Below are 114,997 nucleotides of genomic sequence, written 5' to 3'. Positions count from 1 at the left end.
AGCGCCGGCCGCAACGCCGGGGATGGGTACTGCACAAGTCCGGAGGGCAGGGGGCGAACGGCTAGAATGGAAAGGCTGTCATTAATGACAGCACCGCCGCGGGCGTTCCATCCTGCGGCCGCATCCCACCACACGTGAAAGCAGCGGAGTGTCCTTACAGGTTCAGCCCACCGTCAGCGCCACCACCAGTCCGGCCGGCAAAGCGACTGCGGCGATTGTCCGCGAGTCCTCCCGCCGCCGCACCTTTGCGGTGATCTCGCACCCCGACGCCGGTAAGTCCACGCTCACGGAGGCTCTGGCGCTGCACGCCCGCGTGATCGGCACAGCCGGTGCCACCAACGGCAAGGAAAACCGCCGCGAGACGGTTTCCGACTGGATGCAGATGGAAAAGGACCGCGGTATTTCCATCAGCTCAACGGCGCTGCAGTTCGCGTACCGGGACACCGTGATCAACCTGCTCGACACCCCGGGCCACGCCGACTTCTCCGAGGACACCTACCGCGTGCTGGCCGCCGTCGACTGCGCCGTCATGCTGGTGGACGCAGCCAAGGGCCTGGAAACACAGACCATGAAGCTGTTCGAGGTCTGCCGCGCCCGCAACCTGCCGATCATCACCGTGATCAACAAGTGGGACCGCCCGGGCCTGGATCCGCTGGCCCTGATGGACGAAATCACCGAACGCACCGGACTCACCCCCATGCCCCTGACCTGGGCCGTCGGCATTGCCGGCGACTTCCGCGGTGTCTGGGACCTGCAGAAGGACGAATACGTCCACTTTGAACGGCAGAACTCCGGCGCGTCCCTGGCCAAGGAAGAACACCTCAGCCCCGAGGACGCCCTCGCCCGCGAAGGCGACGTGTGGGAGGACTCCCTGGGCGAAGCAGAGCTGGTCATTGACGGCCGCGAATTTGACCGTGACGCTTTCCTCAACGCCAAGGCCACGCCCATCCTGTTCTCCTCCGCCGCACTGAACTTCGGCGTAAAGCAGATCCTGGACGCCCTGGTGGATCTGGCGCCGTCGGCCTCCGCCCGCGAGGACAAGGACGGCGGACTCCGTCCCGTCGAGGCACCGTTCTCCGGCTTTGTGTTCAAGGTCCAGGCCGGCATGAACAAGGCCCACCGCGACCACGTCGCCTTTATCCGCGTCTGCTCCGGCATTTTTGAGCGCGGCATGGTGGTCACACACTCCAACACCGGCAAGACCTTCGCCACCAAATACGCCCAGCACCTGTTCGGCCGCGAACGCGAAGTGATCGACCAGGCCTACCCGGGCGACGTCGTCGGGCTCGTCAATGCCTCCGCCCTGCGCGTGGGTGACAGCCTGTACGTGGAGGAGCCGGTGGAGTACCCGCCGATTCCGTTCTTCAGCCCCGAGCACTTCCGCGTGGCCCGGTCCAAGGATCCCAGCCGCTACAAGCAGTTCCGCCGCGGCATCGACCAGCTGGAGCACGAGGGCATCATCCAGGTGCTGCGCTCGGACCGGCGCGGAGACCAGGCGCCGGTGCTGGCCGCCGTCGGGCCCATGCAGTTTGAGGTGGTTGAAGACCGCATGACGCAGGACTTCAACGCCCCCATGCGCTACGAGCAGCTCTCCTACTCGCTGGCCCGGCTCACCACCGCCGACGCCGCGGAGATCCTGTCCAACGTGCACGGCGCCGAGGTCTTGGTGCGGACCGACGGTGCGTACGTGGCTGTATTCAATGATGTGTGGGCGCTGCGCCGGGTGGAAAAGAACCACCCCGAGGTCTCCCTGACCGTCATTGGTACGGAATCCCCCAACAGCCGCGGCTACTAGTCAGCGCGTCAATTCTTGAGTGCCTGAATTCGTCAGTGCCAGAATGGCTTCCCTCAGCGGGATCGGCCGTTCCGGCAGACCGGCGACGGCGCTTTGGGCCGCTCCGTCGATCAACCAGCCAATCCAGGCCGCCAGCTTGGGTGCGCTGACGTCCCGCCGGATGGAAGTGTCGCGCTGCCCGGTGTCGACATGCCGGACAAGGAAGGCCAGCACGGTTTCGGACTCGGCCGAGAGAATCGCCGCCACCGACGGCTCAGCCGCAACGCCAAGGAGACCGTTCACGAAGGTGGAGTAGGACGAGTCGGCGATGTCGCCCTCCAGCGCAGCGGCGTAGGCCAGGATAGCCGCCAGACCTGATGCTTCTGCTTCGATCCGTTCAAGGTCCGCACCCAGGTCATCAACGTCGGAACCGAGGACCGCGACGAGCAGTTCGAGCTTGGTGGGAAAGTAGTGGAAGAACGTGCCGGAGGATATCCCGGCCGCCTGACAAATGGTGGCGGTGGTTGCACCTCTGTAGCCATGCTCGGCGAACTGACCCTGGCTGGCTTGGCTGGTCGTCTTCATTGGCCTTGCCCTCTCCTATTCGCCCCTGTGGCTGCCCCGGGCGTGCCGTGGGCTGGGTATCGCTCCGGGGTTCGAGGGTCCTGCCAACTCGATCGTGTGGAACGTCCTCGCCGTCTCACTCCTTCTCGGATACGTGCTGTTGATCGAACGGCGCCCCGTTGCATCCTTGGGGCTGCGGCGTCCGCAGGGCAAAGATCTCGAATGGGCCCTGTATCTGTTCGGGTTCTACATGGCGTGGCAGTGGGCCGTCCTCACCTTTTGGCCGCCCGCCGAGGATTCAGGAACGGCATCCATCACGTCGCTTCCCGTCGTCGCCGTTGCCGGGATGATCGTGTCGGCGGCAGTGTGCGAAGAGATTCTGTACCGCGGCTACCCGATTGAACGCCTCAGTGAGCTGACGCGCCACCCCTGGCTCGCCTACGTCCTCACCGTGCCGCTGTTCGTCGCTCCGCACACCGTCTTCTTCGGACCTCAGTGGCTCTGGACCTCGGGCATAGGAGCCCTTGCGATCTATCTTCTTTACGCCAGGACCCGCAACCTGCCGGCGTGCATGCTGCTTCATCTGGGCATCAACCTGCCCATCCTGATTCCGACGGTCGCCCACAGGCTCGGCGGGTAGCGCGGACCGCAGATGCTCACCGGTTCGCCGCCCCAAAACCGAAACCGGGGTATAGGCTCGCTGCCACACGGGTTATTCGAGCCAGCGAGGGACGCAATGAGATACGTGAAGCAACTCGGGGGAAGCACACTCGTGGTGATGGCGTTAGCCGTCGCCCTTACCGGATGCGCCTCGGACGGTGACGGTGACCTCAGCTTCAGCAACGAGGGGGCCGAAGATGTCACGGTGTCCACCGGAGACCAGGAATTCACCGTCGAATCGGACGGCGGTGTCCATATCCTCGGATACGGCTGCACCGAGGGGGACACCACCGTGCGGTTCCCGACGGGCCAGGAGGTTGTCCTCACTGAGCGCGTGTGCCCGGACCGGCAGGTCGTCATTCGGGACGGCACAGTGAACGTGGAGCCGTCTTCGACCGGCTAAGCACCCTGTGACCCGCAGCACACGTTACGGTCATTACCCTGAGATCCAAGGATCAGCATAAGTAGTACTTACGTGTCACGCTAAACAGCGTAAGCGTTAGTTTTTCGTGAGTATGCTCGACGCATTACTTCTCTGCCGCTCCACTGCTTCGGGGCGGCCTCCCTCCGGAAGGTCGCAGCCATGTCTGTCTCAGCGTTTCCCTCGCTTTCCCACCCCGGCTTTACCGCCGTTTCCGCCGGCAGCAGCCCGGAGACCTCCGAGGCCTGGCAGGCACTCAAGCAGGCCGCCACGGATCTGCAGCCGCTGCAGAACAAGAACGGATCAGTGGACACGGACAACCGTGCCGCTGCCGAAGAACTCATTTCAGTGATTGCTGCCGCCGTCGAGGCGCTGGCTCCGGCCTTCGAGCACGACGCCGAATACCTGTCCCTGGTGGTCCAGGACCTGCAGCGCTGGGTCGCCGGCGGCCTGGGCGAACCGGATTTCCTCGATTCCCTGCTCGCGTTCTCCCCGCAGCTGAACCGGACGGACGGCCTGCAGCACCTGGTGCTGTTCCCCATGTACACGCAGAACGGCTCCACAAACCGTTACGTGGAAGCGGTCCTGATCGAGGTTGTCTGGCCCGAGTTCATCGGCGAACTCGAAGCCGGCGAGTACTCCAACAAGCTCTTCGTACCCATCCGCTTCCTGGACTTCACCCCGGGCTACGACACCAACTCGGCAGTGCTCTTCCCCGAAACCGTGGCCGTCCGCGAAACGCCCACCTTCACCTGGGGCGCCATCTTCGCCGACCGCGAGGCTGCCCGGTTCCGCCGCGTCCTGCGCGCTGCCGCTGAGATCACCTCGCTGCAGCTGCCGGAGGATGCCGCCGCCCTGCTGGATGACCAGAAACTGGCCCAGGACACCTTTGTCATGTGGGACCTGATCCATGACCGCACGCACATGCGCGGGGACCTCCCCTTTGACCCGTTCATGATCAAACAGCGCATGCCGTACTTCCTATACTCCCTCGAGGAACTGCGCTGCGACCTCACGGCCTTCCGCGAAGCAGTGAAGATCGAAAAGGACGAGGACGCTTCCCCGGAGGCCCGCAAACATGCCACGCTGGTGCAGTACGCGGTGATCTTTGACCGGATCTTCCGGTTCGCCATTACAGGCAGCCGGGTGCGCAACTATGACGGCCTCGGCGGGCAGCTGTTGTTCGCCTGGATGCACCAGAACCACGTCCTGCACTGGACCGACGGCAAGCTGAGCATCGACTGGGAAGACGTGGCCGACGTCGTTGTCCGCCTGGGTGCGAACATTGAGGATCTGTACTGGCGCTCCATCGACCGGCCGAAGACCGCCCACTGGTTTGCCGCCTACGATCTGGTGTCCGCTACGCTGACGCCGAACCCGGCCTCCGTTTGGGCCAAGGGTCCGGACGCCCTGCCGTTGGACGGACCGCCGCGCGGGCTCACCGACCAGGTGCTGGACGACGAATTTCCGCTGTCCATGTTCTACGAAGCGCTGTCCAAGAAGATGGCCCCGGTCATCGAATCCACGTCGGGAATCACAGGGAGTTCGAACTAAATGAGCACCACGCCGGCCACCGGAACGTCCGCCTCTGACCAGTCCGCGCGGGGCCGTACCGTTTTGGTGGCCGGCGCGGCCTCCGCGTCCGGCGTCGCGGTCTGCAAAGCACTGGAAGCCGCCGGTGCCAAGGTTGTGGCGGTGGGCCGCGACGCCGCCCGGCTCGAAAACACCCTCTTTGGCCTGCTCGACGCCGATCTGCGCACCTGCGACCTGTCCCGTCCCGGCGACGTGGACGCCCTCTCCCAGGATCTGCAGGAAATGTACGGCGGGATTGACGGGCTGATCCATCTGGTGGGCGGCTGGCGCGGCGGCGGCGGCATCACCGGGCAGAAGGAAGACGACTGGGATTTCCTACAGACCAACATCCTGCAGACCCTGCGCAACGTCAGCCGCAGCTTCTACGACCAGCTGGCAGCGTCCGACGACGGCCGGCTCGCCATCATTTCCTCCACCTCCGTGGACTCCCCCACCGCCGGAGGCGCCGGGTACGCCGCAGCCAAGGCCGCGGCCGAAGCCTGGGTGCAGGCAATTGCGCAGGGCTTCCGCCGCGCGCAGTCCGGCGCCAAGGAAAACGCTCAGCCGCAGCACTCGGCCGCCGTCGTCTTTGTGGTCAAGGCCCTCGTCGATGACTCCATGCGTGCGGCCCAGCCGGACCGCGACTTCAGCACCTACACCGATGTGCAGACCCTGGCCGGGGCCGCCGTCGACCTTTTTAGCCAGGATGCGGCGCAGCTGAACGGGCAGCGCATCTCCCTGGTACCGCGGTCCTGAGCCGCGGTTCGAACCGAAACACCCGTAAGAGATACTGGACACTGTGACCAACATTTCCCCCCTGCATGACATATCCATCCGCGCGTTTGCCTCGGACAACTATTCCGGAGTTCATCCCGAAATCCTGGACGCGCTGACCGCAGCCAACCAGGGCCATCAGGTGGCCTACGGTGAAGACGTCTACACGGCCAAGCTGCGCGAGGTGCTGACTGCGCACTTCGGCTCGAAAATGCGCGCCTTCCCCGTTTTCAACGGCACCGGCGCCAACGTGACAGCGCTGCAGTCGCTGCTGCCGCGCTGGGGCGCCGTCATCTGCGCCTCCACCGCCCACATCAATGTGGACGAAAACGGTGCGCCGGAACGGATCGGCGGCATGAAACTGCTGCAGATCCCCGCCGCGGACGGCAAGCTCACGCCCGCACTGATCGACCAGGAGGCCTGGGGCTGGGGCGACGAGCACCGCGCGCAGCCGCTGGCCGTGTCCATCACCCAGTCCACCGAGCTGGGCACTTTGTACACGGTGGAGGAAATCACCGCCATTGCCGAGCACTGCCACAAGCACGGCATGCTCCTGCACATGGACGGGGCCCGGCTGGGCAATGCCGCCGCAGCGCTGGGCGTGGGCATGGGTGCCATGACCACCGACGCCGGCGTGGACATTTTGTCCCTGGGCGGCACCAAGAACGGCATGATGTACGGCGAGTGCATCGTCTCACTGAATCCGGAGGCCTCCCCCGGCCTGGATTACCTGCGCAAGATGAACATGCAGCTGGCGTCCAAGATGCGCTTCATTTCCGCCCAGTTCGTCACGCTGTATGAGGACGATCTCTGGCTGCGCTCGGCCTCACACGCGAACGCCATGGCACAGCGGCTGCGGGCAGCGGTGGAGAAGATCGACGGCGTGGAGCTGACCCAGCCCACCGAGTCCAACGCTGTCTTCGCCAAACTGCCGGCCGGCGTTGCGGACCGCCTGCGCTCCTCGTTCCGGTTCTACGACTGGGACCAGGCCACGGGCGAGGTGCGCTGGATGTGCACGTTCGACACGTCAGAAGCCGACGTCGATGCGTTCGCCGAGGCCATTGCCCGCGAGGTTGCTGCGGATCCCGCCGCTCCGGGAGAGTCTGCGCTGAGCTAGCAGCTGTGGTCCCGGAGCTGTTTCGGCAGCTCCGGGACCGGCAAAGCCGGCGGTACGTCCGGGCAAACAACCCCGGGCCCTCCCGCCACCGGCAGCTGAGGCCTAGGCTGGGCAGATAACAAAAGGGACACTTCGGCGAGCCTGAACCTTTGCCCGAGGTCTGCGCCAGTAACCTGCGAAGGTGAGTGCAATCGGTGACTTATCACAAGTACCCCCAGACTTCCTGAAAGCCCTCGGTTCGCTGCGGCGCGCCCGGTGCCGCCCTGAGCTGCATCTAAACGAGATCCCGGCACCGGCCCGGTTGGCGCCTTTTGCGGTGTCACTGGGTGCGGAGATTCTCGCGAGTGGACCGCTGGCACGTGCTGAGGGCCTCGGCCACGGCCCGTCCGGAATCGTCATTCCGGAACAAACCGAGCTGGCCACCGGCCGCTTTATCCTCCTGCATGACCCCGAGGGGTCTGACGTATGGAACGGAACGTTCCGGATTGTTACCTACATCCGGGCCGAACTGGAGCCGGACATGGGCAACGATGAACTTGTTGGTTCAGTCGCCTGGACGTGGCTCGTGGAAGCCCTGCAGGAACACCATGCCGGATACTCCAACGCCGGGGGCACCGCCACCCGAATCCTCTCGGAAAGCTACGGAACACTCGCCGGCCGGGGCGATGCCATTGATATTGAGCTGCGTGCCTCCTGGACCCCGGATTCCGCCGATGTGCAGGAGCATTTGGAAGCCTGGTCGGACATGGTCTGCACCTTTGCCGGGCTTCCTCCCCTGCCCGAAGGTGTCACTCCGTTGCCCAGGGTGCGCCGAAGCTAGGGCAAGACGCCCAGAATTGGACACCCCGAACCAGGCGGGGGTGCCCGTGTGTCACTGCGGCACCGCCGGACTCGATAGACTGAAGGTCTTATGACCGCGCAGATACCCGGCTCCCCCGTCCACACCCCTTCCGCTGACCCGAACGACGAGCCGGTTGAGCTCCCGCTGCTGGAGGCACCAAGAGACGGGGTGCCCCTGGTCATCGACACTCCCCGCGGACTGGAACGGGCCGCCAAGGCTCTCGCCGCCGGCACCGGACCCGCAGCCGTCGACGCTGAACGCGCTTCCGGCTTCCGCTACGGCCAGCGCGCTTTCTTGGTCCAGATTCGCCGTGAAGGCGCCGGCACCTGGCTGATCGATCCGGAACCGTTCGACAACCTGGATATCATCAACGACGCTCTGCAGGGCGTGGAGTGGATTCTGCACGCAGCCAGCCAGGACCTGCCCTGCCTTTCGGAACTGGGCATGTGGCCGGACAAGCTTTTCGACACGGAACTCGCCGCACGCCTGGCGGGACTGCCGCGCGTCGGCCTGGCCGCGGTGATTGAGAACCTGCTCGGTTTTACCCTGGCAAAGGAGCACTCGGCGGCCGACTGGTCCACCCGCCCGCTGCCCGAGCCGTGGCTGCGCTATGCCGCCCTGGACGTTGAGGTCCTCGCCGAGCTTCGCATTGAACTGATCAAGGTGCTCGACGACGCCGGGAAACTTACCTTCGCGGAGCAGGAGTTTGAAGCGATCCGGACGGCACCGCCGTCGGCCCCGCGGGTGGACCCGTGGCGCCGCACCAGCGGCATGCACCAGTTGCGTGACCGCCGGCAGCTGGCCGTTGTCCGCGAACTGTGGACCGAGCGCGAGCACCTGGCCGAAAACCGGGACACGGCCCCGGGCCGGCTCATCCCGGACTCCGCTATTGTGGCGGCCGCACGGGCCATGCCCACCACCGTGCCGCAGCTGCTGGGCACCCCGGGCTTCCACGGCCGCGCCGCACAGAAGGAAGCACCGCGCTGGCTGCGCTGCATTTCCGCTGGCCGGTCCGCCACCGACCTGCCGCCGCTGCACATTCCCACCCACGCTCCGCCGCCCCCGCGGGTATGGGCCAAGAATGATCCGGAGGCAGCGGCACGCCTGCAAACAGCAAAACCGCGGCTGGCTGCCGTAGCCGAGCAGCTGAACCTGCCCCTCGAGAATCTGCTGACTCCCGACACCCTTCGCCGGGTGGCCTGGCGTCCTCCGGCACAGATCAATCTGGATTCGATCAGCTCTGCGCTGCGGGACCTGGGCGCACGCCAGTGGCAGATCGAGCAGACGGCTGCAGTGCTTACCGTCGCGTTCCTTGATCCGGACCCGCTGGTGGAAAAGGAAAAAGACAGCGCCAGCTCCCGATAGGGCGAAGACAGCAGGGACCGGAGGAAAACCTCCGGTCCCTGCTGTTTTAGTGCCGCAAGACGAGCTCAGCGGACGGGGCCGCGGGGCTCGGCGCGCCGGCAGTTAGTTGACCTTTATGGTCATCATTCCTTTGGGGTTGCTCTGGACCACCTTGATGGTGGTTCCGGTTCCGGCCACCACAACGCTGCCCTGCGGATTTGCCGGGTCATAGTACGCGTTCGGGTTGCTGTCATTGAACACGGCGACGCCTGGCCGCGACGGCACGTTCAGCGTTCTCATCCCGGCCGCCGTTTCACGGTGCAGCAGAATCGGATCCGTGGCTTCCTTGCCGAATGTTGCATCAAAGCTCTGGATGCGGTTGCGGGCCACAACGCCGTCGGAGAATTTCAGCGCCTGAGGCCGTGCGTCCACCGGGAGAACGAGGCCGGCACCGGGATGCTGGCTCGTGTTGTTGTTGCGCTGCCCGGCGTTCCAGTAGGTCACCAGGAGTCCGTTTTGGTACGGGAAGTGCTCCACCCGGTCCGGAGAGCTGAGTGCCCAGCCGAAGTTGTAGGGCCCGGTCTCCAAGGTGGCGTCATACCCGACGTACTGGCGGTTCTCCGCGATGTAGTACCGTCCGTTGCCGTTGGCGTCCCGCGGGAGGGTAACCACCACGGCCTGCTGTTTCTTGGTGGCGTGGTAGGACGGGCCGAGCATGTGTGTGGATTTCTCGCCCGCGGCGGCAACATCGTAGTCGAGCCAGCCCATCTGCAGCTTTTCCCAGGCACCCATGTGGTTGGGGGTGGAACCAATGGAGTCTTCACCGCGTCCGAGCCAGGAGCCGGAGCTCATGAGGGTCCAGAAGCCGGTTCCGTTGTCCCCGCCTGCGGTGTCGTATAGGTCGGGCAGGCCAAGGTCGTGGCCGTATTCGTGGGCGAAAACACCCAGGCCGCCGTTTTCCGGTTCGGTGGTGTAATCGCGGATCCACACCTTGGAGTCCCCGATCCGGATGCCGCCATAGGGATTGGCAGCGGGACCTTGAGTTCCCCTGCCGGCCTGACCCACGGACCAGCGGTGCGACCATATGGTGGATTCCGCCGCCCCGGCTTCTTCACCCTCGCCGGCGTGGATAGCCTGGAAGTGGTCAATGTAGCCGTCCGGCTCATCGAAGTTGCCGTTCTTGTTGTAGTCGTAGCGGTCCCACTGGTCGAAGCCGGCCAGATAGGCGTCGATGTCCGCGGCGCTCTTGCCGGCGGCAATCTGCCCGTCGTACCAGGCATCAGCGGCATCCTGCACAAAGCGCGTCATGTCCGCCTGGGATTCGGTCTGGCCGTAACTCGCGGTGTTGTAGGGCACGGTCACCCAGTCGCTGACGTCACCGTCCACTGTGTAGCGGCCGCTGGACATCTCCTCATACAGGGTCTTCAGGGATTCGCCCTGCGGGTTGAAGAACATGTCCAGGTAATGCTCGCGGTCGAACTCCGGGAGCCAATAGGTGGAGTTGTCCGCGCTGCGGTTGGGCTGCGGGATCTGGTTATGCAGCGGCCCGGGAGCGGAATCCGGGAACCGCGGGTCCACCTGGTCACCGAACTCAATCAGGAAGGACAGGATCTGGTCGCTGTCTTCCAGTCCGTACTCCGCCCACTGCCCCGGGGCCACCTGGACGGCCTTGGAGCCGCCTCGGTTCTGGACCGGAGCTTCGCCGCGGACCACCTTTTCCACTGCCTGCTGATTCAGGGCACGCCGTTCGTCTGCGGCGGCGTCGGGACGGTCATCGGTTTTTCCGGGACTGCCGTTGGCTCCCGGGGCTCCGGCAAAGGTCCCGCCGTCCCCTGCGTCCGGCTGGGAAGGCGGAGCTGCCACAGCGGCCAAGGGCGAGAGCAAAAGGACGCTGCTGACGGCCAGCACGGCTGCCTTCCGCGCATTCCTGCGCTTGTTTCGACGAATCAAGTGATCCCCTTAGAACAAAACTTCACGGGTGGAAGTGTGATGGGATAAAGGTAAGGCCCGTTTGAATTAGCGCGGAAACAACATCCACAGCGATTGGCTATTTAGGAAAAACGAAGGGAAATATCCAGCGGACCCCTTTCTAAAATGTCCGGAGCCCTGTAATGGGAGAGACAATGCGGGTTACAGGTGGAATTCCATGGCCTTTGGCTCCGGTGTACAGATAGGCTGTTGCCGTGCCCAGACTCGAATACGCCGCCGGACCCGATCTGCCGCTGAACGACGTCGTGCGGCTGTACGACTCGGTGGGCTGGAGTGCCTACACCAAGGACCCGGGCAACCTGGCCGCTGCCCTTGCGGGTTCCACGCTGCTGGCGGCCGCCCGCGACGGCGATGACTTGGTGGGCCTGGCCCGGATCATTTCAGACGGTCACTCGATTTGTTACCTGCAGGACGTCCTCGTTGATCCCCGGCACCAGCGAACCGGACTGGGCAGGCGCCTGGTCGAATTTGTCCTGGCACCGTACGCCCATGTGCGGCAAAAGGTGTTGCTCACGGACACTGAGCCCGGCCAGAAGGCATTCTACGAATCTCTGGGCTACCGGCAGGCAGGCGGTGACGCCGGCGGCGGATTGCCGCTACGGGCATTCGTCCGGTTCGATGGATGAAACAGTCCACCCAGCGCGATGCCGCCGTTGTGCTGCTGTTTACAGCCGCCGCGGGTGTGGTGTTGATTGTCCGCGGCAATGAAACCGCAGCCTGGGTGTTTTGTGCGTACTGTTTCGTCTTGGCACTGATGCACATCCGCCGGGAGCGCCGGACCCGGCGCCGTTATGCGGCAAGGAACCAGTGTGAATGCCGGATCCTGGCGCCCGCTGCTGCGTTCTCCCGGCCGCGGTGGGCGCGTGCACTCGCAACTCCGTATCCGGATTGGCTGACCCTGCAGCCTCTGTCCGGCGGCACACGGGCCGGCGATGACCCGCTGGCGGTGCGAACCTCCGATTTCGCGGGGATGCGCAAGGCCTCATTTTCCGAATCCCTGTTCCGGTTCAACCCCGGCTGGCGCGTGGCATCCTTTCCCCGCGATGGCGGCGAAGTCCTGATTGCCGCCCCGCCGGCCCTCCTGACGTCATTTACCGGACCCTCCTCTTCTCGCCGCCCGGAACACAGCTCGCAAACACCGGAGGACAACCAATGATCTGGGCCGTTTTCCCCGTGGCGTGGGGGCTCGGAATGTGGGTCCTTCTCAGCAACGTCATAAAGGGCCACGGCTATTACCCGCCCTCATGGTGGTGGACCACCCTGCCGTTCAGCATCGTCGGTTTCATGGCTGGCGCACCAACACGGTCCCCAGTCGCCGGCGTCGTTGTCGGTTCACTTGCTGCCATCGTCGTACATGTCTGGGCCTCGGCCCGCATCAGTAAAAGGTATCTGGGGGCGGCGGAAGTCTCTTCCTATCTGGGAAGGCAAGGCACTGTCACCAAGCCTCTTACGAGCCTCGACCAGAATTAATATGGAAGGCCGGGTCGAAATCGAGGCAGGCCGGATTGTTTATGCCATAACTATAGGAAAAACAGGAAAAGTGGCGCTGCCCAAGGGTACCCGGGTCCGAATTGTCGGCACCACTCCCGGCAACAGGGCCATTGTTGAGCCGCTCGAGAACTTTACCGACGGCTATCTGCTGCACTAGCGGAAAACTGCAATCACCGGCATAACAATCCTGCATACTGCGCTGGCGCCGGGCGGCACCCTGGCTTAGTCTCGGCGCACCCGGTCAGGTTACTGCGTTCCTTTCCTCCGGTCTCCGATTCTGACCCCCTGTACTTCGGGGGGTCCCTTCACTGTTTGGAAAGGTTGCCGCCATGCCATCCGCCGCGTCCACAGAAACCATTTATTCCACGGTCCTGGCCTGCCCGCCCGAGGACGTGTGGCGCGCTCTGACGGCCTCCAATGTTCCGCGCAGCTGGATGTGGGATTCCAGTCTGCGCGGAACCATGGAGCCGGGCAGCGACTATGCCCTGTACGCGGACGGTAATAACCTCATCGTCGGATCCGTCGTGGAGGCCGACGCCCCGTACCGGCTCGTCCTGACTTTTGACGCCCGGTGGGATGACCGGGTTGCTGATGAGCCCGCCGGTGAATTGGAGTACCTCATCACACCGACGGGCGAACGGGAATGCATGTTTAGTGTCCGGCTGTCGGGGCTGACCGGCGCCACCGCCGCTGCCGTGGAGCAGGACACCCCTGAGCTGTACTCCCGGTTTAAATCCTGGTTGGAGCAGAGCGACGCCGGCTGAGAGAACGTTTCCGGCAGCTTAGTCGAAGACGGGCACGCCGCCGCGCACCAGGCGCCAGTTGTTCTCGGCGAAGTCCGCCGGGTCAACGGTGCCCTGAGCCACCACGTAGTCGATGAGCAGCTGGCGGATTTCCGTCTGCTGATTCACCAGGACGGGCGCCGTGGAGATGTGCGGGAAGTTGCCGCCGCCGGACTGCCGGTAGTTGTTGGTGGCTACGGCAAACCGCTGCGCCGGATCCACCGGAGCACCGTTGAAGCTCAGGTTGACGATACGCTCTCCCACCGGGCGGCTGATGTCGATGTCATAGTCAACGCCGGACATCATGTCGTAGTTGTAGTCAGGAGTGCCGTCTGCGTTGGTCAGGGTGGCCGGATCCACCGGGGCGCCCGGCGCCGTCTGGACGAAGTACTTCGCCGAATACTCCAGGTACTCCTTGATCTGCGCACCCGTCATCTCGACACCGAAGAGGGTGTTGGGGAAGACATACAGCCCGGCCAGATCGCGGATGGTCACCGGACCGGCGGGGATTTCCGCGGTGCGGCTGAAGGGCGCCACCAGCGACAGCACCGGCAGATCGGCGTTGGGTCCGCCGTCGAGCGCCCGGTCCACGGCAGAGGCCTGAACCGAACCCACAAAATCCATGACGGCTGTGTCGCGGTAGCGTGACTCCGCCGCAGGCATGGATTCGGTGGCGGTCCCGATGGGCGTATTGACGTAGTCAATGACCCGCTGGTGCTGTTCGGCCACCAGTTTGGAGATCTCGGGATCCGCCTCAACGGTGTTGGCGTTCAGCAGCGATGCCGACGCCGAGACCACGTCCCACTGGCCGCGCACCTTCTTCAGTTCAAAGTCCATGACGGACAGGCGCATGCCCCAGTTCAGCGGCTCGGTCAACAGCACCTGGTCACCGGTGACCTTGTTCGTCACGAAGCGTTCCGGAATCTCCTGATGGGCGTGTCCCACCAGGACGGCGTCGATGCCGGGCACTGTTTCAGCCAGCTGGGTGGAGGCGTTCTCCAGCGGCAGCTCGGGCCCGTAGGAGGAGGTCCCCGACGTTCCGGAGTGGGCACTGACCACCACCACGTCCGCTCCGCGTGCCTTCATTTGCGGCACGTACTTCTGTGCCTGCTCCACGATGCCCGGGAACTTGAGCTTCCCGTCAACGTTATTTTTGTCCCAAATGGCCACCCCGGGGTTGGTGAGACCCAGGATGCCGACCTTCACGGGTTTGTTGCCCTTGGTCTTCACCGTTTTGATGATGTACGGGGTGAATGCCGGCTTGCCGGAGGTTGCATCCACTGCATTTGCGCCAAGCAGCGGGAAATCCAGCTGGCTTTCAAACTTCCGCAGCAGATCGAGTCCATAGTTGAATTCGTGGTTGCCCAGCGCCGCTGCGTCATAATCCATCGCGTTCATGGCCGCAGCCATGGGGTGGATTTCGCCGGTTTCGGTAATGGGTTCCGTGTTGGCGAAGTAATCCGTCAGCGAGGTGCCCTGGATGGTGTCACCGGCGTCGATCAGCAGTGTGGAGGCACTGCCCCGGTCAGCCCGGACTGTATTCACGAGGGTGGAGATCTTGGCCAGTCCGACGTCGTTGGAGGCGGCGTCATCGTATTCGCCGTCCTTGAAGTAATCCCAGTTCTCGATGTAGCCGTGCAGGTCCGAAGTGCCCAGGACCGTGACGGAGGTTGTCTGGTCCTTGCCGCCGTGGTGCGGAGGCTTGGCTGCAGCCGGGGTCATTGAAACAAATGTCAGTGCGATGGCGGCGGTGACTGCGGTGGCAGCACCCCGCCGTCGGGCAAATGGAAACAGCAATGTGTTCAGCTCCTCATAGTGCGTGCGTTATCCCCCTCAGGCACCCTTGCAGGTTTAGGTGCAATTCCGGAATAGGCGCAACGAAAAAAGTCGCTGGTATTTTTTGGGATGACGGTGCTGAACATGTTGCGCTTTTCTGCCGGCTCCATTAATGCGTGCGCATTGCGCGGTCGTCCCAGCGTTCCTCGCCGTCCTCATCGATCAGCCCTGTTGCTGCAAGCCCAAGTTTCCGTGCGACGGCCGCTGAGGCACGGTTTTCGGGATGAATGAAGGCGGCGACCGGTCCGGGGGCGTGGATCCGAAGCCAGCCCAGCATCGCCCGCGCTGCCGCCGTGGCTGTGCCCCTGCCTTGAAACGCCTCGCCCACCACCCACGCAACATACGACGTCGGCCCGTCCGTTTCCTGCGACACCGTCGCTTGAACAAAACCGCACGCCGCACCGTTGTCCCGGATGATCCAGTTCAGCCAGATCTCCCGCCTGTCCGGTGATCCGCCAACGGTTTGGGCGGCGTACCGTCGTGCCAGTTCCTCCGCTGTCGGCGCCGCGCCGCCGATGTACCGGTAAAGGCCGTCCCCGCGAGCACGTCAGCCATTTCAGCTGCGTGCTGGACACCCAGCGGTTCCAGCACCAGGCGGGGCGTGGTGATCAATGCGGGCCGGAGTGCCGGGATCATTTGGCCGCCTCGAGGATCCGCTGGAACAGAAGGTGGTCCTGCCATCGGCCGGCGATTTTCAGATATCGGGGAGCAAGACCGATCTGCGCGAACCCGGATTTGTCCAGAATCCGCTGTGACGCGGCGTTGTGCAGCAGGGTCGCGGCTTGGATCCGGTGCAGGCCCAAACGTTCCCGTGCCGTTTCGACGACGGCGGTCACGGCCGCGGTGCCATGGCCCCGTCCAGCGTATTCCCCGTCGATCCAGTAGCCGAGATTCGCGGAGAGGAACGGTCCGCGGACAATACCGGTCAGTGTGATGGTTCCGATGATCCGTTCACCGTCGGCAAGGACCCAGGGCACTTCACTCCCCGCCTGAAACAGCGCCAGCTTGGCGTCGATGACGGAGCGCTGGCCATCCCCGGTGAAGAAGGCGTCCGGGCGCAGCGGTTCCCACGGCGCCAGATAGTTCCGGTTCCGCTGGTAGGCAGCTGCGAGAGCGGGAGCGTCTTCGGGACACACGACGACCAGCCGGATGCCGTCGGGCAGGGTGATGGCAGGCAGGTCCTGCATGTCGGTAAGCACGTCACAGCCTAACCCGAACCCCATCCGCCTGAGTCAGTGGCCGGGCACACCCGCGCCCTTGTCCTGCCCCCGCGCCCTATCCCAGCGTCTTAAGCGCCGCCGTCAGGTACGGAGCGGTGCGGCTGGCGTCGCACGCGGCAACCTCGGCCGGCGTACCCGCACAGATGATCCGGCCGCCGTCGTCGCCGCCGGAGGGTCCCATGTCGATGACCCAGTCCGCGGCGGCCACCACGTTCATGGAATGTTCCACCACCACCACGGTGTTGCCCGCGTCCACGAGCCGGTTGAGCTGCGCGAGCAGCAGGCGCACGTCCTGGGGGTGCAGACCGGTGGTCGGCTCATCGAGCAGGTACAGGGTGTGGCCGCGGCGGGCACGCTGCAGCTCGGTGGCGAGCTTGATGCGCTGGGCCTCGCCGCCGGAGAGTTCAGTGGCCGGCTGCCCCAGGCGAAGGTACCCCAGGCCGACGTCGAGCAGGGTCTGCAGGCTCCGCGCCGCCGCCGGGACGTCCGCGAGGAATTCCGCAGCTGTTTCCACCCGCATGCCCAGCACGTCGGCGATGTTCTTGCCGCGGTAGGTGACTTCCAGCGTCTCATCGTTGTACCGCGCACCGTGGCACTGCGGGCAGGGACCGTAGGTGCCGGGCAGGAACAGCAGTTCGACGGCGAGGAACCCTTCACCCTGGCAGGTGGGGCAGCGTCCACTGGCCACGTTGAAGGAGAAACGGCCTGCGGTGTAGCCGCGGGCCTTGGCCTCGTCGGTGCCGGCGTAGAGCTTGCGCACGGCATCGAAGAGCCCGGTGTAGGTCGCCAGGTTGGAGCGCGGCGTGCGGCCGATGGGACGCTGGTCCACCTTAACCAGGCGGTCCAGGTGCTCCAGCCCGGCAATGTCGCGCACTGTGGCGCCGGGATCGACGTCGTCCTCCAGCTCCGCTTCCGGGTCATCCGCCCGGTCGGCGGCCGCGGCCGAGGAGCCGTTGACGTGCACGCCCACGGTTTCGGCCAGCACCTGGCTCACCAGGGTGGATTTGCCTGAACCGGAGACACCGGTGACGGCGGTGAGTACGCCCAGCGGAATCTCGGCATCGAGTTCACGCAGGTTGTGCCGGGTGATGCCCTTAAGGTTCAGCCACCGCCCGGGAGTCCGGTCGGCCGATGCGGGTTCCTCGGCTTCCCGGAACAGGAACGGGCGGGTGGCGCTTTCTGCCACGTCCTTCAGTCCCGCCACGGGACCGCTGTAGAGGACAGTGCCGCCGCCGTCGCCGGCTTGGGGTCCCACGTCCACAATCCACTCCGCGCTGCGGACCACATCCATGTTGTGCTCGACGACGAAGACGGAGTTCCCGGCTTCCTTCAGCTCCTGCAGGACGGCCAGCAGCGGTTCGGCGTCGGCTGGATGCAGGCCCGCGGACGGCTCATCCAGGACATAGATGACGCCGAACAGGCCCGAGCGCAGCTGCGTAGCGATGCGCAGACGCTGCATCTCACCCGGCGACAGGGTGGGTGTGGACCGGGACAGGCTCAGGTAGCCCAGTCCCAGGTCGATGAGGATCCTAAGCCGGGACAGCAGGTCGCGGGTGATGGTGACGGCAACTTCGGTGTCCTCGTTGGAAGCCGCCGACCGCGACGCCGTTCCAGCAGCCTTCAGCTCCGCCGTCGGCCGGATGATTTCCGCCAGCTCACCCAGGGTGGCGCCGTTCAGTTCGGCGATGTTCCGACCGGCGAACGTAACTGCGAGCGCTTCGGGACGCAGGCCCGCTCCGCCGCAGACCGGACACGGCCCGGACACCATAAATTCGAGCACGCGTTTGCGCATCTGCTCGCTGCCCGAGTCAGCCAGGGTGTGAAGAACATAGGACTTGGCGCTCCAGAACCGGCCCTTGTAAGGCTTGGCGACCCTGTCACGCTGCGGGGTAATCATCACGACTGGCTGTTCCTCAGTGAACAGGATCCAGTCGCGGTCCTTCTTGGGCAGCTTCTTCCACGGCACGTCGACGTCGTAGCCCAGCTGGATGAGGATGTCGCGCAGGTTTTTACCCTGCCAGGCGCCGGGCCAGGCGGCAATGGCACCGTCGCGGATGCTCAGGTTCGGGTTCGGCACCAGGGAGTCCTCGGTGACGGTGTGGGCGATCCCCAGGCCCGAGCACTCCCGGCAGGCGCCGGCGGCCGTGTTGGGTGAGAATGCGTCAGAGTCCAGGCTCCCCGGTTCAGCATCCGCCGGGTACGTGCCCCCGCGGGAGAAGAGCATGCGCATCGAGTTGGAAAGCGTGGTCAGCGTCCCCACGGTGGAACGTGAACTGGGCGTGCCGCGGCGCTGCTGGAGGGCGACGGCGGGAGGCAGCCCGGTGATCTCCTCCACTTTGGGCGTGTGTCCCTGGGACAGCAGCCGGCGTGCGTACGGGGCCACGGACTCAAAGTAGCGGCGCTGGGCCTCGGCGTAGATGGTGCCGAAGGCCAGCGAAGACTTGCCGGATCCGGATATTCCCGTGAAGGCAACGATCGCGTCGCGCGGAATCTCGACGTCGACATTGCGCAGGTTGTTCTCCTGCGCTCCGCGCACACGGACCATGCCGTTGATGCTCACGTCTGTGCTCGCGGCCGGGGCGGTTTTTGGGGAGGACTCAGCAATACTCATCCTTCTCAGGTTACCGAGGAGGGCGGCTCGGGACTAAATGGTAAGCCTGCTTTCCGCTTAGCGCGTGACGGCGTCCGACAGTGGCACGCGCTCCGAGAGTTGCAGGCTGTCCGGCAGATGCACGCCGTCGGGCAGCTCAGGAGCTTCGAACTTCTGCCGCTCGCACTCGTCGCGCAGCTGAGGGTAGGTGTCCGCGATGAGGTCCAGGATCCGGTTGCGGACGACGAGGTAGGCCTCCCCCACACCGACAACACCCTTGAATTCCTTGAGCTCCTCCTCATAGGAGGTCTGCTTGTGCCGCAGATAGTTTACGGTCAGCCGGTCCAGCCTCGCCTTGGAGGTGTTGCGGCTGGCCGGGGACTGGCTGCGCCGGAGCCTGCTGTTGAAGTGGGCAATGGCGTTGTCCTGCATCTCCTGCCAAGGCTCCGGAACAATACTCAGTTCCAGCGCCTGCGCCGCCGCAACGGCTTCCTTCTTTTTCGCCAGCGCTCGGGTGCGGGCGGCAATCTGCCGCGTCCGTGATGCTTCCCGCGCCTTCTGGTATGCGGGCGTGGCCTCGATGGCTTCGACCCTCTCCAGCGCGTACAGCTTCATGGGTGCCGCCTTGCGGGAAAACGGATTGCGCGCGGTCTGGTCCGGCTCAGGCAGGAAGGTCTTGATCTGCGTGTCCGTCCAGCCGCGGTCCTTTTTCAGGTCATTGGCAATCAGCATCCCTTCGCTGTTGGCCGGTTTGGGCCGCGGCGGATGGTGTTTTCCTCGGGACAAGGCAGACTCCAAAATTCTGAACGTTGGGCAGGGCGGGAACCGATCCATTCTAATGAGCCTGGGGTCTTCGGCCGAAACGGACGCCGGCGGGCACCCGGCGTCAGCGACGACACCCGACTGGAGGCGGAAATCCCTCCGTTTCGGGATTCCGCAGCTATTTTGGGAAATTACTGCCGGTCCGCCGTGGCAGCGATTTCCCAAAACGGCCGCGGAATCCCGAAGTGGCAGCGGAACTGCCGCCTGAGTCTCAAGCCTGCTGTTCCCGCGCCGGCGATTGGGAGATCAGGTAGTCCGCGCCACGATGATCCGTTCGGGGCTCTCCTCAGTGGCCGCAGAACCGTCCCAGTTGCCCCAGAAACGTTCTATCTTCAGCCCGGCGGCATCGAGTCCCCGGAGAATTGCGGTGTCGTCCGGGAACCGGAGGGTTTCGCGCGTGGTGTAGGTCCGGCCGCCGATGGTCCATTCGTCCACATGGGTAACAAGGTCGCCGGTCATCGTGGTGTTTTGACGGACCGACCCGCCAGCCACGGGACGGGGTTTGTCGTCATTCCATTGGCGCCACGCCTCGACGGCGGCATTACGAATCTCGAAGGCCACCCGTCCGCCGGGCACCAGGGACCGAACAATCTGCCGCAGGACCTCCGCCCACGCGGCGTCGTCGAGGAAATACTGGGCCACATGTCCGGTCATGAAGACGAGGTCGAAAGATGCTGTGGGCAGGTCCGCAGCCGTGCCATGGACCCATTGGACCCGGTCCGCGAACGGTTGCCGGCGGGCAATGTTGAGCATGGTGTGCTGCGGCTCCACGCCGGTGAGCTTTAGTGTCATGCCGGAACCTGCCAGCAAGCTGCAGAACAGACCGGTTCCGGCGCCGACATCAGCCACCGAGGCAGGGGTCAGCTCCCGGACCAGGGCGAGATAAAACGGCAGGTCGGCGCGGCCTTGCGTCTCGGCGTCGTAACGCTGGGCGAGCTCCGGCTGGGCGTAGTAGTCCGTCATCTCCGCCATCGCTCCCCCAGTGTGCTATCCGCCGAACCCTAGCGCCGCCGCACACGCGCCATAGACCAGAATCCCAGTGCCGTGAGCAGGACACCGGCCGCCATGGAAACCCAGAGGGGAAGCCACTCGCCGTTGCCCATCTGCGGAAGCGTGATAACAAAAACCGCTGCCACGAAGAACCAGATCGCCGGCGAGTCGTCGTTTTTGTCCCTCGCATGCGGGGTCTTATCGCTCATGTGCTGATTCATTGCACGTCACCGCCTCTGTTCGCGCCGCCGCCCACCCGTACCCGTCGGTACGTGCACCCATGACCCGGGAGCCTAACAGATGCCGGTTTAAACAGCTCCGCCGGCTCCCCTTTGAAGGGCAGCCGGCGGGAACGGAAGCGGGAAAGGGAACCGTCAGGAACGGTGACGCCGGTGGCGTTGCCCTTGGCGTCGAACACCCTTGCCACGTGGGCACGCACCGGTGCCGGCCAAACCGTCTCGCAGGAATTGTTCGCCGGAAAGAGCTGGCGCGAAAACCCGGATCCAGCGCGCATTGTTCTCGGCATTCAAGACCGTCCGCCAGCTGAATGAAATAACGGACACTGAGATTTTCTCACCTGGTCGGTGCCGTCGCAGCGCCGGTGTTACCGGCGTTATTGCGCCTTCGGTAGGCGGGTCTTATGTTGGCGGTGGGCGGCTCTTATGTTGGCCGACGCAAGACCAATTAGGAAAACCAAGGCAACCCAGGTGTAACCGACGCGATCGCCAGGTTGAACGATGAGTACGCTGATGACCGTGGCCGGGGCGGCCTCCACAGCCGAGAACAACCATTCTTTGAGAATCGCTCGATCCGTCCTAACCCACCACCCCCAGTTCACCCAAAGGTTGCCCAGTAACAGGGCTATGGCAATAGTGATGGCCCACAGCTGCTGGTTGGGAGCGCCGAGAAGCTCTCCTAACAGCCATGGCGCAAGCAGAATCGGCACGGCTAGCAAGGTCGCAACGACGGCGAATATCGTTGCACTGGTCGGTCTGGTAGCAGGCTGAGCTTTATTCATGATTCCCCCAGACTCAACCTGTTTCCTAATGACGTACCGCACCATGCCACGGCAAATGGGCCGTCAAAGCAGGCTACAGGCTAGGGAAACACTTGATAAGTGCCCCGCCAGCCCGTTGGAACCAGCCCTCGGGGCTGCCCTAGAACCCCAGGTAGGACCGCGTGTGAGTTCTGCAGATCTCTCTTGGGTCTCCGAAACCCAAAACCCATTCCCGTCGAAAATGAGATGGCACCTGGCGGAGGCGCAGCTGCGGACGCTTGATCCCGACGCCGAGGAGCGGGCCTCCCGGCATCGGACCACGATGGAGCAGGATCTGCACGATGGATCCGTCCAGAAGCGTCTCAGCAGTGCAAGACGCCGGGATAAGTTCCAGCAGCAGAAGGCGCAGGAGCGGTCAGCCCTTGAAAGGCCGCATCACAAGAGCATCAGGATGAAGCCTCCCAGCGTGCTGGCTATGCCGACCGCACTCAGCGTCCACCCCAGAATGAGCACAGGGTTTTCCTTTCGGGGCTCTTCGAGGCCCCATTTGCCTGGGTGGCAGGCGTCATAGTGCAGGGCAACTTCCGTTCCCGGCTCCAGCCCGCGGGTCTGTTCGGCGGTGTGCAGGGACTGGCGGGGGCTTCCTTCGCGATCGGACCACCGAAGGCCCGTGAATCCTCCGGCTTCAAAGACTTCGGCCGTGGTGCTGATCCATACGCATCTGCGCCTGCCGATGATCCGGCCAATAAGCACCAGCGGAAGGCCTGCGGCGAGACCCGCCCAACTCAACACGTCCAGGATGGATCCCATCACATCTGCGGTTTCCGGCATCCTCAGATTTTATGCCCCGGGGATGCCCGTGGTAGCTGCTCCGCACCGGACCGGGACTTCCCCACAACAGATGCTTTCGCTTGCGTTGCTTCGGTGCGTTAAACGCCGATGCCGTCGGCTGCCCGGGAGGGCGGCCGGCGGCATCGGATCCATGCCGGTGTCGGTGTCAGGAACCTGTTGGCTGGGATGCCGGACGCTATACGGTGGTGGCGTCCTGCACCTCACCCACCAGTTCTTCGATGATGTCCTCCAGGAACAGCACGCCGGTGGTGTTGCCCTCGGCGTCGAACACCCGGGCTACGTGGGCACCCGTGCGGCGCATGGTGGCCAGGGCATCCTCGAGCTCGCTGCCGACGAAGGCCGAAGCCAGCCGGCGGATGCGCTTGGCGGGCACCGGAGCGGCGAACTTCTCCGGTTTGGTCAGGTCCATGACGTCCTTGAGGTGCAGGTACCCGCTGGGGTCACCGTCGTCGTCCGTGAGGATGTAGCGGGAGTAGCCGTGGCGGCTCACCGCCTCCTGGATGTCGGCGGGCGTGGCGGTTTCCGGCAGGAGTACCATCCGGTCGATGGGCACCTCAACATCGGCAACGGTCTTGTTGGTGAATTCGAAGGCGGCACTGAGGGTGCCGCTGGCATCGTCCAGCATTCCTTCGCGGGTGGACTGCTCCACGATGTTGGCCACCTCGTCCATGGTGTAGGCGCTGGTGGCCTCGTCCTTGGGCTCCACCTTGAACAGGCGCAGAATTCCGTTCGCAATCCCGTTCAGCGACCAGATCACCGGCTTGAAGATCCGGGCCACCATCACCAGCGGAGGAGCCAGAATGAGTGCGGCGCGGGTGGGCACGGAGAAGGAGATGTTCTTGGGGACCATCTCGCCAATGACCACGTGCAGGAACGTCACCAGCAGCAGGGCCACCACAAACGCAATAATGCCGATGGCCTCACCGGACAGCGAGGTCAGGCCCAGCGGGATTTCCAGCAGGTGGTGAATCGCCGGTTCCGAGACGTTCAGGATCACCAGCGAACAGACGGTAATGCCGAGCTGGCTCGTGGCGAGCATCAGCGTGGCATGTTCCATCGCCCAGAGAGTAGTCTTGGCGGCCTTCGACCCGGCTTCCGCCTTGGGTTCGATTTGGGAGCGCCGGGCGGAGATGACCGCAAACTCCGCTCCGACAAAGAAGGCGTTGACGACCAGAAGAACAAACAGCCAGATGATTCCGGGAAGATATTCGCTCATGCCAGGTCCTTCGTAAGCTCATCAATGATCTGGTCGTGGGTGCTCGGCAGCGATCCCTCCGTCGGGGTGAAGCGCAGGCGCTCCACATGGGTTCCCACCACGCGTTCCACGCGCAGGACACCGTTCTTGAGGGCTACCTCGTCGCCGAGTTCCGGAATCCGGTCCAGACGGTCGGTGACAAAGCCGGCGAGCGTGTCGTATTCCTCGCCGTCGGGCACGACGACGCCGGTGCGGTCCCGCAGCTCGTCCGGGCGCAGCGACGCGTCAAAGGTGAGCGAGCGGCCTGAGCGGACGACGCCGACACGGGCGCGGTCATGTTCGTCTTCCAGTTCGCCGACGATTTCCTCGACGAGGTCTTCCAGGGTCACGATGCCGGCGGTTCCGCCGTGCTCGTCGGAGACCACCGCCACCTGCAGGCCCTGCTGGCGCAGCAGCCCGAGGAGGGAGTCCACGCCCATGGATTCGGGCACCCGGAGGGCTTCAACCATGAGGTCTCCGGCGGTGATGCCGCTGCGCTCGGGAAGCGCGACGGCGAAGGCCTGCTTGACGTGCAGCACGCCCAGGATGTCATCGGAGTCGCGGCCGATCACCGGGAACCGGGAGTAACCGGTGGCAACGGCAGCCTCGATGACCTGTTCGGCTGTGTCGGTTGCTGCGACTGAGCGCATCCGGACGCGGGGAGTCATGACGTCGGCCGCCGTGTGGTCCGAGAACCGCAGGGTGCGGCTGAGCAGCTGTGCATGGTCCAGGTCCAGGACGCCTTCCAGCGCGGAGCGGCGGACCAGGGAGCTCAGTTCCTCGGCGCTGCGGGCACCGGATAGCTCTTCCTTGGGTTCGATGCCGAAGGACCGGATGATCGCGTTGGCGGTGTTGTTGAACAGCAGAATGACGGGCTTGAACACCGTGGTGAACAGGGTCTGGAACGGAATAACCACCTTGGCGGTCGCCAGCGGAAGGGCCAGGGCGAAGTTCTTGGGCACGAGTTCGCCGATGATCATCGAGAACACCGTGGCTAGGAAGATGCCGATAACGGCACCTGCTCCGCCGACGACTGCTTCCGGAATTCCGACGGCCAGCATCGGCTCGCGCAGCAGTGAGCTGATGGCCGGTTCAAAGGTGTAGCCCGTCAACAGCGTGGTGAGCGTGATGCCCAGCTGCGCACTCGAGAGGTGCGTCGACGTGATCTTGAGGGCTTTGATGGTGGGGCCGAGGCGTTTTTCGCCCTGTGCCTGCCGTGCCTCCAGGTCATTGCGGTCAAGATTGACCAGCGAAAATTCCGAGGCAACGAACAATCCGGTGCCGACCGTTAGAACGAGGCCGACCGCGAGCATGATCAGCTCATACATTGGGGCGCCCCTCTCTGGTTGTGGCCGGAAGTCCGGTCAGAGCGTGGAGGGGCAAGGGTTTATGTGAGGGAGGGTCATCCATAGTCCGACGATAATACGTGAAAAGTCTGGACGAATGCTGAGCCGGCAACCGTTCGCTTACAGATGAGGACATTTCGGTGCGGCAATGACATCCGTTACGCCTGCCGGCGGTATGTCGGTAGTGTCGGGGGCACGGCGCTTGCAGCCTATGTTACCGACGAGTAACATCGGTCACCGGACAGTGTTCCGTTTCATATCTCAAAGAGGAGTTGCACGTGAGCCCACAAAGCCGAGCACGGCAGATCAGGGACGTAGTTTTCGTTGACGGAGTACGCACCCCGTTCGGAAAAGCCGGCGAAAAAGGCATGTACGCGGGAATGCGCGCTGACGACCTGGTGGTCAAGTGCATCCGCGAACTGATGCGGCGCAACCCCTCGCTTCCTCCGGAACGCATTGATGAGGTGGCTATCGCCGCCACCACGCAGACCGGTGACCAGGGCCTGACCATCGGCCGCACCGCCGCGCTGCTGGCGGGGCTGCCGCAGTCCGTCCCCGGGTTCGCCATTGACCGCATGTGTGCCGGCGCCATGACGGCTGTGACCACCACGGCTTCAGGCATCGGCTTCGGCGCGTACGACGTCGTCATTGCCGGCGGCGTGGAGCACATGGGCAACCACCCGATGGGCAAGGACGCCGATCCCAACCCCCGCTTCGTCACCGAACGGATCGTGGACCCGGCCGCCCTGAACATGGGCAACACCGCCGAGAACCTGCACGACCGCTTCCCGGACATCACTAAGGAACGCACCGACGCGTACGCCGCCGCCAGCCAGGAGAAGCTCGCCAAGGCTTACGCCAACAACCTGATCCAGCCGGATCTGGTCCCGGTTGCCTCCAAGAAGGCCGGCAAGGGCTGGACGCTGAACTCCGTGGATGAAGGACCCCGTCCCGGCACCACGGTCGAGGACCTCGCCGAGTTGCGCACGCCCTTCCGCGCCCACGGCCGCGTCACCGCCGGCAACGCCTCGGGCCTGAACGACGGCGCCACCACCGCGCTGCTCGCTTCCGCCGATGCCGCCGAGGAACTGGGCCTGCCTGTCAAGATGCGCCTGGTCGGCTACGCCTTTGCCGGCGTCGAACCGGAGGTCATGGGTTACGGCCCCGTGCCGGCCACCGAGAAGGTGCTGAAGCAGACCGGCCTGTCCATCGAGGACATCGGACTGTTCGAGATCAACGAGGCCTTCGCCGTCCAGGTGCTCTCCTTCCTGGACTTCTACGGCATCGCCGACGACGACCCCCGGGTCAACCGCTACGGCGGCGCCATCGCCGTCGGGCACCCGCTGGCCTCCTCCGGCGTACGTCTGATGAACCAGCTCGCCCGCCAGTTCGAAGAAGATCCCACCGTGCGCTACGGCATGACCACCATGTGCATCGGCCTGGGCATGGGCGCCACCATCATCTGGGAAAACCCGAACCACCCCGACTACAACACCGACACCGAGTCCACGGAGGCCACGAAGTAATGTCTGCTCCCGATTACCAGCGCCTCGCGGGCCTCTTCCCCACCGAGGTTGTCACCCACTCCTACGTTTCAGACATCGCGCTGCCCGGCGGCGCCGGCACCTTTGCGCTGATCACCCTGGACAACGACGTCGACCACACCCGCCCCACCACGCTGGGCCCCAACACGCTGCTGGAACTGGGCGAAGTCCTGGATTCCCTGAAGGCACGCGCCGATGCGGGCGAAATTGTGGGCGTGGGCGTCACCGGCAAGCCGCACTACCTGGTGGCCGGCGCAGACCTTTCCGCCACCCAGAAGCTGGCTTCCTACGAGGACGGGCTGGCCATGGCCCGCCTGGGCCATGAGGTTTACGGCAAGCTGCACACCCTGGGCGTACCCAGCTTCGCGTTCATCAACGGCGTGGCGCTGGGCGGCGGGCTGGAAATTGCCCTGCAGTCCCAGTACCGCACCGTGTCCACCGGTGCCGGGGCACTCGCCCTGCCTGAGGCCTTCATCGGCCTGGTACCGGGCTGGGGCGGCGTCTACATCCTGCCGCGCCTGATCGGACCCGAGAACGCCGTCAAGGTCATGATCGAAAACCCGCTGAGCAACAACCGGACCCTCTCCGGTCCGGCAGCGTTCAAGCTGGGCATCGCCGACGCGATGTTTGAACCGGCAGACTTCGTGGAGCAGTCCCTCGCCTGGGCCGCCCGCGTCATTACCGGTGAAGTTGCCGTCTCCCGGCCGAACGCCGCGGATCCGTCCGCCACCCCCGAAGCCTGGGACGCCGCCGTCGCGCACGGCCGTGCCGTGGTGGAAGCCCGCACCTCCAACGCAGCCCCGGCTCCCGCGAAGGTGCTGGATCTGCTGGAGGCCGGGAAGAACTGGACCGCCGAGCAGTCCCGCGACGCCGAGTGCGAAGCGCTGGCTGAACTGATGCAGACCCCGCAGTTCCACTCCACCGTGTACGCGTTCCTGGACCTGGTCCAGAAGCGCGGCAAGCGCCCCGCCGGCGCACCGGACAAGAAGCTTGCCCGCCCGGTCTCCAAGGTGGGCGTGGTGGGTGCCGGCCTAATGGCCAGCCAGCTCGCCCTGCTGTTCGCACGGCAGCTGAAGGTGCCCGTTGTCATGACGGACATCGACCAGGCGCGCGTGGACAAGGGCGTGGGCTACGTGCACGCCGAGGTGGACAAGCTGCTGGCCAAGAATCGCATCTCCCCCGACGCCGCCAACCGCACCAAGGCTCTGGTCTCGGGCTCGGTATCCAAGGAAGCGTTCTCGGATGCCGACTTCGTGATCGAGGCCGTGTTCGAGGAACTCTCGGTCAAGAAGCAGGTGTTCGCCGAGGTGGAGGCCGTGGTCTCCCCCGAGTGCATCCTGGCCACCAACACTTCATCACTGTCCGTGACGGAGATGGCCGCTGACCTGCAGCACCCGGAGCGCGTGGTGGGCTTCCACTTCTTCAACCCGGTGGCCGTCATGCCGCTGCTGGAAATTGTGCGTGCCCCCAAGACCGACGACGCCGTGCTGGCTACCGCGTTTGTCCTGGCCAAGGCGCTGAAGAAGACCGCCGTGCTGGTCAAGGATGACGCCGCGTTTGTGGTCAACCGGATCCTGGGCCGCATGTTCGGCGAGATCACCGCCGTCTTCGACGAAGGCACCGACGCCGCGACCGCCGACAATGCGCTGCGCCCCATGGGCCTGCCGATGTCGCCGTTCACCCTGCTGGCTTTGGTGGGCCTGCCGGTGGGACAGCACGTGCAGGAATCCCTGCACGCAGCGTTCGGCGAGCGGTTCTGGCTGTCGAAGAACTCCCAGAAGATCATCGACGCCGGCATCAAGTCGCTCTGGCAGAAGGACGAGGACGGGAAGCCGTACATCCCGGCCGAAACGCTGGCGATGCTGGACTTCGGCAACACGCCGTCCACCTCCGAGGAAGTCCTGCGGCGCACGCAGGATGCCCTGGCGGATGAGATTGGCCGCATGCTGGACGAAGGCGTGGTGTCCGGTCCCGAGGACATCGACCTGTGCATGATCCTGGGCGCCGGCTGGCCGATGCACCTGGGCGGCATCACGCCGTACCTGGACCGTGTCGGCGCGTCCGAGCGGGTGCTGGGTCGCACGTTCCACGCCGCGAAGGAAACGGTTTCGGCCGCCTCCTAGTCTGCTGGGAAGGAGGGCTCCCGCCGGTTTCGGTGGGGGCCCTCCTTTTGTCCGCGCCGGGGTGGACCGGAACGGCGGCAACGAAAATCCCCAGCTCGCAGAGCTCGCAGGGATTATTAAAGCCGCCTAACCCAGTCCGTCCGGCGCTTGGTGCTAACACCGCGGCTAGTCACCAGCGCGCGTCATCGCCACACCCCAAACGGCCTTGACCCCCTCTGTATGCGTCACTAGCGTCAGCATGTGACCCTCCCGAACGTTTCCTGCCGCGACAACCAGAAACGAAGGACACGCCATGTCATTCCAGGCCTACCTCGACGCCGTTGAAGACAAAACCGGCCTTACGCCCCGCCAGCTTCTTCAGCTCGCAAAAGACAAAGGTCTTGACGCCCCGGAAGTGAAAGCCGGCGAGATCCTCGAATGGCTCAAAACGGACTACGGTCTCGGCCGAGGTCATGGCATGGCTGTGGTGCACATTATCAAAAAGGGTCCCGACATTGATGCCAAGCACGTGGGAACGGAAGGCTCCCACCGGGATGAGTCCGACGCCCTGTGGCTGGACGGAAAAGACAACAAACCCTCCTGACCGCCCGGCGACCGGAACGGCGGAGCGATCGCAGTCTCTCGATGCCCCGTTCATCGGCGTTCACCGGCGCGAGCTTTGGCATCAAAGTCACGGCCGCGCTGCCACCCAGCCCCACCGTGGCTGGACCGCGACGGATTAGGCCGCCGCAGCAGCAATTCTTGAGGATATGGCCGATCCCAAAAGCAGGACCCGGAAGGTGCGCTCCGTTGCTTCCTCGAGGAGGATGGCACCCTCTGCGACAGCACGTTTGAGCTCCATCGGAATGGGAATAATGCCTGCAATGGCGTCGATCCCGGCGGCATGGACGGCCGAGGCGTCCTTGCCGATGGACCCGGCGAAAGCCAGCACGGGCACACCAGCGAGCTGAGCACGCCGGGCAACCTCCGCCGGCACCTTTCCGCGGGGGGTCTGGAAATCGATGGCGCCCTCCGCCGTGACCACCAGATCAGCATTGGCGATGCCTGCATCCAGGTCGATCCCGGCCAGGCCGGAGTCCAGCAGCAGCTCAAATCTCGGCACCAGCACGCCTCCCACCGCGGCGAGCCCGGCGCCGAGACCGCCCGAAGCGCCGGTGCCGGGCCCGGACCGCAGATAATCCTCGGGCGTGCCGGTGGCATCCGCCAGCAGCTTCGCCCAATGGTCCAGGCCGCCGGAGAGCTCCTCCACTTGGTCCGGCGTCGCACCCTTTTGCGGGCCAAAGACCCTCGCCACCCCCTGCGGACCGCACAGGACGTTGTAGGGATTCACCGCCAGTTCCAGCCGGCACCCGGAGATCCGGGGGTCCAGCCCGGAGAAGTCGAGGCTCGCCGCCTGCGCCAGCGCAGCACCGCCGTCGGGCACATCGTTGCCGTGCTTGTCGAGAATTTTGACACCAAGGGCCCGCAAGGCGCCCGCTCCTCCGTCCGAAGTTCCCGAATCGCCGCAGCCCACCACTATGCGCTCCACGCCCTGGTCCAGTGCGGCGACCATTAGTTCCCCGACGCCGCGGGAGGTAGTCATCCCGGGATCGCGCCTGCTGGCGGGCACCAGCCGCAGGCCGGCTGCAGCTGCCATCTCGACGACGGCAGTGGGCTGGCCAGCCTTGCCCAGGATGGCGAAGTGCGAATCCACCATCCGGCCCACCGGACCGGTGACCCTGGTGCGGATGATCTTTCCCGCCGTCGCACTGGCAAGGGCCGCCGCTGTCCCTTCACCGCCGTCGGCCATGGGGACCGCATTGATGCTGACGCCGGGAATGACGCGCCTGATTCCTGCGGAAATGGCGCCGGCGACCTGCACAGCGTCGAGGCTTTCCTTGAAACCTGAGGGAGCAACCAGAATTCGCTGCGGAATGGTCATGACCATGAGGACACCTTTTCTTGGGGGTTACGGTAAGGAGATGATCGGCAGGCCCAGCAGGGGCCATACCGCAAGGCTGAACAGCAGCACAAGCCCGGCACTGAGGGGTGCCAACCAGACGGAAAGCCGGAGCAGATCGGCAGGGACGTAGTTCACGTGCCCGCCGGTCTCGGCGAAGATCGCGACGGGTTTGGCCGAGCTGGTCAAGGTGTGGCAGAAACCTGCAGCCGCGGTGGACGCGAAGGCTGCCGCCATGGGTTCCACCCCCATCGCACCAGCAGACGCCACAATGACCGGGATAAGGACGGCGGAGCGCGCCGAGCGAGACTGAATGACCAGATGGGCAGCTGTTGAAGCCACGACAACAACCACGACGAAGACATAAGGTTTGGCCGCACCGAAGAAGGAAACCGGCCCGAGGATCAAGGACGCCAGCCAGTCTGCCGCGCCCGTCGACACCAGGCTGGATCCCAGGGCCAGGGTGGCCGCCATGAAGATCAGCATCGACCAGGGCACTGTCTTGAGCGCCGTTCCGAGATCGGTTGCCCCGTAGGCCGGCAGGCAGACCACCAGCGCCCCGATGAGCGCCACCAGGGCCGGGTCCAGTCCGTGAATCGATTCGGTGCACCACAGTGCAACGACGGTGCAGAGCAGCAGCAGGCAACGCTGCTCGGCAAGTGCCAGAGGTCCGCTGATGCGCTGCGGGTTGTCCTCCTGCAACCGCGCGGTATTGATGCGCAGCGGTTCTGCACGGTCACTCCGGTCCGTGAAGAGCCTGAGGACCAGTTCCGTGGCAAGGAAAGATGCGGCCAAGGCCAGAGGCAGCCCAAGCAGCAGCCAGGAGGCGAAGCCAAAACCGGGATAGCCGGCGGCTTGCAGAATCTGGCTGGTGATCAGGTGCGCGCCCGCGCCCAGGAACGAGCTGACGGCGGACAGCAGGATGACCGTAGGAAACAGCACCGCCAGCATCTTCACCACGGTCGGCCGGTCCTGCAGCACGCGCCGCAGCGTGAGGAAGATCGGAAGGACCAGGGCCGCCCGCCCCGATGTGGCAGGAATGGCAAAGGCCGTCACGATCAGGCCCAGGCAGGACAAATGGGCCAGTTGGCGCACTGATCGGGCGCCGGAAATTATGAACGCCGCGCCCCTGCCGGCCAGGCCAGTGGATGCCACAGCGCTGGCGATAACGAAGGCGGCCATGAGCAGCCAGACCGTGTCCTCCCCCAGCGCGGCAAAAAGGCTCTCCGAAGGCAGCACCCCGCTGATCACCAGCGCGACGGCGGCACCCAGAGCCACATAGGTATCCTCCACCGGCGAGAAAATCCAGAACCATACCGCCGCGATGAAGATGCACAGCGTGACGGCCGCCGGTCCGCCCAGCCCCCAGCCGTTGACTGCGTTGACCACCAGGGCAGCCATCAAGCCGAGTGCGAGTACGAGGGCAACGGTGCCGGCAAGCCTAAGAGTGCCAGGGAAACGCCTGCCGGTGGCGGCGGCCGCCGGACGGCAGTCCGCGTCATGGTCTGCGGTGCTGTAGTAGATTTCGCTCATGTCAGCCGGTATCCCGCGCCGCGGACAGTTTCCAGCCTGCCTGCCCCGATCTTGGCCCGCAATGCGCGCACGTAGACATCCACCACATTTGACGCCGGATCGAAGTCCATATCCCATGCGTGCGAGATCAGCTGTTCCCGGCTCAGGACCTGTCCGGGATGGCGCAGGAAGACATCCAGCAGGGAGAACTCGCGGGCCGTCAGGTCTGCGGTGCACTCCCCGACGCGCACCCGCCTGCTCCGCATGTCGAGCACCATGTCCCCGTGGGTGAGTGTTGATACCGGCGCGGCATCTGTGTCGTCATGAAGGCGCAGACGGACCCGGGCCAGCAGCTCCGCGAACTGGAACGGTTTGGTCATGTAATCGTTGGCGCCGCTCTCCAGCCCGTACACCGTGTCAGCCACCGAATCGCTCGCCGTCAGGACGATGACCGGAGTTTTGGACCCCTCGCTGCGGAGCCGTTCCAGCACTTCGAATCCGCTCAGTGTGGGGAGACCGATGTCCAGGATGATCATGCCGAACCCGCCCGACCGTGCCAGCAGGAGCGCGCTGGCACCATCGTCCACGGTGATGCAGGTGTAGTTTGCCGCCCGCAAACCCTTTTCAATGAAATCTGCTATCCGCCGGTCGTCCTCAGCGATCAAAACCCTGCTCATCGGTTCTCGTCCTTTGCGTGGTTGGTCGGGCCCTCGGCAGCGCCGTCGTGACGCTGTGCGCTGTCTGCGCTGGATTTGATCAGGTCACAGGGAAGTTCCGGGGAGGGAACTGTCATGCCGAAGGTTGCGCCGTACCCGGGTCTGCTGCGGACCCAGACCGTGCCGTTGTGGGCTTCAGCGATGCCGCGCACGATGGCCAGGCCAAGACCGGCCCCCGGCCGTGCCCCCGCCGTTCCGTTCGCTGCCTGACCGCGGTGGAACCTGCCAAAAATTCGGGATGCTTCCTGCTCGTCCACCCCGAGTCCCTGGTCCGATACCCATATGGTGAACCGCCGTCCGGACCCTTCTCCCTCGAACCGCGAACCCAGGCTGACGGTGCTTCCCTCAGGTGAATACTGGCAGGCATTGGTGGCAAGCTGCAGCACCGCCTGGGTGATGCGTTGCGCATCCACAGTGATCCGCCCCTCGGCAATCTCCAGGATCGGCCAGCCCCTTGCACCCAGAATTTGAGCCTTGGCTTCAATATCCAGCAGCAGTGCCGCAGTGTCAGTTGCCCGCGGCTGGGCAAAACCGGGGCGGTCCACCTTGGCCAGCAGCAAAAGGTCCGAAACGATCCGGCCCATCCTCGCCAGCTCACTGTCAACCAGGGCCAGGGTCCGGCCTCGGTCCGCTTCGTTGTCCTCCATCAGTTCCAAATGGCCACGGATCACGGTGATGGGAGTGCGGAGCTCATGCGAGGCGTCATCCACGAACGCACGCTGCGTCAGGTAGGCCGATTCCAGCCGGTCCAGCATGGTATTGAAGGTCACCGCCAGGGCGGAAATGTCGTCGTTTCCGCGCACCGGCACTCTCGCCGTGAGATCGGTTTCCGAAATGTCCTCAGCGACCCGGCGTACTTCACGGACGGGCGAGAGGATCTGTCCGGCAACGAGCCACGCCATGGCGGCGGTCACCACCAACCCGCCCAGTGACACGAAGAAGATGGTCAGGACGGTGTCGGCGACCTCTTCCTCCCGCGGTGCCATGTAGACGCCGACGATCAGGTGGCCGGTCTCGCTCCCGGAGACGACCGGGAGCCGGGCCCATTGCATCTCCCCCGCACTGGTTTGGGCTATGCCCGAAGCAGCATTGCCGGAGCGGATGCCGTCCATCAGCTTTTCATCTTCGGGGAGGTTGTGGCCGCCGGTGGGCGAGCTAAGCGCCCCAACCGGCGTATACAGAACTCGTTGTCCGATGCTCCCCACGATGACTTCTCCCCGGGCTGCCGCCTGTCGGCTGAGGAAGACTTCCAGCATTTTTTCGATGGAGGTGAATGGAGCGGCGGTGGTGGGGTCAACGCCTTCGGCGGCGAAGGCACGGAATTCCTGCAACTCCTGGGTGATGTCCTGGTGAACCTGCGCACGGGTGCCGTTGAGGAGCAACGATTTCATGGTCAGCAGGACCGCCAGCAGGGTCAGGGCCGTGATCAGGAGAATCCAGCCGGCGATCCGCCAGCGGGCGGGAACCCTGGAGCCGGCCCTCGGCTCAGCACAGCTGCCCAGGGGACGCCGTTCAGGAGGAGCCGGAATGGAAGCGCGGACCTGATCCGCTTTGATCATGGTCATTCGTCGTCCGGCTCTCCGTCGACGGCGTCGTCATCCGGCGCTCCGTCATCATCGTCGTCGTCATCAATGACCACTGGGGGAAGCACCGGGATGGGAGCTGCGGGAGGCGCAGGGGCCGGGACGGGGACTGCCGGTGGGGTCTCAACCGCCGGTGGAGGCGGATCCGGGTTGGCGGGCGGGTGGCTGGGCGCCGGACTTTCCCGGGGCTCCAGGCCGAGAGCCGGAGTGCCGTCGGGTCCCGGGCCCAACTGGACCGGGCTCGTGTCCACCTTCGGCGGTCCGGCAGGCGCTGAAAGCAAGCCTCCGGCCACCGCCAGGAGCACGGGCACCAGCAGCATCGCTCCCAACAGGCATACTCGTCGCGTGGTTTGCATGCCTTCATAGTGCCAACCGTTTATGAGGCCACTATGAAACGCAGATTAACAAGTCTTCATCTGCCCGTGGGGGGACCCGGTCCCGACGGGAGGACGCCCAACGCATGTCATCGCACCGTCAGCCCACAGCGAGACGGGAGCCTGGGTCAACGCTTTACTGCTCTGGCACGGGTCGGTTTGCGGTTGCGCGGGTCCGTTGGCCGGAACAGGAAGACGGCGGCGACGGCGCACACCAAGAACACCAGACCGCCGGCCAACACCGGCAGTGCGATGTGCACGACGGCGAGCACGCCGCCAAGCGCGGATCCGAGAGCGAGGCCGAGGAGCGCCAACACGCGTGAAGCCGCATTGACCCGGCCCCGAAGTTCATCCGGCACCAGGCGCTGGCAAAGCGATGTTGCGCAGATTCCCCAGATGACGGCATGAAGGATGTAGGCCGCCAGCAGGAGTGCCGCCACCACGCCGTTGTCGGTGGCCGACAGGGCGAGAAGGGAGACAGCACCGGTTAGGAGACTGGCGGCGATAGTCCACCGGTATCCGATCTTTGAACGGATCCGGGGTGCTGCAAAGGATCCGGCCAACCCGCCGAGGGCGGAGGCCGCGAGGATGACGCCATACCCGGCGGAATCGACGTCGAGTTGCTGCTGCGCGAAGAGCACCAGAATCGAGAAGGGCAGCATATAGCCCACGCTGGCCAGTGCACCGATGAGCGCCAAGGCGCCGACCACGCGGTTTCCGCCCAACCAGCGGGCACCGGCTGCTGCCTCTGCCCACAGCGTTGCGCGTCCGGACTTCGGCTCGGTGACCCCTGCGATGGCTGCACCCGTGAGCCGCTTGGGCAGCGCCAGCGCCAGGAAACCGGCTGCTGTCCAGAGCCCGCCCATGGCGAAGATCGGAACCGCCGCAGCGAGAGCGAAGAGAAGTCCCCCGAGCGGCGGGCCGGCGAATTCGTCGGCAATAATCTGGGTTGCTGAGATGCGGCCGTTTGCCCGGTCCAGGTCTCGGTCACGAACGAGGGCGGGAACGAGTGACATTGAGGCGTTGTCGGCGGCGCTTTCCAGAGTTCCGATGAGCGCAAACACTATGTACAGCAGAAGCAGGCTGCCTGCTCCGAACTGGAGGCACAGTGCGAACGCCAGGACAGTGCAGCCGCGCAGAATATTGGCGAAGGCGAGAAGCGTGGGCCGATCCGCTCGGTCAACCCAGACACCAATGGGCAGCGCCACGAGCAGGCGCACCAGGGCGTAAACCGTTGCGAGACCGGCCACCCACCGCGGGTCATCCGTCAAGGATGCCGCCAGCAGCGGCATGGACACAAACGCCAGCCCGTCTGCAAGGTTCGATGCAGCGTTGGCGCTCCAAAGAACGCTGAATCCGCGGCCAAGAGACATCAGTTGAGCGTACACGCTGGCCGTGTTTACTGGCGCGCTGCTGCTGCAGCCAGCGGCTAGCATGGGCCCGTGAATGAAAACCCAAACCAAAGACCCGGCACCCTTCCGGTCATCGAACAGGCACTTATCGAGCTGGCCCGCACGACTATTGATGAAGCTACCGACGCAGGCCCAGGCGAAGACGGCATTCACACCATGGGCGCAGCAGTCCGGTCCGCCGACGGCCGCATGTTCGCTGGAGTCAACCTCTACCATTTCACCGGTGGTCCGTGCGCCGAACTCGTTGCACTCGGGGCGGCAAGGGCCGCCGGCGCCACCGACCTGACCCACATTGTTGCGGTGGGTAATCACGGACGGGGAGTCAAAAGTCCGTGCGGCCGGGACCGGCAGATCCTCGCCGACTACTATCCGGGCATCGAGGTGATTATGCCAACGGCGGCGGGACCGGTGTGCATCGCTGCCCGCGAGCTGCTGCCCCTGGGCTTCGACACCAGCGGGGAGCACAGCTGAGCACCGTCCGGCACAATCCGGTTTGAAGGCTGGTCGGCCAAACGGCGTGGGTTCAGGTTAGAGTCCTGACCATGGTGAAAGCTCTTCCCTTCAGGAAATCATCAGGGGCAGGTTCCCGCATCTGGCCTGTGGTGCACGAGGAACGCCGCGCTTTGATTTCTGATCTGGAGCAGTTGCAGCCCTCACTGTGGCAGACTCCGTCCCTCTGCCCGGACTGGAGTGTGCACGACGTGCTTGCTCATCTTGTCGATACGGCGAAAACCAACCGATTAGGCTTTGTCGGCAGCCTCATCGCTGCCCGCTTCGATTTTGACCGCGCCAACGCCCAGGGTGTCGCCCGGGAACGTGCGGAAGACCCCGTCCGCACATTGGACAGGCTGAAGTCAGTCCAAGCCAGAAAAACCGGACCGCCGGTTCCCCTCGCCACTCGACTGGTTGAAGCGTTTATCCACGGCGAGGATATCCGGCGCCCCGTGGGGATTTACCGAACGTATCCCCCTGCCCATGTTGTCACTGCGCTGAAGTACCAACTGAAAACGAGCATCAAAACCGGGGGCGGCAAGGAACGCGCGAAAGGCTGGCGGCTGGTGGCAACGGACGAAGGGTTTCGTCATGGGTCCGGCCCGGAGGTGCGGGGTCCGGCCATCGTGTTGCTGCTTGCAGTGTCCGGACGTCCCGTGCTCCCCCACGAATTGGCCGGTCCAGGGGCCGCGTCCTTCATCCGCGGCACGGAGGAGACCCCGTAATTGCTGCCAGCGGACCGAGAGGTGTTGCGTGCAGATCCTGCCCCCTCCCGCCCCCCCTCGCTAAACGCTGCCGCACGCGCGCGCTGGCAGATGAGATCGGCCGGACGCTGGACGAAGGTGCGGAGGCCGGTCCCGAGGACATCGACCTGTGCATGATCCTGGGCGACGGTCCACGATGTAGCCGGGCATTTGGGTCAGCTTTGTTCTCAACCGCAGCGAGGATGCGCTGCTGTCCGTAGAGGCGCGCAATGCACCGTCTCCGTTCGATGCGCGACGAAGGGCCGGATCACGCCGTGTTCCTTGACGTAGGCATGGAAAGCTGCGTCGAGCTGGACTTCAGCACGGATGTTCGCGTCGACGGTCTGCCAGGGCGGATTGCATAAGAACCATGCTTCTGTGGTCTCGCCATTGGCCGCACTAATTGCGCCCTCTGTCCCACCCCCACCCTACGGTGCGCATCGCGGCTGAAACGGCATCCGGATCTGCGTCGGTAGCCTGCGGAACAGTAGGAGTGAAGCGGCGCGTGGCATTGTTGGCCGGCACCAGGGACTTGCGGTCCAGAGCATCGCCTACCCATACGCCCACGCCGTGACTATGCTCGTTGCTTTCGTAGTCCTGCACCCGAAATGAAAGAGCCACGTAGTAACGCCCTTCAGCGACCACCATCCCGGCGGTTACGGGGTCCTCGAAGTACAGTGATGGGTCGTCACCTTCCCAATTCAGGCGGATAATCCCCTCCACCACTTCCGGTGGGACCGCTTGGGCGGCGGGGACGCGATCGCCGCCTGCCGCGGGCACAGCGCCCACAGGGACTTCTGCTTCAGCGGCCACTTCCGCCACTTCCGAGGGCGGGTCGACCTGCTCAAAGTCTGTGGTTTCGGCGGCAGGGGCATTCGCCGCGCCGACAATGACGTTGTTTTCCATAGTCCAGATGCCGACGGCGTTAACGTCCACATCAACGCTGCTAACCACTGCTACCACTACGTCAATGTCCGCGACCGTGTAGACGCGGGCGTCGGTAATATCCACGTCATTGACGGTTACGTTTGCTTCAATTTGCTGGACGACTTCAGCGGGCGCCTCAGGGGCATCCTGCACTTCGGCGGGCAGCGTCGGGGCCATCGCGGACACGGTCGGCTGCGGCGTCTCGATGACGTCGGGAGTGCTGTCACCGGCAAGGCTGGCACCGGCTACTCCTCCGGCCGCCCCGGCGACAAGGGCTACAGCGGCGGCGATACCCGCCAGCTTCGCGGTGGTAATCTGCACCAGGGGTTCCTCTCTCCGGATTGGGGATGGAAGGGCAGCCCCGCGCCGCTCACCCTATTCCCTGGCCGCAGTCTCGGCCACGCGACGAGATGGCTCCTTATTAAGGATAGTAAAAATCCATGGAGTCATCATTTCGGAGACTTCCTGACCGACACCGTCAGCGGGAGGTCTCGACGTTTGCGGTTGCTTCGATCCCTGATCCCGGATGCTGTCGGGTACACCATCGCCGGAGGGCCCGGGTTAGGGCGGCTTTAATAATCCCGGCGAGCTCTGCGAGCGAGGGATTTTCGTTGCCGCCGTTCCGGGACCTCCTGCGCACCCAAGGTGCCGCTCGGCCAAAAGGCTTAGAACAAAGCCACCTTCGGCATCCGCGGGAAGATCCGGTCCAGCTCCTCCGGGTCCTTCTCCGACGGCTCCCAGGAGGCGGCTTCAGCGTTTTTCTGGACCTGCTCCAAACCGCGGCTTCCCGGTTCCGCGGCCGAAGCAGCAAAGCGACCTACTCCCCCGCAGTAATCCCCGTCACTGGGGCACCTGAGCGATCGTAGACCACGCGGAGCACCCCGGAAGGAAAGGCCTGCGGTGTCCCGGCCAACGTGAAAGCCGCCGGCACACTTCTTCCTGCCGTGAAGATCCGTTTGCCGGTACCCAACGTCAAGGGATAAATGAAGAGGTTGAGTCGATCGAGGATGCCGGAGTCCAGCAGCGACCCGGCGAGGGCACCGCTGCCCACAACGTGGATGTCCTCATACTTACCCTTGAGACCGGCTGCCTGTTCAACTTCCGGGAGGACCGCCGTCCCCTGCCAGCCGGCGTCGTCCATTGTCCGGGACACGACGTACTTGGCCACGGAATTGAACTTCTCGGCAATGGGGTTCGAAGTCCCACGCTGCGGCCAGTAGCCGGCGAAGATGTCGTAGGTTCTTCTCCCAAGCAGCAGCGCGTCCATCCGGTTTATGCCGGCCATAATCGCACGGCCCGTCTCGGCGTCCGAATAGGCTGCCTGCCAGCCTCCCAGGGTGAAGCCATCAGACGGGTCCTCGTCAGCGCTGCCAGGGCCCTGATACACGCCGTCGATGCTCATGAACAGGTCCAGGGAGATTGTTCCCACGCTGCCCTCCTTCGCCTCACGGTCTTTGCTGATCGCGTCACGCCGGGACATCCACCGGCCGTTTAGCAGGATTATGCCTTGACGGACGACTGTCAATCCATGCCACGGCCCTCCGGAGCCCCTTGGACCCTGCCCCAGTCTCTCTTGCCGCGGGCGCTGCAGTGTGCTGCACTCGCCGGGACGGCTGCAAGCACGTAGAAGGCGGACTCGGAGGAAAGACATGACAGGTCAGGCCAAGGCACGCGGGATTTCAGCACTCCCGACTGGTTATCTCCTCCACCAGACCATCGATATCAAAAGCGAGCGGAAGTTCCAGCTCGCCACCCAGTCCCTCTTCCTTCTCATTGTCCTTGCTGCCGGCACCGCAGCTCTGGTGTTCGCTCTGCCTCTCACCTCTGGCTGGAGTCTTTGGGGCACCATCGCAGTGACCGCGATTTCCGTCCTCGTTTATATGGCAGTTCACGAAGCGACCCACGGCGTTGCAGTACATGTTCTGACCGGTATTCGGCCCTCTTACGGGATGGCCTTCCCCTTCCTCACCACAGGAAGCCGGGCGTACCTCAGCCACCGAAGTTTCGTGATCGCAGCCTTGGCGCCGTGCATCGTGTGGGGAGCTGTCCTGCTCGCAGCATGGTTTCTGCTTCCCGCTGATTTCCGGCTAACCGCGTATGTCGTGCTCACCCTGAATTTCGCCGGTTCGGCTGGGGACTTTGTACTCATAGGTGCGGTACGTGGGCAGCCCTCTGGTGCGCTGGTACAGGACGACGGCGCCAAAGTTCGGATCTTCGTTCCCCGAGAACCCGGGCATACCGTCGATCCGGGTCATTCGACTCCGGGCCAGCAAGGGCCGTGAACGAAACCAGCCCACACGACGCACGAACTTGCGGCACCTGAACAGGCCTTGATTGACCCCGCCCGGACGACAATTGAAAGTCCGTGTGGACGCGACCGGCAGATGTTCGCGGATTACTAGCCCGGCCAACCTGTATCGCCGCCCGCGAACTGCTGCCCCTGGTGTTTGACACCCGGGGTGAGCAGGGCTGTGCATGACGCCGGAGGGCCCGGGTTAGGCGGCTTTAATAATCCCGGCGAGCTCTGCGAGCAGGGATTTTCGTTGCCGCCGTTCCGGATCCTCCGGCGCACCCAAGGCGACGGGATGCGAGAACTAGAACAAGGCAACCTTCGGCGTCCGCGGGAAGATCCGGTCCAGTTCCTCCAGATCCTTCTCCGACGGCTCCCATGATGCCGCTTCGGCGTTCTGCCGGACCTGCTCCACCGAGGTGGCACCGGCGATGACTGAAGAGACAGCAGGCTGTGCGGCCAGCCAGGAGAAGGCCACCTCGACTTCGGTGAGCCCGCGGTCCTTGGCGAACGTGCCGAATTCAGCCAGCTGGTCGAAATCAGCATTTTCCAACAGGTTCTGCCGGGAGTGGGTCAGCCGGCTGCCCTCGGGGGCCTTGCCGCTGCTGTACTTGCCCGTCAGCAATCCGTTGGCGAGCGGGAAGTACGGCAGAATGCCCAACCCGTAGGCTTCCGCTGCGGGAACAACCTCAAGCTCTGCGCGCCGGTCCAGCAGGTTGTAGTGGTTCTGCGCCGAGATGAACGGCGTGTAGCCGCCCATCCGTGCAGTGAATTCAGCTTCGGCAATCTCCCAGCCGGCACGGTTGGAGTGGCCGATGTAGCGCACCTTGCCGCTGGTGACCAGGTCATCCAAAGCCGCGAGGGTCTCCTCGATCGGCGTGAGCGGATCCGGTGTATGGAACTGGTAGAGGTCAATCCAGTCCGTGCCCAGACGGCGCAGCGAAGCTTCCGCAGCCTTAACGATGTACCGGCGCGAACCGCGGGCATCAAAGTCCCGGCCGTTTACGCCCTTCATGTCCATGCCGAACTTGGTGGCCAGCACTACGTCCCCGCGCCGGTTCCCCAGCGCCTTGCCGAGCATTTCCTCGCTGAGCCCCGGAACAGCGCCATAACTGTCGGCGACGTCGAAGAGGGTGATTCCCGCGTCAATGGCCGCGTTAACGACGGCGTCGGTTCCCTCCTGAACTTCGGTGGGTGTTCCGGGTCGTCCGAGGTTGTTGCAGCCCAGTCCCACAGTGGAGACGGTGAGGCCGGAATTTCCGAGTCTGTTGTAAGAAGTCATGGAGCCCACGCTACCGAACCTCAGCGCCCCGGCATGCCCCGCAGCGCCGTAAAGCTTAACCGCTAAAGGGAAACGGATTGGTGTTGGGACCGGGGGCCTTGTCCGTCTCCATGATGTATTGGACGGGGATCGGCCCCGTCGGCAGCACGCCCTCATAGGCGCGTTCGGAGTGACGGGTCACTTCCGAAAGACCCGCCTCGCGGACGGCTCCGTAGAAATGGTGAACCGGGGCAGGTTCCCGGCCGCCGTTCTCGCACCAAATCATGTACATGCCGTACAGGTCCGCGGCCGGCACCGATTCGCTCTCATCAAGCCCGGCCAGGGTGCACTCGTCGAGAAACAGAAGGACGTGGTCAAGGTTCTGCTCAGCCATGGTTTGACACTAGAGAAGAACAGCGGAATCCGATACCCGCTGCGCCCCAAATAGTCATGGCCAGTAAGCGCGCTGGAGCGCTCAGCGCTGCATCAGGTATTCTTCGAGCCCCATCGGAGCGGTACCGGTCAACTGCTGCACGTCTGCGCTGACCTCACCCATCTCACCCTCCGCAATGGCCGTGTACGTGCTCACCCACGCCTCGATCTGCCACTGCTCTACGCCGCTGACCTGCCGTGATTCCAGGGCCTCTTCCACTGTCTCATTGTGGTAGCTCACATGTGAGCCCGTCACCCGCGTCAGGATTTCAGCGATCTCTTCGAAGGTCAGGGCCTGCGGCCCGGTGAGCGTGTAGGCCGCACCGGCGTGCGGCAGCGGTTCTGTGAGAATACGGGCCGCCGTCCGGGCCACATCAGCCCGCGCCACTGCTGCCAACCGGCCGGTTCCCGCCGGGCCCCTCAGGACAGCGTCGCGGCCAACGAGCGACGGCAGCACGTCCTGATAGAGGCAATTCCGCAGGAAGGTGTACTGCACGCCGCTGGCCCTGATGTATTCCTCTGTGTCCGCGTGGTCACGGGCGAGCGTGAACACTGCATCCGGTGCTGCCCCCATGAAGGAGGTGTAAACGATATGGCGCACCCCGGCGTCGACGGCGGCATCCACGAAGGTGCGGTGATCCTGGCGCCGGTACCGGCTCTCCGCCGCCGACACCATGAAGAGCGTCTGCACGCCTTCCAGGGCGCGGGTGGAGTGCCCCCGGTCCGAGTAGGTAATCGCGTACGACGGCGTTCCGGGCAGCTCCGGCAGCCGGGCAGTGTGGCGGGCCAGCAGCCGCTGGGGAACGCCGGCCTCTGCCAGCAGCCGCGCGACCGCGCCGCCCAGAGCACCGGTGGCACCGGTGACAGCTATGTCCGGTTGTTGCTGTGTCATGGTCCACCCCTTGCGGTTGCAGCTGCCGCTAGCGGTTATCCGCGGCGCCTACTGGATTTTCGGAATCTGGCCGGTGGGCATTTCCTGCCCGGGAAGCGGGCGGGCGAACGGGACCTTGGTCCCCAGAACCTGCGCGACGACGTCGTTGGCCACCTGCCGGGCAGTCAGCCCGACGCGCTCCAGGACCTCCCCGCGGGTGCCGTGGTCCAGGAATTCCACTGGAAGACCAACCTCGTTCAGCGCGGTGTCCACACCGGCGGCCCGCATTTCCTGCCGGATCCGCGACCCGACACCGCCGGCGCGCACGCCGTCCTCGATCACAATAACGATCCGGTGTTCGGCCGCCATGCGGATAATCGACCGCGGCACGGGCAAGACCCAGCGCGGATCCACCACCGTGGAGCTGATGCCCTGGTCACCGAGGCGGCCGGCCACCTGCAGGGCCATTTCGGCCATGGCGCCGACGCTGACAATCAGGACGTCATTGGACTTTTCACCCGTGGGACGGCGGGCCAGCACATCCACGCCGTCGGTGGTGCGTTCCAGCGCATCCACGTCGGGGCCAACCGTTCCCTTGGAGAACCGGACCACGCTGGGGGCATCATTGATGGCGACAGCCTCGCGCAGTTCTTCCTTCAGCCGGGTGGCATCACGCGGGGCCGCCAGGTGCAGGCCCGGCACGATCTGCAGCATGGACATGTCCCACATGCCGTGATGGCTGGCGCCGTCGGGGCCGGTGACTCCGGCGCGGTCCAGCACAATGGTTACGCCGGCCTTGTGCAGGGCCACATCCATGAGCAGCTGGTCGAAGGCCCGGTTCAGGAAGGTTGCGTAAAGCGCGACGACGGGGTGCAGCCCGCCGAAAGCCATGCCCGCCGCAGAGGTGAGGGCGTGCTGCTCGGCGATGCCGACGTCGAACACCCGCTCGGGATGCTTCTCAGCGAACCGGTGCAGGCCAACCGGAATCAGCATGGCACCGGTGATGCCCACAATGTCTTCGCGCTCATCGGCGATGTCGGCGATCTCCGTCGCGAAGACCGATGTCCAGGACTGCTTGCTGCCCGGCTCAACCGGCTTACCGGTTTCCGGATCGATGATGCCCACGGCGTGGAACTGGTCTGCCACGTTGGCACGGGCGGGAGCGTAACCGCGGCCCTTTTCCGTCATCGCGTGAACAATCACGGGACCGTTGTAGTTGCGGGCTTTGATGAGGGCACGTTCCACGGCCGCCATGTCGTGTCCGTCAATCGGACCGATGTACTTCATGCCCAGGTCTTCAAACAAACCCTGCGGCGCCCACCAGTCCTTAATGCCGCGCTTGGCTGCATGCAGGCTGTGATACGTGAACCTGCCAACCGGGCCGCCGTGCTGGAGCCGCTGCTTCCACCATCCGAGCGTGTTCTCGTACGCGCGGTGGGTGCGCACGGCGTCCAGTGTGGGGCGCAGGGACGCGAGGTAGTCGGCCAGGCCGCCAATGGTGGGTGCGTAGGAGCGTCCGTTGTCGTTGACCACGATCACGACCCGGCGCCGCTGGTCCGCCGCGATATTGTTCAGGGCTTCCCAGGCCATGCCGCCGGTCAGGGCGCCGTCGCCCACCATCACCACGGTGTAGCGGTCGCCTTCGCCGGTGAGCTGCCGGGCGCGGGAGATGCCGTCCGCCCAGGACAGTGACGAGGAAGCGTGGGAGGATTCCACAATGTCATGCACGGACTCGGCCCTTGAAGGGTAGCCGGACATCCCGCCCTGCTGGCGAAGGGTCGAGAAATCCTGGCGCCCGGTGAGGATCTTGTGCACGTAGGACTGGTGGCCGGTGTCAAAAACGATGCTGTCCCGGGGCGAGTCAAAGACCCGGTGGATTCCCACGGTCAGCTCAACAACGCCCAGGTTAGGGCCAAGATGGCCGCCGGTTTGGGCAACATTACTGATCAGGAAGGACCGGATTTCCGCAGACAAACGCTCCAGCTGCTCCGTGGTGAGCTTGCTGAGGTCCCGCGGATCACGGATGGTTTCCAGAAGTCCCAACGGGCGTCTCCCTTGCTTTTAGGCAACGGCACTGCACACCGTCACAACGTTTAACTCTAACGCTTGAAGGAGCCGCTCCTGTTCCACAGCAGGCAAAGAGCCCCGCCGGCCGAGTTCAAAAACTCGGCCGGCGGGGCTCCCAAATCCTCAAAACCGCGTCAGCTGCGGTGAGGAGCGCCTTGCTACTTAGCGGTGATCTGGCGCAGGACGTACTGCAGGATGCCGCCGTTGCGGTAGTAATCCGCTTCGCCCGGGGTATCGATGCGAAGGACCGCGTCGAAGGTGATGGCTTCACCGTTCTCCGGCGTAGCCGTGACCGTAACGGTCTTGGGCGTGGTGCCGTTGTTGAGTTCGGTCACGCCGGAAACCGCAAAGGTTTCCGTTCCGGTCAGGCCCAGGGACTCGGCGTTGACGCCGGCCGGGTACTGCAGCGGAAGGACACCCATGCCAATGAGGTTGGAGCGGTGGATGCGCTCGTAGCTCTCGGCGATGACGGCCTTGACACCCAGCAGGGCGGTACCCTTGGCAGCCCAGTCACGCGAGGAACCGGAACCGTACTCCTTGCCTGCCAGGACAACCAGCGGAATGCCGGCGGCCTGGTAGTTGACCGAAGCATCGTAGACGGCTGCCTGCGGTGCATCTGCCTGGCTGAAGTCACGGGTGAAACCGCCTTCAACGCCGTCGAGCAGCTGGTTCTTGATGCGGATGTTCGCGAACGTACCGCGGATCATCACCTCGTGGTTGCCTCGGCGGGAGCCGTAGGAGTTGAAGTCCTTGCGCTCGACGCCGTGCTCCAGCAGGTAGCGGCCTGCCGGGGTGTCGGACTTGAAGGAACCGGCCGGGGAGATGTGGTCGGTGGTGACCGAATCGCCAAGCTTCAGCAGGACGCGGGCGCCCTCGATGTCGGTGACGGGCTCCGGCTGGGCCTTCATGCCCTCGAAGTACGGGGGCTTCCGGACGTACGTGGACTCCGTATCCCACTCGAAGGTTGCACCTTCGGGGGTGGGCAGGGACTTCCAGCGGTCGTCGCCTTCGAAGATGGTGTCGTAGCTGTTGCTGAACATCTCCTTGTTGATGGAGGCGTCGATGATTTCCTGAACCTCGACCGGGTTCGGCCAGATGTCCTTCAGGAAAATGTCGTTGCCGGCTTCGTCCTGGCCCAGCGGGTCATTCTCGAAGTCGAAGTCCATGGTGCCGGCCAGGGCGTAAGCGACAACCAGCGGCGGGGAGGCCAGGTAGTTCATCTTCACGTCCGGGTTGATCCGGCCTTCGAAGTTGCGGTTACCGGAGAGGACTGCGGTGACCGCCAGGTCGGCTTCCTGGATGGCCGTGGAGATTTCTTCTTCCAGCGGACCGGAGTTGCCGATGCAGGTGGCGCAGCCGTAACCGACCACGAAGAAGCCAAGCTTCTCCAGGTACGGGATCAGGCCGGACTTCTCGTAGTAGTCGGTGACTACCTTGGAACCCGGAGCGATCGAGGTCTTGACCCACGGCTGCGTGACGAGGCCCTTTTCGACGGCGTTGCGGGCCAGCACTGCTGCTGCCATCATCACCGACGGGTTGGACGTGTTGGTGCAGGAGGTGATCGAGGCGATCGACACGGCGCCGTGGTCCAGCTCGAAGCTGCGGCCGTCTGCCATGGTGACCGGCACCGAGTTGGTGGAGCGTTCAGCCGGAGCGTCAGCCTTCTCCACCAGGTCGTGCTCGCGGTCTTCCACCTGAGTGGCGTTGGCGTTGAACGACGGCGCGTCCGAGGCCGGGAAGGTCTCTTCCAGCGTCTCGTCGACAGTGCCGCTCTCGGCTTCAACAGTCTCGTGGACGTAGTTCTTCAGGTCCTTGCGGAACTGTTCCTTGGCATTGGTCAGCTCAACGCGGTCCTGCGGGCGCTTCGGTCCGGCGATGGAGGAAACAACCGTGGAGAGGTCCAGTTCCAGGTACTCGGAGTACTGGATCTCAACGGACGGGTCGTGCCACAGGCCCTGCTCCTTGGCGTAGGCCTCAACGAGGTCCACGCTTTCCGCGGAACGGCCGGTGAGGCGCAGGTAGTCCAGGGTTACGTCGTCGATCGGGAACATGGCGGCCGTGGAACCGAATTCCGGGCTCATGTTGCCGATGGTGGCGCGGTTGGCCAGCGGCACAGCGCCGACACCTTCGCCGTAGAACTCTACGAACTTGCCGACAACACCGTGCTTGCGCAGCATTTCGGTGATCGTCAGAACAACGTCGGTGGCGGTGGCGCCGGCGGGGATTTCACCGGTGAGCTTGAAGCCCACGACGCGCGGGATCAGCATGGAAACGGGCTGGCCCAGCATGGCTGCCTCGGCCTCGATGCCGCCAACGCCCCAGCCGAGCACGCCCAGGCCGTTGACCATGGTGGTGTGGGAGTCGGTGCCGACGCAGGTGTCCGGGTAGGCACGCAGGACGCCGTCAACTTCACGGGTCATGACGGTGCGGGCCAGGTACTCGATGTTGACCTGGTGGACAATGCCCATTCCCGGGGGAACAACCTTGAAGTCATCGAAGGCAGTCTGGCCCCAGCGAAGGAACTGGTAACGCTCGCCGTTGCGCTGGTATTCGATTTCCATGTTGCGCTCAAGGGCGCCGGAGTTGCCGAAGGCGTCAATCTGGACCGAGTGGTCAATGACCATTTCGGCCGGCGCCAGCGGGTTGACCCGCTTGGGGTCTCCGCCAAGCTCTGCAACGGCTTCACGCATGGTCGCCAGGTCCACAATGCAGGGGACGCCGGTGAAGTCCTGCATGATGACCCGGGCAGGGGTGAACTGAATTTCAGTGCTGGGTTCTGCATTTGCATCCCACTGTGCGAGTGCACGTACGTGATCTGCGGTGATGTTGGCACCATCTTCGGTGCGCAGCAGGTTTTCCAGCAGGACCTTGAGGCTGAACGGAAGGCTCTTTGCACCTTCGACGGAATTCAACCGGAAAATTTCATATTCGTTTCCACCGACGTTTAGTACGCCTTTGGATCCGAAGCTGTCCACATTAGTCATAATAGGACTCCTCTCGCCACCGTTTTATCTTTGTCCAGCGGTCCGCGGCATGCCAGTTAGGACTCCCTAACCGGCAAACCACAGGGGAAGGCAGGGAAAATGGTGGACTATTTTCTCTGCCGGATTTTGCCCCACTGCCGAACGAAAACTCTGCCCGCCTAAGCAGGCAAAGGCTCCCCAACACGGCGCGGATCTGCACAACTGCTCCCTATACTATCCGTTACACCCCCATGTGACGGGGAGGATAGCCGTGCGCCCTGCGACACGGACCGTCAAGGCCCCGTTACAAACGGTTACGGGCGGGTCAGGACTGCAAAGGACTCCATATGGTGGGTGTGCGGGTAGAGGTCGAAGACCCGCAGCGAATCGAGCTGCCAGCCCAAATCCTTGAAGTAGCCAAGATCGCGGGCAAACGACGCCGGGTCACAGGAAACGTAGCCCACCGTGCGCGGGGCGGCAGCGTCAATCCGGCGCACCACGTCCTTGCCTGCCCCGACACGCGGAGGGTCCAGGAGCACGACGTCGAGGCGGCCCTCGTAGGCGGCCAGCGACTTGTCCACGCGTCCCTGCAGGATCTCCACCTGGGGCGAGGCAAACAGGTTCTTGCGGGCGTCGCGGCTGGCTCCGGGAGAACCCTCAACGGACAGAACGCGTCCCGATTCGCCCGCGGCGTCGGCCAGCGGGGCCGTGAACAGACCGGCGCCGGCGTACAGATCGGCAACCTGCTCACCCGGCTGGATCTGGAGCCCGTCCAGGACAGCCTGCGCCAGAGTCAGGGGCGCACTGCGGTGGATCTGCCAGAAACCCGCACCGGTCACCCGGTAGTCATGCCCCAGCACGCTCTCCTGCACCCAGGTGCGGCCGCGGAGCCGGTTCAGGGTTGAGGTTTCGGGGTCCCAGGACGCAATGGAGGTTCCCTCGGGAAGGGCGGAGGCGATGCGGCCCAGCGCCTTGGGGTGCGCGCCTGCAGCGGGGATTAGCAGCACCAGGGGTGCGCCGGTTGACGGAACGGCCACCTCTACCCGGGAGACGCCGCTGAAGTCCACGTCCCACAGCTGCAGATCGTTCACGGCGTCCACGGCCAGCGGCATCCGCTGGACAGGAATCAGCTCCTCAGAACGGTGCGCGTGCATGGCCAGCCGGCCGCCGGGGGCTACCGAAAAGCTGGCGCGCGTCCGCCAGTGCAGGCCGTCCTCCCGCTCTTCAACGGCAGGCTCAACCGTCACCGTCCGGTCTTCCTTGGCCAGCCGGCTCAGCTGCTCCGCGAAGATCTGTGCCTTAAGCTCGCGCTGCAAGGGCAGCTCAATGTGCCCAAACTCGGCACCTCCCACGGGCAGCCGCCCGCGGGAAGCAGCGCGCAGCGCATCGGCTTCAGGCCAGAAGTGCTCCACCCGGCCCGGAACGCTTTCGAGCACTTCCACGACGTCCGCACGCCAGAATTTGGCGCCGTCGCCCGCTTCCGTCAGGCGGGCGCGGACCCGCTCGCCGGGCAGGGCATGCCGGACAAAGACCACGCGCCCCTCGTGCCGTGCCACAAAGTGGCCGCCGTGGGCGGGGGCGCCAATAGTGAGTTCGATCTCGGATGCAGTGGTGTCGGTCGTCATAGTGCCGGATACTTCCTGATGGAGCCTAAAAGACCATCACATCATGCCTGCGCCCCGGTGCATATTCGCCGGGACCGCAGGCCGGACCGCACGCCCGCCTTCACAGGTCTATGCTGGCGGTTGGGTTTTTTCGCAGTCGATCATCAGGAACCGAGGTGGCAGGTGGCCCATTACGTCATCATGGGATGCGGGCGAGTGGGCGTGTCGCTGGCCCACACACTGGACAATGCCGGGCATACCGTGGCCGTCATTGACCAGGATGAGCGGGCGTTCAGGCGTTTGCGGCACACCTTCACGGGCCGAAAAGTCACCGGCGTCGGCTTTGACCGGGTGACCCTCAGAGAGGCCGGAATCGAGGAGGCCTACGCCTTTGCAGCCGTTTCTTCGGGTGACAATTCCAACATTCTGGCCACCCGGGTGGCGCGCGAGACGTTCCACGTCCCGCATGTGGTGGCACGGATCTACGACCCCGGACGCGCGGAAATCTACCAGCGGCTCGGCATCCCCACAGTCGCGGCAGTTCGCTGGAGCGCCGACCAGGTGCTGCGGCGCATCCTGCCGGAGCAGAGCATTAACGGAGACTTCCGCGAGTCATCCGGCCGGCTGATCCTGGGCGAACTGTCCCTGCACGAGGGCTGGCTGGGCACAACGCTCAGCGGCATTGAACAGGCAGCCGAGGTCCGTATCGCCTACGTCACCCGGTTCGGCGAGGGAATACTCCCCCGCCCGGACACCAGTTACCAGCAGGGCGATGTCCTGCACGCCATGATGAACGTGGAGCGCACCAGCGAAATCAGCCGCATCCTTTCGGTTGCGCCGGTCAGGGAGAAGCAGTGAAAGTTGTGATTGCAGGCGCCGGGAGTGTGGGGTCCTCCATCGCCAAGGAGCTTCTTTCCCACCACCACGAGGTACTTCTCATTGATGAAAAGCCCGAGGTGGTGGGACGCAGCGGACTGTTGGGCGCGCATTGGCTGATTGGCGACGCGTGCGAGCTGACCACGCTGAAGGATGCCCGGCTGGAGGAGGCCGACGTCATGGTCTCCGCCACCGGGGACGACAAGGTCAATTTGGTGGTCTCGCTGCTGGCCAAGAGCGAGTTCGGTGTGGCACGCACCGTGGGCCGGGTGAACAATCCCAAGAACGACTGGATGTTCGATGATTCCTGGGGTGTCGACGTGGCAGTGAATACACCGCGCCTGATGACCGCCCTCGTGGAGGAAGCCGTGGAAGTCGGCGACCTGGTACGGCTGCTTACGCTGCAAACCGGAGTGGCCTCGATGGTGGAGTTCACGGTTCCGTCCGATTCGCCGTTGACCGGCAAGACCCTCGGGTCCATTGAATGGCCCCTGGACACCACGGTGACGGCAATCCTCCGCGACGACGCCCCCATCACCCCCAGCAGGGATGACGTCATTGAGCCCGGCGACGAACTGTTCTTTATCTGCACCATCGCAGCCGAAGACCAGCTGCGGGCCGTCCTGCTGCCTGAGCGGTCCCGGCCCGGTTCCGAGCCTGAAACGTCCTAGCCCGGGTGCTTCCCGGACTCCTGCTGGGTCAACGGCCGGGACACCATCCAGGCCAGCCACAGCCCCAGGGCATACAGGGGAACGCCCATAGCCAGGCGCATGGTGCCCAGCGCCCCCACGTTGTCCGCCAGATACAGCGGAAGCTGAACGCCGAGGCGCAGGGCGAACACCGCGATGATGATCCAGGTGGCCAGTGCATAGGCGCGGATCCGCTTCCGGCTTGCCCGCCATTCCAGGTTCTCACCGCGGATGAATCCGAATAGGAGTCCGGCCACCGGCCAGCGGACGGCAATCGAAACGGCAAACGCCAGGATGTACGCGGCATTGACGAAAAAGCCCGGCAGGAAGAACTCTGTCCCGCTGCCGCTGCGCAGGGCGAAGACAGCGCAGATGATGACGCCGATTACCCCTGTCAGGGACTGCATCAGGGGACGTTTCTGCACCAGATTGGCCGCTGAGAAGGCCGCCGCCGAAGCCACTGCTGCGCCGAGCGACAAGTACAGCTCCGACGTCAGCGTGAAAAGCAAGGTAAAGAGCAGGCCGGGAACAATGGCCTCCGCGAGCCCGCGCACCCCGCCGACTGACTTGAGCACATCGATCTGCCCGTCGTCTCCGCGTTCCACTCCCGCCTTGGCCGCGTAGGCACCGGCGACGTCGCCGAGTGTCGCCTGTTGCTCCTCGGTCTGAGGGTTCCCGCCGGAAGGCTCAGCCGACCGACGGTATTCGGGCAGGTCGCTGCCGGGTCGCTCAGTCATGTTTCGTTCTCCGGACGTCCGATGATTTCATAACGGGGGTTGTAGATGGTGGGATAGCTTCCCACGGTACTGACCATGCCCTCAAACGCCAGCTGGGTGCCGGCTTCCACTCCGGGCACACGGCGTTGTCCAATCCAGATGAGACGGACCCGGGCACGCGGCTTGCGGGACGCCGGATCGCGGTACGCGGCTTCGCGGTCCTCCACCATGGCGGTGAAGCGCGGAGGCTCCGTCGCCGGAACCACGGTGATGGACTCCACGTACCCGCCGCTGTAGACCCGGCCCCGTTCGGGCAGGGAACTGACGGGAACCGGGCCCTGCTTGCCGGGGAGCGCGGATTGCTCGGTGGGCATCAGCTCAGCCGATGGTCGTGATTTCAGGGCCGCGCTCCGGCGGACCCGGTTTGACCGGCGCGGCAGGCCGGGGCAGGGGCGAAGCATCACGCGGCAAACGGAGCTGCAGCAGGTCCCGCGGCGGAAGCGGCTGTTCACCGCGGACCACGACGACGTTGCGGAAGACGTCTTCCAGCGGACCGGCCTCCTGCGGATCAAGAGCGGCAGGGCCGCCGAAGACGCCGCGCAGGAACCAGCGCGGGCCATCCACACCGACGAACCGGGCCACGCGGTACCCCTTGGACCCGTCCTGGGCCTGGGCCGGAACCTTCGCCAGGAGTTCGGTGCCGAAAACGCCGTCGAGCTCATCCACGGTGCCGCCCTGCGAACCTACGGATTTGCCGATCTGTCCGCGGATGTCATCCCAGAGAGTCTCTGAGCGGGGTGCCGCAAAAGCCTGCAGCTGCAGGCTTGAGCCGTTCAGGTCGAGGGTCACCGCAACCACCCGCTGGGTCTTCTCTTCAACTTCCAGGCGCAGCTGGAGGCCCTGGGCTGCCGCAATGCGCAGCGCACCCAGATCCACATAGCCGTCCTCGGACGGCTTGTCACTGACGTCCCACGGGCCCGTGGCCGCGCCCGTTTCGGAGCCGGCTGCAGCGTCGACAACTTCGTCGGCGCCGTCCTGCCCCTGTTCTTCCTGATCCTGCTTGGCTTGATCCTGCTTGTTCTTCTTCAGTCGCCCAAATGCCATGACCGGGTTCCTCTCTCTTGTAGGAGGCCTCACGCTGCCGGCCCCCGGGACAGCCGCTCTAGGCAGGCAGTGCAGCAAAGCCGCCGGTGGAACCGAATCCGCCGGTGCCGCGAACGGATTCGGACAGTTCATCGACCAGTTCAAAAGACGCAGTCTCCACCCGCTGAATCACCATCTGGGCGATCCTGTCACCGCGCTTCAGGGTAATTGGGGTGGTGGTGTCGGTGTTGAGGAGCGTGACACTGATCTCGCCCCGGTAGCCGGCGTCGACAGTGCCGGGAGCATTCACAACGGTGAGGCCGTGTTTGGTGGCCAGCCCCGAACGGGGATGAATGAACGCTGCATAGCCGAAAGGAAGGGCCAAAGCCACGCCGGTGGGAACAAGCCTCCGCTCCCCCGGCTCCAGGACAAAGTCGATCCGGGTGCGAAGGTCCGCGCCTGCGTCGCCCGGATGGGCGTACGACGGCGGTTCCAGTCCGTCGTCGAGCATCTTCAGCTGCACGGTCATTGTGGGGCCTGCTTCAAGCACCGGTGTGTCTCCGACTTCATTGATGTGTGGCCCGCGTCCCGATCAGGTCCGCGTGGCTGCGTCTTACAGTTCTGCCCGGGAGGCTCCCGGGGAATACCGCACCTCACTTTAGCGTGTTTTCCTGACGCTTCTCCGAACGTGGCAGAACGGCAATTCCCCCTGCCGGGCACCAAGATGAAATGACGGAACAAAGATGCCAAGCTGGAGGTATGTCATCCCCCTCTGCCCAGACTCCCGCCAGCACCGTTCTCTACTCGGAGCGGCTTCTTCCCTCATTCTGGATCTGGGTGATGGTCCTGGGCGTGTCAGCCTCAAGCATCCTCGTGTTCGTACCCATCAGCATGGAAACCGGGATAATTGCCGCCGTTGTGGTCGCCGTGATTCTGACGGTTTTGCTGCTTCTCAGCACCCCGACCATCCGGGTCACGCCGGACACCCTGCAGGTAGGCAAGGCGGAAATTGAGCGGGTCCATATCGGATCGGTGGAGGGCTTCCGTGGAGATGATGCCACGTATCAGCGCGGCCGGGGCCTGAACGCCACCTCGTACATGTGCATTCGCGGCTGGATTTCGCCGGTGGTCAAGATCGAGATCACCGACCCCGCAGACCGCACGCCGTACTGGCTCACGTCCACCCGCCATCCCGAGGATCTGGTCCGCGCACTGAACAGCTAACCGCTCAGAGACCCGTTCAGCCCTCACAGTCCGTGCAGTAGGCCAAGCCGTCCTTTTCCAGGGCTATCTGCGACCTGTGCCGCACGAGGAAACAGGACGCGCAGGTGAATTCATCCGCCTGCGGAGGCAGTACACGCACCAGGAGCTCTTCCCCGGAGAGGTCCGCCCCGGGCAGCTCGAAGCTGTCCGCCGCTTCCGCCTCGTCTTCATCCACCACCGCGGACTGCGTGGTCGCAGTGCGGCGCGTCTTCAGCTCTTCAATGGATTCCTCGCTGACGTCCTCTTCTGTCTTGCGCGGCGCATCATAGTCTGTCGCCATAATAAGTACTCTCACCATCCGGTCGAGTTGTTGGAGAAGATTGTGTTGAGCCCGTTCTGCCGGTTCGGAACCGGCCGCTTGCAGGTTCTGAGGTATCAACGCAACGGGGTTGCGTTTTGTGCCCGTAAACCGGAGATTTTTGTCTAGTCGAAAGCGAAAAACCACCATCGGGCCGTCCCGGCGCCTCCGGATGTTCAAAAAAAGCGGCAGCAGGAGGCGGCGATCCGCGCCACGCCCCTGCAAACAGTAGGCTTTCGGCGCTGCGGGTGGCATTGTTTCCAGAAGGAATTGCTATCGGGTGGAGGATTGGTTCATGCAGGATCTGCGTCTCGTGGGTGTCCATGAGGGTGGCGAGCATCTGCTGCTCAGCGGCAAGGGTGGGGAAACATTCCGGCTTCGCATGGATGAAGCGCTGCGGGTGGCGGTTTCCCGCTCGGTGCACCGCTCCACAGCTCCCGCCGAGCGGCCTGAAGGCCCAGCCATGACTCCCCGTGACATTCAGGCACGAATCCGTTCCGGCGCCAGCGCCGAAGACGTCGCTGAGGTTTCCGGTCTGGACCTCGCCCACATCCGCCGCTATGAGGGCCCGGTCCGCGCGGAACGCGACTACGTTGCCCGCCAGGCACAGGCCGTGGAAGTGGCTGCCCCTCTCTCGGCTACGCACGACGGGTACCGCAGTACGTTCGGCGACAGTCCGGTCAATCTCGGCGACATGGTCAATCACCGGCTCAAGGCCTTTGGTGTGGACCCCGACAGCGTCGAATGGGATGCCTGGCGTCGCCCGGATTCCACGTGGGATGTCGTTGCCCGTTTTGATCTCGATGAAAAGTCCCGGGTTTCCGTGGGCGAAGAACCGCCGGCGCGCTGGACCTTCAGCCCGCTGCGCAAGAGCGTGTCCAATGCCAACCGCTGGGCGCAGCTGCTCAGTGAGCTGGAGCCGCTGGACTCCCCCGTACCGTCGCGCCGGCTGACAGCCGTCGCGGACCGCGTCTTCGATTTTGAGGCCGTCCCGGTACCCGAGGCTGACGGTGTCGATGGAGCCGGCGACGAGGAGACCGCAAACCTGCTGGAGGTCCTGCGCTCCCGCCGCGGGCAGCGTCTCGGTGCCGACGAAGACGGCGACGACGCCCTGGCGGCGCTGCTGGCAAAGGGCAGCATCCCTGCGGCACATCCCCGGGAGGGCCGAACCGAAACGGAGGACGCCGCCTCCAGCGGTCCCCGCACCGGCCGTCTGACGCTGGCACCGGATGTTGCAGGAATGGATTCAGCGGACCGCCCCGATTCGGTTCGCCTGCCCAACGGTGTTTCCTCCGAGACGCGCGAAATTAGTATCCTGGCCCGGCCTTTCCGCCGCCGCAGCGAGGCAGCTGAAGATACCGGCACCAACACGCCTGCGGACGTTTCATCTGCGCGCACAGGCACCGGCTCCGACAAGTTCCAGGGGTCCGCCAAGGCTGCTGCCGCGGGAGCCGACGTCAAGGCGCACCACGCTGATGCCGCTGACGGCGCCGATGCTGCACGGGCTGCTTCGACCGAGACAGACACCGCCGCAGAGGCTGCTGAGAGCAGCAAATCCGCACCGGCTGCACGCGGCAAGAAAACCGGAGGCCGCAAGGGCGGCCGGACGGATTTCCCCTGGGACCGGATGGGTTCCGGCAGCAGCCGGACCGATGACGCAGCCACCGCTGAATCCGGCAAGGACGAGGACGGCGCAGACCGCCGTCCGATCAAGCCAAAGCGTTCCTCGGTACCCAGCTGGGATGAGATCGTCTTCGGCACCAAGGGCGACTAGCCCTCACGCCGGGGGCGCACCCGGTGCTTGGGACGTTCCGGGTGCACCTGGAGAGTAGTCGTCGGGGATAAACAGGTCTTCGATGGTACTGCCGAAGAGCGACGCAAGCCGGAAGGCCAGCGGCAGGGACGGATCAAACCGTCCGCGTTCAATGGAGATGATGGTTTGGCGCGAGACGCCGAGCTCATCGGCGAGGTGCTGTTGGGACCACTCACGGTTCGCGCGGAATTCCTTAACTCGATTGCGCACGTCAGCCTTTGCGCCGCTGCAGCAGATAGCGCACGCCAAAGAGCACGGCGCACAGGATCAGCACGGCCGGCAGCACAAGCTTCAGGTTCACCGTAATCTCTCCCGGCAGGAATGCGACAACAGTGCCCGCGACTCCGAGTATCAGGATGAGATCGGTGAAGGAACGGGACGCCGCTTTGTCATGCCAGCCAGCCTCGATCGAATCATCCGGCCGTTCGACCGCCCCCTCGATGGTGTTGCGGTCAACAATTGCCGCGTACACCAGCAGGGTTGCGGGCATCGTGAGGCAAAACGCGAAGACCCAAAAGCCAAGCACCGGATTCGCCTCTGTGACGCCGGTGGCCACGGCCAGCCATCCTCCGCCTGCTCCAAGGAGCAGCCCGCTGGGCAGAGCGACTGCCATGGCAGGCACCCTGCCGGAACCAAACCTCGCCTGTCCCCACTTGGTGCGCGTTCCAGTCTCCATCCCGCTCTCCCCTTCCGGTGTTTAGCCGCTTGCCATGTACAGGCTGCTTTACATGTATAGGGTGCTTTACACGCCGGCTCTCGTCAAGGGTTCCGGCCAGCTCCGGATGCATCCTCAGGATGTCCCTCACGGCCAGGTGACTACGAACGTGCAGCGTGCCGGCCATGCAGAGATAAACGTGGCGTTCCGGACGCTCATCGGGGGCGTCGAATGCCTCACGGTCGGGAAGTCCCGGGTTTCCCGATGCCGGTATCCGGCGTCTTCGAGAACGTGTACGGCAGCCGTGACGGAACCCGAGCTCCTTAGGGGATGCGGGGATGAACCGCGCAGACGTCCAGGTCGGCCGGAGAGTCATCAGCTGCGGAGATCGACTCCGCCTGGTGGGCTGTGACCCGGCGCATGTAGTGCCGGCGGCAGAGTGTCTCGTAACCCACCACCGGCACGCTTTCGACAGCATCGACGGCAAAGAGCGGTTCCTCTGTGACGGTGTCAGCTGCCGCGGGCGATCCGGCCGCGGCAGCATGCTTGCCCACGTCGCCCACCACAACCTGGTCCCCTTCCACCACCATGACCCCGTCCACGGTGCGGGCATTGTGGGTGGCCCTTCGGCCACACCAGCACAGAGCCCGCACTTGGAGCACTTCCATCCGATCAGCCAGTTCGATCAGGCGCTGGGACCCGGGGAAAAGCCGGGTCCGGAAATCCGACGTGATGCCGAAGGCAAAAACATCCACACACAATTCATCCACCACGCGAGCCAACTGCTCCACCTGGTCCGCTGAATAGAACTGCGCTTCATCGCAAATGAGGTAATCCACCGGCAGACCGGTCCGGCGGCGGCCTGACACTTCGTTCCAGAAGTCCGTGGTGTCCGTGACTTCCACCGCAGGGGTGCGCAATCCCAGCCGGGAAGAGATCATCGAATCCCCCGCCCTGTCGTTGCGGCTAAACAGGATTCCGCCGCGGCCGCGGGCACTGTGGTTATAGTCCATCTGCAGGGCAAGCGTCGATTTGCCACAGTCCATGGTCCCGGAAAAGAAAACTAGCTCGGCCACGGTTTACTTCTTTCTCCCGCCGGACTGTGCCCCGGGATTGCGCTTGGTAGCCGGTGCAGCAAGCTGCAGCAGCGGAACTTCCCGCTCCGCGCGGGTCAGGGAACCGTGCTGGCCCACCACTTCCAGGGACGCGGATTTCATCCGCCGCAGGTCATACAACGCGATCGGCTCGCGTGCCATCACCAGGACGTCACCGATACGCGGCAGCACGGACGGGGAAACAACCGGCCCGAAATAACCGGCGTTGACGGCTTCGTCCCGGGTGGCAATCCAGATTTTGTTGCCGTAGGCGCGGCCCCAGGAGTCCATCAGGTTCTGCCGAACCTGCTCGCCTGCCCCGGGTTCCAGATACAGGTGCACCATGCGCGGCTCGCCCGCAGTGTGCCGCACACCGGCAATCAGCGAGGGGTCTGCCGAGAAGTCGTGCCGGTGTTCCGGAGCGATATCCACCATGCCGTGGTCCGCCGTGAGCAGCAGCAGCGTATCGGCCGGAAGCCGGGAGGCCAGAAGTTTCAGCGCGCTGTCCAGCTCCTCCAGCTGAAAACCCCACTGCTGGGACTGGGATCCGTGCTTGTGGCCGGCTTTGTCCAGCTCGTTCCAGTACAGGTACATCAGCATCCGCGGCGCTGCGGCCAGAGCCTGGGCTGCTGCCGCCACCCGGGCATGGACTCCGGTCGCGCCGATGAATTCACCGCCGCGCAAAGCGGCGCGGGTCATCGCGGAGTCCGCGAACCGCGGGAGGCTCACGGAGGCCACCGGAATGTGCTTCGCCGCCTGTTCCAGAACGGTGGGGCAGGGCTGCCAGCGCTCGGGGTCCACACCGGCGTCCCAGTTGCCGAGCATGTTGACGACTTTGTCCTGGTCCGGATCCAGCACGTCGTATCCGACCATGCCGTGTTCGCCCGGCGGACGTCCGGTTCCCAGGGAGGCCAGTGATGCCGCCGTCGTGGTGGGAAATGCTGCCGTCAGCACCCTGGCCGAGGGTACAAAACTGCGCAGGAACGGCGCGTGCCCGCCGCGCTGCTTGAGCAGGGACCAGCCAAGACCATCCACCATGACCACGCAGACGCGTTTGGCTGCCGGCAGGTTCAGGGTGTTCTCGAAACCGGGAACGCCAAGGACTGCGGCCGAGCTGGTGAGGACGTCGGCAACGCTGCTGCGCCCGTAGCCGGGGGCGGGAGGAAGTGGTTCCCGGGTGACTTTGCCGGATTCGGAGCCTGTTCCGGAGGAGGAGTTCATAACCCCTTACCGCTGGTGGTGGCTGCGGTTGAACCGGCTACCGATGCCCGCAACGCGCTGGCGGGCATCCCCGGGTTCCATGGCGCGGGCGTTGACCGTGTCCGTGTTGACCTTGCGCAGTGCCCGGGCGAAGTCCTTGGCGTTCTGCACGGCCTGGGCGCCGTCGGCCTCAGCACTGACGCGGAGGACAATGTCTTCCTGGGCGATGGTGCCGGTGTAACCGTGGTCGGCGTCGCACTGCGGGTCCGCGCAGCCTGCGGGGCCCATGTCCAGGCGCTGTCCGCCTGACCAGGCGATGGCCAGGGTCAGTTCACGGGCTTGGTCGGAGGGCTTGTAGTCCTGCGGCTGGGCATACATGTAGCCCAGGACCACGGACCGGATTTGCGTCACCGGCACCGATTCGGTGGAAACCTGGGCCATCATTTGCTCCCCGGCTTCGTCCAGCTGCTGGTCATCCACGTGAGTGATTACCAGCATGTCCTCGGTCAGCACCAGCACGGTGATGTGGCGGTGCACCTCGGTGCGCTCGAAGTGGGTCTCCAGGTGAATCAGGTGGGACAGCGGTTCCCGGCCGTCCAGGGCGTCGTGGACGACGTCGGCCAGGAGCGTGGGATAAAAGCCGGCCCGCTCCATGGAGGCGTCCAGGCTGCGGCGTTCAGAGGAAAGTAACGGCGACATGATTCCAGTTTCCCCCAGAGAGCACCCCAGCGCCTAAATGGCGCGCGGAAGGATTGCGAGATCATCCTGCCGGGCCCCCGGACCCTGCCTAGTCCCGCATTGCCCGCCGGGCACTGTCGGTCCGCTGCTGCGGGTTGCCGAGCCTGACGTCCGCGCTGAGGACAGTCACTCCGGTGGTTGAGACCAGCACGGGGTTGATTTCCAGCAGCGCTATCTCGGGATGCTCGTCCTTCAGCAGTGCCAACCGTGAAATCAGGTCCTCCAGCGCGGCAACGTCGGCCTTGGGCAACCCCTGGTAACCGAAGAGCTTGCCGGAGGCACGCGGTGCACGCACAAGGTCCGCAACGTCCGTGTCCGTCAGCGGCGGAATTCCGTGGGCCCAGTCATCCAGAAGGTTCACGGCGTCTCCGGCCAGGCCGAAGGACAACACCGGCCCGAGCAGCGGATCTTCAATCGCCCGGACGGTACAGCCCTGTCCCGAGGGCGCCATGGTCTGCACTTCGAGTTCAAAGCTGCCGTAAGGCTCCAGGGACTGTTTCATCTGCGCGATGTTGGTGAGGAGCTCTTCCGGCGTGGAGATGTTCATCCGCACGCCGCCCAAGTCGAGGCGGTGGCGCAGGTGTTCGTCCATGGTCTTGATGACCACGGGCCAGCCCAGGGAATCTGCTGCCGCCACGGCTTCCTCCCCCGTGCTGAACGGAACCGACGGCAGCAGCTGGACGCCGTAGAAGGACAGCAGCTGCGTGGTTTCCTCGGCGGAAAGCCGCATGAGCCCGTCACCTGAAACCCGGGACAGGAGTTTTTCGACCAGCGCGTGGGCGCCGTCGGGATCCACTCCGGCCGGCTCGACGAAGTGCCCGTGGTCGCGGGCGGCCCATTCGGTGTACCGGACCAGGGAGGCGAGCGCAGAGACGGCGGCCCCCGGGCTGGAGAAGCACGGCAGGCCGGACTGCCGCCCGTCCTCCTCCCTTCCCCCTTCGGTCAGCAGTCCTTCGACATGCGCGGTGGGGTCCATGATTCCGGTGAAGGCAGCCACCACGGGTTTGCCGGACTCGGCTACGCACTCCTGCAGGCACTGCGCAATTTTCTCCATCGTCAGCCCGGGAGACGGCAGCAGGGTTACAACGCCGGCATGCACGGCGTCGTCGGCGAGCGCCTTGGTGACAGTGGCGCGCAGCAGCGGCAGGGCGACGCTCATCCCGGTATCCAGGGCCAGATCCGTCTGCAGGCTGCGCACTTCCAGGTCCAGGCCGACGGCGGCATCCGCCACCACCCGGCCCAGGGCAGCGGAGTTGCTGAAGATGGCCAGGGCCCTGCCGGCCGGCAGGGGCTGGCTGACGGCAATCTGGGCAACATCCATCAACTGTTCGTTGGTGTTCACCCGAATGACGCCGGACTGCCGCAGCATGGCATCCAGCGCTCCGGCGGGGGCCTGGGTGGTCCGGACGGCGTGGCCCGGCGGCAGCTGCAGCCCCGTGACGTCTGACTTGGCGACGATCACCGGCTTGGAGGTGGCCAGGCGGCGGGCGATCCGGGAGAACTTTCGGGGGTTGCCGACCGACTCCAGGTACATGCCCACCACCCGGGTGTCCGTGTCATCTTCCCAATACTGCATGGCGTCGTTGCCTGACACGTCAGCCCGGTTGCCGGCGGAAATGGTGGAGGACAGGCCAAGGCTGCGCCGCTGTGCCGCAGCGTAGAGGAGGACGCCGATGGCGGCGGACTGGCTGAACAGGCCCAGTCCCCCGGCTTCGGGCATGGACGGAGCCATGGAGGCGTTCAGACGGACCCCGGGGCGGGTGTTGATCAGGCCCAGCGACGCCGGGCCCACCACGCGCATGCCGTTGGCCCGGGCGTGCCGCACGAGGCGCCGCTGCCGGGCGAGGCCGCGTTCGCCGTCGTCCGCGAATCCCGCGGTGGCCACCAGCAGTCCCTTGACCCCGGCGCGCGCGCACTCCTCCACCACCTTCTGCACCTGGTCGTAGGGAACGGCGATGATGGCCAGCTGCACGGGTTCGGGCACGTCCGAGATCCGGGCGTAGGACACCATGCCGGCCAGCTCGAAGGCCTCCGGGTTCACGGCGTACACGGAGCCGGTGAAGCCGCCCTCGATGATGTGTTCCAGGAGCTGGTAGCCCACGGTGCCCCACTCGCGGCTGGCTCCGATGACGGCAACGGACGACGGCGAGAGCAGGTCCGCGACGCTACGGGCCTCGGCGCGGTGTTCGCGGGATTCCATGACGGCCCGGGATTTGTCCGTGGGGTCGATGTTGAAGTCCAGGGCAATCACGCCGTCGTCGAAGTGGCGGCGCACCTCGTAGCCGGCGTCGGCAAACACACCAATCATTTTGCGGTTTTCCGGCAGCACTTCGGCGGAGAAGCGGCGGATGCCGTTTTCCCGGGCCGCAGCAGCGAGGTGCTCAAGCAGGATGGAACCCAGACCGCGGCCCTGGTGGCCGTCCGAGATGTTGAAGGCCACTTCGGCTTCGGTGGGGTCATCGAGACGGTCATAGCGGCCAATGCCGATGATTTCGGAGCCAATGGTGATGACGAACGCCACGCGGTCCTTGTAGTCCACGTTGGTGAACCGGGCCAGCTCCTTGTTGCTGAGCTTGGCCTTGTAGGTGAAGAAGCGCAGGTAGATGGAGCTTTGGGACTGGCGCATGTGGAACTCCTGCAGCGCCTGGGCGTCCCCGGGTGTCACGGGTCTCAAATGCCCGGTGCCGCCGTCCCGCAACACCACGTCAGCTTCCCAATATTCGGGGTAATGTCCCTGCTCCGCCATAGACTCAGAGTAGTGGGAAATTTTCTCCGCTGTCTGCAGGACGCTTCGGCCGCCGCGCCGGATCCCCCTGCAACCCCGTATAAGCCCTACCAATGCAAGGACCCGACAACAGCATGGCCCGGCGCCAAACCGTCTCCAAAACCGCACCCGGCGAGAAAATCGCCGAGAACATCATCGACATTGATGTCACCACCGAGATGGAAGGTTCCTTCCTCGAGTACGCGTACTCGGTGATCTATTCCCGCGCCCTTCCCGACGCCCGCGACGGCCTCAAGCCCGTCCAGCGGCGCATCCTGTACATGATGGCGGACATGGGCCTGCGGCCGGACCGCGGCCATGTCAAGTCCGCACGCGTGGTGGGCGAGGTCATGGGCAAGCTCCATCCCCACGGCGACTCCGCCATCTACGACGCCATGGTCCGCATGGCGCAGGACTGGGCGCTGCGCCTGCCCCTGATCGACGGGCACGGGAACTTCGGCTCGCTCGACGACGGCCCCGCGGCCGCCCGGTACACCGAAGCCCGGCTGGCAGCCCCGGCGCTGACGCTGACGGACCATCTGGATGAAGACGTGGTGGACTTTGTCCCCAACTACGACAACCAGCTGATGCAGCCGGAGGTGCTTCCGGCGGCCTTCCCCAACCTGCTGGTCAACGGCACCACCGGCATCGCCGTGGGCATGGCCACCAACATGGCACCGCACAACCTGGGTGAAGTCATTGCCGCCACCCAGCACCTGATCGCCAACCCCGAGGCCACGCTGGATGAGCTGATGCGGTTCATCCCCGGCCCGGACCTTCCCAGCGGCGGACGGATTGTGGGACTGGACGGCATCCGCGACGCCTATGCGTCCGGCCGCGGGTCCTTCAAAACACGCGCCAAGGTGGAGGTGGAGCAGCTCAATGCCCGCCGCACCGGACTGGTGATCACCGAACTGCCGTACATGGTGGGCCCGGAAAAGGTCATCGAGAAGATCAAGGACGCGGTCACCTCCAAAAAACTGCAGGGCATCTCGGACGTGGTGGACCTGACGGACCGCAGCCACGGACTGCGCCTGGTCATCGAGCTCAAGAACGGCTTCAACCCCAACGCCGTCCTGGCCCAGCTGTACCGGTACACGCCCATGGAGGATTCCTTCGGCATCAACAACGTCACCCTGGTGGACGGGCAGCCCCGGACTCTTGGACTGGTGGAACTGCTGCAGGTCTACGTGGCGCACCGCCTCGGCGTCGTCCGCCGCCGCACCGCCTTCCGGCTGCGCAAGAAGCAAGACCGGCTGCACCTGGTCGAGGGTTTGCTCATTGCGATCGTCGACATTGACGAGGTCATCCAGATCATCCGCTCCTCGGATGAGACGGCCCAGGCCCGCGAACGGCTGATGGCCATCTATGACCTGACGGAAATCCAGGCCAACCACATCCTCGAGCTGCGCCTGCGCCAGCTGACCAAGTACTCCCGCATCGAGCTGGAGAAGGAAAAGGATGACCTGCTCCTGGCGATCAAGGAGCTGCAGGCCATCCTCGACTCCGAACAGCGGCTGAGGTCCCTGGTCTCCGACGAACTCGGCGAAGTGGCGGCCAAGTACGCCACTCCGCGGCGGACGGTGCTGCTGGAATCCGAGGCGGCATCACCGCTGAAGGGTGTTGCTGCCGCTCCCGCCGTCACCGGCAAGGGCGCCAAGGCGGCACTGCCGCTGGAGATTGCCGATGATCCCTGCTGGGTCATCCTCACCAGTTCCGGCCAGCTGGCCCGCACCTCCAACCAGGAGCCGCTCACCGAGGCAGGCCAGCGGGTGCGTCACGATGTGTTCCGCTCCGTGGTGAAGACCACGGCGCGCGGCGAGATCGGGGCGGTGACGTCGTCGGGCCGGATGGTCCGTGTCCAGGTCCTCGATATGCCGGCTCTGCCGCCGACGTCGGGCCTGCCGAACATGGCCGGCGGCGTTCCCGTGAAGGATTTCATGACGCTGGCCAAGGGCGAAAAGCTGATTGGCCTGGTGCCGCTGAACGAGATCATTGCGCTGGGCACCCGGAACGGCATCGTAAAACGGGTTAATCCTGAATACCCGCTGAACCGGGACGACTGGGAAGCCATCACGCTCAAGCCCAAGGATGAAGTGGTGGGTGTGGGCGTGGCGGCGCAGGACACCGACGAGCTGGTGTTTATCACCGAACACGCCCAGCTGCTGCGTTTCAGCGCCTCGCTGGTCCGTCCGCAGGGACGCACCGCCGGCGGTGTTGCCGGCATCAAGCTCGGTGCCGATGACCATGTGCTGTTCTTCGGCGTGGTGGCGCAGAATGATCCGGCCGCCGTCGTTGTTACCGTCTCCACCGGCACCGAGACCCTGCCCGGGACGCCCGGCGGATCCGTGAAGGTGACCGAGTTCGCCGAGTACCCGGTGAAGGGCCGTGCCACCGGCGGAGTGCGGGCACACCGGTTCCTGAAGGGTGAGGATGCCCTCGTAGTCGCGTGGGCCGGTCATGGTCCGGCGAAGGCTGCCGCTGCCAACGGTGTGGCCCGGGCGCTGCCCACGGAGCACGGACGGCGGGACGGCTCCGGCATTCCGTTGACCAACCAGGTTGACCAGGTCGGACCGAGCAACACGCCGGTTGAACCGGGTGAGGATCCGGCCGCGAGCTGACGCCGGGTCTTGTCCGGCGGCTGCCCCGAACTTTCGGGACAGCTGCCGTGGCGGAGCTCCCGTTCACCAACCCCGCCGAGGGACGCGGCGCCTACGCTTCCTGCTTGCCGAAATTGCGCAGCCGCAGCGAGTTGCCCACCACCAGCACGGAGCTGGCGGCCATGGCGGCACCGGCGATCATTGGATTCAGCAGGCCCAGGGCGGCCACCGGAATGCCGACGGCGTTGTAGAAAAAGGCCCAGAAGAGGTTGGTCTTGATGGTGCCCAGCGTGCGACGGGAGAGCTCGATGGCGGTGGCCACCTGGCCCAGATCGTTGCCCATTACGGTCAGGTCCGCCGCTTCAATGGCGACGTCGGTGCCGGAGCCCATCGCGATGCCCAGGTCAGCCTGTGCGAGGGCCGGAGCATCATTCACGCCGTCACCGGCCATCGCCACGGTGGCACCTTCGGCCTGGAACCGCTTGACGGCCTCCACTTTGCCCTCGGGCCGGACATCGGCCAGCACATCTTCCGGCGCAATGCCGACGGCGTCAGCTACCCGGGCAGCCACCACGGCGTTGTCGCCGGTAAGCAGTACGGGCCGCAATCCCAGAGCCCGCAACCGCGCAATGGCGGCCACAGAGCCGGGCTTGATGTTGTCCCGCAGACTGATGATGCCGGCGGCGCGGCCGTCAACGGCCACCAGGACGGCGGTGGATCCGGCTTCCTGCTCGGCCCGCAGCCTCGTCCGGACATCCTCAGACAGGACCACGCCGTTTTCCTCCAGCCAGCCGGGGCGCCCGGCAACAACGGCACGGCCGTTGACGGTTCCGCGGACACCGCCGCCCGGGGCAGAGTCGAACCCTGTCACTGGAGTCAGTGCGCCGTCAGTCACCGCCTCCTGCGCCGCAGCGGCTATGGCGACGGCGATGGGGTGCTCCCCCGCCGTCTCCACGGAGCCCGTCAACTGCAGCAGGTCCGCGTCATCAAAGGTGGGCTCCAGGGTCAGGGTGCGCACCACCGAGAGCCGCCCGTCAGTCACAGTACCGGTCTTGTCCAGCACGATGGTGTCCACGGTCCGGGTGTCTTCGAGCACCTGCGGGCCCTTGATCAGAATGCCCAGCTGGGCGCCGCGTCCGGTGCCCGTGAGCAGGCCAACGGGCGTGGCCAGACCCAGTGCGCACGGGCAGGCAATGACCAGGACAGCGACGGCTGCCGTAAACGCGGCCTGGAGATCTCCGCTGATAACCATCCACAGCACAAAGGTGAGGACAGCTACACCCAGAACAATGGGAACAAAAACGGCGCTGATCCGGTCCGCCAGGCGCGCAATCGGTGCCTTGCCGGACTGTGCATCGCTGACCAGGCGTCCCATCTGGGCCAGGGTGGTTTCGCTGCCCACCCGGGTGGCGGTAACCAGCAGCCGCCCGGAGGTGTTGACGGTGGCACCGGTAACGGAATCCCCCGGACCCACTTCAACCGGAACGGATTCGCCGGTGATCAGCGAGGCGTCCACAGCCGAGTGTCCGTCGGTGACGATGCCGTCAGCGGCGATCTTCTCACCCGGGCGGACGACGATGACGTCACCCACAACCAGGTCCTGCGCCGGTACCCGGACCTCGGCACCGTCGCGCAGCACTGTGGCATCTTTGGCACCCAGGCTCAGGAGTGCTTTCAGCGCGTCACCGGCGCGGGCCTTGGCGTTGGCTTCCAGATACCGGCCCAGCAGCAGGAAGGTGACGACGACGGCGGCAACTTCGAAGTAGAGGTTGGCGTGTCCGCCGTCGGCCATGCCCTGCATATCCGTCATGCCGGCGTGGGCCGTGAGCGACGGATCCGCCAGGAGGGTTCCCAGCGAGAACAGGTAGGAAGCGATCACGCCCAGGGACACCAGCGTGTCCATGGTAGAGGCGAAGTGCCGCGCGTTGATGGCTGCGGCCCGGTGGAAGGGCCACGCGGACCAGGTCACCACCGGCAGCGTCAGCAGGGCGGCGAACCAGCCCCAGTTGTTGAATTGCAGAGCCGGGATCATGGAAACCAGAAACACCGGAACTGTCAGCACTGCGGCCAGGATGAGCCGCGGCCGCAGGGCAGCGGCAGTTCCGCCGTGCTCCATGTGGTCCTCGCCGGAGTGGTCCATGCCGGAGGTTTCGTGGCCGGCATGCGCGGATCCGGAGCGGTCGCCTGCCCCGGTATGCCCGGCCCCGCCGTCGAGCGCTGCCGTATCCCGCGTTCCGCCGCTGGCACGGGAAGCTCCGGCGGGCCGCACCAGATGTGCTTTGTAGCCGGCCGAATCCACGGCCTGCAGGATTTGCTCGTCGGTTACGCCGTCCGGGACGCTGACCCGTGCGGATTCCAGCGGAAGATTGACCGTGGCTTCGACGCCCTCGATTTTTCCGAGTTTCCGCTCCACCCGGCCGACGCACGAGGCACACGTCATGCCCTCAACTTTAAGGTCGATGATCCGCGGGTGCGGCTGCCGGAGCAGGTTGTCGGTGCTCATGGGAGTGCTGTCCTTCCGGGAAGTGCTGTGCGGCGCGGATCGCAGGTCGCGCATCCGCTGCCGGGTGGATCCGGCGAGACTAGGCGGAGGGTTCCACCACGAGGTAGCCCGCCTCTGCCACTGCTTCGCCGAGTTCGACGGGGGAAAGCGTGCGGCTGGAGGTAACGACGGCGGTCGAAATGCCGCCGGCGTTGAGATCGACGCTGACATTGTCGACGCCGTCGATCGCTTCGAGTTCTTCAGTAACGGATGCGACACAGTGGCCGCAGGTCATTCCGGAGATGTTCAGTGTGGTTTCCATGGGGTACCTCTTTCGGTAAGGGTTCAAAGGTTCGGCAGAACAATTTCAGCGCAGGAGGCGGCCGATGGCGTCGGTGGCTTCCTGAACCTTGGCCTGCACCAGTTCGGGGTTGCCCGTGGCGTCCGCCTCGCGGGCGGCATCCACCACGCAGTGGGACATGTGGTCCTTGACGAGGCCCAGGCTCACGGCATGCAGCGCCTTGTTGATGGCAGCAACCTGGGTGAGGATATCGATGCAGTACTTGTCCTCCTCCACCATGCGGGCAATTCCCCGCACCTGGCCCTCGATGCGCCGGAGCCGCTTGAGGTAGGCCTCTTTGTCCGTGGCGTACCCGTGGGCGCCGGAATGGTCCTGCCCTGCGAGGCCACCCGGGGCCTGTTCCTGGGTTGTGCTCATGTCCACTCCTAGAATTCGATCTGCAACGAAGATATACCCCCATAGGGTATGGCGTCAAGTACTCCTAGGGGGTATCTCGATACGGCGTCAGAGCGCCTCGGAGCACGTGTTGCCGGGTGTCAAAGTGCCTGCTCCCGCTCGGCATCGCTGCGCAGGATGCAGAACTCATTGCCCTCCGGATCGGCGAGCACCACCCATCCCGTCCCATCGGCCATCCGCCGATCCGCAACTTCCCGGGCTCCCAGTGCCAGCAGGCGCTCAAGTTCCCGGTCCCTGGTGCCTTCGGCGGGCCTTAGGTCCAGGTGCACGCGGTTTTTGACCTGCTTGCCGTCCGGGACCTTGATGAACAGCAGGCGCTGGGAGCCGTCGCCGGAGGCTATCATGCACTCCTCGTCGCCGGAATGGTTCGGGTCGTTGGGATCGTCCGGATCGTCATGGAAACCGAGCACTCCGCGCCAGAACACTGACTGGGCGAACGGATCGAGACTGTCAAAGGACGTATGCGAGATCAGGGCGGTCATGGAGGCAGCGTAACGCTCGTGCAAGGATAAGCCGATGAACGCCGAGACCGAACCGCTCCTCGCAGGCCCCCGGGGCCGCCGTTTGTGCCTCGAGCTCGCGACGGAACTGAATCCGGACGTCAGCCTGGCTGTGTTTTGGCTGGGATACGAGCTCGATCCCGGTAAAGGAACCTCCCGGGTGCTGTTCGGTCTGATGACGCCTGAGGAAACCAATGACGACGACGCGCGTCCGCCTGCCATTGGCTCGTCCGGTGATCTGGCTGCCCGCCTTGCCACCCTTGATCTGTCCGGCGTTACCGACGAGTTGGTTCAGCCGGCCCTTGAGCGCTCAGTGGACGCTGCCCGGTATTGGCAGCCTCCGGAGGGCGAGGATGTTCTGGCGTCGCTGCCAATCATCAGGCAAGCACTCGTTCCTCTTGCCGCCCCGGTGATGGCGACGCCCTCGATGCAGCGGAGCACGGAGGCCCGCCGGATGGAGCAGTGGGCCATCGACTGGCGCGGCCCCGATGATCCGGCGCCACTGGACCGGGATCCGCAGCCGAAATTGGCACAGTGGGGGCGGAACATACGTGCCGATGAGATGCGGTGGAGGGCAAAGGCCTACGCCTTGGACTCGAACATGTCGGGTGACTGGTGGTCCATCCCTCCGGGGCTTGTCGGCACGGTCGGCAGGATCCCCGCCGGACTGAACCTCATCGAGGATCCCCTGGGGTGGGAGGACGCCACCACCATTGCAGTCCGCGGCGCCGGCAGGACATATGAAATACGAACCGGGGACGACTGGACAGCCCTATGCCGCAAATTCCCTCTGGAGGTGACGGCATCCCGCCGCAACGTCTGGTTCCAGGTCACGGGACGGGACGGCCGATGGCTGATCCCGGACTGGGAGGGGGTAGCCGGGGAATGGGACGCCGTCCACCTGAGCGTCCTGGGATATCTCCGCGCAGCGGGGCGGGTGCAACACATCGATGAAGAATGGGCTTCCGTGATCGCAGGCTGGGATCCGGACCGGACCATTTGGCTGACCGATGCTGTCCGGGAAATTGACGCTCCTCGGCAGCACTGGCACCGCGCACAGCACGGCGACACGTGGACGCTGGTGCGCCGGGACGGCGTGAGTTAGGCTCCGGCCATGCCTCTGACCAGCCGATCGATCGATGCCGTGGCCGGGCGCGTCTCCGTGTGTTGGTCCCTGCCGGCTGCCTCGGACCGCGTTTGGTGGGGACTGACTTCTCCGGAAGCGCTTCCGCACTGGATAGGAACCGTGACCACCGGAGAAATGACTGTTGGAGCCGTGGTAACCATCCGGCACGCCGAGGACTATTCCTGCACCAGCGAGATTCTGGGCTGCGGGCCGGAGGCATGGCTGGCCTTGACCTGGAAGTTCCCCGATGAACCCCTGTCGCAACTGTGCATCGAGGTGGCACCGGAGGGCAGCGCCACACAACTGGACCTAATTCATGAGGGGCTCGAAGACGAGGCCCCCGGTTATCTTTCCGGTTGGCAGACACATCTGTTCTACCTCGAACATCTGCTCCAGGGCCGCCCTCTGCCCATGGAGGAATTCTGGCAGGTGCATGAACGGCTGGACCGGAAGTGCAGATCGAAACGGTTGTAGCCCTCTAGCGCACCGCTGATCCGCCCCGGCCGGCTCCAGCTACGTTGCCGGCGCGAAGGTTCTGTGGACGATTCTGGTTAATACGTCGCGTCGGCGTTGATGTTCGGCGGGTGCGTCGGCCGACGTCGCAGTGAACGTTGTGCTGGCAGGAGACCAGGTCATTGAGATTGCGATAACCGTAGTCAGCACCTCGAACGGGGTGAAGTACTTGTCGATATAGCCGGCGTTCTGGGCGGCTGCGATATTGGCGAGCTTGTCCGAATCGAGCCGGTCAGCGTCGGCGGTCAGGTGCCCGGCCGGACGCCGCTCCAGGCGGGCCCAGGTCGCCAAGCGGACCAGTTCGGGGTGCTCGAGATATTCGTTGTAAAGCCGCACCGCATACCCCGGAAGATCTTTTCCGTCTATCGGAACGGCATTGACGATGCCGTCAAGGGCTGCACTGAAGACTCTTTCAAACAAGGCCTCCTTGCTGCCGTAGAACGCGTAGAGCTGGGCCTTGTTTGCCTGAGCGTTGGCCGCGATCCTGTCCACCCGGGCGCCGGCAATCCCGTATGCCGCAAACTCCTCGCTAGCGGCAGCGAGTAGGCGTTCACGGGTAGCGTCTCCTGGCTTCATCCCTCCACCCTAACAAACTAGTTGGTTGTCTTTTTTCCGCACACGGCGTAGTGTCGCCGAATCAGGTAACTAACCAGTTTGTTTTTGTGGCCCTTCAAGTACCCGCGCCTACGCCCGCCAACAGCAGTCCCACCGGAAAGAAGATTCCCATGCGGAAAACCACGGCACTCACCGCTACTGCAGCCAATCAGCCCCTGGCAGTCGAGACCATTCAACGGCGGGACCTCCGCAGCAACGACGTCGCCATCGATGTGACCTTCTGCGGGGTCTGTCACTCCGACCTCAACGAGATACACCGCCCCGGAAACAAGCCACTGGTGGCAGGCCACGAATTCGTCGGCACTGTCACGGAAACAGGACCGGACGTTACCAGGTTCCGTCTTGGGGATTCAGTTGCAGTCGGCAATATCGTGGATTCCTGCGGCACTTGCACCATGTGCACCGCCGGCCAGGAGAACTACTGCGAGCAATTCCCCACTCTGACGTACGGCGGCACCGATCGGATTGACGGGTCCACAACCCAGGGCGGATTCGCTCGCGAATACATTGCCACTGAAAAGTTCGTCTATCCGCTCCCCGAAAACCTCGACCCCGCTGGAGTCGCCCCGCTCATGTGCGCCGGGATCACGGTATGGGAACCCCTTGTCCGCTGGAACGCAGGACCAGGCATGACCGTAGGAATCGTTGGCCTCGGAGGCCTGGGGCACCTCGCCGTGAAGTTCGCCCACGCACTCGGCGCCCACGTCGTCCTGTTCACCACATCCCGGGAAAAAGCCTCCGGCGCCAAACAACTCGGGGCCGATGAGGTTGTAGTGTCGAAAGATTCAGCCGCTATGCAGGCCCAGTCCAACCGCTTTGACCTCATTCTTGACACGGCCTCCGCTCCTCACGACCTCACCCCTTATCTCCGCGCCCTCGGACTTGACGGAACACTCTGCGCACTCGGCGCGCTCGGATCCATGGAGTTCGATCCATTGGCATTGCTCATCGGCAGAAAGAGTATTGCCTCTGCCGGCAGCGGCGGGATCGCCGGGACACAAGCCATGCTCGATTTCTGCAGCCGCCATGGAATCACAGCAGATGTGGAAGTACTGCCGGCAAGGGACGTCAACACTGCCCTCGCCAGACTCGAACTCAATGACGTCCGGTTCCGCTTCGCCTTGGATATGAAGGAATTGTGAGCCGGGAACCCCGGCGCGGAGTGAACGGTGCACCGGGTACGCGTGAAGACTGACCCGCGGCAGGTGCCGCCCGCCGATCCGGACCGCAACACGTAAGGTAAAGGGGTGGGTACCAATTCGCTTTCAGCCGCATCCGAGGATTATCTCAAGGTCATCTGGACCGCCCAGGAATGGACTGACGCGCCGGTGACGGTCTCTGCCCTGTCCGCGCACGTGGGCAATTCGCCGTCGTCGGTCTCCGAAGCGGTGAAAAAGCTGACCGCCCAGGGATTGCTGACCCACGCACGCTACGGATCCATCGCCCTGACGGAGGCGGGAACCCGCGAAGCGGTTGCGATGGTGCGCCGGCACCGGCTGATCGAGACGTTCCTCGTGGAGTACCTGAACTACGGCTGGGACGAGGTCCACGACGAAGCCGAGCATTTGGAACACGCGGTCTCCGACAAGATGGTGAATGCCCTGGACCGGAGGCTTGGTTACCCCGTCCGTGATCCACACGGAGATCCCATTCCAACGCGGGACGGCAGCTTTCCGCCGCTGGCCGCCGTCCGGCTCAGCAGCTGCGAGCCCGGGAGCGTGGTAACCATCGCCCGGGTTTCGGACAACGACCCGGAGCTGCTGCGGTATCTGGCCGGGCTGGGACTGCATTTGGACGTGCAGGTCCGCGTGCTCTCGCGCCAGGCCTACGCCGGAACCCTGACGGTGACAGTGGGCGGGGAACAGCTGGAACTGGGTCTTCCCGCTGCCCAGTCCATCTGGGTGCTGCGGGCACCCGGCGCGGAGCCGCCCGGGGCTGCCCCCGAGGCTTAGGGATGAACGACGCCGCGGTTCAGCTGTGGTGGCTGCCGGTTGGCGCCGGCGGGCACGTCGTCGTCCATACCAGCAGGTGGTGGGAACGCTTCCACGCTCTCATGGAGCACCGGCCGGAGCAGCCCTTGTTTCACAGTGCCCTCATAGTGGTTCGAGCCACAGGGGAGTGGGTCATCGAGATGGCTCCGGCCTGGGGGCAGCGCAATCCGTCACGGGGCGTAGTGGCCAGCGGGCCGGTGGGTCTGCGCTTTTTGGGACGCTTCCGGCTGTTTCGCTACGAGGTCCGCTGCTGGCCCCAGGGAGTACTTCCCGACCGGCAGTACGCTGTGGCGAGCCCGGTGGTCTTTCCGCTCACCGATGCCGCAGCGGCCGGACTGCTGGCGCGTGCTGCGGCTGTGCCGTCCCATACCTGGGGGCGCCGGATCAATGGTTCCACGGATATGTGGAACTCCAACTCCCTCACTTCCTGGCTGCTGCAGGAATCAGGATTGGACGCCGCCGGCATCAGTCCCCCGCAGGGCGGGACGGCACCCGGGTGGGCCGCAGGTATTGCTGCGTCCTAGGGAAGCACGTGCAGGTCGAAGAACACCTCGCGGAAGGTGGGCGTGTAGCCCAGGCTTTCGTAAAGCCCCAGGGCACCGGACGGATTTTCCGTGTCCACGCCCAGGCCGGCACGCTCCATGCCCGACGCCTTGTACCGGCGCATCGCTTCGCCCAGCATGGCCGGCGCCAGTCCCAGGCCCCGGTAGCTGCGGCGCACACCCAGCAGCTCGGTGTAGCCCTCGCTGTAGCCGTTGAGCTTTTCGCCCTCCGGATCAAAGGAGGCGATGTTGTAGCCGGCGATTTCCCCGGCGGCAGTATCCATGACCACAAAGGTCCAGTCCGCGCGGAAATGCGGGTGTTCCACGTTGTGCTGCCAGCGCTCGGGATCCCGTTCCTCACTGCCCCAGTGATCCTGGAACACTTCATTGTGGGCAACGCGCAATGCTTCGGAAATATCCTCGTTGAAGGTCACATATTCCAGGCCGTCCGGCAGCTTGGTGTCCGGGATATCCGCGTCGAGCGGTCGGCTCATCTCCGTAAAGTAGCGCACCACTGACGCATTGGCGGCATGGAACAGAGCTACATGCGAGGCATTGTCCTCCTCCGCCATAAAGCGCAGCAGACCCTTTTCATGTCCGGTTTCCAGGAGCCGTTCACGGGCACGCTGCTGCTGCCAGCGCAGCAGGGCAGTGCCGACGCCGCGCCTGCGCCACTGCGGGTCCACTCCCCCGGCACCGTGGATTTTGTCCGACCCTTCGGTCCGGACCAGGTATCCGTAGGCCCGCGGGACGCCGTTGCGGTCAAGTCCCAGCAGGGTGTCCCGGGCCGGGTTGTCCGCACTGGCCGCCAAAACGTGTTCGAGGTCCGCACGCTGTTGGACATATCCCGGCTTGTCCGCTGCAGCGATGCGCCGGACCAGCTCCAGCCAGGCATCAACGTCTTCGGCCGTGATGGCACGCCAGCGCAGGCCCGTAACGGGGCCGGGGATTTCCGGAGGTGTTGAAATGCTCATTTTTCCACCCTATGACACGTGCACCGGGGGTTTCCTAGGAGTGTGACGCGGCACATACCGGCTGTCCCAGCACAATTCGGCGCTGACACCAGGCGGCATCGGCAGGGTTGTGGGTCACCACCACCACTGATTTGCCGCGCAGCCCGGCCGCCAAATCGGCCATCAGCTGCTCCCCTGCTTCCGCGTCCAGGTGGGCCGTGGGCTCATCCAGGAGTACGACGTCGGCTTCCGTCAGCAGCGCGCGGGCCACGGCAAGGCGCTGACGCTGCCCGCCGGACAGGAAGTGTCCGCCGCCGCCCACACGGGTGTCCAGTCCCTCCGGAAGCCCGGCGAGGAACGGACCCAGGCCGACGGCGTGAAGGGCCGCAACCATCTCCGCCTCCGTGGGTGCGAGCCGCCGGTCGCGGGCCAGCAGCAGGTTGCCGCGCAGGGTGGAATCGAACAAGTGGGCTTCCTGCGGGCACCAGGCCATCCGCCGTGCAGCCGGCGGCAATGTCGCAGCGGCCCGGCCGTTGATGAGGAAAGATCCCTCCTGCGGGGTGAGGAAGCCCAGCAGGACACCGAGCAGGGTTGACTTCCCGCTGCCGGAGGCCCCGGTAACGGCCAGCCAGCTGCCCCGGCGCAGATCCAGGTCCAGGTCCTCGAACACCGGGGTCTCTTCACCTGGATAGGTGTAGCTGATGCCGCGCAGCTCAACGGTGTCCACAGCGGGGACCGGCGCTCCGTCCGCGGAATCCGGGCCTGTGTCCGGGTCCGGGTCCGTGTCCGTGTCCGGCTCCACGGTGTCGGTTCCCAGGTCCGGCAGCACCTTGTCGCCCAGGGTCCGCCAGGCGAAGAACTGCTGGATGGAGCCGTTGACGGCCACGAAGGCTTCGATCAGCGCCAGCTGCATCAGCACGACGACGGCGGCCACCGTCGCCGGGATGTTCCCGGCCACGGTCAGCACGTAGAGGGACCCCAGCGAGCAGGCCAGGGCGGTGAGCGCATTGGCCAGACCCTGCGCCCATGCGCTGCGGCGCACTGCGGCCGAGGCCCGTGCGTCGAGTTCGCGCTGGCGGGCAAACACCGGTGCGGCGCTGCTGTTGGCTTCCAGATCCGATGCTGCGTCAAGCAACCGCGCCATGGCCGCCATGGACCGCGACTGCAGCCGCACGGTTGCGGCGCGGGCTGCGGCGTCGGCGCCCACGGCCACAAGCGGTGCAATCACCAGGCCCACCACGCACACCAGGATCTGCACGCCCAGCGCTTCGGGCAACAGCAGACCTGTGGCGATACACGCGGCGACGGCGGTGAAGAAGCCGGTCAGCGGTGCAAAGACAACGCGCGGTGCGATGTCCCGCAGCTCATCGACATCCCCCACCAGCCGTTCCAGCGCCCCTCCGCCGCGGGCCAGCCGCCGCCATCCCTCGGGCCGCTGCAGCAGTCCGTTCCACAGGCGGATGCGGATGGCGTTGGTGGCGCGGAAGACGGCGTCGTGCAGGCGCAGCCGCTCGAGGTAGCGCAGCACGGCGCGGCCGATGCCGAAGAACCGCACCCCCACAATGGCGGTGAGCAGCAGCATGATCGGCGGCTGTTCGTTGGCCCGAACAATCAGCCAGCCGGACAGCGACGTGAGCGACACCGCGAAGAGGGTCGCCCCGGTACCCAGGAGCAGGGCCAGCAGGAACTGGGGGCTCCAGAGCCGCAGCACCAGCAGGTTCTTCCACAGCGGCTGATGCACGGGATGGGATTCGGTCTCCGCAAGCTCGTCCTGCCAGCGCACATCGGTATGTTCTGCGCCGGGCTCAGTAGCGCTGTCAGCGGGGAAACCCGGAGCTGTGCCGGCCGGCAGGGCCGGGGCGGCTGCCTGCGGGGATGCAGCAGGCAGATGTGCGGCTGCAAAGCCGGTTTCACCGGGCAACCCGGTATCCACGGGAATCAGTGTGTCGGCAATGGCCGCGGCGGCCCGGTCGTGGGCCACCAGCAGGACAGTGACGGTTCCGCGCAGGTTCTTCAGGGCACGGATGACCGCGGCGGCGCTGGCCGCGTCCAGATGAGCCGTGGGTTCATCCGCCAGCAGCACACGCACCTGCGGCTGGCAGGCAACGCGGGCCAGTGCGCGGGCAACGGCCACGCGGCGCTGCTCGCCGGGACTCAGGTCCGCGGTGCGGGTCTCCAGCAGGTGCAGTGCGCCGATAGCGGCGAGCGCGCTTGCCGCAGCCTGCCGCCCTTCCTCCCCCGGTCCGAGGCCGGAGTAGAGGGCGATCTCTTCCGCGGTGGTGTCTTCCACCAGCACCGGATGCTGCGGGATCCAGGCAATGCCGGCGCGGTCGACGCCGGTTACGGAACCTTCCAGCGAGGTGTCGCCGCCGTTGCGGCGCAGTCCGGCGAGGGTTTCCAGGACGGATGTCTTGCCGCTTCCGCTGGATCCGGTGAGGGCTGCGATGCTGCCGGCGGGCACCTCGAAGCTGAGGCCGGACACCGCCGGCCGGGGCCGGCCGGCATACCGGATGGTCAGCCCAACGACAGACAGCGGGGGTCCGGACCATGTTTGCGGACCGCAGGACGTGCCGGCACCCGCGCCGGTAGCAGCCACCGGCACGAGCGGAGCGGCGGCCGGGGCATCGAGCACGGCGTTGGTGCGCTTGAGTGCCTCCAGCCCGTCTTCGCTGGCGTGGTGGGCCGTGCCCAGGTCACGCAGCGGCTGATAACACTCCGGAGCCAGGATCAGGGCGAGCAGGCCCAGTTCCAGGGACATGGAACCGTTGACCAGGCGTACGCCGATCACTACGGCCACCAGTGCCACGGAGATGGTGGCAATCAGTTCCAGTGCCAGCGCGGAGAGGAACGCGATTCGAAGGGTTTCCAGTGTGCGGATGCGGTAGTTCTCGGCTACATCGCGCAATGCCCTGGTCTGGGCCTTCGCGCGCCCCAGTCCGACGAGCACGGGCAGTCCCTTGGCCAGCTCCAGCATGTTGTCGGAGAGCCGGTTGAGAGCATCCACTGCGGCGGCGGTCTTGTCTCCGGTGTGCAGCCCGATCAGGATCATGAACACCGGAACCAGCGGCACGGTCAGGACCACCACCACCGCGCTGAGCCAGTCCGCGGAGAGGATGCGCAGGCCCACCAGCAGGGGTACGACGGCGCACGTCACCAGGGCGGGCAGGTACTTGGCGTAGTAGTTGTCGAGTCCGTCCAGTCCCCGGGTGATCAGCACGCTCAGCGCGCCGCTGCCCATGCCGGGAACATTGCCGCCGTCGTTCAGTGCCCGTTTGGTCAGGGAGGCACGCAGCTCTTCCTTAACTCCTGCCGCAGCCCGCTGGGATACCGTCTCGGTGCCCCACACCGCCAGTGAGCGCAGCACCGCTCCGGCGATGCCGTTGGCGAACACCCAGCGCCAGTCGGGACCGCCGGCGGCAAGCCCGGCCACTCCGGCAGCCACACCCGTGGCGAGGAGCACCAGGCCCGCCGCCTTGACGGCGGCCAGCAGGCCGAGCAGGTACAGTGCCCGCCGGCTGGCGGCACTGACCGGAAGCACCGGTTTCACTGAGCGGTCACCGAGTGGGCAGCGGGGATGGAGTCAGCGGTGATGCGCTTGCGGAAGACCCAGTAGGTCCAGCCCTGGTAGAGCACCACCAGGGGCAGGCCGAAGAGGGAGACCCAGGAGATAACGGTTAGCGTGTAATCGGAGGAGGACGCGTTGTTCACGGTCAGGCTCCACTCAGGGTTCAGGGTGGAGGGCAGCACGTTCGGGTAGAGCGAGGCGAAGATCGTGAAGACGCCCGCCACCAGGAACAGGCCGATCCAGATGAAGCTCCAGCCTTCCCTGCCGCGCCGCGCCGCGGCCCAGGCGAGCACCACGGCCACCACCGCGATGACCAGCGGAATCAGGGTCAGCGCCTTGCCGTTCTGCTGCTGCACCACAATCGCCCAGGCGGCCATCGGAAGAACACCCAGGGGCAGCCAGCGAACGACGGCGCGCCTGGCGCGCATTTCAATGTCGCCGCGGGACTTCAGTGCCAGGAAGGCACAGGCGTGGACCAGGCAGAAGGCAACGACGGCGAATCCGCCCAGGACGGCATAGCCGTTGAACCAGGCGAACGCTCCGCCCACCCGGTCGCCGTTCTCATTCAGCGGCAGCCCGGTGGTGGTCAGGGCCAGGGCCGCGCCCACACCGAAGGCGGAGACAAAGGAGCCCAGGGCCATGGCCCAGTCCCAGCGGCTGCGCCAGCGGTCGTCGTTGTGCTTGCCGCGGTACTCGATGGAGACCGCCCGGAAGATCAGTCCCAGCAGGACCAGCACGAGCGGGATATACAGCGCCGAGAAGAGTGCCGCGTACCAGAGCGGGAAGGTGGCAAACGTCATGGCGCCGGCGGTAATCAGCCACACCTCGTTGCCGTCCCAGACCGGTCCGATGGTGTTCAGCATGACCCGGCGGTCCTTCTCGCTGCGGCCCATCAGCTTCATGAGCATGCCGACGCCGAGATCGAAGCCCTCCAGGAAGAGATAGCCGGTCCAGAGGAAGGCCAGCACAATGAACCAAAGGGTGGGTAGCGAAATCACTTCTGTGCTCCAGATCGCTTAGTAGGCAAAGCCGAGGACGTCATCGGGCTGCTTGGTCTTGGCTCCGGTTCCGCCGGAGCCGCCGGTGTCGCTGCCGTCGCTGCCGCTGCCGTCGTCACCGCCGGCGGAATCCATGCCGCCGGAGGAACCGCCGTCGTGCCCGCTGCTGCTGAGCAGCTCCGGCATGGCGGACGGAACGCCGCCGCGGGTGAACTTGAACAGCAGCCGCACTTCCACCACCAGCAGCGCCAGGTAGACCAGCGCGAAGCAGGCCAGGGAGAAGATCATCTCGGCCCTGGAGACACCGGGTGAGACCGCCGCCGCGGTGAACATAAACACCTGGTCGATGCCGGTGAAGCTCGGGTTGGGTGCGACCACAAAGGGCTGGCGTCCCATCTCGGTGAAGATCCAGCCTGCGCTGTTGGCGCCAAAGGGGGCCAGGATGCCGAACACGGCCAGGCGCATCAGCCACTTGGACTGCGGGACCGTGCCCTTGCGGGTGATCCACAGAGCGAAAGCAGCCGCAGCGGCCGCAATGCCGCCGAAACCGATCATGATGCGGAAGCCCCAGTAGGTGACGGACATGACCGGCAGGTAGTCAATCTCGGTGCCGGCCTGCGCACCGTACTTGGGATCATCCGGGATGTGCGTGCCGTAGGCCTCCTGATACTCCGGGATCAGGGTGTTGACGCCCTTGACCTCAGTGTCGAAGTTGTTGTTGGCCAGGAAGGACAGCAGGCCGGGAACTTCGATCACGGCTTTGACATCGTCGCAGTTCTTGGCGCCTACATCGCCGACCGAGAGGATCGAGAAGGACGTTCCGTCGTGGCAGGCAGCCTCGGCCGCTGCCATCTTCATGGGCTGCTGGTCGAACATGAGCTTGCCCTGCAGGTCTCCGGTGATCGCGGTGCCGGCGAAGGACACCATGGCAACCACTGCCCCGATACGCAGCGACTTGATCCAGACGCTGTGGTCCGCCTTGTCACGGCCGGTCTCGGGGCGCTCACCGATGTTCACGGTGCCGTCTTCGTTGACGGTGTCAATCCCGTCACGGCGCCGCTTCCACAAGTGGTACCAGGCAATGCCGAGCAGGAATCCGCCGGCCACCGAGAGAGCGGCAGTGATCTGGTGCGGGAAGGCCACCAGCAGGGTGTTGTTGGTCAGGACGGCCCAGATGTCATTGAGCACGGGGCGGCCGTCCACCATTTCCACACCGACGGGGTGCTGCATCCAGGAGTTCGCAGCCAGGATGAAGTAGGCGGACAGAACCGAAGCCAGCACTGCAATCCACAGGCAGGCCAGGTGCAGCTTTTTGGACAATCTTCCCCAGCCGAAGATCCACAGTCCCAGGAACACGGACTCGGTGAAGAAGGCCAGCAGAGATTCCAGCGCCAGCGGGGCGCCGAACACGTCGCCCACGAAGCGGCTGTACTCACTCCAAGCCATGCCGAACTGGAATTCCTGAACCAGACCGGTTGCTATGCCCATGATGAAGTTGATGAGGAAGAGCTTTCCCCAGAACTTGGTCATGCGCAGGTATTCGTCTTTGCCCGTGCGGACCCACATGGTCTGCAGGGTCGCCACTACCAGCCCCAGGCCGATCGTCAGCGGCACCATGAGGAAGTGGTAGACGGTGGTGATGCCGAACTGCCAACGGGCAATATCGAGTGCTTCCACGGGAGGATTCCTTCAGTCGAACCAGATTTCTACAGAGCGTAGAAGATCATGCTGTTTCTGATCGTAGATGAGTTCGAAAAAGATTTCTACGCGATGTAGAACCGATCACAAAAAACCTGTAGATTGGAGAACCGGACGTCTTCCCTGCGGGGTATTGACCGGAGTGAACAGGCTCCGGCGGAGGTTCGAGACTATTAATGCTGAAGGACAGGAACACAGATGGCTACCCTCGGTGAGTTGGAACGGGCAACAATGGACCTCCTCTGGGAGTCACCGGAGGCCGCCACGGCAAACGAACTGCGTGAACTGCTGGCTCAGGCCAACCCTGCTGCGGGCACCGGAGACGGCAGGGGCCTTGCGGTCACCACCATCCTCACGGTCCTCTCCCGGCTGGAAAAAAAGGGACTGGTGGAGCGTGAGCGCAACATCCGCCCGCACCGGTACCGCGCCATCACGTCCAAGGCCGAACATACAGCTGAGCTGATGCATGAAGTCCTTGGTTCAGTAAATGACCGCGAGGCCGTGCTGGCCCGCTTTGTCGGCTCCGTCTCGGCAACCGAGGCCGAAACCCTCCGCCGCCTGCTCGGCGGCGTCTGACCGGGTAGCGGCTACTCCTCCGCCGCGATGTTTTGGGCCTCGTATCTGTTGGCCGCGCTTGCCCTCGTGCTGGCGTGGCCTGTTCCTATTGCCCTTTCGCGCGCCAAATGGCCGGCCCGGTCCCCGTTCACTGCGATGGTGCTGTGGCAGGCCATCGCTCTGGCCGGCGGCCTGTCGATGATCGGCGCCATGCTGACCTGGGGCCTTGAGCCCCTCGGCAACAACCTGATTGACGCGCTGCGCAGCCTCTGGGGCATCCTGGTGCACCGCGAGCCAGCCACCACGCTGGGCCTGGTGCATGTCTTTGCTCTCAGTGCCGCAGTGTTGCTCAGTGCCCACCTGATCTTCACCCTCCTGCTGACCTATTACCGGATCCGCCGCGGCCGGCGCAGGCACCGGGACATGCTGTCCCTGCTGAGTTCCCCTTCAGACACCCGTCCGGCCACCCTGGTGATCAACCACCCCGTACCGGTGGCGTACTGCCTTCCGGGGGGCGCACGTTCGGTCACTGTCCTTTCGGACGGGCTTCTCGAGATGCTCTCGGATGATGAGCTCTCCGCCGTCCTTATCCACGAGAAAGCCCATCTCGCCCAGCACCACCATTTGCTGCTGTGGGCGTTTGCCGCCTGGCGCGCCGCCCTGCCGTGGCTGCCTACCTCCCAGTTGGCCCAACAGTCCGTCAACGAGCTCATCGAGATGCTGGCTGATGACGAAGCATTGCGCACGGTGCAGCCGGGGACATTGATTCGGGCCGTGGCGATTGTGGGAACCGGCGGCGCGGCGCCTGCAGAAAACCTGGCCGTTGCCGAGATTCGGGGCACGCCGCTGCTGGGCAGCCCCGACGAGCCGGAGAAAATCGGCACGGTTCACCGGCTGAGCAGGTTGCTGACGCCCCTGCCGCCGCTGCCGGCCTGGCAGCGGGCCGCGGTGCTCATTCTGTCCGGCCTGCTGCTTGCCGTTCCCACCACGCTGCTGGTGGCGCCGGGCGTCGTCTAGGCGGCAGCCCGGGCTCTGCGCCGGGGCAGGCTGGTTCCGCAGCCCGCCCCGGGGAGCCGACGGCGCTTATGCGTCGATGCGGTCGCGGTCCAGCATGGCCGCTCCCGCAATGATGAAGTCCTTGCGCGGAGCCACCTCACTGCCCATCAGCAGCTCAAACGCGCGCTCGGCGTCGGCTGCCTGGTCGATGCGCACGCGGCGGAGTGTCCGGTGCCGCGGATCCATGGTGGTTTCCGCCAGCTGGTCAGCATCCATCTCACCCAGACCCTTGTACCGCTGGATGGGCTCCTTGTAGTTCCTGCCTTCCTTCTGCAGCTTGGCCAGCAGCTGGTGCAGCTCCTTTTCCGAGTAGGTGTAGATCATCTCGTTGGCCTTGGACCCGTGGTTGATGACCTCCACGCGGTGCAGCGGCGGAACGGCGGCGTATACGCGGCCGGCCTCGACCAGAGGCCGCATATAGCGGAAGAACAGGGTCAGCAGCAGGGTGCGGATGTGTGCCCCGTCGACGTCGGCGTCGGTCATGAAAATGACCTTGCCGTAACGTGCGGCGTCCAGCTGGAAACTCCGTCCGGATCCTGCCCCCACCACCTGGATCAGGGCCGCGCACTCGGCGTTGGACAGCATGTCCGCAACGGAGGCCTTCTGCACGTTCAGGATCTTGCCGCGGATTGGCAGCAGCGCCTGATAGTCCGAAGACCGGGCAAGTTTGGCCGTGCCCAGCGCGCTGTCACCTTCGACAATGAACAGTTCCGAACGCTCACTGTCATCAATCCGGCAATCCGCCAGCTTCGCCGGCATGGAGGAGGTTTCCAGGGCGTTCTTCCGGCGCTGGGTTTCCTTGTGCACGCGGGCGGAGATGCGGGATTTCATCTCCGAAACGACCTTTTCCAGCAGCAGGGCCGACTGTGCCTTGTCCTGCCGGGCGCTGGAATTCAGCCGCGCCGTAATTTCCTTGTCCACCACCTTGGCGACGATGGCGCGGACCGCAGACGTGCCAAGGATTTCCTTGGTCTGTCCTTCGAACTGCGGCTCGGCAAGCCGCACCGTCAGGACGGCCGTCAGCCCGGCGAAGACATCATCCTTCTCGATCTTGTCATTGCCGGCCTTGAGCTTGCGGGCGTTGGCCTCGATGACCTTGCGGAAGGTCTTCAGCAGGGCCTGCTCAAACCCGGCCTGGTGAGTTCCACCCTTGGGCGTAGCAATGATGTTCACGAAGCTGCGGATATTCGTTTCGTAGCCGATGCCCCAGCGCAGCGCGATGTCGACCTCGCATTCCCGCTCCACCTCGGCGATTTTGCTGTGCCCGGAATCATCCAGCACGGGAACTGATTCCTTGAACTTGCCGCTGCCCTGCAGGCGCCAGATGTCGGTGACCGGTGCGTCCGCTGCGAGGTATTCCACAAACTCCGTGATGCCGCCGTCGTGCTGGAAGACTTCCTCCACCGGGCCGGCCTCCCCGGGGGTTCCGGGCAGGCGGCGCTCGTCGCGCAGGGTAATCCTCAGTCCGGGAACCAGGAAAGACGTCTGGCGGGCCCGGGCCTGCAGTTCCGTGTAGGAGAATTTGGCGTCCGGGGTGAAGATCTGGCGGTCCGCCCAATAGCGGATCCGGGTTCCGGTCACGCCGCGCTTGGCCTTGCCCACCACCTCAAGTTTCGAACTCTCCAGGAAGGGAGAGAACTTGGCATCGGGGCTCGGAGACTTGCCGGTGTCAGCAAAATGGCCGGGCTCGCCGCGCCGGAAGTTCATCTGGTAAACCTTGCCGGCGCGGTCCACCTGCACGTCCAGACGGGCGGACAAGGCGTTGACCACCGAAGCGCCGACACCGTGCAGGCCTCCGGAGGCGGCGTAGGAACCGCCGCCGAACTTGCCTCCGGCATGAAGCTTCGTGAAGACCACTTCCACACCGGACAGGCCGGTCTTGGGCTCGATGTCCACCGGGATGCCTCGGCCGTCATCATGGATCTCCACGGAGCCGTCCGGGTGCAGGATGACCTTGATGCTCTGGCCGTAGCCGGCCAGGGCCTCGTCCACGGAGTTGTCGATGATCTCCCAGAGACAGTGCATGAGCCCGCGGGAATCGGTGGACCCGATGTACATGCCGGGACGCTTCCGCACAGCTTCGAGCCCTTCCAGGACGGAAAGGTGGCGGGCGTTGTACTCAGTGTTCGGGGGCGCCACGTGTTTGAAACTCCTCAGGCTTTGAAACCGTTGGCCGGCAGATCGCCGATCCAGCTGCGTACCCGGATTAAACCGGGCTACTACCAAGGTTAAGGCCCGCCGGTGACACTGTCCGCCAGCGACTCAGCATCGGTGAATTTCCTCACAAGAGGACATGAGATTGGTACGCGCAGAGCGAAAGACCCGCCAATGCGCGAAGAACCGGCGCGTAAAGATGGTTATATGAAGTATCAACACCCCCAAGGAGGCTTTCATGACAGCAGCAGTAGCTACTCGTGAACTGAATACGCTGGACCGCTGCGACCGCTGCGGCGCGCAGGCGTACGTACGTGCGGTACTTGAATCCTCGGGTGGGGAGCTGCTCTTCTGCGGACACCATGCTCGGGCGGTGGAGGCAAACCTTCGCCCCCTGACCTCGGAATGGCAGGATGAAACGTCCCGCCTGATGAAGAAGGCAGAAGCAGTCCCCGCAGACTAGACCGCACTTCAGACGCAGCCAGCAAACCCCGGCAGCGCGTACAGCTTGGAAGGCTCCTCCCGCCCGGCGGGAGGAGCCTTTTCCATGAGTGCATCCGGTACCGGCAGATTCAGGCTAAATGCAGAACGCCCCCGGCCCGCTTCGGCGGATCGGGGGCGTTCTGGTATTTGGCTTGATTAGTCCAGGTAGTCGCGCAGAACCTGGGAACGGGACGGGTGGCGCAGCTTCGACATGGTCTTGGACTCGATCTGGCGGATCCGCTCACGGGTAACCCCGTAAACCTTTCCAATCTCGTCCAGTGTCTTGGGCTGGCCGTCGGTCAGACCGAAGCGCATCGCCACCACGCCGGCTTCACGCTCGGAGAGAGTGTCCAGCACCGAGTGCAGCTGCTCCTGCAGCAGGGTGAAGCTCACGGCATCAGCCGGAACCACAGCCTCGGAGTCCTCAATGAGGTCGCCGAATTCGGAGTCGCCGTCTTCACCGAGCGGTGTGTGCAGGGAGATCGGCTCGCGGCCGTACTTCTGCACTTCCACAACCTTTTCAGGGGTCATGTCCAGCTCGAGGGCCAGTTCTTCCGGCGCGGGCTCGCGGCCCAGGTCCTGAAGCATCTGGCGCTGCACGCGGGCCAACTTGTTGATGACCTCGACCATGTGCACCGGGATGCGAATGGTGCGGGCCTGGTCGGCCATCGCGCGGGTAATCGCCTGGCGGATCCACCACGTTGCGTAGGTGGAGAACTTGAAGCCCTTGGTGTAGTCGAACTTCTCAACCGCACGGATCAGGCCCAGGTTGCCTTCCTGGATGAGGTCCAGGAACAGCATGCCGCGGCCGGTGTAACGCTTGGCCAGGGACACCACGAGGCGGAGGTTGGCTTCCAGCAGGTGGTTCTTGGCACGCTTGCCGTCGTGAACGATGAACTCAAGCTCCCGCTTGAGCTTGGGGTCCATGTTGGGATCCGCTGCGAGCTTCTCTTCAGCGAAGAGGCCGGCTTCGATGCGAAGGGCGAGATCCACTTCCTGCTCAGCATTCAGCAGGGCAACCTTGCCGATCTGCTTCAGGTAGTCCTTGACCGGATCCGCTGTTGCGCCGGCGGAGACAACCTGCTGGGCAGGGGCGTCATCATCGTCGGCATCCGAGTAGACAAAGCCCGAGCCTGTAGGCGCTGCTTCCGGAGCGTCTGCAGCATCAGTCTCCGGCTCAGCGGGATCGGCGTCGCTGTGCGACTCTTCCTCTTCCGCTGCGGCGGCGGCCTTTGCGGCCTTGGCTGATTTGGCGGGGGTCTTGCGGCCGGCTGCAGCGGTAGCTGACTTGGCAGCAGCTGGCTTGCGCGCTGCGGCCTTGCGGACGGTCTTTACCGCGGTCTTATCGCCGGCGGCGGCATCTATCGGAGCCTGGGCTTCGTCTACGGCAGTGCGCTTGCTTGCAGTGTCAGTCTCTTCGACTGCAGTTGTCTTTCTCGGCGACACAGAAAACCTTTCATACGGCGGGCTGTGGAATCGCCATTGGGGGCAACACCACTATGACCCTGTCAAGTCCGTGCTTGTTTTCAAGCGATCCCACAACAGCGGTGCTCTCATGAAGAACACATCTGCCGTGGTTTCTGTTCCCTGTACAACAGTCCTTGGGAACAAGAAGCGACACTTGATACACGAACCCGACCGGGTCTCGGTTCCCATTGTCTCATGTTTTCCTGCTGCCGACAGCATGACCGGCCCCTTTGCCCGGCTGCACGGCTGCACGGCGCAGGGGCTCCCCCAGCTATCGGGTGAGCCTTGCTGCCGGAGCACAGCCAATAACCAACGCCCCGCCTTATCTCCGGGCAGCACCCGGAGAGCGCTCCGCTGCCTTCCAAGCCGTCCCCTGGTTTGTCGCCCATACCGGGAATACGCCGGTGGCCAACAGTTCTTCGAGCAGCTCCGCGAGCCGGTAACCGGGATTCGATTCCAAACAACGGGTCAGGAGCACCTGCGCCCTGGACCCCCTCCCCCGGGCCCATTCGATCCAGCCCATCAAACTCAACAGGGCTGAAGAAGCTTCCCTATCCTCTTCGCCGTCCGCGGCATCGGCCGCCAGGAGTTCAGCAAAAACAGCGAATGCCGCGTCCATGGCACCCCACCGCGGTGACTGTGGATATTGGCCCACCAGCACATCACGGTAGTCTCGTCCCGCGTCTTGGGGGCGCTTGCGGGGCAGCTCATAGGATGACCCCGCAATGACTCTCTCCCCTCTGCCGGGTGCCTGTCCGGATCCACGGCGGGATGCCCCGGCGCCTGCCGTGTCCCGGCCATCCGTCTGCGCAGCCGCGTCCGGGCACGGCGGCAATAAGGGGCGAGCGCCATCCACCGAAAGGAGGCGGCAGGCTTCGGCCCCTGCAAGTGCCTGGTCTTTCCCCAGAGCCGCCATCACCAGGAGAGTGTCCCGCACCGGCCGGGCACGCAGGCTGGCCAGGAGGAAGCCTGCGGTCTCCGGGTCCGTCCGCAGCAGCGCAAATCCCCGTGCGGGTTCACCAGAGGGTGCGGGTTCACCACAGACCGGCTCACCGGAACCTCCCTGGTACCGGCCCCGGGCGGTTTCGGGCCCCGCCGGATTACCCTCGCCTGTCAGCCCCGCCTGCCCCGCCGCCGCCTCCGCACCAGCAATCACCGTCTCCCAGACATCCAGGGTTCCTGCGAACTGCGAAGATCCGCACCAGTGTCCCGCCAGCCTGCGCCCGTAAGCGGCACGGTGTACGGCAGCAACCGCACCGGGCTCGCCCCAGGGTTCGGGAAGATCCAGGGCCACGGCCTGCTCCAGTGTTGGCGCGTAGGCGCTGCCGCGGTACACCATTTCCGCACTCAGCGTGCTGTTGGTGATGTCCTGCAGCGGGCGGCCCGGCCAGGGACAACAGCCGCTGTCTGAACAGAAATACTCCCGCCAGGCAGTGGAGGAGATTACCCACCCGTCCCGGATGGGCAGCCCGTTGCCGGTAAGGCACCGGCTGAGCTGATGGATGAGCCTTCGGTAGGGAGGAGTATCCGGCCGTTTCCATGCCCGGTCCGTATAAAGGGCCATCAGCACGCCGTTTGCGCACACATCAGAGCGGAGAATGCCACTGACCTTGGCCGCAAACTCCGAGTAATCCAGTGCTGAAGCCGGCAGGTCCAGACGCAGTGTTGCACCTAATCTGGAGGAGTCCACGGTCATGAGGACCAGCGATTCCTTCGGAGTAAAACCGAGGCTGTGCGGAATGTAGGCCAGGATGTCCGCCGGTCCGCTGACGGGAAACGGATCCCTGGGCCGCCGGCTGCGTGAGTTCGTCATGGTCCGAGGTTCCCTGTTCGGACGCCGGACAGGGAACGAAGGGGCCTGCGTTGTGGACGAATGCGAGTGCCGGACGCCGTTTTCCCTGCGGTGGAGGAACAGCCGTGCGGCTCCGGTCAGCCGGCGTCCGTACCCTCCCGGGACCCGGACGCCCCCTGTTCCTGCCGGACAGCCTGCCGTACCCCGCGCTCGGATTGTTTCCGCTGACGCTCACGGGCGATGGCCTGCCGCAGCGAAGGCAGCTTGAGTCCGTCGTCGGCCATCCGTGCACGCACGCGTGCCCGGGTGCGGAGAATTCCGACCACCCCCACGGCCATCACCAGCAGCTGGACTGCCAGCGCAATGCGGAAGGACTCCAGGGCATACAGGTCTCCCCCGCTGAAGCCGCGGGCATTCAGGATGTCCAGCACCACTCCTATGAGGTACATGGAAATCAGGGAGGCAATGAACCCGCCCACGTTGACGATGCCTGTGGCCGTTCCCAGCCGGTGGCCGGGGTTGTAGGTACGGGCAAAGTCGAACCCGATCATCGAGCCCGGTCCGCCGATGGCCAGGACCGCCACCAGCAGCGCCAGCAGCCACATCGGTGCCGGACCCGGATAGAGCAGCACGGCCAGCCAGGCACTGGCCATGGCAGCGGCAATGAGGAGGACCATGGTGGAACGGCGGAGCGGATGGCGGCCCACCCAGGAACCCAGCCAGGGTCCGCAGATGATCGCCACCACCACGAAGAGCGTCATCAGCGCAGACGCCCAGGACGATTCCAGTCCCTCTGCGCTGACCAGATAGGGGAATCCCCACATCAGGATGAAAACTGTGCCGGGGAACTGGATGGTGAAGTGCGTCCACATTCCCAGCCGGGTGCCGGGCTGCCGCCACGCCTCAGCCAGCGATGTGGCGCTCTGGCGCAGCGGAAGAAGCACCGGACGCGGCACCCCGGCAGGCCGGTTGCGGACAAAGACCAGGGTGAGGACCAGGATCAGCACGGACAGGGAAGCAGCCGACACAAACGCCGTGCTCCACCCGAACCGGTGCAGGACAAAGGCGAAGGGGACGGCACTGGCGATTTGTCCCAGCTGTCCGATGATGCCGGTCCACTGGGTCAGGACCGGAATGGAACGGCCGCTGAACCAGGCCGGCAGCAGGCGCAGCACACTAATGAAGGTCAGCGCATCACCGGCCCCCACCAAAGAACGGCCGAGAATACCCGCCCCGACGGAATCCGCCGCGGCCAGCTGCAGCTGTCCGGCTACCATGAGGGCCGCTCCCGCCGCTATCAGGAGACGGGGACCGAACCGGTCCACCAGCACGCCCACCGGAATCTGCAGCGCGGCGTACACCAGCAGCTGCACCACCGTAAAGACGGACAGGATGGATGCCGTGGCCTCGAACCGGGCGGTGGCTTCCAGGCCGGCAACGCCGAAAGTGGTGCGCTGCGTGACCGCGGCCAGATAGGCCAGGACACTGATACCCCAGACGAACCAGGCGCGCGTTGAATTCATTTGCGCACCGCCAGGCTAATTCTTGGGGCCCGTCCCCTGATCGAAGGGTCCGGAGGTGTCTGCCTGTTCGGAATTCCCAGCTTGCCCGGAAGCATCAGCATTCCCACCAGTTTCTGCGTCCTCCGTTGTATCGGCTGTAGTCTCAGGCCGCAGCGCTTCGGACTCCTCTTCCGCCTGCGGGCTCGCCAAATAGGCCTCGACGGCGGCACCAAGTTCCTCGGCGTCCGCCAACTCATCATTGTCCTTCACGAGCAGGGAACGGCGCACAGTGCTCTCCGCGTACTCGTCATACCGCTTCTCAAGGGTAGCCACGACACCCTTGACCTCTGCAGACGCCTCCACCTGCTGGGCGATTTGGCGTTCCACGTCACGTCCGGCTTCACGGAGCCTGTCCGTGGGAAGCACCAGGGATGCAGCGGCGCCCAGGTATTCCAAGCCGGCCACGGCGGCCGGAGGGAACTCCGCCTCCGCCAGATAGTGCGGCACGTGCATGGCATGGCCGACGACGTCGAACCCCGCCTGCGTGAGGCGCAGCTCCAGAACGTGTCCCACCGCGGCCTGTATCTGCGCCTGGGGACGCCACGCGCTGATGCCGGCCATGAGATCCGGGCGGTTGCCGTGGACGGTCACGCCAACGGGGCGGGTGTGAGGCACCGGCATGGGAATCGAATGGATCCAGCTCATCATTTCCACATCGAAGGTCCTGGCCAGGTGCACCACTGCGGCGGCAAAACGTTCCCACTGCACGTCCGGTTCGAAACCGGTCAGAAACAGGAAAGGTTCTCCAAGGCCGTCATACATCCGGTACAGGTTCAGCTGGGGAGGTTCGTAGTCGGCCAGATGATCTTCCACGAACGAGATCTGGGGCCGGCGGGCCCGGTAGTCGATGAGCTGATCCGAATCGAAGGATGCCACCACGTCGTGCTCAAGGTTTTCCAGCAGCTCGTCGCGGATCTGGGAAACCACGTGGCCTGCCTCGGCAAAACCGGTAAAGCCCACGAGAAGCTGCAATCCGTGCAGGGCGGCGTCGTCGGCCACCTCCGGATTCAGATTGAACAGGGTCAGCGGATCAAGCATGTCTTCCCCTTCTGTGCTTCCATGCGCGTTGGACTTTCGACAAATGTGGAGATCTTCCCGCCGCGGGTGAAACCCGTAACGCGGGTCAGCGCGGATGCGCTGTCTTCTCAAGCGTAAACGTCCCCGTCCCCGCATTTCATTCCCGGACCCCGCCCGCTCACAGGCGCCGCCTGCGCGGGGTCCGCCCACCCGCTGCCCGGCGCGTGTTTGCCCGCCGCGCCGCCGGACAAACACGCGCCGCAGCCAAGAGACTACGATCGGTAACAAGGAACCGCACCGGCAGGACGCGGGCCGCGCCCCAAAACGCGGCACCAACCAACATTTTGTGAACGTAAGGATGTAACTTCGTGGTGAAAACGAACGAGCCAAATCTAACGGTGACTTCCAAGGACGTGCAGAAGGTGCCCGCCCAGGCCCTCGTCGTGGGTATCGGCCAGACTCCGGGCGGCCCCGTTTTGATCGACAGCCCGCTGAGCTCCAAGGCCGCCTCCGCACTCGCGGCATCGCTGCCGCTGCTGGGAGTCACCGGTGCATCCGATGAGATCCACCGCCTTCCCGGGCTGCCGGAACTCGAAGCCCAGACGCTCGTTCTTGCCGGCGTAGGCAAGGTCAGCGCCGGAGATCCCCTGAGCTCCGAAGCCCTGCGCCGTGCGGCCGGATCCGCAGTGCGCCAGCTGGCCGGCACCGAATCCGTTGCACTGGCCCTGCCGGCCGCCACGGTGGCGGACGCCGCCGCCGTCGCAGAGGGCGCCCTCTTCGGCGCCTATGGTTACAGCGAACACCGCACTGATAAGGCAAAGATCAAGGAGCCGGTCAGCAACATCATTGTTGTCACGCCCGCCGCCGAGGACAAGGCACTGAAACCGGCCCTGGAACGTGCCCGCATTCTGGCCCGTGCCGTCAACGCCACCCGGACCCTGGTCAACCAGCCCCCAAGCCACCTGTACCCCGAGACGTTCGCAGCTGCGGCGAAGGACCTGGCCAAGCCGCTCTCCGCCAAGGTCAAGATCACCGTGATGGACGAAAAGAAGCTGGAGCGTGACGGTTTCGGCGGCCTTATGGGCGTGGGCAAGGGATCCTCCCGGCCGCCGCGGATGGTCAAGGTCGAGTATGCACCCCTGCGGGCCAAAGCCAAGCTGGCCCTGGTGGGCAAGGGCATCACCTTTGATTCGGGCGGCCTCTCCCTGAAGCCCTCCGCCGGAATGCAGACCATGAAGTGCGACATGGGCGGAGCCGCCGTCGTTCTGAACGCCCTGCTGGCCATCGCCGAGCTGGGCCTGCCCGTCAAGGTCACCGCGTGGCTGTGCCTTGCCGAGAACATGCCCTCGGGCACCGCACAGCGTCCGGGCGACGTCATGACCACCTACGGCGGACGCACCGTGGAAGTGCTGAACACGGACGCCGAGGGCCGCCTGGTCATGGCCGACGGCCTCGTGGCTGCATCGGAAGAAGCCCCCGACGTGCTGATCGACGTTGCCACCCTCACCGGTGCGCAGATGATCGCCCTGGGCAACCGCGTCTCGGCCGTCATGGGCGAGGAAGGAGTGCGCGACGCCGTCAAGGCCGCCGCGGACCGCGCCGGAGAGCTGTTCTGGCCGATGCCCATTCCCGAAGAACTGCGTGCCTCTCTGGACTCCCAGGTCGCGGATATCGCCAACCACGGCGAGCGTTTCGGCGGCATGATGACAGCTGCATCGTTCCTGCGCGAGTTCGTCGGCGAAGTCGACGGCGTCAAGATCCCGTGGGCCCATCTGGACATCGCCGGACCGGCGTTCAACGAGGGTTCCCCCTACGGCTACACGCCCAAGGAGGGCACCGGCGTCGCGGTCCGCACGCTGGTGGCCTACGCGGAAGACGTCGTCGCCCGCTCCGTCTAAGACAGGCATATAGCACCGGACTTCTTCGGGAGCCACCGGGAATAAGCAATCGGCGTGGTGTTTCTCCTTACACTTCCCGCCGGCGGGACTTCACTGAGTGGATGCAGCCCAGCCGGCGGGATAGTGTGAGAGACGATCACAACCGCCCAAATCACTAAAACGACGCGCCCATGTGCGTCACCGATTACGCGAGGGAGCGTCCAAGTGGCCGAAAAGGCAACTGCGCAAGAATTCGACATCCTGATCCTCGGAGGAGGAAGCGGTGGCTACGCCGCCGCCCTTCGCTCCGTGGAGCTGGGTTTCTCTGTAGGACTCATCGAAAAGGGAAAGCTGGGCGGCACCTGCCTGCACAACGGCTGCATCCCCACCAAGGCCCTGCTGCACTCGGCCGAGATCGCCGAAAACGCCAAGACCGCATCGAAGTACGGCATCAACGCCACCTTCGATTCGATCGACATGACGGCTGTGAACTCCTACAAGGACAACATCATTGCGGGCAAGTTCCGCGGCCTTCAGGGCCTGATCAAGTCCAAGGGCATCACGGTCATCGAGGGTGAAGGCAAGCTCACCAGCGAAAAGACCATTGAGGTCAACGGCGAGATCTACACCGGCGCCAACATCATCCTGGCCACCGGCTCCTACTCCCGTTCACTGCCGGGACTGGAAATCGGCGGCAAGGTCATCACCTCCGACCAGGCGCTGAAGATGGACACCGTGCCCAAGAGCGCGATCATCCTCGGCGGCGGCGTCATCGGCGTCGAGTTCGCCTCGGTCTGGAACTCCTTCGGCGTGGACGTCACCATCATCGAAGGCCTCCCGTCGCTGGTCCCCAACGAAGACGCAGCGATCATCAAGCAGCTGGAACGCGCCTACAAGAAGCGCGGCATCAAGTTCAGCACCGGCATCTTCTTCGACAACGTGAAGCAGAACGACGACGGCGTGGTCGTCACCCTGGCTGACGGCAAGACCTACGAAGCGGACCTGATGCTGGTGGCCGTGGGCCGCGGACCGGTCACCGCCAACCTGGGCTACGAGGAAGCGGGCCTCACCATGGACCGCGGCTTCGTCATCACCAACGAGCGCCTGCACACCGGCGTCGGCAACGTTTACGCCGTCGGCGACATTGTTCCCGGCCTGCAGCTGGCCCACCGCGGCTTCCAGCAGGGCATCTTTGTGGCAGAGGAAATCGCCGGCCTTAAGCCCGTCATCGTTGAAGACGTCAACATCCCCAAGGTGACCTACTGCGAGCCGGAAATCGCGTCGGTCGGCCTGACCGAAAAGGCCGCCAAGGCCAAGCTCGGTGATGACAACGTCCAGGTCCAGGAATACAACCTTGCCGGCAACGGCAAGACCTCCATCCTGGGTTCCTCCGGCCTGATCAAGATGGTCCGCGAAAAGAACGGCCCCATTGTGGGTGTCCACATGATCGGCGGCCGCATCGGCGAGCAGATCGGTGAAGCACAGCTGATCGTGAACTGGGAGGCCTACCCGGAAGACCTGGCGAGCCTGCTGCACGCCCACCCCACGCAGAACGAAGCCCTCGGCGAGGCCGCCATGGCCCTCGCCGGCAAGCCCCTGCACGGCTAAGCAAAGAATTACCGCCCGGTGCACCCGGGTCCTCAAAACCCGGGTGCACTAGGCTTTCCACCACCAGCACCAGCGGTACGGCTGGTTCAAAAGATCTAATAAGGAGAAACGGGGACAATATGTCTGAAACCGTGAACTTACCCGCCCTTGGTGAAAGCGTCACCGAAGGCACCGTCACCCGCTGGCTCAAGGCCGTCGGCGACACCGTCGCGGTAGACGAGCCGCTGCTGGAAGTGTCCACCGACAAGGTCGACACCGAAATCCCGTCCCCCGTGGCCGGCGTCATCGAGGAAATCCTCGTGGCCGAAGACGAAACCGCTGAAGTTGGCGAGGCGCTCGTGCGCATCGGCGACGGCTCCGGTTCAGCTGATTCAAAGAACGACGGCGGCAGCGCCGCTGAAGAAGCACCCGCAGCCGAAGAGGCTCCCGCTGCCGAAGAGGCCCCGGCAGAGGAAGCTCCCGCCGAGTCTTCCGACTCCGCTTCCGCCGATTCCGGCAACGGCGAAGGCACCGAAGTAACCCTCCCCGCCCTGGGCGAGTCCGTTACCGAAGGCACCGTCACCCGCTGGCTGAAGGCCGTGGGCGACGACGTCGAAATGGACGAGCCGCTGCTGGAAGTTTCCACCGACAAGGTTGACACCGAGATCCCCTCCCCCGTTGCCGGCAAGCTGCTGGAAATCCGGGTGAACGAGGATGACACCGCCGAGGTTGGCGCTGTCCTCGCCGTCATCGGTTCCGGTTCCGCCGCTCCGGCCAAGGCCGAGCCCAAGGCAGCCGAGCCGGTAGCAGCAGCATCGAAGGACGAGCGCGAAGCTCCGGCCGTCGAACCGGAGAAGAAGGAAGCCCCCAAGCAGGAAGCTCCGAAGCAGGAGGAGAAGAAGCCTGAGCCCAAGGCCGAAACTCCGAAGCAGGAGGCTCCCAAGCAGGAAGCTCCCGCTGCCGCTGATTCCGAGGGTACCTACGTCACTCCGCTGGTGCGCAAGCTTGCCAACCAGCACGGCGTGGATCTCTCCACGGTCAAGGGCTCCGGCGTAGCCGGCCGCATCCGCAAGCAGGATGTCCTGGAAGCCGCCGAAGCCAAGAAGGCTGCGGACTCCGCACCGGCCCCCGCGGCTGCTCCCGCAGCAGCCTCGTCCTCGGACAAGGCTGCACCGGCAAAGATCAGCGACGAAAGCGCCAAGCTGCGCGGCACCGCGGTCAAGGCACCGCGGATCCGCCAGACGATCGCCCGCCGCATGGTCGAATCCCTGCAGGTCTCGGCCCAGCTGACCCAGGTCCAGGAAGTGGACATGACGCGCATCGCCAAGCTGCGTGCCTCGGCCAAGAACTCCTTCCTGGAGCAGAACGGCGCCAAGCTCACCTTCCTGCCCTTCATTGCCAAGGCCGTCACCGAGGCACTGAAGCAGCACCCGAAGCTGAACGCGTCCTACGACTCGGACGCCCAGCAGATCACGTACCACGACTCCGAGCACCTCGCGATTGCCGTGGACACCGAAAAGGGCCTGCTGGTCCCCGTGATCGCGGATGCCGGCGACCTGAACATTGCCGGCCTGGCCAAGCGCATCGGCGACGTCGGTGCGCGCACCAAGGCCGGAAAGATCGGACCGGATGAGCTGTCCGGCGGAACCTTCACCATCACCAACATCGGTTCCGTGGGTGCCCTGTTCGACACCCCGATCATCAACCAGCCGCAGGTGGGCATCCTGGGCACCGGCGCCATCGTCAAGCGTCCCGTCGTCCTGACGGACGCCGAGGGCAATGACACCATCGCCATCCGCTCCATGATGTACCTGTCCCTGTCCTACGACCACCGCCTGGTGGACGGCGCCGACGCAGGACGCTTCCTGCAGACGCTCAAGGCACGGCTTGAAGAAGGCAACTTCGAGGCAGACCTGGGACTCTAGTCCTTAGCTCGCTGCCGTTGAGCTGCCATTGAAAGGGCGCTTCCCGTGAGGGAGGCGCCCTTTTCTACATGTTGTCGAATAGTTACCGCAGTTCAGTCCGCTTAGTTCGAAAATGCTGACAGGGTGTCCGTAAGCTGGAGATATGGACTTCCTACAGAGCTTTCTCGTATTCCTGCACATCCTCGGCGCGGCCATCATCGTCGGCCTCTGGTTTGCCAAGATCAAGAACCCCACCGTGATGCCCGGGCAGTTCCACGGCGCACTCCTGCAGCTGGTGACCGGCCTTCTCCTGGTGGGCCTGGCTGAGATGGACGACTACGACGTCAACCACATCAAGATTGCCGTCAAGCTCACACTGGCGCTCGTCATTGCCGTCATGGCCTTCATCGGCCAGCGCAAGTACAAGAAGGGCGAGCCTGTCAGCAAGGTTCTCGCCAACGGCGTCGGCATCCTGACGGTGGTCAACATCGCCGTCGCCACCATGTGGTAACAGCTGTACGTCACTGAATAGTATGGGGTGAAGCGCCGGCGCCTGCCGGCCTTCGCCCCATCCGCTTTTAAGGAGCTCCCATGGCTACAGTCCGCTCAGCCCACACCGTCTGGAACGGCGACCTCTTCAACGGCAAAGGAGATGTCACCCTCGACAGCTCCGGCCTGGGCACCTACGACGTCACGTGGAAGGCGCGTGCCGAGGAAGCCAACGGCAAGACCAGCCCCGAAGAGTTGATTGCAGCTGCCCACTCCGCCTGCTTCTCCATGGCCTTCAGCAATGGACTGGCCGAAGCCGGCAAGACCGCCGAACGCATCGAGACCTCGGCAGACGTGACTTTTGTTCCCGGCACCGGCATCACCGAAAGCCGCCTGAAGGTCACCGCTGTGGTCCCCGGCCTGACCGCCGAGGAATTCACGGACATCGCGGAGGCCGCGAAGAGCGGCTGCCCCGTGTCACAGGCACTTGCCGGCATCAAGATCTCGCTGGACGCCACGCTGGAGTCCTAAGCCCGGACCGGCTTGGCACCGGTCCACAAACGACCCGTGTTCCCCTTGGAAAGTCAAGGGGAACACGGGTTTTTTGTGCCTGTGCGACGTGCAAAATGAACGCCGGGATTTCTCTGCACCGTACCACCCCAGTTCCGGACATGAGGGTGTTGGCTGCCAATTGCTGCGCGTAGCGTCTCCCTTACGCGAGCTCGGCCGGTGTGCCGAGCACAAACAAAGTGATCGCAACTGCGGCAAAAGGTGAAGCAATGGACCTCACTCCAAAAGAAATAGACAAGCTGTACATATACCAGGTGGCCGATTTGGCCCGTAAGCGGCGCGAGCGCGGAACCAAACTGAATGTCAGCGAAGCCACCGCTCTCATTTGCGAGGCGATTCTGGAAGGTGCCCGCGACGGCCGGACCGTTGCCGAGGTGATGGAGCTCGGCAAGACCATCGTCTCAGAAAGCCAGTGCATGGACGGCGTGCGTCAGCGGCTGCCGCTCCTGCAGGTTGAGGCAACGTTCGTGGACGGCAGCAAGCTCGTCTCCTGCCACGATCCCATCGGGGTATGAATTGACTCAGCCCCTCGAGTCCCAAGCGGCCGTGGTGCTGGTCGGAGGACACGAGAGTAACAACGGAACGGATCTCTCCTTCGCGGCGGAGTTGGTTCCCGGTGCTCTCATCACCCCGGCCGGCCGGCCGTTGCACAACACGCTCACGCACCTGCGCGGGCGAGGTCGGAGTGGGTCCGGCGCAGAGCCGGCACCGATCGTCGTGCTGCCCATGACCTTCGGCCGCAATCCGACCTTGGTTGCCGATACCGCGAAGACGCTTAGCTGGCTCGGCGTGCAGGGAAGTTCCAGCGATACCGCTGGGGCATCCTCCCCCGTCCCAATGGTTCTGGCCGACGCCTTTGGCACCGGCGACCATCTCACGGCGTGGCTTCGGGCTGCCGCCACCGAGGTGCGCCGGCGTGCACCGGAGGCGGCCGTCCTGATCTTTGCGGATGCTGCCAACCCCTTCGATGACGCCGAGCTCCACCGCATCGCACATCTGGTGCGCACACACGGCGCGGGCAACCCGGTGGAGACGGCGACCGTCGACGACGCAAGCGGACTGCTGACGGCACTGAACCGGCTGCGGCTGCTCGGCAGCGCGCAGACCGTCGTCGTCCCCGCAGGTTTTAGGCGGGTGGCGAGCGTGCGCGGGGAAGCCGTGCCGTTCGGCGAGGGTGGTTTCACCGATGCCGAGTTCTACGGTGCACTGCTGAGCGAGCAGGCGGTGCTGCGTGTTATCCGCGAGCGGATCCGCGATGCGCTGCACAATCTAAGCCACGGCCGCACCGGCATCGAGGCAGGCCTGGCGGCAGATCACGGTCACGGTTACGCCCACTCGCACGCTTTTGAGGAGGCCAACGGTCACTCCCACACGCATCACCACGGCGCGGCCGACTCTCACACGCACAACCATCCCATCCCCATCCGTTCGAATTGATCGGATCCCTCCTACACCGAACCGCCGTGCGCAGCGACCCCGCTCCGCACCGCTAGGGAAGGAAACACCATGCTGGGCAGCCCCACCTATCACCACAAAGACGAAGACATCGAGATTAACGCCGGCAGGCGAAGCGTCACGCTGCTGGTGAGCAACACCGGCGACCGGGCGATACAAATCGGCTCGCACTTCCACTTCTTCGAGGCCAACAAGGCACTTCTGTTCGAACGGGAACTTGCCTACGGCATGCATTTGGACGTGCCCGCGGGGACCGGCATCCGGCTGGAGGCCGGTGACACCCGTGAAGTGACGCTCACCGCGTACGCCGGAACCCGGCGGGTGGTTGGCTTCAACAACCTCGTGGACGGCGGGCTCGACTCGGCGGCAACGAAGATCCGGGCGATGGCACGAATGGAAGAACTCGAATTCAAAAACGGCAAACCGAGCGCCACACCCAGTGCCAACGCTACCGGCGACGCATCGAAGGGGAAAAAGTAATGGCTATCATCTCGCGCAAGCAATATACGGACCTCTTTGGTCCCACCGTTGGCGACCGGGTCCACTTGGCCGACACCAATCTGGTGATCGAGATTGAGAAGGACTACAACGAAGGCCACTACGGCGACGAGGTGGTCTACGGCGGCGGAAAAACCGCCCGTGACGGCATGGCAGCGGACCCGGCGGCGACTGACGCGGAGGGCGTGCTTGACCTGGTCATCACCAACGCCATCATCCTGGATCCGGTGCTCGGCGTTGTTAAGGGCGACATCGGTGTGCGCGACGGAAAGATCGCCGGGATCGGCAAATCGGGCAACCCGCACACCATGAACGGAGTGGATCCGCGCCTTGTGGTTGGCCCGGGCACCGAATTGCTGGCCGGGGAGCACCTCATCGCCACCGCCGGCGGCATCGACTCGCACGTGCACTACATCTCGCCGGAACAGGCGCTGGCCGCCCTCTCCAACGGCATCACCACCCTCTTTGGCGGCGGAACGGGACCAACCGACGGCACCAACGGCGTCACAACCACCCCTGGTGTGTGGAACCTGGCCCGGCTGCTGGAATCAGCCGAGGCGATGCCGGTGAACATGGGTTTCCTCGGCAAGGGCAACGGATCACTGCCCGAGGCCCTGATCGAACAGGTCCAGGGCGGGGCATGCGGACTCAAGGTGCATGAGGACTACGGTTCCACACCCGCCGCCCTCAGCAACGCGCTCTCCGTCGCCGACGCCTACGACGTGCAGATTTCGGTGCACACTGACAGCCTCAACGAGGCCGGTTATGTCGAGAACACCCTCGATGCCATCGACGGCCGCACCATCCACACCTTCCACACCGAGGGTGCCGGCGGCGGGCACGCACCGGACATCATCAAGGTGGCCGGCCACCCCAACGTACTCCCGTCCTCGACGAACCCCACCCTGCCCTACACCGCCAACTCGGTTGACGAGCTGCTGGACATGGTGATGGTCTGCCACCACCTCTCCCATGACATCCCCGAAGACGTAGCCTTCGCCGACTCCCGCGTGCGGGCCGAGACGATCTCGGCCGAGACGGTTTTCCATGACGAGGGGATCATTTCGATGGTTTCCTCCGATTCCCAGGCCATGGGGCGCATCGGAGAGTCGTTCATGCGAACCTTCCAGATTGCCCACCACTGCAAGGACCAGCGCGGAACTCTTCCGGAAGACAGTGCGGACAACGACAACTTCCGGGTACTGCGCTATCTCGCCAAGATCACGATCAACCCGGCCATTACACAGGGTGTGTCCGACTACATCGGCTCGCTGGAAACGGGCAAGATGGCCGATATCGTGCTCTGGCCTGTGGGTTCCTTCGGCGCCAAGCCCAAGCTGATCGTCAAGGGAGGCCTGATCAACTGGGCTTTGATGGGCGACCCGAACGCCTCGCTGCCAACACCGCAGCCGGTGTTTTACCGGCCCATGTTCGGCGCACAGGGCAGGACGCTGCAGAGCACGCGGGCGACGTTCATGTCGAAGGCGGCCATCGACAAGGGCGTTCCCGAGCGGCTCGGGCTGGAGAGCCAGATACTTCCGGTTCACGGCTGCCGCGGCCTCGGCAAGGAGAACATGGTACGCAACAGCGCGACGCCGCACATCGAGGTTGACCCTGAGACCTACGACGTGACCTATAACGGCACGCTGGCCACGATTCCACCGGCGCAGACCCTGCCGCTGACCCAGCTGTTCTTCCTCGCGTAGGGGGCGCACATGTCGGATGTACAACAGTTGCTGACCAGCCTGCAGTTCACGGACTCGGCATTTCCCAGCGGCTTCTACACGATGTCCCACGGGCTCGAGGCCTTTAGCCAGGCACGGCTGGTGTCCCGCGACGGCGTGCAGCCGCTGCTCGCCGACCTGCTGCTGCACTCCGTCGGACCAGGGGACGCAACGGCGCTCGCCGCAGCGCACCGCGCTGCGGTGAACGACGACGTCGAGCTCGTCCAGGAGGTCGATCAGCGGTTGTTCGCGTCGAAGCTGAACACCGAGCTGCGCACGGTTTCCGTGCGCAGCGGGCACCAGCTGATCGATCTTGGCGCGGAGCTGATTGACCACCCGCTGCTCGCTGACTACGCCGAGCGGGTGCGGCTGCGCAGCACGCCCGGCTGCCAGCCGGTGGTGACGGCGGTGGTGTACGCAGCCAACGGAGTGGCCACTCGGGAAGCGGTGGCATCGGACCTGTTTGCTTTTTGTGCGAGCTTTGTCGGTGCCGCCCTGCGGCTCCGGCTGACCGATCACCGGCACGCGCAGGGCATCCTGCGGGAAACGGCCGGCGTGATTGAACAGGCAACGGAGGCCGCCCTTGAACGCGACCTCGCGGACCTTGGCGGCTGCGCGCCCATGGCCGACGTCATGTCCGCCCAGCATGAGCGGGCCGAGGCACGGCTGTTTGCCAGCTGAGAACGCAGACATACAACAACGGATTTGAAGGAATTGAGGAACGTATGAGCGAGAACGTATTGCGGATCGGGATCGGCGGGCCTGTTGGCAGCGGCAAAACGGCGCTGACGGAGGCGCTGGTGCCGCTGCTGATCGAGGCCGGACGCACTCCCGGCGTCATCACGAACGACATCTACACCCAGGAGGACGCCCACCACGTACGCCGGGAGCTCGCAGGCATCCTTGATCCCGAACGCGTTGTTGGCGTGGAAACCGGGTCCTGCCCCCATACGGCGGTGCGTGATGACCCCACCATGAATCTGGCCGTCGGTGCCGAAATGCTGGAACGGTTCCCTGACATTGACACCCTCATTTACGAGTCGGGCGGGGACAATCTGACGCTTACCTTCTCGCCGGCGCTTGCGGACGTCTTCGTGTTCGTGCTGGACACCGCCGAGGGCGAGAAGATGCCGCGCAAGCGCGGTCCCGGCATCACCGACAGCGACATCCTGGTGATTAACAAGATCGATATTGCGCAGTACGTGCGCACCGACCTCAACGTGATGGAGTCCGATGCACACCGGGTGCGTGAGGACAGGCCCGTGGTGCTGACCAACTCGCTTACCGGGTTCGGCGTCGACGAACTCCACCGGGAGATCATGACCCAGTGGAACGGTGCCAGAACCGAGCTCATCGGATGACGCTCAGAGCAACGGAACCCCGAGCCCTGCCTGAAGCCCCCGGGGATGCCCGTAGCGGTGATGACGGGCACACCCCTGCAAGTCCCCTGCCCCGCCGGGCGGCTGAACAAGCCGGTCAGGACGGGCTTCGGGCACCATACCCGGGCGGATATCGCCTCCAGCCGGCGTTCTACGAGCCGGCGAGGGTACCCGAGGAGGTGCTGCGGCATGCCGGGGTGCCAACCCTGCCCGTGGGCAGCCCGGGCAAAGTTGGCGTTCTGCAGCTTGGGTTTGCCCGCAACCGCGGGCGCACCGAGCTGGTGCAGCACTACCAGAAATCGCCGCTTCAGATCATGCACCCGCTGTACTTCAACCAGCTGCGCCCGGACATGCCCTATACCTATCTGATGTCATCGGGCGGCGGCGTTCTGCACGGTGACCGGCTGCGCACAGATCTGAGCTTCGGTTCCGGTACGTCGGCGCATGTGACCAGCCAAACCCAAACACGCGTCTACCGCATGGAGCACGACTATGCGTCCGCGATCATGAACATCACGGTCGAAGAGGACGGGTATGTGGAATACCTGCCCGAACCCGTTGTGCCCTTCGCTGACTCACGCTTTTACCAGCAGACGGCGGTGGTCATCGATGAGTCGGCCACCCTCCTGCTGGGCGAGACCGTGTACGCCGGCCGGCTCGCGCGCGGTGAGCGGCACGCCTACGACGTGTATGCCTCCGATCTCGAGGTCCGGCGGCCGGATGGCCGCCTGGTTGCCCTGGACCGCCTGCGGCTCAGTCCCGGGACGGGAGAACCGGGGGCAGATGCCGGAGTGCGGGGTCTCGGCGTGCTCGCTGACCACGATGTGCTGGCAATGCTCTATGTCTTCACCCCTCTTGTCCCCCCTGCGCTGCTCGCAGACACCCTGCACCGGGCCATCAGCGACAGCGGGGGTGACCTGATCTTCGGAGTGAGCACGCTGCCCACAGATGCAGGCGTGTGGATGCGGCTGGTGGGCAATGACACCGTGGCAGTGGCGGCGGCCAACACGGCCGCGGCGGCGGCCGTGCACGAACTGTTGACAGGGCAGCAGGCACCCATCATCCGAAAGAGCTAGAGGGGGTCTGACGGTGGACAAGCAGTCAAAGGTGCAGGGGCCGGCGCGCTCCTACCGGGCACAGGTGGTATTCGCGTTCATCCCGGTGGTGCTCCTGCACATCGCGGGTTTCGGCCTGTTCTTCTTTCTGGTCGAGCCGCTGCACCTGCAACTGGGGTCCTCCGTCTTTGGGGTGGGCATTGCCATGGTGGCCTATGTGCTGGGGGTACGACACGCCTTCGACGCTGACCACATCGCGGCGATTGACAACACCACCCGTAAACTCGTGGACCTGCGCCGGCCGGCCGCAGGGGTCGGTCTGTTCTTCTCTCTGGGCCACTCCACCATCGTCTTCCTGATGGCAGCGCTGCTGGCGCTGGGGGTGAGCTGGGCCGTTGGGCTGAGCGACGACGGAAATGAGGTGCGCAACGGCCTGGGCGTTTTCGGCACGCTGGTTTCCGGTGTGTTTCTGCTGCTGATCGGGCTCATCAACGCCGTCGCGTTCCTGGGGATCCTCAAAGTCTGGCGGGCTTCGCGCAACGGCGATCTCGACGAGCTGGCGCTGGAACGGCATTTGGAGGGACGCGGCTTCATCAGCCGCCTCATCCGCCCGATGCTGAAAACGATCGATAGACCGGGGAAGATGTACGCTGTCGGGTTCCTGTTCGGGCTCGGCTTCGACACTGCCAGCGAGATCGCCCTCCTGGTGCTGGCCGGGACGGGGGCGGCGACCGGGCTGCCCTGGTACGCCATCCTCTGCCTGCCGCTGATCTTTGCTGCCGGCATGAGCCTGTTCGATACGTTGGATTCCGCCGTCATGGTGAAGGCCTACGGCTGGGCGAGCGTCAATGCGGTTCGCAAACTGTACTACAACCTCACCATCACCGGACTCTCGGTGGTGATTGCCGTCATGATCGGCGGCATTGAGCTGGTCGGACTGCTGAACGAGAAGCTCGAGCTGCGCGACCCGCTCACCGGGTGGGTGGCCAGCATCGACCTTGAGAATGTGGGCTACATCGTCGTGGGCACGCTGATCCTGGTCTGGTTCACCTCCACCGCCTACTGGCGTTTCGGCCATGTGGAGCAGCGATGGGCGCTGGCGAACAGCGGGGCGGGCGCCGGCGGCGACGCAGCTGCACGGGGCGGATCCGCTCCAGGCCCACAGCCGAAGCCGGAAACAGAAACAGGAGCGCCGCAATGACGCCCCGGGCAAGGACATGACATGAGCAGCGCAGCAGCAGCCACACCGAGCCCGGCTATCTCAGGCACAGGCTGGCTCAAGGGCTGGTGCGAGGGACTCTCGCAAATTTTCTTCCAGAGCAACATTTACACGGCCCTGCTGATCCTGGTTGCCTTCGCCGTAGCGGATTGGCGCATGGCACTTCTCGTGTTGATCGGCTGTGCGGGAAACACCGTGGGAGGACGCCTGCTCAAGGCCGATCCCGCCTCGGTGACAACAGGAATGCAGGGCTTCTGCGGCGCCCTCGTTGGTGCCGGGACGTATTCGGCCATCGGCGGTCAGTGGGCCGCCTATCCGATTGCGCTCGTCGGCGGTTTGCTCTGCGCTCCGGTGACGTGGCTGGTGGTTGCCCTGTTCACGAAGACACCGCTGAAGATCTATGCCCTGCCCTCCACCACGGCACCGTTCTGCATCGTGGCAACCGGGATACTGCTCAGTACTCAGGCGCTGCGAGTGAGCGCAGCGCCGTCGGCCACCATCGACTCGGAAGCACTCGCGTTCGCACGCTCGCTGCTGACGAATGTCTCTGAGGTGGTGCTCATCAACAACGAGTGGTCCGGCGCCCTCATTCTGCTCGGGCTGTTCCTGGCCAGCTGGAAAGTTGGCCTGGCAGGACTGCTGGGAAGCGTGGTGGGGAGCCTGTGTGCGTTGGCAATGGGCGAGTCCCTCACTGAGACCGCAAACGGTCTGGCCGGATACTCCGGCGTGCTTACGGCCATTGCGCTCGCCGTGGTCTTTCTGCGCAGCAACTCAGTGTCCTGGATGCTCGCCATCATCGGGACCGTGGTGACCGCTGTGGTCACGGTGGTGATGCACCGTCTTGACGCTCCCACCTATACCTGGCCGTACATCCTCACCACGTGGGTGTTCCTCGTGATCGCCTACTACATTCCCGCGGCCAAGCGCCCCTAAGCGTGCATCAGCGGAATCGGACGGTGGCCGTTTCACTCCCCCGCGAGAGCGAGACCGGTGCGCTCTGCCCGTCGCGCTTAATCACGTAATCACCGAAGAAACCCGTGATCGACAAGCGTGCGTCATAATCCGTGCGCATTGGCGTTCGCGGCAACCACCATTCGCCCTTAATCAGGGACTGCAGCGCGTAGAATGAGGGTTTCGGCGTGCCGTCGGCGCGAACAAACCCGCCCGGCGCACCGAGCCACGCTCCGTCGTCGGTGAGCCCCCAGTAGGTGATGGCGTGCACCGCCGGGTGGCCAACGAGTGAGCGGTAGTGGCGGACGATCTCGTCCGCTTGCCTGGCCTCTCCCCCGGGTGTCGATGGCCAGGATGGGATCTGATAGTCGTTGAGGTCGGTGACCTCCGGCGGCATGAGGTCCCCCGACAGCAGAGTCGTCTCCGTCAGATGGAGGGGCAGCCCGAAGCGGGCGAATCGGTCGACCATCGCCAGCATGGTCTCTTCTCCCCAATATCCCTGATGCATGTGCGTCTGCAGGCCGATCGCGTCCACGGTGATCCCCGCTTCAAGCACGCGCTCGATCAGAGCTTCGTAGTCGCTCGACAAATCGAAGTCGTTCAAGACGAGCGTCGCCGAAGGGTTCGAGGCGCGAGCTTCCTCGAACGCGAGTTGAATCATGGGCAAGCGGCCAATGCTCTGTGCAAGCCGGGTGATACCGTTTTCCTCTGCAGTGAACACGGGCATGATGACGGCTTCATTGATGGCGTCCCACGTGTCGATGACCCCGGAAAAGTCGGTCACCTCGCGTCGGATCCTCTCGCGTTGCAGCCGCTCGATCTCCGCTACCGGTAAACCGGTGAGCCACTTGGGCGCGAGCGTGTGCCAGGTAAGCGGATGCCCCTTCACTGTCACTCCGTGCTCAGCGAACCACGAGGCGGTCCGGAGAAGTCTTCGGGTGTCCGGCTTGCCGGGGGTCGGCTCAAATCCCCGCCAGTAGAACGGAAGGGTCGCAGTGTTGAAAAGGTCGAGCCACAACGTCTGGAGATCCGGCAGCCCGGCGGCCGCAGCCCCGCCGAAAACGGGCTCCGCGGCCACCTCCTGCCCGGTCTCCCTGTTGGCAAGCGGGATAAAGTCGAAACCGATGTTGCCGAACGCGAAGTGATGACGCTGCTGTTCGACAGTCACCTCCGCGTTGGGCACAGGGTTGCCGGCGGAGTCCAGCACGGTGACCTGCGCAGTCATCCGCCGGTGATCGACACTCACGGGGCGATCCGTGCGGTCTCCTTGAAACTCGGGTGGAAGGCCCGGTCAAAGCCCACGACACGTGCTTCACCGGAGAGCTGCACCGACTGTGTGACGCGCATGTCGGTGCTGGATGCTCCGAGACCAAGGACGATCTCCCCCGGTTCCACGACCCGCTCGCCGTTTCGGCCGGTGAAGCTGGTGACGTCTGCGGGAACGTGGATCGAGAACTCAACGGTTTCGCCCGGCAGCAGGTCAACGCGCTGGAAACCGACCAGACGCTGCACGGGGCGCACCACTGAGGCGACCGGATCGTGGACGTAAACCTGGACGATTTCCGTCCCGGAACGGTCCCCGGTGTTGCGCAGACGGAGGCCGAGGGTTGCTGTGCCGTCGACTCCGATCGTGCCGGACCCGTGCCGGCCGGCACTCCACTCGAAGGTGGTGTATCCGATCCCGTGCCCGAACGCGAAGGCGGCGGTCGGGTCAATGCTCGACACTCCGTTGGAGCGCCCCAGGGGTGCGGCCAGGTAGGTGGACGGCTGCGTCCCCTCCGAGGCCGGGATGCTGACCGGCAGGCGTCCGCTCGGATTGACCCGGCCGGAGAGGACGCCGGCCAGCGCGGAGGTTCCTTCTTCTCCTGCGAAGAACACCTGCACGATCGCGCCGGCTTCGGTGACAGCGGATCCCAGCGCGTACGGCCGTCCCGCGAGCAGGGTGACGACGGCGGGAGTTGATGTTGCCAGGACGGCGTCGAGAAGGTCCTTCTGGGCACCGGGCAGACGGAGCGACTCGACGTCGCAGCCCTCACCGCTCGTGCCGCGGCCAAAGAGCCCCGCCCGGTCACCCAGGGCGACAATGACAACGTCCGCCCGCGCTGCAGCATCCACCGCGGCAGAGATCCCGGCGGTTTCTCCTCCGTCAATCGTCGTACCGGGCACGTATTCGATGTCGGCTTCGGGAAACTCGGTGCGGAGGCTGTCCAGCAGGGTGGGCAGTTCGATACCGAGGGGTGTGTCAGGGTGCTGCACGCCAACATGCGCAGGGAACGAATAGCAGCCGAGAACGGCGAAGGGGTCATCGGTTGTCGGCCCGACGACGGCAATCCGGCGCGGGGCGGAGAGCGGAAGGACCCCGTCGTTGCTCACAAGCACGATGGACTGTTCGGCGATCTCGCGGGCGACCGCCCGATTACCGGCGTTGTCCAGGTCGATGGTGCCGCGGATGCCTTCCGGATTGTCGACGTCGACGTCCCGCAGCGCTCCGGGCGTGGCATCCCAGTCAGGATCAAGCAGTCCGAGTTCTACCTTCTGGCGCAGCACACGCCGGAGGGCACGATCGATAATCTCCTCGGACAGGGCTCCTGACCGGACCGCTTCAATCAGCGGCGCACCGAAGGTCTTCACCGTCGGCAGCTCTACGTCCACGCCGGCAGTGAGCGCCAGAGCGGCCGCCTCGCCCCACGAACCTGCGACGCCGTGAAGCAGTTTCAGGAAGGCGATCCCGAAGTAGTCGGCAACGACGGTGCCGTCGAAACCCCAGGTGTCGCGCAGGATACCGGTGAGCAGCGACTCGTCAGCCGCCGACGGCACGCCGTCGAGGTCGGTATAGGAGTGCATGACCGAACGCGGCTTTCCTTCGCGCATGACCATCTCGAACGGAACGAGCAGCACGTCAGCGAGTTCACGCGGACCGACCGAGACCGGCGCGAGGTTACGGCCGGCCTTCGACGCCGAGTATCCGACGAAGTGCTTGAGGGTTGCGACTATCCCTGCGGACTCGAGGCCGCGGACGTACGCCGTTCCGATGCTGCCGATGAGATACGGGTCCTCACCGATGGTTTCCTCGACGCGTCCCCAGCGGGCATCCCGAACCACGTCGAGTACCGGGGCAAGGCCCTGGTGGATGCCGACCGAGCGCATGTCTGACCCGATGCGGCGGGACATCCGCTCAATGAGTCCGGGATTGAAGGAAGCTCCCCAGGCGAGGGGCACCGGATAGGCTGTCGCTCCCCAGGTGGCGAAGCCGGCCAGGCATTCTTCATGCGCAACTGCCGGGATTCCGAACCGGTTGGATGCCGCAATCCGGCGCTGGCTGCGCAGGAGGGACAGCGCGCCGAGTGCCGGGTCAACCGGAGCTGAGCCGAACGGCCGGGTCAGCTGGCCGAGCCCGCTCGGCAGGAGCGCGTCGAGGTCAACGAGGTCGTCCATGTCGTTCTGATGCGGGGCAACGTCACCGCCCTCATTGGACGCGCCAACCCAGACGCCGAACAGCTGGGCAATCTTCTCCTCGAGTGTGAGCTCGGCGAGGAGTGCTTCGACGCGGTCCGAAGCGGATGCGCTGACGTCGCGCCATGCCGGCGCCGTCGTCGTGGATGTTGTGTTGCTCAAGGAAAGTCCTATCCTTTGACCGCGCCGGTGAGTCCGCCGACGATGCGGCGCTCAAACAGCGTGAAGAAGATGAGTGCTGGAATCATGGACAGCGAGGTGAAGGCGAGTACCTTTGCCGTGTCCACCGAATACTGCGAAGCGAACGCCTGAACTCCGAGCGGGAGGGTATAGGACGCCTGGTCGCTGAGGATGAACAGCGGCAGAAGATAGCTGTTCCAGCTCGCCACGAAGGCAAGAATGCCCGTCGTCACGACGCCCGGCAGGGACAGGGGAACCACCATCCGGAAGAAGAAGCCCAGGCGGCTGGTACCGTCAATCGCCGCTGCCTCTTCGATTTCATCGGGGATGGCTTTGAGGAACGGCACCAGGATGATGATCGTCACCGGCAGGCCGAAGGCAATCTGCGGGAGAATCACGCCGCCCAGGCTGTTCATCAGGCCCAGGTCCCTGACGAGGATGTAGAGCGGCGTGATCGCCACGGTCATCGGGAACATGAGCCCGGCGGCGAAGAGCGAATACATCGCCCCGCGGCCGGCAAAGTTGTACCGCGCAAGAATGAAGCTGGCCATCAGCCCGAGCACCACCACACCAACGGTCGTGGCAATCGCGGCAATTGCCGAGTTGCCGACCTGCTGCCAGAAGGTCGGGCTCGCAAGCACCTCCGCGTAGTTGTCGAAATTCCACGGGTTTGGGAGTCCCGCGGGCGAATTGGTGATCTGCGAGTTGTCGCGGAAGCCGCCGAGAATAATGTAGATGACGGGTCCGAGGCAGAGTGAGATGAAGACAAACGCGACGAAGTAGGTCGCAGGGCTGCCCCATGGCTGGCGCTCCCTTGGCGGACGCTTTTTGCGCGGGCGCGTGGGAGTTTCGATAGCAGTCATCACTTCTTTCCTGACGTGAGGGCACCGGCGGTGTCCCGCCGAAGAACGAACCGCTGGTAGATCAATGCGATGACGAGGGAGATCAGGAACATGACGACGGCGACAGCGCTGCCGTAGCCGAAGTTGCCCGATGTGCGTCCGTTGGCAACCATGTAGGTGGCCATGGTCGAGGTCCCGGCTGTCGAGGCGACGTACTGTCCCCAGATGATGAAGACCAGGTCGAACAGCTGCAGCGAGCCGATGATGGACAGGAACGCCCAGATCCGCACGGTCGGCCCGAGAAGGGGCAGCGTAATGGCGCGCTGGGTCTGCCAGTAGCTGGCGCCGTCGATCGCGGCTGCCTCGAACAATTCGCTGGGAATGCTTTGCAGCCCGGCGAGGAAAAGAATGACGGCAAATCCGATGTACTTCCACGAGATGATCACCATCAGGGACCAGATGGCGATCTTCGGATCAGAGAGCCAGTCTGCCTTGAACGCTCCCAGCCCGATGCTGTCCAGCAGCCCGTTGACGGCACCGGATGTCTGCAGCATGAGGCCCCAGCCGATCCCGACTATGACCTCGGAAATGATGTACGGGACGAAGATGAGGACCCGGATGAGCGAGCGGCCCCGGATGCTCCGGTTGAGCAGGAGCGCGAGGACAACCGCAATGGGGCCCTGGATGACCAGGGAGAGCACCAGGATGAACCCGTTGTGCAGCAGCACGTCGTGAAACGCGCTGTCCTGGAAGATGATCTTATAGTTGTCGAAGCCGACGAAGTCTGTGGCCGGCCCAAAGCCCTTCCAACGGAAGAAGCCGTAGTAGCCGGCCAGGACCACCGGGAAGATGACGAAGCCGACAAAAACGAAGATGGCCGGCCCGGCCAGAAGCGTGATCTCGAGGCGTTTGCGCCAGTCCGTTGCACGCCGCCTGGGCCGCGGTGCGGCAGGGGACGACGCGCGGGCGCCGTCCCCTGCCTTAACCGTGCCCCGCGGCGGCTGAGCGTCCGTCATCAACGGAGCGCCGCCTGCAGGTTCAGTCATTGTCTGCTGCTATCCCTTGGCCGCTGCGTCGTTCACAGCGGAGACGATATCTTCGGCGGAGCCCTGACCGGCGAGCATATCGACAACCCCCTTATTCAGCGCGTTACCGACGTTCTGGCCGAACAGGGTGTCCAGCCACACCGTCACGTACGGTGCGTCGTTGTATGCCTGGAGGATCGACTGAAGCGCCGGGTCGGTAACAGCTGCCTGGGCGTCCTGATTGGCCGGAAGAGTCTGGAACGCGTCCGCGTAGTCCTCCTGGTATTCCTGCTGCATGAAGAAGTTCAGGAATGCAGTGCACTCTTCCTGCGGCGCCTGGGCGGAGCAGGTGAATCCGTCGACGCCGCCCATCATGGCGCCTTCGGCGCCGTCGCCTCCGTCAACGGCGGGGAACGGGAACCAGTCCAGGTCTTCCAGCGGTTCCTGGTCGGGGGTCAGCGATGCGATGACACCCGGGTTCCAGGCACCCATGAGTTCCATGGCTGCTTTGTGGTTCGCCAGCAGACCTGCAGAGCTTCCGGCGCCCTGCTGTGCCGAGGTGGTGAGGAATCCGTTATTGAACGGTTCCGTTTCCACGAACGCTTCCATCTCTTTTCCGGCCTCAAGCCAGCACGGGTCGTCAAACTTCTTCGACTCGGCCGCTTCGTCCATCGTGTCCTGCGAGCATGAGCGCAACGCGAAGAAGTAGTACCAGTGGGCAGCGGGCCAGGCGTCCTTGGCGCCGACGGCGATGGGGGCGATACCGGCAGTCTTGAGTTTGTCGACGGCGGAACCGAGCTCGTCCATTGTCGTCGGCGCCGCGTCGACGCCCGCTTCGGCCAAGAGGTCCTGGCTGAAGAAGATGCCGCCGGGCAGCACGGCGGTCGGCATGCCGTAAATTTTGCCGTCAACCTCGAAGGCGTTCAGCACGCCTTCGGGCACAGCGGCCCTGGTGGCATCGTCGATGGAATCGGTAATATCCATGGCCTGTCCGGCCGCAACCACATCCGCAAGCTTGCCACCGCCCCGCGCCATGAAGATGTCGGGCGCATCGCCGGAGTTCAGCGCTGTCTGCAGCTTCCCGTCCATTTCCTCGTTCTGGATGGACTGGATGTCGATCTTTACGCCGGGGTTTGCCTCCTCGAACGCTGCAACCGTCTTCTCCCAGTGCGCCTTGCCGGCGCCCGTCGTCGAGTTATGCCAGAACGTCATGGTGACGTCGCCGTCTTCTGTTCCTCCGCTGCCGGAGCCACACGCTGACAGACCGCCGAGCGCGATTGCGGTCGCCGCCCCAACTGTCAGCAGCTTCCTGATACCGTGCTTGTTCATCTTTGAACGCCTCTCGAAAGTTTCGACATTTGCGTCGAAAGCACCTAATGTGGTGTGAGCCTAGCAGCGGCACAGTTAAACGCAAGGGTTTCCCCTAACTAATACAGATTGGACCCTAATGGCCGACTCAGGCGGCAAGGTCAAACTCAATGAATTGGCCGTTGAGGCGGGAGTTTCACTCTCCACGGTTTCGAAAGTCCTCAACGGACGATCAGATGTGTCCGCACAGACGCGGGCAAAAGTCGAGGAGCTCCTCGGCAAGCACGGATATCAGCGGCGCCCCGGCCTGCCGAACAGAGACACCCTGATCGAGCTCGTTTTCCCCGAACTCGAGACAGCCTGGGCCATGGAGATAATTCGGGGAGTCGAAAATGTCGCCCGTGCCAACGATTTGAGCGTTGTACTTACCGAGTCAGGTGACCGCCATTCCCCGTCCCCGGCCTGGATCACCGGGGTTCTCCGCCGGCGCCCGGTTGGGGTGGTGCTCCTCTTCGCCGATCTCGCGGCGGAAGCCAAGGCGGCCCTGAAATCCCGCGCCATTCCGTTCGTCATCATCGACCCGGCCGGCGATCCGGCCCCCGATGTTCCCGCGGTCGGCTCGGCGAACTGGTCCGGCGGCCTCGTTGCCACCCGCCATCTCATCGAACTGGGACACACCAGGATTGCCGCGATCACCGGCCGCGACGACATGATGTGCTCCTTCGCCCGCGTCGACGGATACCGGTCCGCCATGAACTCGGCCGGTCTTGAGATCGATGAACGCTTCGTTCGATTCGGCAACTTCCGGGTGGACGGCGGCCGCCGCATCGCCCTTGAGCTCCTGACGCTGCCCGACCGACCCACAGCGATCTTCGCGGGAAGCGACCTCCAGGCACTTGGCGTCATCGAGGCGGCCAGAACCCTCGGGCTGCGGGTGCCTCTTGATTTGTCCATCGTCGGTTATGACGATCTGCAGCTCGCCCAGTGGTCCAGCCCTGCCCTCACAACCGTGCATCAGCCGCTCACTGAGATGGCCGAGGAGGCGGCGCGGCTCGTCATCCGCATGAGTGAGGGCACCCTGGAAACCATCCCCCGGATGGACCTCGCAACGCGGCTCGTCATCCGTGACAGTACGGCCGCGCCGGCTGCGGGCTGACGGGCCAAGCAGAGATCAAGCCCTCGGCCTTCATCTCACCTTCGAGTCCCGCTCGGATCTGCACCATTGCTCTTTACAGCTCCGCACCGACCCAGAGGCCGATCACGGCGGCCGCAACCGACACCACAAGCATGACGATACCGCTGATGAAGGACGCGCCGTAGCGGCCCTTCTTGATGAGCTGCACCGTCTCGTAGCTCGCCGTGCTGAAGGTCGTGTAACCGCCGAGGAAACCGGTGCCGATCACGATGCTGACGTCGGTCGACACAAAGTGCTCGATGGTGAGGCCGGTAAGAAAACCGAGCACCAGGGAGCCGGAGACGTTGATGATCGTCGTCGCCCACGCGAACCGCGTCTTGGAGTGGGCGCGGATGAAGCCGTCCAGGATGAACCGCACCACGGCGCCCAACCCGCCGGCCAGGGCGAGCAGCAGGAAAATTCCCGGGGTCATGTTGCGTCCTCCTGCTCATCTTTACGCGGACTCGAGCTCCGGTTATTGACGGCACTCGCAATGGCGATGCCCGCCCAGGTGGCGCAGGCGCCGATGATCACCGTTGCAAGCGCGTAGATCACCGCGGACCCGGGGAGCCCGTCACGAAAGAGCACCGCAGTGTCGGTGGCCAGCGAACTGTAGGTGGTGA

Annotated in this window: 104 protein-coding genes and 1 pseudogene (1 of these 105 only partly in view); 46 read left to right on the top strand and 59 right to left on the bottom strand. The window is 64.7% G+C overall.

Going from position 1 to position 114,997, the window contains the following annotated elements:
* The first annotated feature begins 214 nt into the window (after positions 1 to 214).
* The gene (locus CXQ89_RS07645; RefSeq protein ID WP_104054867.1) at positions 215 to 1,795 is read left to right on the top strand and encodes a peptide chain release factor 3; all 1,581 of its coding nucleotides are present in this window, start codon (positions 215 to 217) and stop codon (positions 1,793 to 1,795) included.
* On the opposite strand, the gene CXQ89_RS07640 is transcribed toward CXQ89_RS07645, so the two are convergent.
* Positions 1,796 to 2,359: a TetR/AcrR family transcriptional regulator gene (locus CXQ89_RS07640; RefSeq protein WP_104160843.1), complete on the bottom strand. Its 564-nt coding sequence runs from the start codon at positions 2,357 to 2,359 to the stop codon at positions 1,796 to 1,798.
* Positions 2,360 to 2,453: 94 nt separating this feature from the next.
* Between CXQ89_RS07640 and CXQ89_RS07635 the strand changes: the two genes are divergently transcribed.
* From CXQ89_RS07635 to CXQ89_RS07605, 7 genes are all read left to right on the top strand, one after another.
* The gene (locus tag CXQ89_RS07635) at positions 2,454 to 2,978 is read left to right on the top strand and encodes a CPBP family intramembrane glutamic endopeptidase (protein ID WP_146067210.1); all 525 of its coding nucleotides are present in this window, start codon (positions 2,454 to 2,456) and stop codon (positions 2,976 to 2,978) included.
* Between the two features lie 96 nt (positions 2,979 to 3,074).
* On the top strand, positions 3,075 to 3,401 hold the full coding sequence (locus CXQ89_RS07630) for a hypothetical protein (protein WP_146067209.1): 327 nt from the start codon (positions 3,075 to 3,077) through the stop codon (positions 3,399 to 3,401).
* A gap of 180 nt (positions 3,402 to 3,581) precedes the next feature.
* Positions 3,582 to 4,973, top strand: a complete 1,392-nt coding sequence (locus tag CXQ89_RS07625; protein ID WP_104160841.1) for a DUF6421 family protein — start codon at positions 3,582 to 3,584, stop codon at positions 4,971 to 4,973.
* Complete coding sequence (locus CXQ89_RS07620) at positions 4,974 to 5,747, top strand: SDR family NAD(P)-dependent oxidoreductase (RefSeq protein ID WP_104160840.1); 774 nt, start codon at positions 4,974 to 4,976, stop codon at positions 5,745 to 5,747. It abuts the gene before it with no gap.
* A 43-nt stretch (positions 5,748 to 5,790) separates the two neighbouring features.
* A complete protein-coding gene (locus CXQ89_RS07615; protein ID WP_258059960.1) occupies positions 5,791 to 6,882 on the top strand; it encodes a low specificity L-threonine aldolase in 1,092 nt (363 codons plus the stop codon).
* 190 nt (positions 6,883 to 7,072) lie between these two features.
* The gene (locus CXQ89_RS07610) at positions 7,073 to 7,702 is read left to right on the top strand and encodes a DUF3000 domain-containing protein (protein ID WP_104054868.1); all 630 of its coding nucleotides are present in this window, start codon (positions 7,073 to 7,075) and stop codon (positions 7,700 to 7,702) included.
* A gap of 90 nt (positions 7,703 to 7,792) precedes the next feature.
* Positions 7,793 to 9,088 carry a ribonuclease D gene (locus CXQ89_RS07605; protein WP_104160838.1) on the top strand — a complete coding sequence of 432 codons (1,296 nt, stop codon included), beginning with the start codon at positions 7,793 to 7,795 and terminating at the stop codon, positions 9,086 to 9,088.
* A 102-nt stretch (positions 9,089 to 9,190) separates the two neighbouring features.
* Here the strand turns inward: CXQ89_RS07605 and CXQ89_RS07600 are convergent, their stop codons facing one another.
* Positions 9,191 to 11,017, bottom strand: coding sequence for an immune inhibitor A (locus CXQ89_RS07600; protein ID WP_258059959.1), 1,827 nt, complete (start codon positions 11,015 to 11,017; stop codon positions 9,191 to 9,193).
* Between the two features lie 233 nt (positions 11,018 to 11,250).
* Between CXQ89_RS07600 and CXQ89_RS07595 the strand changes: the two genes are divergently transcribed.
* From CXQ89_RS07595 to CXQ89_RS07580, 4 genes are all read left to right on the top strand, one after another.
* Positions 11,251 to 11,682 carry a GNAT family N-acetyltransferase gene (locus CXQ89_RS07595; RefSeq protein WP_104160836.1) on the top strand — a complete coding sequence of 144 codons (432 nt, stop codon included), beginning with the start codon at positions 11,251 to 11,253 and terminating at the stop codon, positions 11,680 to 11,682.
* Positions 11,679 to 12,212, top strand: a complete 534-nt coding sequence (locus CXQ89_RS07590; protein WP_104160835.1) for a hypothetical protein — start codon at positions 11,679 to 11,681, stop codon at positions 12,210 to 12,212. The genes CXQ89_RS07595 and CXQ89_RS07590 overlap by 4 nt, the downstream gene beginning before the upstream one ends.
* Positions 12,213 to 12,596: 384 nt before the next feature.
* Positions 12,597 to 12,704 (top strand): NfeD family protein, encoded by a 108-nt coding sequence (locus CXQ89_RS18325; protein ID WP_181032258.1) that lies wholly within the window; start codon positions 12,597 to 12,599, stop codon positions 12,702 to 12,704.
* 172 nt (positions 12,705 to 12,876) lie between these two features.
* The gene (locus CXQ89_RS07580) at positions 12,877 to 13,311 is read left to right on the top strand and encodes an SRPBCC domain-containing protein (protein WP_104160833.1); all 435 of its coding nucleotides are present in this window, start codon (positions 12,877 to 12,879) and stop codon (positions 13,309 to 13,311) included.
* A gap of 18 nt (positions 13,312 to 13,329) precedes the next feature.
* On the opposite strand, the gene CXQ89_RS07575 is transcribed toward CXQ89_RS07580, so the two are convergent.
* The 11 genes from CXQ89_RS07575 to CXQ89_RS07525 all read right to left on the bottom strand — a co-directional run bounded on the left by CXQ89_RS07575 (position 13,330) and on the right by CXQ89_RS07525 (position 25,198).
* Complete coding sequence (locus CXQ89_RS07575; protein WP_104161400.1) at positions 13,330 to 15,051, bottom strand: bifunctional UDP-sugar hydrolase/5'-nucleotidase; 1,722 nt, start codon at positions 15,049 to 15,051, stop codon at positions 13,330 to 13,332.
* Positions 15,052 to 15,274: 223 nt separating this feature from the next.
* Positions 15,275 to 15,652 (bottom strand): GNAT family N-acetyltransferase, encoded by a 378-nt coding sequence (locus CXQ89_RS07570; RefSeq protein WP_258060071.1) that lies wholly within the window; start codon positions 15,650 to 15,652, stop codon positions 15,275 to 15,277.
* 145 nt (positions 15,653 to 15,797) lie between these two features.
* A complete protein-coding gene (locus CXQ89_RS07565) occupies positions 15,798 to 16,352 on the bottom strand; it encodes a GNAT family N-acetyltransferase (protein WP_104161399.1) in 555 nt (184 codons plus the stop codon).
* Positions 16,353 to 16,440: 88 nt separating this feature from the next.
* The gene (gene uvrA, locus CXQ89_RS07560) at positions 16,441 to 18,930 is read right to left on the bottom strand and encodes an excinuclease ABC subunit UvrA (RefSeq protein WP_258060070.1); all 2,490 of its coding nucleotides are present in this window, start codon (positions 18,928 to 18,930) and stop codon (positions 16,441 to 16,443) included.
* A gap of 123 nt (positions 18,931 to 19,053) precedes the next feature.
* Complete coding sequence (locus CXQ89_RS07555) at positions 19,054 to 19,761, bottom strand: hypothetical protein (protein WP_104160831.1); 708 nt, start codon at positions 19,759 to 19,761, stop codon at positions 19,054 to 19,056.
* Between the two features lie 282 nt (positions 19,762 to 20,043).
* A complete protein-coding gene (locus CXQ89_RS07550; protein ID WP_104160830.1) occupies positions 20,044 to 20,769 on the bottom strand; it encodes a class I SAM-dependent methyltransferase in 726 nt (241 codons plus the stop codon).
* Between the two features lie 29 nt (positions 20,770 to 20,798).
* A complete protein-coding gene (locus tag CXQ89_RS07545) occupies positions 20,799 to 20,996 on the bottom strand; it encodes a hypothetical protein (protein WP_104160829.1) in 198 nt (65 codons plus the stop codon).
* A 404-nt stretch (positions 20,997 to 21,400) separates the two neighbouring features.
* On the bottom strand, positions 21,401 to 21,805 hold the full coding sequence (locus CXQ89_RS07540) for a hypothetical protein (protein WP_104160828.1): 405 nt from the start codon (positions 21,803 to 21,805) through the stop codon (positions 21,401 to 21,403).
* Positions 21,806 to 22,219: 414 nt separating this feature from the next.
* Positions 22,220 to 22,615: a hypothetical protein gene (locus CXQ89_RS07535; protein WP_104054582.1), complete on the bottom strand. Its 396-nt coding sequence runs from the start codon at positions 22,613 to 22,615 to the stop codon at positions 22,220 to 22,222.
* 196 nt (positions 22,616 to 22,811) lie between these two features.
* Positions 22,812 to 23,852 (bottom strand): hemolysin family protein, encoded by a 1,041-nt coding sequence (locus CXQ89_RS07530; RefSeq protein ID WP_104160827.1) that lies wholly within the window; start codon positions 23,850 to 23,852, stop codon positions 22,812 to 22,814.
* On the bottom strand, positions 23,849 to 25,198 hold the full coding sequence (locus tag CXQ89_RS07525) for a hemolysin family protein (protein WP_104160826.1): 1,350 nt from the start codon (positions 25,196 to 25,198) through the stop codon (positions 23,849 to 23,851). The genes CXQ89_RS07530 and CXQ89_RS07525 overlap by 4 nt, the downstream gene beginning before the upstream one ends.
* Positions 25,199 to 25,494: 296 nt before the next feature.
* Here CXQ89_RS07525 and CXQ89_RS07520 point away from each other — a divergent pair, with 296 nt between their 5' ends.
* The 3 genes from CXQ89_RS07520 to CXQ89_RS07510 all read left to right on the top strand — a co-directional run bounded on the left by CXQ89_RS07520 (position 25,495) and on the right by CXQ89_RS07510 (position 29,466).
* Positions 25,495 to 26,742: a thiolase family protein gene (locus tag CXQ89_RS07520; RefSeq protein ID WP_104103095.1), complete on the top strand. Its 1,248-nt coding sequence runs from the start codon at positions 25,495 to 25,497 to the stop codon at positions 26,740 to 26,742.
* Positions 26,742 to 28,883: a 3-hydroxyacyl-CoA dehydrogenase NAD-binding domain-containing protein gene (locus tag CXQ89_RS07515; RefSeq protein ID WP_104160825.1), complete on the top strand. Its 2,142-nt coding sequence runs from the start codon at positions 26,742 to 26,744 to the stop codon at positions 28,881 to 28,883. Before CXQ89_RS07520 ends, CXQ89_RS07515 begins: the two co-directional genes overlap by 1 nt.
* A 292-nt stretch (positions 28,884 to 29,175) precedes the next feature.
* On the top strand, positions 29,176 to 29,466 hold the full coding sequence (locus CXQ89_RS07510) for a DUF4287 domain-containing protein (protein ID WP_104160824.1): 291 nt from the start codon (positions 29,176 to 29,178) through the stop codon (positions 29,464 to 29,466).
* Between the two features lie 135 nt (positions 29,467 to 29,601).
* On the opposite strand, the gene CXQ89_RS07505 is transcribed toward CXQ89_RS07510, so the two are convergent.
* From CXQ89_RS07505 to CXQ89_RS07480, 6 genes are all read right to left on the bottom strand, one after another.
* Complete coding sequence (locus CXQ89_RS07505; RefSeq protein WP_258059954.1) at positions 29,602 to 30,804, bottom strand: glycerate kinase; 1,203 nt, start codon at positions 30,802 to 30,804, stop codon at positions 29,602 to 29,604.
* Between the two features lie 27 nt (positions 30,805 to 30,831).
* On the bottom strand, positions 30,832 to 32,355 hold the full coding sequence (locus tag CXQ89_RS18320) for an SLC13 family permease (protein WP_104160822.1): 1,524 nt from the start codon (positions 32,353 to 32,355) through the stop codon (positions 30,832 to 30,834).
* Positions 32,352 to 33,011, bottom strand: a complete 660-nt coding sequence (locus tag CXQ89_RS07495; protein WP_104054601.1) for a response regulator transcription factor — start codon at positions 33,009 to 33,011, stop codon at positions 32,352 to 32,354. Before CXQ89_RS07495 ends, CXQ89_RS18320 begins: the two co-directional genes overlap by 4 nt.
* A complete protein-coding gene (locus CXQ89_RS07490; RefSeq protein ID WP_219815573.1) occupies positions 33,008 to 34,615 on the bottom strand; it encodes a cell wall metabolism sensor histidine kinase WalK in 1,608 nt (535 codons plus the stop codon). The genes CXQ89_RS07495 and CXQ89_RS07490 overlap by 4 nt, the downstream gene beginning before the upstream one ends.
* Positions 34,612 to 34,989, bottom strand: a complete 378-nt coding sequence (locus tag CXQ89_RS07485) for a hypothetical protein (RefSeq protein ID WP_146067208.1) — start codon at positions 34,987 to 34,989, stop codon at positions 34,612 to 34,614. The genes CXQ89_RS07490 and CXQ89_RS07485 overlap by 4 nt, the downstream gene beginning before the upstream one ends.
* A 146-nt stretch (positions 34,990 to 35,135) precedes the next feature.
* Positions 35,136 to 36,380, bottom strand: a complete 1,245-nt coding sequence (locus CXQ89_RS07480; protein ID WP_104160821.1) for an MFS transporter — start codon at positions 36,378 to 36,380, stop codon at positions 35,136 to 35,138.
* Between the two features lie 69 nt (positions 36,381 to 36,449).
* Between CXQ89_RS07480 and CXQ89_RS07475 the strand changes: the two genes are divergently transcribed.
* Both CXQ89_RS07475 and CXQ89_RS07470 read left to right on the top strand, forming a co-directional pair.
* Positions 36,450 to 36,890, top strand: coding sequence for a cytidine deaminase (locus CXQ89_RS07475; RefSeq protein ID WP_104160820.1), 441 nt, complete (start codon positions 36,450 to 36,452; stop codon positions 36,888 to 36,890).
* 71 nt (positions 36,891 to 36,961) lie between these two features.
* Positions 36,962 to 37,636, top strand: a complete 675-nt coding sequence (locus CXQ89_RS07470) for a maleylpyruvate isomerase family mycothiol-dependent enzyme (RefSeq protein WP_104160819.1) — start codon at positions 36,962 to 36,964, stop codon at positions 37,634 to 37,636.
* A gap of 417 nt (positions 37,637 to 38,053) precedes the next feature.
* Here the strand turns inward: CXQ89_RS07470 and CXQ89_RS07465 are convergent, their stop codons facing one another.
* Complete coding sequence (locus CXQ89_RS07465; RefSeq protein ID WP_104160818.1) at positions 38,054 to 38,902, bottom strand: hypothetical protein; 849 nt, start codon at positions 38,900 to 38,902, stop codon at positions 38,054 to 38,056.
* Positions 38,903 to 39,398: 496 nt separating this feature from the next.
* Positions 39,399 to 40,010 carry a dihydrofolate reductase family protein gene (locus tag CXQ89_RS07460; protein WP_104161397.1) on the bottom strand — a complete coding sequence of 204 codons (612 nt, stop codon included), beginning with the start codon at positions 40,008 to 40,010 and terminating at the stop codon, positions 39,399 to 39,401.
* A 220-nt stretch (positions 40,011 to 40,230) separates the two neighbouring features.
* Between CXQ89_RS07460 and CXQ89_RS07455 the strand changes: the two genes are divergently transcribed.
* Positions 40,231 to 40,863, top strand: coding sequence for a DUF3267 domain-containing protein (locus CXQ89_RS07455; protein ID WP_104160817.1), 633 nt, complete (start codon positions 40,231 to 40,233; stop codon positions 40,861 to 40,863).
* Positions 40,864 to 41,175: 312 nt separating this feature from the next.
* Here CXQ89_RS07455 and CXQ89_RS07450 read toward each other — a convergent pair whose 3' ends face one another.
* From CXQ89_RS07450 to CXQ89_RS07425, 6 genes are all read right to left on the bottom strand, one after another.
* Positions 41,176 to 42,153: an aldo/keto reductase gene (locus tag CXQ89_RS07450; protein ID WP_104161396.1), complete on the bottom strand. Its 978-nt coding sequence runs from the start codon at positions 42,151 to 42,153 to the stop codon at positions 41,176 to 41,178.
* Positions 42,154 to 42,208: 55 nt separating this feature from the next.
* Positions 42,209 to 42,526 carry a primase-like DNA-binding domain-containing protein gene (locus CXQ89_RS07445; RefSeq protein ID WP_104054609.1) on the bottom strand — a complete coding sequence of 106 codons (318 nt, stop codon included), beginning with the start codon at positions 42,524 to 42,526 and terminating at the stop codon, positions 42,209 to 42,211.
* Between the two features lie 81 nt (positions 42,527 to 42,607).
* Entirely contained in the window at positions 42,608 to 43,456 is an 849-nt protein-coding gene (locus CXQ89_RS07440) for an SDR family oxidoreductase (protein ID WP_104160816.1), read from the bottom strand.
* A gap of 48 nt (positions 43,457 to 43,504) precedes the next feature.
* Positions 43,505 to 45,478 carry a 1-deoxy-D-xylulose-5-phosphate synthase gene (dxs, locus tag CXQ89_RS07435; protein WP_104160815.1) on the bottom strand — a complete coding sequence of 658 codons (1,974 nt, stop codon included), beginning with the start codon at positions 45,476 to 45,478 and terminating at the stop codon, positions 43,505 to 43,507.
* Positions 45,479 to 45,660: 182 nt separating this feature from the next.
* On the bottom strand, positions 45,661 to 48,486 hold the full coding sequence (locus CXQ89_RS07430; protein WP_104160814.1) for an aconitate hydratase: 2,826 nt from the start codon (positions 48,484 to 48,486) through the stop codon (positions 45,661 to 45,663).
* A 293-nt stretch (positions 48,487 to 48,779) separates the two neighbouring features.
* On the bottom strand, positions 48,780 to 50,090 hold the full coding sequence (locus CXQ89_RS07425) for a class I SAM-dependent RNA methyltransferase (protein ID WP_104160813.1): 1,311 nt from the start codon (positions 50,088 to 50,090) through the stop codon (positions 48,780 to 48,782).
* A gap of 162 nt (positions 50,091 to 50,252) precedes the next feature.
* Here CXQ89_RS07425 and CXQ89_RS07420 point away from each other — a divergent pair, with 162 nt between their 5' ends.
* Positions 50,253 to 50,927, top strand: coding sequence for a TrkA family potassium uptake protein (locus CXQ89_RS07420; protein ID WP_104054614.1), 675 nt, complete (start codon positions 50,253 to 50,255; stop codon positions 50,925 to 50,927).
* Positions 50,924 to 51,616 (top strand): TrkA family potassium uptake protein, encoded by a 693-nt coding sequence (locus CXQ89_RS07415; RefSeq protein ID WP_104160812.1) that lies wholly within the window; start codon positions 50,924 to 50,926, stop codon positions 51,614 to 51,616. The genes CXQ89_RS07420 and CXQ89_RS07415 overlap by 4 nt, the downstream gene beginning before the upstream one ends.
* On the opposite strand, the gene CXQ89_RS07410 is transcribed toward CXQ89_RS07415, so the two are convergent.
* From CXQ89_RS07410 to dut, 4 genes are read right to left on the bottom strand one after another with little or no spacing between them, the layout of a single operon-like run.
* The gene (locus tag CXQ89_RS07410; protein ID WP_104054616.1) at positions 51,613 to 52,371 is read right to left on the bottom strand and encodes a DUF3159 domain-containing protein; all 759 of its coding nucleotides are present in this window, start codon (positions 52,369 to 52,371) and stop codon (positions 51,613 to 51,615) included. The genes CXQ89_RS07415 and CXQ89_RS07410 overlap by 4 nt on opposite strands.
* Complete coding sequence (locus CXQ89_RS07405) at positions 52,368 to 52,724, bottom strand: hypothetical protein (RefSeq protein WP_104103068.1); 357 nt, start codon at positions 52,722 to 52,724, stop codon at positions 52,368 to 52,370. The genes CXQ89_RS07410 and CXQ89_RS07405 overlap by 4 nt, the downstream gene beginning before the upstream one ends.
* Positions 52,725 to 52,728: 4 nt before the next feature.
* Positions 52,729 to 53,454, bottom strand: a complete 726-nt coding sequence (locus CXQ89_RS07400) for a DUF3710 domain-containing protein (protein WP_104054618.1) — start codon at positions 53,452 to 53,454, stop codon at positions 52,729 to 52,731.
* 58 nt (positions 53,455 to 53,512) lie between these two features.
* Positions 53,513 to 53,962: a dUTP diphosphatase gene (gene dut / locus CXQ89_RS07395; protein ID WP_104054619.1), complete on the bottom strand. Its 450-nt coding sequence runs from the start codon at positions 53,960 to 53,962 to the stop codon at positions 53,513 to 53,515.
* A gap of 230 nt (positions 53,963 to 54,192) precedes the next feature.
* Here dut and CXQ89_RS07390 point away from each other — a divergent pair, with 230 nt between their 5' ends.
* On the top strand, positions 54,193 to 54,657 hold the full coding sequence (locus CXQ89_RS07390) for a DUF3093 domain-containing protein (protein WP_104054620.1): 465 nt from the start codon (positions 54,193 to 54,195) through the stop codon (positions 54,655 to 54,657).
* Positions 54,658 to 54,673: 16 nt separating this feature from the next.
* On the opposite strand, the gene CXQ89_RS07385 is transcribed toward CXQ89_RS07390, so the two are convergent.
* Complete coding sequence (locus tag CXQ89_RS07385; protein WP_104054621.1) at positions 54,674 to 54,976, bottom strand: DUF4193 domain-containing protein; 303 nt, start codon at positions 54,974 to 54,976, stop codon at positions 54,674 to 54,676.
* Between the two features lie 313 nt (positions 54,977 to 55,289).
* Here CXQ89_RS07385 and sepH point away from each other — a divergent pair, with 313 nt between their 5' ends.
* Positions 55,290 to 56,768 carry a septation protein SepH gene (gene sepH, locus CXQ89_RS07380; RefSeq protein WP_104161395.1) on the top strand — a complete coding sequence of 493 codons (1,479 nt, stop codon included), beginning with the start codon at positions 55,290 to 55,292 and terminating at the stop codon, positions 56,766 to 56,768.
* Between the two features lie 3 nt (positions 56,769 to 56,771).
* Here the strand turns inward: sepH and CXQ89_RS07375 are convergent, their stop codons facing one another.
* The 6 genes from CXQ89_RS07375 to CXQ89_RS07350 all read right to left on the bottom strand — a co-directional run bounded on the left by CXQ89_RS07375 (position 56,772) and on the right by CXQ89_RS07350 (position 63,240).
* Complete coding sequence (locus CXQ89_RS07375) at positions 56,772 to 57,017, bottom strand: helix-turn-helix transcriptional regulator (protein WP_104160811.1); 246 nt, start codon at positions 57,015 to 57,017, stop codon at positions 56,772 to 56,774.
* A gap of 1 nt (position 57,018) precedes the next feature.
* A complete protein-coding gene (locus tag CXQ89_RS18565) occupies positions 57,019 to 57,483 on the bottom strand; it encodes a hypothetical protein (RefSeq protein WP_104160810.1) in 465 nt (154 codons plus the stop codon).
* Positions 57,484 to 57,785: 302 nt separating this feature from the next.
* A complete protein-coding gene (locus CXQ89_RS07365; protein ID WP_104054625.1) occupies positions 57,786 to 58,538 on the bottom strand; it encodes a thymidine kinase in 753 nt (250 codons plus the stop codon).
* 3 nt (positions 58,539 to 58,541) lie between these two features.
* Entirely contained in the window at positions 58,542 to 59,777 is a 1,236-nt protein-coding gene (locus tag CXQ89_RS07360) for an alkaline phosphatase family protein (RefSeq protein ID WP_104160809.1), read from the bottom strand.
* 6 nt (positions 59,778 to 59,783) lie between these two features.
* Positions 59,784 to 60,455, bottom strand: a complete 672-nt coding sequence (locus CXQ89_RS07355) for a DUF5998 family protein (protein ID WP_104054627.1) — start codon at positions 60,453 to 60,455, stop codon at positions 59,784 to 59,786.
* 88 nt (positions 60,456 to 60,543) lie between these two features.
* A complete protein-coding gene (locus CXQ89_RS07350; protein ID WP_104160808.1) occupies positions 60,544 to 63,240 on the bottom strand; it encodes a bifunctional GNAT family N-acetyltransferase/acetate--CoA ligase family protein in 2,697 nt (898 codons plus the stop codon).
* A 113-nt stretch (positions 63,241 to 63,353) separates the two neighbouring features.
* Here CXQ89_RS07350 and CXQ89_RS07345 point away from each other — a divergent pair, with 113 nt between their 5' ends.
* Positions 63,354 to 65,879 carry a DNA topoisomerase (ATP-hydrolyzing) subunit A gene (locus tag CXQ89_RS07345; protein ID WP_104160807.1) on the top strand — a complete coding sequence of 842 codons (2,526 nt, stop codon included), beginning with the start codon at positions 63,354 to 63,356 and terminating at the stop codon, positions 65,877 to 65,879.
* Positions 65,880 to 65,970: 91 nt separating this feature from the next.
* Here the strand turns inward: CXQ89_RS07345 and CXQ89_RS07340 are convergent, their stop codons facing one another.
* From CXQ89_RS07340 to CXQ89_RS07325, 4 genes are all read right to left on the bottom strand, one after another.
* Positions 65,971 to 68,361: a cation-translocating P-type ATPase gene (locus CXQ89_RS07340; protein ID WP_104160806.1), complete on the bottom strand. Its 2,391-nt coding sequence runs from the start codon at positions 68,359 to 68,361 to the stop codon at positions 65,971 to 65,973.
* A gap of 79 nt (positions 68,362 to 68,440) precedes the next feature.
* Positions 68,441 to 68,662: a heavy-metal-associated domain-containing protein gene (locus CXQ89_RS07335; protein ID WP_104054630.1), complete on the bottom strand. Its 222-nt coding sequence runs from the start codon at positions 68,660 to 68,662 to the stop codon at positions 68,441 to 68,443.
* 45 nt (positions 68,663 to 68,707) lie between these two features.
* Entirely contained in the window at positions 68,708 to 69,058 is a 351-nt protein-coding gene (locus CXQ89_RS07330) for a metal-sensitive transcriptional regulator (RefSeq protein WP_104160805.1), read from the bottom strand.
* Positions 69,059 to 69,177: 119 nt separating this feature from the next.
* On the bottom strand, positions 69,178 to 69,579 hold the full coding sequence (locus tag CXQ89_RS07325; protein ID WP_104161394.1) for a VOC family protein: 402 nt from the start codon (positions 69,577 to 69,579) through the stop codon (positions 69,178 to 69,180).
* 34 nt (positions 69,580 to 69,613) lie between these two features.
* On the opposite strand from CXQ89_RS07325, the gene CXQ89_RS07320 reads away from it, so the two are divergent.
* Complete coding sequence (locus CXQ89_RS07320; RefSeq protein ID WP_104160804.1) at positions 69,614 to 70,702, top strand: hypothetical protein; 1,089 nt, start codon at positions 69,614 to 69,616, stop codon at positions 70,700 to 70,702.
* Between the two features lie 9 nt (positions 70,703 to 70,711).
* Entirely contained in the window at positions 70,712 to 71,197 is a 486-nt protein-coding gene (locus CXQ89_RS07315) for an SRPBCC domain-containing protein (protein WP_104160803.1), read from the top strand.
* Positions 71,198 to 71,236: 39 nt separating this feature from the next.
* Here the strand turns inward: CXQ89_RS07315 and CXQ89_RS07310 are convergent, their stop codons facing one another.
* Positions 71,237 to 71,812 (bottom strand): TetR/AcrR family transcriptional regulator, encoded by a 576-nt coding sequence (locus tag CXQ89_RS07310; RefSeq protein ID WP_104160802.1) that lies wholly within the window; start codon positions 71,810 to 71,812, stop codon positions 71,237 to 71,239.
* Positions 71,813 to 71,961: 149 nt separating this feature from the next.
* Between CXQ89_RS07310 and CXQ89_RS07305 the strand changes: the two genes are divergently transcribed.
* From CXQ89_RS07305 to CXQ89_RS07295, 3 genes are all read left to right on the top strand, one after another.
* On the top strand, positions 71,962 to 72,993 hold the full coding sequence (locus CXQ89_RS07305) for an NAD(P)-dependent alcohol dehydrogenase (RefSeq protein ID WP_104160801.1): 1,032 nt from the start codon (positions 71,962 to 71,964) through the stop codon (positions 72,991 to 72,993).
* 105 nt (positions 72,994 to 73,098) lie between these two features.
* Positions 73,099 to 73,803, top strand: a complete 705-nt coding sequence (locus CXQ89_RS07300; protein WP_104160800.1) for a metal-dependent transcriptional regulator — start codon at positions 73,099 to 73,101, stop codon at positions 73,801 to 73,803.
* A 2-nt stretch (positions 73,804 to 73,805) separates the two neighbouring features.
* On the top strand, positions 73,806 to 74,366 hold the full coding sequence (locus CXQ89_RS07295) for a hypothetical protein (protein ID WP_104160799.1): 561 nt from the start codon (positions 73,806 to 73,808) through the stop codon (positions 74,364 to 74,366).
* On the opposite strand, the gene CXQ89_RS07290 is transcribed toward CXQ89_RS07295, so the two are convergent.
* From CXQ89_RS07290 to CXQ89_RS07275, 4 genes are read right to left on the bottom strand one after another with little or no spacing between them, the layout of a single operon-like run.
* Positions 74,363 to 75,358 (bottom strand): GNAT family N-acetyltransferase, encoded by a 996-nt coding sequence (locus CXQ89_RS07290; RefSeq protein WP_237686794.1) that lies wholly within the window; start codon positions 75,356 to 75,358, stop codon positions 74,363 to 74,365. The genes CXQ89_RS07295 and CXQ89_RS07290 overlap by 4 nt on opposite strands.
* 34 nt (positions 75,359 to 75,392) lie before the next feature.
* Positions 75,393 to 78,884, bottom strand: a complete 3,492-nt coding sequence (gene cydD / locus CXQ89_RS07285; RefSeq protein WP_104160798.1) for a thiol reductant ABC exporter subunit CydD — start codon at positions 78,882 to 78,884, stop codon at positions 75,393 to 75,395.
* The gene (gene cydB, locus CXQ89_RS07280; RefSeq protein WP_104054638.1) at positions 78,881 to 79,900 is read right to left on the bottom strand and encodes a cytochrome d ubiquinol oxidase subunit II; all 1,020 of its coding nucleotides are present in this window, start codon (positions 79,898 to 79,900) and stop codon (positions 78,881 to 78,883) included. Before cydB ends, cydD begins: the two co-directional genes overlap by 4 nt.
* 18 nt (positions 79,901 to 79,918) lie before the next feature.
* On the bottom strand, positions 79,919 to 81,577 hold the full coding sequence (locus CXQ89_RS07275) for a cytochrome ubiquinol oxidase subunit I (protein ID WP_104054639.1): 1,659 nt from the start codon (positions 81,575 to 81,577) through the stop codon (positions 79,919 to 79,921).
* A gap of 219 nt (positions 81,578 to 81,796) precedes the next feature.
* Between CXQ89_RS07275 and CXQ89_RS07270 the strand changes: the two genes are divergently transcribed.
* Positions 81,797 to 82,174, top strand: a complete 378-nt coding sequence (locus CXQ89_RS07270) for a BlaI/MecI/CopY family transcriptional regulator (RefSeq protein WP_104054640.1) — start codon at positions 81,797 to 81,799, stop codon at positions 82,172 to 82,174.
* A 27-nt stretch (positions 82,175 to 82,201) separates the two neighbouring features.
* Entirely contained in the window at positions 82,202 to 83,170 is a 969-nt protein-coding gene (locus tag CXQ89_RS07265) for a M56 family metallopeptidase (protein ID WP_104160797.1), read from the top strand.
* Between the two features lie 66 nt (positions 83,171 to 83,236).
* Here CXQ89_RS07265 and CXQ89_RS07260 read toward each other — a convergent pair whose 3' ends face one another.
* Positions 83,237 to 85,348, bottom strand: a complete 2,112-nt coding sequence (locus tag CXQ89_RS07260) for a type IIA DNA topoisomerase subunit B (RefSeq protein ID WP_104160796.1) — start codon at positions 85,346 to 85,348, stop codon at positions 83,237 to 83,239.
* Positions 85,349 to 85,601: 253 nt separating this feature from the next.
* Here CXQ89_RS07260 and CXQ89_RS07255 point away from each other — a divergent pair, with 253 nt between their 5' ends.
* Complete coding sequence (locus tag CXQ89_RS07255) at positions 85,602 to 85,826, top strand: hypothetical protein (protein ID WP_104054643.1); 225 nt, start codon at positions 85,602 to 85,604, stop codon at positions 85,824 to 85,826.
* 176 nt (positions 85,827 to 86,002) lie between these two features.
* Here the strand turns inward: CXQ89_RS07255 and CXQ89_RS07250 are convergent, their stop codons facing one another.
* From CXQ89_RS07250 to CXQ89_RS07235, 4 genes are all read right to left on the bottom strand, one after another.
* Positions 86,003 to 87,292, bottom strand: coding sequence for an RNA polymerase sigma factor (locus CXQ89_RS07250; protein WP_104054644.1), 1,290 nt, complete (start codon positions 87,290 to 87,292; stop codon positions 86,003 to 86,005).
* A gap of 343 nt (positions 87,293 to 87,635) precedes the next feature.
* Complete coding sequence (locus CXQ89_RS07245; protein WP_104160795.1) at positions 87,636 to 89,126, bottom strand: DUF4192 domain-containing protein; 1,491 nt, start codon at positions 89,124 to 89,126, stop codon at positions 87,636 to 87,638.
* A gap of 116 nt (positions 89,127 to 89,242) precedes the next feature.
* Positions 89,243 to 90,628 carry a nitrate/nitrite transporter gene (locus CXQ89_RS07240; RefSeq protein ID WP_104160794.1) on the bottom strand — a complete coding sequence of 462 codons (1,386 nt, stop codon included), beginning with the start codon at positions 90,626 to 90,628 and terminating at the stop codon, positions 89,243 to 89,245.
* Positions 90,629 to 90,643: 15 nt separating this feature from the next.
* Positions 90,644 to 91,705 (bottom strand): proteasome assembly chaperone family protein, encoded by a 1,062-nt coding sequence (locus tag CXQ89_RS07235; RefSeq protein WP_104160793.1) that lies wholly within the window; start codon positions 91,703 to 91,705, stop codon positions 90,644 to 90,646.
* Between the two features lie 347 nt (positions 91,706 to 92,052).
* On the opposite strand from CXQ89_RS07235, the gene CXQ89_RS07230 reads away from it, so the two are divergent.
* The 14 genes and pseudogenes from CXQ89_RS07230 to CXQ89_RS07165 all read left to right on the top strand — a co-directional run bounded on the left by CXQ89_RS07230 (position 92,053) and on the right by CXQ89_RS07165 (position 106,374).
* On the top strand, positions 92,053 to 93,582 hold the full coding sequence (locus CXQ89_RS07230) for a leucyl aminopeptidase (protein WP_104160792.1): 1,530 nt from the start codon (positions 92,053 to 92,055) through the stop codon (positions 93,580 to 93,582).
* Between the two features lie 204 nt (positions 93,583 to 93,786).
* Positions 93,787 to 95,169, top strand: coding sequence for a dihydrolipoyl dehydrogenase (lpdA, locus tag CXQ89_RS07225; RefSeq protein WP_104160791.1), 1,383 nt, complete (start codon positions 93,787 to 93,789; stop codon positions 95,167 to 95,169).
* Between the two features lie 119 nt (positions 95,170 to 95,288).
* Positions 95,289 to 97,073, top strand: a complete 1,785-nt coding sequence (gene sucB, locus CXQ89_RS07220; protein WP_104160790.1) for a 2-oxoglutarate dehydrogenase, E2 component, dihydrolipoamide succinyltransferase — start codon at positions 95,289 to 95,291, stop codon at positions 97,071 to 97,073.
* A gap of 142 nt (positions 97,074 to 97,215) precedes the next feature.
* Entirely contained in the window at positions 97,216 to 97,563 is a 348-nt protein-coding gene (locus tag CXQ89_RS07215) for a hypothetical protein (RefSeq protein ID WP_104054651.1), read from the top strand.
* Positions 97,564 to 97,643: 80 nt separating this feature from the next.
* Entirely contained in the window at positions 97,644 to 98,072 is a 429-nt protein-coding gene (locus CXQ89_RS07210) for an OsmC family protein (protein WP_104054652.1), read from the top strand.
* A gap of 248 nt (positions 98,073 to 98,320) precedes the next feature.
* Positions 98,321 to 98,626, top strand: coding sequence for an urease subunit gamma (locus CXQ89_RS07205; protein WP_104054653.1), 306 nt, complete (start codon positions 98,321 to 98,323; stop codon positions 98,624 to 98,626).
* A 1-nt stretch (position 98,627) separates the two neighbouring features.
* Positions 98,628 to 99,548, top strand: a complete 921-nt coding sequence (locus tag CXQ89_RS07200) for a cobalamin biosynthesis protein CbiX (protein ID WP_146067206.1) — start codon at positions 98,628 to 98,630, stop codon at positions 99,546 to 99,548.
* Between the two features lie 69 nt (positions 99,549 to 99,617).
* Positions 99,618 to 99,926 (top strand): annotated as a pseudogene (locus tag CXQ89_RS07195) (urease subunit beta); the annotation flags it as partial.
* Positions 99,927 to 100,045: 119 nt separating this feature from the next.
* A complete protein-coding gene (gene ureC / locus CXQ89_RS07190; RefSeq protein ID WP_104160787.1) occupies positions 100,046 to 101,770 on the top strand; it encodes an urease subunit alpha in 1,725 nt (574 codons plus the stop codon).
* A 9-nt stretch (positions 101,771 to 101,779) separates the two neighbouring features.
* On the top strand, positions 101,780 to 102,469 hold the full coding sequence (locus CXQ89_RS07185; protein ID WP_104160786.1) for an urease accessory protein UreF: 690 nt from the start codon (positions 101,780 to 101,782) through the stop codon (positions 102,467 to 102,469).
* Between the two features lie 44 nt (positions 102,470 to 102,513).
* Complete coding sequence (gene ureG, locus CXQ89_RS07180) at positions 102,514 to 103,149, top strand: urease accessory protein UreG (RefSeq protein ID WP_104054658.1); 636 nt, start codon at positions 102,514 to 102,516, stop codon at positions 103,147 to 103,149.
* 215 nt (positions 103,150 to 103,364) lie between these two features.
* A complete protein-coding gene (locus CXQ89_RS07175) occupies positions 103,365 to 104,243 on the top strand; it encodes an urease accessory protein UreD (protein WP_219815572.1) in 879 nt (292 codons plus the stop codon).
* Positions 104,244 to 104,256: 13 nt separating this feature from the next.
* Entirely contained in the window at positions 104,257 to 105,423 is a 1,167-nt protein-coding gene (locus CXQ89_RS07170; RefSeq protein WP_219815571.1) for a HoxN/HupN/NixA family nickel/cobalt transporter, read from the top strand.
* Positions 105,424 to 105,444: 21 nt separating this feature from the next.
* Positions 105,445 to 106,374 carry an urea transporter gene (locus tag CXQ89_RS07165; RefSeq protein ID WP_104160784.1) on the top strand — a complete coding sequence of 310 codons (930 nt, stop codon included), beginning with the start codon at positions 105,445 to 105,447 and terminating at the stop codon, positions 106,372 to 106,374.
* Between the two features lie 7 nt (positions 106,375 to 106,381).
* On the opposite strand, the gene CXQ89_RS07160 is transcribed toward CXQ89_RS07165, so the two are convergent.
* The 5 genes from CXQ89_RS07160 to CXQ89_RS07140 are packed head-to-tail and all read right to left on the bottom strand — an operon-like array spanning position 106,382 to position 113,221.
* On the bottom strand, positions 106,382 to 107,638 hold the full coding sequence (locus CXQ89_RS07160) for an endo-1,4-beta-xylanase (RefSeq protein ID WP_104160783.1): 1,257 nt from the start codon (positions 107,636 to 107,638) through the stop codon (positions 106,382 to 106,384).
* Positions 107,635 to 110,007 carry a beta-glucosidase gene (locus CXQ89_RS07155; protein ID WP_104160782.1) on the bottom strand — a complete coding sequence of 791 codons (2,373 nt, stop codon included), beginning with the start codon at positions 110,005 to 110,007 and terminating at the stop codon, positions 107,635 to 107,637. Before CXQ89_RS07155 ends, CXQ89_RS07160 begins: the two co-directional genes overlap by 4 nt.
* Before the next feature lie 8 nt (positions 110,008 to 110,015).
* Positions 110,016 to 110,888: a carbohydrate ABC transporter permease gene (locus CXQ89_RS07150; RefSeq protein ID WP_104054663.1), complete on the bottom strand. Its 873-nt coding sequence runs from the start codon at positions 110,886 to 110,888 to the stop codon at positions 110,016 to 110,018.
* Positions 110,888 to 111,913: a carbohydrate ABC transporter permease gene (locus CXQ89_RS07145; protein WP_104054664.1), complete on the bottom strand. Its 1,026-nt coding sequence runs from the start codon at positions 111,911 to 111,913 to the stop codon at positions 110,888 to 110,890. The genes CXQ89_RS07150 and CXQ89_RS07145 overlap by 1 nt, the downstream gene beginning before the upstream one ends.
* A gap of 9 nt (positions 111,914 to 111,922) precedes the next feature.
* A complete protein-coding gene (locus tag CXQ89_RS07140) occupies positions 111,923 to 113,221 on the bottom strand; it encodes an ABC transporter substrate-binding protein (protein WP_104160781.1) in 1,299 nt (432 codons plus the stop codon).
* A 118-nt stretch (positions 113,222 to 113,339) separates the two neighbouring features.
* Here CXQ89_RS07140 and CXQ89_RS07135 point away from each other — a divergent pair, with 118 nt between their 5' ends.
* On the top strand, positions 113,340 to 114,356 hold the full coding sequence (locus tag CXQ89_RS07135; RefSeq protein WP_104054666.1) for a LacI family DNA-binding transcriptional regulator: 1,017 nt from the start codon (positions 113,340 to 113,342) through the stop codon (positions 114,354 to 114,356).
* Between the two features lie 73 nt (positions 114,357 to 114,429).
* Here the strand turns inward: CXQ89_RS07135 and crcB are convergent, their stop codons facing one another.
* Complete coding sequence (crcB, locus tag CXQ89_RS07130; protein ID WP_104054667.1) at positions 114,430 to 114,807, bottom strand: fluoride efflux transporter CrcB; 378 nt, start codon at positions 114,805 to 114,807, stop codon at positions 114,430 to 114,432.
* Positions 114,804 to 114,997: the 3' portion of a CrcB family protein gene (locus CXQ89_RS07125; protein WP_104160780.1), read on the bottom strand. Its footprint extends 265 nt past the window's final position; only the last 194 of its 459 coding nucleotides appear in the window; its start codon lies off the right edge, out of view — the gene reads right to left on this strand; the stop codon is at positions 114,804 to 114,806. Before CXQ89_RS07125 ends, crcB begins: the two co-directional genes overlap by 4 nt.

The sequence above is a fragment of the Arthrobacter sp. ZGTC212 genome (assembly GCF_002929255.1).
In the GTDB taxonomy this organism is placed as follows: domain Bacteria; phylum Actinomycetota; class Actinomycetes; order Actinomycetales; family Micrococcaceae; genus Arthrobacter_B; species Arthrobacter_B sunyaminii.
The sequence above is the reverse complement of the archived record's forward strand: the minus strand, read 5'-3'. Positions and strand labels throughout refer to the sequence as shown.

Bases quoted from the DNA above. Each gene is read 5' to 3' on its own strand.
- CXQ89_RS07165 (WP_104160784.1), top strand. From the start codon at position 105,445: ATGAGCAGCGCAGCAGCAGCCACACCGAGCCCGGCTATCTCAGGCACA.
- sucB (WP_104160790.1), top strand. From the start codon at position 95,289: ATGTCTGAAACCGTGAACTTACCCGCCCTTGGTGAAAGCGTCACCGAA.
- CXQ89_RS07305 (WP_104160801.1), top strand. From the start codon at position 71,962: ATGCGGAAAACCACGGCACTCACCGCTACTGCAGCCAATCAGCCCCTG.
- CXQ89_RS07480 (WP_104160821.1), bottom strand. From the start codon at position 36,380: ATGTCTCTTGGCCGCGGATTCAGCGTTCTTTGGAGCGCCAACGCTGCA.
- CXQ89_RS07445 (WP_104054609.1), bottom strand. From the start codon at position 42,526: ATGGCTGAGCAGAACCTTGACCACGTCCTTCTGTTTCTCGACGAGTGC.
- CXQ89_RS07240 (WP_104160794.1), bottom strand. From the start codon at position 90,628: ATGAATTCAACGCGCGCCTGGTTCGTCTGGGGTATCAGTGTCCTGGCC.
- CXQ89_RS07455 (WP_104160817.1), top strand. From the start codon at position 40,231: ATGACAGGTCAGGCCAAGGCACGCGGGATTTCAGCACTCCCGACTGGT.
- CXQ89_RS07360 (WP_104160809.1), bottom strand. From the start codon at position 59,777: ATGAACTCCTCCTCCGGAACAGGCTCCGAATCCGGCAAAGTCACCCGG.
- CXQ89_RS07295 (WP_104160799.1), top strand. From the start codon at position 73,806: ATGAACGACGCCGCGGTTCAGCTGTGGTGGCTGCCGGTTGGCGCCGGC.
- CXQ89_RS07320 (WP_104160804.1), top strand. From the start codon at position 69,614: ATGAACGCCGAGACCGAACCGCTCCTCGCAGGCCCCCGGGGCCGCCGT.
- ureG (WP_104054658.1), top strand. From the start codon at position 102,514: ATGAGCGAGAACGTATTGCGGATCGGGATCGGCGGGCCTGTTGGCAGC.
- CXQ89_RS07425 (WP_104160813.1), bottom strand. From the start codon at position 50,090: ATGACGACCGACACCACTGCATCCGAGATCGAACTCACTATTGGCGCC.
- CXQ89_RS07485 (WP_146067208.1), bottom strand. From the start codon at position 34,989: ATGCAAACCACGCGACGAGTATGCCTGTTGGGAGCGATGCTGCTGGTG.
- crcB (WP_104054667.1), bottom strand. From the start codon at position 114,807: ATGACCCCGGGAATTTTCCTGCTGCTCGCCCTGGCCGGCGGGTTGGGC.
- CXQ89_RS07470 (WP_104160819.1), top strand. From the start codon at position 36,962: ATGGTGAAAGCTCTTCCCTTCAGGAAATCATCAGGGGCAGGTTCCCGC.
- CXQ89_RS07385 (WP_104054621.1), bottom strand. From the start codon at position 54,976: ATGGCGACAGACTATGATGCGCCGCGCAAGACAGAAGAGGACGTCAGC.
- CXQ89_RS07430 (WP_104160814.1), bottom strand. From the start codon at position 48,486: ATGACTAATGTGGACAGCTTCGGATCCAAAGGCGTACTAAACGTCGGT.
- CXQ89_RS07135 (WP_104054666.1), top strand. From the start codon at position 113,340: ATGGCCGACTCAGGCGGCAAGGTCAAACTCAATGAATTGGCCGTTGAG.
- CXQ89_RS07440 (WP_104160816.1), bottom strand. From the start codon at position 43,456: ATGACACAGCAACAACCGGACATAGCTGTCACCGGTGCCACCGGTGCT.
- CXQ89_RS07335 (WP_104054630.1), bottom strand. From the start codon at position 68,662: ATGGAAACCACACTGAACATCTCCGGAATGACCTGCGGCCACTGTGTC.
- CXQ89_RS07405 (WP_104103068.1), bottom strand. From the start codon at position 52,724: ATGCCCACCGAGCAATCCGCGCTCCCCGGCAAGCAGGGCCCGGTTCCC.
- CXQ89_RS18320 (WP_104160822.1), bottom strand. From the start codon at position 32,355: ATGAGCGAAATCTACTACAGCACCGCAGACCATGACGCGGACTGCCGT.
- CXQ89_RS07140 (WP_104160781.1), bottom strand. From the start codon at position 113,221: ATGAACAAGCACGGTATCAGGAAGCTGCTGACAGTTGGGGCGGCGACC.
- uvrA (WP_258060070.1), bottom strand. From the start codon at position 18,930: ATGGTCCGTGTGCGCGGAGCGCAGGAGAACAACCTGCGCAATGTCGAC.
- CXQ89_RS07565 (WP_104161399.1), bottom strand. From the start codon at position 16,352: ATGCAGGACCTGCCTGCCATCACCCTGCCCGACGGCATCCGGCTGGTC.
- CXQ89_RS07625 (WP_104160841.1), top strand. From the start codon at position 3,582: ATGTCTGTCTCAGCGTTTCCCTCGCTTTCCCACCCCGGCTTTACCGCC.
- CXQ89_RS07575 (WP_104161400.1), bottom strand. From the start codon at position 15,051: ATGACCCCGGCTGCAGCCAAGCCTCCGCACCACGGCGGCAAGGACCAG.
- CXQ89_RS07350 (WP_104160808.1), bottom strand. From the start codon at position 63,240: ATGGCGGAGCAGGGACATTACCCCGAATATTGGGAAGCTGACGTGGTG.
- CXQ89_RS07330 (WP_104160805.1), bottom strand. From the start codon at position 69,058: ATGAGCACAACCCAGGAACAGGCCCCGGGTGGCCTCGCAGGGCAGGAC.
- CXQ89_RS07515 (WP_104160825.1), top strand. From the start codon at position 26,742: ATGTCTGCTCCCGATTACCAGCGCCTCGCGGGCCTCTTCCCCACCGAG.
- CXQ89_RS07630 (WP_146067209.1), top strand. From the start codon at position 3,075: ATGAGATACGTGAAGCAACTCGGGGGAAGCACACTCGTGGTGATGGCG.
- CXQ89_RS07255 (WP_104054643.1), top strand. From the start codon at position 85,602: ATGACAGCAGCAGTAGCTACTCGTGAACTGAATACGCTGGACCGCTGC.
- CXQ89_RS07265 (WP_104160797.1), top strand. From the start codon at position 82,202: ATGTTTTGGGCCTCGTATCTGTTGGCCGCGCTTGCCCTCGTGCTGGCG.
- CXQ89_RS07580 (WP_104160833.1), top strand. From the start codon at position 12,877: ATGCCATCCGCCGCGTCCACAGAAACCATTTATTCCACGGTCCTGGCC.
- CXQ89_RS07545 (WP_104160829.1), bottom strand. From the start codon at position 20,996: ATGAGCGATAAGACCCCGCATGCGAGGGACAAAAACGACGACTCGCCG.
- CXQ89_RS07505 (WP_258059954.1), bottom strand. From the start codon at position 30,804: ATGACCATTCCGCAGCGAATTCTGGTTGCTCCCTCAGGTTTCAAGGAA.
- CXQ89_RS07325 (WP_104161394.1), bottom strand. From the start codon at position 69,579: ATGACCGCCCTGATCTCGCATACGTCCTTTGACAGTCTCGATCCGTTC.
- CXQ89_RS18565 (WP_104160810.1), bottom strand. From the start codon at position 57,483: ATGGAGACTGGAACGCGCACCAAGTGGGGACAGGCGAGGTTTGGTTCC.
- CXQ89_RS07535 (WP_104054582.1), bottom strand. From the start codon at position 22,615: ATGCCGGAAACCGCAGATGTGATGGGATCCATCCTGGACGTGTTGAGT.
- CXQ89_RS07540 (WP_104160828.1), bottom strand. From the start codon at position 21,805: ATGAATAAAGCTCAGCCTGCTACCAGACCGACCAGTGCAACGATATTC.
- CXQ89_RS07235 (WP_104160793.1), bottom strand. From the start codon at position 91,705: ATGCTTGATCCGCTGACCCTGTTCAATCTGAATCCGGAGGTGGCCGAC.
- CXQ89_RS07495 (WP_104054601.1), bottom strand. From the start codon at position 33,011: ATGAGCAGGGTTTTGATCGCTGAGGACGACCGGCGGATAGCAGATTTC.
- CXQ89_RS07550 (WP_104160830.1), bottom strand. From the start codon at position 20,769: ATGGCGGAGATGACGGACTACTACGCCCAGCCGGAGCTCGCCCAGCGT.
- CXQ89_RS07245 (WP_104160795.1), bottom strand. From the start codon at position 89,126: ATGACGAACTCACGCAGCCGGCGGCCCAGGGATCCGTTTCCCGTCAGC.
- CXQ89_RS07605 (WP_104160838.1), top strand. From the start codon at position 7,793: ATGACCGCGCAGATACCCGGCTCCCCCGTCCACACCCCTTCCGCTGAC.
- CXQ89_RS07525 (WP_104160826.1), bottom strand. From the start codon at position 25,198: ATGTATGAGCTGATCATGCTCGCGGTCGGCCTCGTTCTAACGGTCGGC.
- CXQ89_RS07410 (WP_104054616.1), bottom strand. From the start codon at position 52,371: ATGACTGAGCGACCCGGCAGCGACCTGCCCGAATACCGTCGGTCGGCT.
- CXQ89_RS07590 (WP_104160835.1), top strand. From the start codon at position 11,679: ATGAAACAGTCCACCCAGCGCGATGCCGCCGTTGTGCTGCTGTTTACA.
- CXQ89_RS07510 (WP_104160824.1), top strand. From the start codon at position 29,176: ATGTCATTCCAGGCCTACCTCGACGCCGTTGAAGACAAAACCGGCCTT.
- dut (WP_104054619.1), bottom strand. From the start codon at position 53,962: ATGACCGTGCAGCTGAAGATGCTCGACGACGGACTGGAACCGCCGTCG.
- CXQ89_RS07215 (WP_104054651.1), top strand. From the start codon at position 97,216: ATGGACTTCCTACAGAGCTTTCTCGTATTCCTGCACATCCTCGGCGCG.
- CXQ89_RS07315 (WP_104160803.1), top strand. From the start codon at position 70,712: ATGCCTCTGACCAGCCGATCGATCGATGCCGTGGCCGGGCGCGTCTCC.
- CXQ89_RS07210 (WP_104054652.1), top strand. From the start codon at position 97,644: ATGGCTACAGTCCGCTCAGCCCACACCGTCTGGAACGGCGACCTCTTC.
- CXQ89_RS07185 (WP_104160786.1), top strand. From the start codon at position 101,780: ATGTCGGATGTACAACAGTTGCTGACCAGCCTGCAGTTCACGGACTCG.
- CXQ89_RS07205 (WP_104054653.1), top strand. From the start codon at position 98,321: ATGGACCTCACTCCAAAAGAAATAGACAAGCTGTACATATACCAGGTG.
- ureC (WP_104160787.1), top strand. From the start codon at position 100,046: ATGGCTATCATCTCGCGCAAGCAATATACGGACCTCTTTGGTCCCACC.
- CXQ89_RS07355 (WP_104054627.1), bottom strand. From the start codon at position 60,455: ATGTCGCCGTTACTTTCCTCTGAACGCCGCAGCCTGGACGCCTCCATG.
- CXQ89_RS07490 (WP_219815573.1), bottom strand. From the start codon at position 34,615: ATGACCATGATCAAAGCGGATCAGGTCCGCGCTTCCATTCCGGCTCCT.
- CXQ89_RS07345 (WP_104160807.1), top strand. From the start codon at position 63,354: ATGGCCCGGCGCCAAACCGTCTCCAAAACCGCACCCGGCGAGAAAATC.
- CXQ89_RS07290 (WP_237686794.1), bottom strand. From the start codon at position 75,358: ATGAGCATTTCAACACCTCCGGAAATCCCCGGCCCCGTTACGGGCCTG.
- CXQ89_RS07340 (WP_104160806.1), bottom strand. From the start codon at position 68,361: ATGAGCACCGACAACCTGCTCCGGCAGCCGCACCCGCGGATCATCGAC.
- CXQ89_RS07150 (WP_104054663.1), bottom strand. From the start codon at position 110,888: ATGACTGCTATCGAAACTCCCACGCGCCCGCGCAAAAAGCGTCCGCCA.
- CXQ89_RS07450 (WP_104161396.1), bottom strand. From the start codon at position 42,153: ATGACTTCTTACAACAGACTCGGAAATTCCGGCCTCACCGTCTCCACT.
- CXQ89_RS07270 (WP_104054640.1), top strand. From the start codon at position 81,797: ATGGCTACCCTCGGTGAGTTGGAACGGGCAACAATGGACCTCCTCTGG.
- CXQ89_RS07145 (WP_104054664.1), bottom strand. From the start codon at position 111,913: ATGACTGAACCTGCAGGCGGCGCTCCGTTGATGACGGACGCTCAGCCG.
- CXQ89_RS07400 (WP_104054618.1), bottom strand. From the start codon at position 53,454: ATGGCATTTGGGCGACTGAAGAAGAACAAGCAGGATCAAGCCAAGCAG.
- sepH (WP_104161395.1), top strand. From the start codon at position 55,290: ATGCAGGATCTGCGTCTCGTGGGTGTCCATGAGGGTGGCGAGCATCTG.
- CXQ89_RS07640 (WP_104160843.1), bottom strand. From the start codon at position 2,359: ATGAAGACGACCAGCCAAGCCAGCCAGGGTCAGTTCGCCGAGCATGGC.
- CXQ89_RS07620 (WP_104160840.1), top strand. From the start codon at position 4,974: ATGAGCACCACGCCGGCCACCGGAACGTCCGCCTCTGACCAGTCCGCG.
- CXQ89_RS07390 (WP_104054620.1), top strand. From the start codon at position 54,193: ATGTCATCCCCCTCTGCCCAGACTCCCGCCAGCACCGTTCTCTACTCG.
- CXQ89_RS07530 (WP_104160827.1), bottom strand. From the start codon at position 23,852: ATGAGCGAATATCTTCCCGGAATCATCTGGCTGTTTGTTCTTCTGGTC.
- CXQ89_RS07310 (WP_104160802.1), bottom strand. From the start codon at position 71,812: ATGAAGCCAGGAGACGCTACCCGTGAACGCCTACTCGCTGCCGCTAGC.